The sequence below is a fragment of the Streptomyces sp. MS06 genome (assembly GCF_047200655.1).
Lineage (GTDB): Bacteria > Actinomycetota > Actinomycetes > Streptomycetales > Streptomycetaceae > Streptomyces.
This window is the reverse complement of record NZ_JBJZOJ010000022.1, coordinates 1-110440: the sequence shown is the minus strand read 5'-3', so window position 1 is coordinate 110440 and position 110440 is coordinate 1. Positions and strand designations below refer to the sequence as shown.

Here is a 110440-nt window from a genome sequence, read left to right as displayed (position 1 = left end):
TCAGCGCCGCCGCCAGCCGGGAGGCGGCGGGCCGGGACCCGTCCCGCAGCGCGGCCACCGCACCGAGGACCGTCTCCCGCCCCCCGCCCGCCCGGGGCACCCCGGCCGCGGCCCGTTCGTACAACCGGGCCCCCTCCTCCAGGACCAGCTCGGTGTCCATCCCCGCCGGGATCTTGATCCCGGCGTGGTGGCGCCAGGTGGTCACCGGGTCGCCCCACGCCTCCACCGTGTAGCTCCACCGGCCGGTCGCATCGGCGGCGACGGAGGCACCCCACCGGTCCGTGCCGGGGGCCAGCTCGCGCATCGGCGTCCACGGGCCGGGCCGGCCGTCCGGGTCCGTCAGGACGACGTTCGCGGCCACCGCGTCATGGCCCTCCCGGAACACCGTCGCCGAGACCTCGAAGACCTCGCCCACGACCGCCTTCGCGGGACGGCGTCCGTGCTGGACGATCGGGCGGACGTCCAGGACGGGTATCCGGCCGACCGCCGTCCCCCCGCCGGTATGAGGGGGCGCGGCGCCCGGTGGGCCGGCCGCCGCGGGACGCACGGCGGGGGCGCCGGGGCCGGCGGCCGGGGCTGCTGGCGGGTGGTGCGTGGCGGGCATGACCGCTCCTGTCCGCGTCAACGTGGGCGGATGGCAGTGGGGAGGTGGGTCCTGCGGTTGTCCCCGGTAGTACCCCCGGGTCACGGAGGAGCCTTCCCACTCGCTTCGGGTGGGCAATCCGGAACTTTGTTAACTACTCACGCGTATGTGTCTACACACAAGACCGGCGTCCTTCCACCGGAACGGGACCGGCACTGCGCCCTTCGGGGTCCGAGGCTCCGGAACCCGGAGGGGTGTCTCGGGCGCGCCCGCCGCGGCCTGCGGCCCGGCGCGCGGAGGCCGCACCGGACCCGCCCCGCGCCGCGCCGGACCCGGCCGGTCCGGCCGACACGCTCCCGGGCAGCCTCTCGTGCGGGGCGAAGCATCACAAGAGGGCCGGAGAGGAGGGAATCGGCCATGTCGTCCCTGTGTCGCCCCGGCCCGCTCCACCGGTTGTATCAGGGTTGTGACCACTTTCGGATGACACCGAGCGACTCGGACCCCTCCGCGACCGCATGGGGCCGTTCGGGCCGAAAGGCAGGTCGGGGTGCCCGGCTCCCAGCGAGGCGGGCACCGACGCCGGTACCGTCGTAGGCGACGACGATGCACACAGCCGTGCCGTCCGCGAAGCGACTCGTCGAGGTGAAAAGTGAAGGCGATCCGTCGATTCACCGTCCGACCCGTCCTCCCCGAACCCCTCCGCCCGCTCAGCGACCTGGCCCGCAACCTGCGGTGGTCCTGGCACGCCGAGACCCGCGAGCTGTTCCAGGCCGTGGACCCCGAAGGCTGGGCGGCCTCGGAGCACGACCCGATAAGGCTGCTGGGCAGCGTGCCCCCGGCACGGCTGGCCGAACTGGCCCAGGACCGCCGCTTCCTGCGCCGCCTCCGCGCCGCCGCCGACGACCTGCACGACTACGTCACCGGCGCCCGCTGGTACCAGGCGCAGCCCGGGAACCCGCCGGCCGCCATCGCGTACTTCTCACCCGAGTTCGGCGTCACCGCCGCCCTGCCGCAGTACTCCGGGGGCCTCGGCATCCTCGCCGGGGACCACCTCAAGGCTGCCAGCGACCTGGGCGTCCCGCTCATCGGCGTCGGGCTGCTCTACCGGCACGGCTACTTCCGGCAGAGCCTGTCCCGGGAGGGCTGGCAGCAGGAGCACTATCCCGTCCTCGACCCCAACGAGCTGCCCGTCACACTGCTCGAGGAGGCCGACGGCACCCCCGCCGGGGTCGACCTCGCGCTGCCCGGCGGCCGCCGCCTGCGGGCCCGGATCTGGCTGGCCCAGGTCGGCCGGGTGCCGCTGCTGATGCTGGACTCCGACGTCGAGGACAACGACCTCGGCGAGCGCGGGGTGACCGACCGGCTCTACGGCGGCGGCAGCGACCACCGGCTGCTGCAGGAGATGCTGCTCGGTATAGGAGGGGTCCGGGCGGTCCGCACGTACTGCCGTCTGACCGGCCACCCCGAACCGGAGGTCTTCCACACCAACGAGGGCCACGCCGGCTTCCTCGGCGTGGAGCGCATCGCCGAGCTGTGCGAGCGGGGCCTGGACTTCGACGCGGCGCTGGAGGCGGTGCGCGGCGGCACCGTGTTCACCACCCACACGCCCGTCCCGGCCGGTATCGACCGCTTCGACCGGGATCTCGTCGCCCGCCACTTCGGCCCCGACGCCGAACTGCCGCACATCGACGTCGAACGCGTGCTGCGGCTCGGCCGGGAGAGCTACCCGGACGGCCGGCCCGACCTGTTCAACATGGCCGTGATGGGCCTGCGCCTCGCACAGCGCGCCAACGGCGTGTCGGTGCTGCACGGCCGGGTCAGCCGGGGCATGTTCTCCGGCCTGTGGCCGGGATTCGACGCCGACGACGTGCCGATCACCTCGGTGACCAACGGCGTGCACGCGCCGACCTGGGTCGCCCCCGAGGTGTTCCGCCTCGGCGCGCGGCAGATCGGCGCCCAGCGCGCCGAGGACGCGCTGACCGTCGGCGGCTCGGACCGCTGGGACAGCGTCGCCGACATTCCCGACCAGGACGTCTGGCAGCTCCGCCGCGACCTGCGGGAACAACTGGTGACGGAGGTGCGGCGACGGTTGCGCGCCTCCTGGCGGCAGCGCGGCGCGGGCGCGGCCGAACTGGGCTGGATCGACGACGTCCTCGATCCGGACGTGCTCACCATCGGCTTCGCGCGCCGGGTCCCCTCGTACAAGCGGCTGACCCTGATGCTCCGGGACCGCGACCGCCTGACGGAACTGCTGCTGCACCCCGAGCGGCCGATCCAGATCGTCGTCGCGGGCAAGGCGCACCCGGCGGACGACGGCGGCAAGCGCCTGGTCCAGGAGCTGGTCAGGTTCGCCGACGACCCGCGGGTGCGCCACCGCATCGTCTTCCTGCCCGACTACGGCATGGCGATGGCGCGCAAGCTCTACCCGGGCTGCGACGTCTGGCTGAACAACCCGCTGCGCCCGCTGGAGGCCTGCGGTACGAGCGGCATGAAGGCGGCACTCAACGGCTGCCTGAACCTGTCCGTCCTGGACGGCTGGTGGGACGAGTGGTTCCAGCCCGACTTCGGCTGGGCCGTCCCCACCGCGGACGGCGAGCACACGACCCCCGACCGCCGCGACGACCTGGAGGCCGCCGCCCTCTACGACCTGCTGGAGCAGCGGGTGACGCCCCGCTTCTACGAGCGCGGCCGCAGCGGGCTGCCCGAACGCTGGATCGAGATGGTCCGCCGGACCATCACCCAGCTGGGCCCCAAGGTGCTGGCCGGCCGTATGGTCCGCGAGTACGTCGATCGCCTCTACACCCCGGCGGCGCACGCCCACCGGGAGCTCACCCCGGACGCGGCCCGCTCCCTGGCCGCCTGGAAGGCGCAGGTGGGGGCGGCCTGGCGGGAGGTGGCGGTGGACCACGTGGAGACGTCCGCCACGGCGGCCACCGCGGAACTCGGCAGCACGCTCACCCTCCGGGTACGGGTCAACCTCGGCGGGCTCGCCCCGCGCGACGTGGAGGTGCAGGCGCTCTCCGGGCGGGTGGACGCGGAGGACCGCATCGCGGACGCGGCGACGGCTCCGCTGAAACCGGTCGGCGGCCCGGACGAGGAGGGGCGCTGGATCTACGAGGGTCCGCTCGCCCTGGACCGCACCGGCCCCTACGGCTACACGGTGCGCATCCTCCCGGACCACCGCCTGCTCGCCTCCGGAGCGGAGCTGGGCCTGGTGGCGGTGCCCTCGGAGGACGTGGTGGACGGGGCGGGCGTGCTGCTGCGCTGACCTCCCGGCCGCGGACGGCGGCGGTCCCGCAAGCAGATGCCGTCGCCGTCCGCGGCCCCGGGCGCGCGGCTCCCGCGCCCGACGGCTGTCCGCACCGGACGGCTGCCCGGGCCCGCGTGCGGCGGGAGGGCAGCCGGGCGCGGCGGGCGGGCCGGGCGCGGGAAGCCACGGGGTGCGGGAGCCGCGCGTGGGAAGCCGTGGGGTGCGGGAGCCGCGCGTGGGAAGCCGCGGGGTGCGGGAGCCGCGCGTGGGAAGCCGCGGGGTGCGGGCGCCCGGGAGCAGGGGAGCCGGCGGGCCGGGAGGCTGATCAGACCGCCATGGCCTCCTGGAGCCAGCGCGTGACCCGGTACGGCAGCCACCAGACGAGGTCGTCGGCCGCCAGCACCAGGTGCTCGGCGGCGAGTTCGTCCACGATGTCGTCCGGCACGTCCGCGCGGGGGGCGCCCCGGTCGAGCCGGGCGAGGGCCGCCGGATACCGGGGGTCGTCCGCGGTGAACCGGCGCAGATCACCCCAGCGGCGGTCCCGGATCTGCAGGAACCCGGGCCCCTGCCGCCACACCAGCTTGCAGAGGTAGTGGCGGGTGCGCCAGGCCCGCAGTGCGGTGTCCGGGTCGGCGGGTCCGGTGACCGAGGACGGCGGCTGCAGGTGGGACAGTACCTTCCAGGTCTCCTCGGACCGGTCCGCGGGCAGGCGCAGGTCCCAGTCGACCCGGACGGCGCGCGCCGTCAGGTCGCGGACCAGGCACAGCCGGTCGATCGCGGCGCGGGCGGCCGCCGGCCCGGGCCGGGTCAGGTCGACCGGGGCGTCGAGTTCGGCACGGCGCACGCCCATGTCCCACAGCCGCGCGGCGGCGCCGGGTTCCGGGTCGAGCCGCACCCGGCCCAGGGACATGCCCGGCAGCGCCCGGGCCTCCGTGTCGTGATCGCGCCAGGCCCGGACGGACAGGGCGGAGGTGGCGGGTGGCATGACGGCTCCTCGTCGGTGGCCGGGGTCGGGACTGCGTCGGTGGGGAACGCGTGTGCGGAGGTCGGGACTGCACCGGTCGGGACTGCACCGGTCGGGACTGCACCGGTCGGGACTGCACCGGTCGGGGCTGCACCGGTCGGGGCTGGGCCGGTCGGGGCTGGGCCGGTCGGGGCTGGGCCGGTCGGGAACGCGCCTTCGGAGCGGCGCGCCGGCGTACCCCGCCCCGGCGGAGGAGGGGCGCCGGCCGGGGGCGCAGCGCTTCAGGGCAGCGCGGGGGCCGGCGCCGCGGAGGGCCGCGCGGCGGAGTCCGCGGCACCGGTGGTGTCGGCGGAACCGTCCGCGGGGCGGGCGTACAGGTGGCTCATGTAGTCCAGCCGCAGCAGGTCCTGGTTGACGGAGGCGGGCGCCAGGTGGACGTACTGGCCCCCGTCGGTGAAGACCACTCCCTGTGCCGTCCACTCGGTCAGCAGGACCGCGACGTCCTGGGGGGTGCGGTCGGCGAACGCGGCGTCGGCGGTGGCCTTGCGGTGCAGCGCCGCGGGCGAGTGCGGCTGGTCCAGCAGCCGGAACACCGCGAGGTGGAACGGGTCGGTCAGCCGCAGCGACCGCCAGTCGTACCCCTCCCGCCGGCTGACCAGGACGATCTCGTCACCGAGGTCGGTGTGGGTGAGCCGGGCGTCGGTGTGCCGCTTCTTCCACGTCGCCAGGGCCGCGTTGAGCCGGTCCACCGTGACCTCGCCGATGCCGCGCTCGGGTGCCTCGAAGACGTACGCCAGGTCGTACAGCTCCTCCTCGGGCAGGTCGTAGGTGAAGAAGTAGTGCTCCTCCGGGCGCAGCCCGGTGAACCCCAGTTCGGGCCGGTTGAAGTACGGGCTGAACCGTTCGATGGCGATCCGGGCGGACAGGTCGACCGGCGGGTTGAGGTGCTCCAGCGCGGGCAGCTGGCGGATCACCGGGTCGTAGTCCTCGTCCGTCTCGCCGGGGAAGCCGTGCAGGTAGTTCCAGGACACCGACAGGCCGGTCTCCGCCGCGTCCCGCAGCATCCGCACGTTCTGGCAGCCGCTGACGCCCTTGTCCATCAGGTCCAGCACCCTGCTGTTGAGGCTCTCGATGCCGGGCTGGACGTAGATCAGTCCGGCGTCCGCGAGCACCTGGAGCTGCGGACGGCGCATGTTCGCCTTGATCTCGATGTGCATGCGCAGGTCGTGCCCGCTCTCCACGATCCGGGGCAGCACACTGGTCAGGTAGCGCATGTCGAGGATGTTGTCGACGACGTACATGTCGAGGACCCGGTGGCGCTCCGCCAGGCCCGTGATCTCCTCGTAGAAGGTGTCCGGGCTCTTGCTGCGGAACTCCATGAACGAGCCGTTCAGCCCGCAGAAGGTGCAGTGGTGCTTCTCGCCCCACCAGCAGCCGCGGGCGCCCTCGACCACGAGCTTCGGCTCCACCCAGTTGCGGGCCACTCCGGCGGCGAGGCGTTCGAAGTAGCCGCTGTAGTCCGGTGGCAGGATCGCCGCGGGCGGCAGCGGACCGGTGGGCATCGCGTTCGCCGTCGGGGCACCGCCCGTCCGGTGGCACAGCCCCGGTATCCCGGCCGCCGCCTCGGCCCGCGTGCCGTCCCGCACCGCCTCCAGCAGCCGCGGGAAGGCGTCCTCGCCCTCCCCGCGCACCACGTAGTCGACGAACGGGAAGTTGCGGTGCACCGCCGCGCCCTGCTCGGCGTCGCAGTTGGCGCCCCCCATCACCGTCACGATGTGCGGGGCCAGCCGCTTGATGTGCCGGGCCGCGGCCAGGGCCGCGGTGTTCTGCTGGAAGGTGGACGTCAGGCCCACCACGTCCGGCGCCAGGTCGACCACCCGCTGCGCGATCTCCGCCACGAACTCCGGCACCACCGCGTGCAGTTCCTTGGTCATCCGCATCCGGGAGGCGCGCAGCCTGGCGGTCATCACCTCGGTGAACTCGGCCTCCTTCCAGTGCGGATCGTCGTACAGGGCGCTGGAGAAGACCCAGTCGCCGCACCCGAGGAAGTAGGACGACAGCGCGTAGTACTCGTAGTCCTCCGCGGAGAACTCGGTGCGCGCGGTGATCCAGTCGGTGAACTCCAGGTTGGCGTGCAGCACTTCGCACGTCGCGCCCGCGACGCGCTCGTCGACGCTGCGCTTGAGGATGCCCAGGGCCAGGGAGGGCAGGTCGATGGGGGACCACGGCATGTTGAGGAGGAGAACGCGCACGGACGGCTCCTTGCGGGTGGGCGCGGGCGGACGGTCGTCGGGGCGGCGAGCCCGGCCGGCCCGCCGGGGGGCGGGCCGGCCGGACCCGGGGATCACTCCTCGTCGTCGCCGGCCTCGTCGGCGTTGCGGAACGGGATCGTGATGGTGATGCCGATGCCCGGCTTGCGGTTCTCCTCGTCGCCGGCGAGCGGGTCGTTGTGGATGATGTCCTTCTGCATGGTGCTTCTCCCTTCGTGAGGTGGTGCGGTGCCGTGCACACCCGGTCCCGCTGTCGGGTCAGCGGGGCCGGGGCCCTCCGGCCGCGGCCGGAGGGCGTCCAGGGGCCGCGCGCGCCGCCGCTCGGGGCAGGCGCGCGTGCAGGAAGGTCAGAGCGCGGCGCAGGACCGCGACGTGTGCCGCGCCGTCGTAGCCGTCGTGGCCGGTGTCGAGCCACAGGGACTCGTGGTCCGCGCCCGCCTCGTCGAGCGCGGCGAGGTAGGCGCGGATCTGTCCCGGCGGGCACTTGCTGTCCCGGGTCGCGCCGACGACGAGCAGCGGGTCGGTGACGGAGTCCGCGTAGGTCAGCGGGGAGCTGCGCGCGTAGAGTTCGGGCACCTCCTCGGGGGTGCCGCCGAACAGGCGGACGTCGTAGGCCCGCAGCGCCTCGGTGGTGGCCCGGTGCGCGGCCGCCCAGTCGGCGACCGGCTTCACCGCGACGCCGGCCTGCCACAGACCGGGCCGGCGGCCCAGGGCGAGCAGGACCAGGTAGGCGCCCCAGGACACGCCCCACAGCGCGGTGGCCCCGGGCGCGATCAGCCCGCGGGACACCAGGTCGGCGCGGACCGCTGCCAGGTCCTCCACCTGGGTGTGGCCCACCCCGGCGGGGAAGTCCCGCCGCCAGCGCGGCCCGTAGCCGGTGGAGCCGCGGTAGTTGACCCGTACGACCGCGTAGCCGGAGGCGACCAGCGAGTGGACCGTGCCGTCGTAGGCGTCCCGGTCGTGGTCGGCCGGACCGCCGTGGACCAGGAACACCGCGGGCGGCGGCGCGTCGCCGGTGGTGTCGGGCAGGCTCAGCAGGGTGTGCACGCGGCCCGATCCGGTGGGCGTCCACAGGTCGGTGTGGTGCCCGGGCACGACGACCGGCGGGCCGGCGGGCGGGAGCGCGATGCCGTCGGTGGCCCGCAGTACCGGGGGGTGGGCGGTGTCGGTCCACAGGTAGTCCACCGCTCCGGAGGCGGCCGGCGCCGCGTCCAGCAGGCTCCCCGCCGGCGTCGGCAGCAGCGTCCGGCGCCGGGTGCCGAGCTCCACCCGGTGCAGCAGGGACCGCCCGTGCCGGTCCTGGCGCACCAGCACCTCGCGCCGGCCGGGGTACCAGCGTGCGGTGACCTCCGTGTCGAAGGAGCACCAGTGGTGGGTGCGCAGTCCCTGCTCAGGCGTCCAGGTGGCGAGGGCGTAGCGCTCGCCGACGTCCCGCACCAGCAGCAGCTCGCGCTCGCCCGGTGAGGGGGAGAAGCCCTGGCACCACAGTCCGCCGCCGGGCCGGGCGGGTCCGGGCAGCGCGGCCACGGTCCCGCCGTCGCGGGTGACGACCGAGACGGCTGCCGGGTCCTGGGCCGCCGAGGCCACCGCGATCAGGGAGCCGTCCGGGCTGATGCCGCCGAGCCGGCACGGACCCGTCCTGCGCAGCACCTCCCGCACCGCCCCGCCGCGCCGTCCCACCAGCACCCGCGTCCCGGCCTCCGCGGTGAGGGCGGTGGCGAGGGTCCCCTCCGCGGTCACCGCCAGCCCGCGGGGCAGTCCGGGCGGGACGCCGGGCTGACCCGGCCGGCGCGGCCCGCCGTCGAAGTGCTGGAACCACCAGCGGCCCGCGCCCGCCGGGTCCTCGTCGAACCACCACACGTAGCCGTCGGCGTCGATCCCGCGGTGCACGGTGCCGTGCGGGCCGTCGGTGACCTGCCGCACCCGGCGGGCGGCGGCGTCCCAGGTGAAGACCTGGCAGCGGCCGCCGGCGTCCGCGGTGAACACCATGCGCCGCCGGTCGGCGGGGCACACGTCGGGCAGGGCGGCGACGAACACCCGGTAGGCGGCGGTCATGACCGGCCTCCCGAGGGGTCGGGGGCCCCGGCCCCTCGGCGGACGCGCTCCCCGGCGGACGCGGGTGCGGTCTGCGCCGGTGCGGGGGCGGCCGGGTTCCGCTGCGGTGCCGGTGCCGGTGCTGGTGCCGGTGCCGGTGGGGGTGAGGGTGAGGTTGGGGGTGGGGGTGAGGGTGAGGTTGGGGGTGGGGGTGAGGGTGAGGTTGGGGGTGGGGGCGTGGTTGCGGTCCGCGGCGGCGCGGTCGTGGTCCGCTGCGGTGCCGCGCCGGCCGCGGCGTGCTCCCGCGCCGTGGCCGCCGCGCGGAGCACCGCGGGCGCGGCGCGCTGCGTGTGCACCGCCAGCAGGGCGAGCACGACCAGGCAGCACACGGCCGGTGTCCGGCTTCCGCCCCAGGCCAGCAGCGCGGCCGCGCAGGCCGGCGCGGCCGCCGCGGCCAGTGCGGCACCGGCGGCCAGGACGGCCCCGGCCCGCGACTGCACCTCCTGCGGAGCCGCCAGCACGGCCGCCGACCCCAGGACGACGGTCACCACCGGCAGGACGGCGGACAGGGCGGCGAAACCCGGTCCCCACCACCACGGCCCCCCGGCCGACGCCAGTGCCGCGCACGGCGGCAGCAGCAGCCAGGTCGCCGCCGTCAGCGACCGGCGCGCACCCAGTCTCCGCACCACCCGCGCCGCCAGCAGCGATCCGGCCAGCCCCGCCGCGCCGGAGGCCGCGAGCACCGCGCCGGTGACCGCGCTGCCCGAGTCGCCCCCCAGGACGAACAGGGCCGTGTAGAAGAGCAGCGCGAGCGCCCCGGAGGCCACCGAGGACCACAGCAGGACGAGTCGCAGCACGGGGGAGCGGAGCACCACCACGAGACCGGCCCGCAGCGCGCCCGGTTCCGCCCGCCCGGGTCGCCCGCCGCCCGCGGACGCGGGCTCGGGGGCCCCGCCCGCGGCGGGCGCCGGCCCTGCTCCGGCCGGTGTGTCCAGGGGACGGCGCACCAGTCGGATCCCCAGAGCGGCCAGCGCGTAGGAGACGGCGTCGACGGCGAACGGCAGGAAGCGGCCGACGGCGAACAGGACACCGCCCAGCGCCGGCCCCGCCACCAGCGCCGCCTGGTCGCCGGCCTGGAGCCCGGCGACCGCGCGCGGCATGTCCTCGGGCGAGGCCAGCCGCGCCAGTGCGCCGCGGGCCGCCGCCTCGTACGCCGTCGCGCACAGCCGTTCGGTGAAGGCCAGCGCCAGCAGCGGCCAGAGCGGGGGATGCCCGAACGCGGCCACGGCCAGGCCCGCCATCGCCAGTGACGCCAGCGCCGCCGCGCCGGTCATCAGGGAGCGCCGGTGCCCCCGGTCGGCCGGTACGGCGACCAGCGGCCCGAGCAGCACCCCGGCCACGGCGGCGGCGGTGGCGAACGCGCCCGCGGTCGCCGGGGGGTGCCCCAGGTTCAGCAGCAGCAGGGGGAAGACCAGCCCGGACGCCTGGCTGCCGAGACCGTCGACGGCGTTGACGCTCCAGAGGACGGCCGTGTCGCGCCGGCCGTCCGGCGCCGGCCCGCGCGCCTTCCGCCCCGGCGGGGGCGCGGACGGGGCGGCGGCGCCGTGCCCCGGTCCGGCGGCGCCGTGCTCCGGTACGCCTGGAACGTCGACGTCCCCCACCTCCCCGTGTCCCCGTCGTGTCCCCGTCGGTCTTCCCGTCACCCACCGCCGGAGTCAATCGGCAGGGGCATGCCAAACCACGGGACGCTCCGGCCGAACACCCGTGTGTGAAAAGTGTGTGCGAAATGCGAAAGAGGTTCCGGAGCCTAGCCAGCACCGTGCCGCGCGAACAAGGGTGCCGCAGCCCGCCCGGCCGCCCGGACCGCGCTCAACATGGCCGAGAGGAGGCTGGCCGGACACCGCTCCCCGTGTTCCCGCAGCAGGTCTCCGCCACGACGGGTCCGCGACCGCCGCGGTCGGCCCGGTGCTTTGCGACAGCGCACCGACGGGCCGTGCGCGGCGGCCGCCGACCCGTCGGCGGGGCGGCTCCCACGGCCGAGTGCGCACGACGCGGGCCCTCGGCCGGATCGCTGCGGCGGAACCCCGGGCGGGGGCGGCCGCGTTGCGGGACAAAAGACGGGGAGGGGCCGTGCGGGGGTGCGCACCGCGGACGGCCCGTCCCGCCGGCGGGCCCGCCATGCCGGGCCTCCCGGCCCGCAAGGGCCGCGCGCCCGTTCCACTTTGGCGGAGAAGCGCCCCCGGACCGTACTCGAGGAGACGTCGGTCGGAACCCCGCCGGAACCGATTCGTCCGGTGCCGCGACCGGTGCCGCCACGGCCGCCTCCACCGCCGGCGGCGCGGGATGCGGCGCCGCGGAATCGGCTCCGGTCCTGCCCTCCCGTACGGTCGTGTCCGCAACCCCCGGCCGCAACGCCGCACCCCGGAGACCCTTGCCGGAACCGGAGTCCCCGGCCGCAACCCGACCGCACGTCAGGGGCGCACGGCGGTCCGGGGAGTGCTGTCGGGGCGCCGTGCGCCGCGGTGGCGGAGCCGGTGTCAGTCCTCCGCGACGTCGAGGCACAGGCGCCGCAGTACGGTCCCGCAGCGGCGGGCGTACGCGTGCTGGAGGCCGCGGGTCGCCGGGCCGCCGGCCTTGGCGTACCACTTGGCCGCGCGGCTGAAGGCGCTCACCGTGAGCCAGACCGTGCCGTCGCCGGTGCGGGCGACCATGAAGACCTCCTCGCCGCACTCCGGGTGGCCGTTCAGCGTCCCGTAGGCCCAGCCCGCGCGGCGCTGCTCCTCCACCGCCCAGATCACCCGGCAGGGCGCCTTGATCAGCCCGGCCAGGGTGACCGTGACGTCGACGCCGGGGGCCGCGCGTTCGGCGCCGGCGTCGATGCCGACCCCCAGCGCCCGGTGCATCTCCCAGGTGAGGACCGCCTCGGCGGCGCGGCGGAACACCGGCTCGCCCTCGCCTATCCGGCTGCGCACGTGCATCGGGTGGTAACCGGGAGGGCAGGCGGCCGGGTTTGCACGGGTCGCGCCGACGGGCTCGTACGTGAATTCGGCCGAGGACATGGGTCCCAAGCGTACGGCGGCACCCGGGGAGCCCTCACCCCGGGTGCCGCCGTGGTCATCGGATGAACGGGCCCCGTCCCGGGAAGACGTACCACCGGGACGGCGCCCTGCTCGTGCCGGGCCCGCTTACGGGAAGGTCAGCTTCCAGTCGTCGATGTAGCCCGTGTCGTAGGAGGCCACGTCCTGGACGCGCAGCTTCCAGGTGCCGTTGGCCGTCTCGGAGGACGCGTTGACCGTGTAGGTCGCGTGCACGTCGTCCGCCGAGTCGTAGTAGCTGGAGTTCTTCAGCCGGTACGCCGTGCCGTCCGGGGCCACCAGGTCGATGACCAGGTCACCGCGCCAGGTGTGCACGATGTCGACCGAGACCTGGAGGTTGGAGGGCGCGTTTCCGGACACGCCGGAGACCGTGATCGGGGACGTCACCGCCGGACCGTTGTCCGGGATCGAGACGTTGGCGCCGTTCTCGAAGGAGGTGCCGCCACCGCCTCCGCCGCCACCCGAGCGGGAGCCGACGTTCACGGCCGCCCACGCGTCCTGCACCGCCGCGTACTCGGCGCTGCTCGACCCGTACAGCTCGGCCGCCGCCGCCAGCGTGCCGGTGCGCGCGCCCGCGTAGTTGGTCGAGGAGGTGAACTTGGTGGTCAGCGCCCGGTACCAGATCTGCAGCGCCTTGTCCCGCCCGATGCCGGTGACCGGAAGGCCGTCGGAGGTCGGCGAGTTGTAGCTGACGCCGTTGATGACCTTGGCGCCGCTGCCCTCGCTGAGCAGGTAGAAGAAGTGGTTGGCGACACCGGACGAGTAGTGCACGTTCTTGTTGCCGACGCCGGAGTACCAGTAGTCGGCCGAACTGCCGTCCTTGCTGGGCTTGTCCATGTAGCGCAGCGGGGTGCCGTCGCCGTTGATGTCGATCTTCTCGCCGATGAGGTAGTCACCGGGGTCGGAGGAGTTGTTGGCGTAGAACTCCACACCGGTGCCGAAGATGTCGGAGGTGGCCTCGTTCAGGCCGCCCGACTCGCCCGAGTAGTTCAGGCCCGCGGTGTTGGAGGTGACGCCGTGGCTCATCTCGTGGCCGGCCACGTCCAGGGACGTCAGCGGGTCCTGGTTGTTGGAGCCGTCGCCGTACGTCATGCAGAAGCAGCTGTCGTCCCAGAACGCGTTCACGTACGAGTTGCCGTAGTGGACGCGGGAGTACGCTGCCACGCCGTCGTTGCGGATGCCGGTGCGACCGAAGGTGTTCTTGTAGAAGTCCCAGGTCACCGCCGCGCCGTAGTGGGCGTCGGCGCCGGCGGTCGCGGCGTTGGAGGTGGTGCCGTTGCCCCAGGTGTCGGTGGACTGGGAGAACAGCGAGCCGGTGCCCGACGTGCCGTGGTTGAGGTTGTACGTCTTGTGGCCGCCGCGGGCGCCGTCGTTCAGCGTGTACGTCGAACCCGAGTGGGTCGTCGTCAGGGTGACCTGGCCGCTGTACTGGGTGTTGCCGACGCCGGTCTCGATGCCCTGGTACTCGTACAGCTTCGCCCCGGTGGCCGCGTCGGTGATGACGTGCAGCTCGTTGGGGGTGCCGTCGTCCTGGAGGCCGCCGACGACGGTCTCGTAGGCCAGGACCGGCTTGCCGCTGCCCGCCCAGATCACCTTGCGTGCCGAGTCGGCGGCCGACTTGGTGCTGCCGAGCGCCTTGGCGCGCCCCACGGCCTGCTTCTCGGCTGCCGACTTGGAGACGTCGGGGGTGAGGTCGGAGACCTTCAGCGCGGCGTTGGTCGCCTTGATGACGCGCTTGGCGGCGCCCTGCTTGTCGGTGTCGACGATCAGGTCGCCGCCGAGGACCGGCAGACCGGCGTAGGTGCGCTCGTAGCGGGTGTGCGTGGTGCCGTCGGCGTCCTTCACGACGTCCTTGACGACCAGCTTCTCCTTGGCCCCGAGGCCTATCTCACGGGCCGTCTGCGCGGTCGCCGAGGAGGCGTCGCGGATCAGCTCGGCGCGCTGCGAGGGGGAGAGCTTGAGCGCGGCGTGGGCCGGGTTGACCCGGTCCGGTGAGGCGTTCGCCGGGGCGGCGCTCGCGGCTCCCGCCTGGACGGCCGCGGCGAGCAGTGCGGAGACGCCGACGAGGGCGACGCCGGCCGCACGGCGGTGCGTGGTGTGGGAGGTGCGTCTGCGCGAGGAACTGCTACTCAACACTGACTCCTTCTGCGAGGCCGCGGGTCGCGCGGCCAAGTGGGGAGACCGGGCGGCCGATGGGCCGTCCGGACAGAACGGGTCGTACGCGTGCGGGCAGTGCCGGGCCGCGGCGCAGCGGAGGAACGGTGGGGTTGCTGCTGAACGGCCGTGGGAAGCGTGTCAGGGGACCGGTGCACTTGTCAGGAGCGCGTCAGCAACTTGGCTGGAAATCGTCCGTTGTCCGGGAGTTCACGTCCGATATGCGGAATCGTGGCCCAAGTGGCCTTGTGCGGAACGTACAAGGACCCCTGCGGGGCCGGAAGGAGCCGCGGCGGCAGGCCGCGGCTCACCCGCCCGGCGCGTCCCCCGAGCGCTTGCCGTGCCAGGTCCGCCACAGCCGCGCGTACGCCCCGCCGGCACGCACCAGCTCCTGGTGCGTGCCGAGTTCGGCCAGCCGGCCGTCCTCCATCACGGCCACCCGGTCGGCGTCGTGCGCGGTGTGCAGGCGGTGCGCCACGGCGATGACGGTGCGGCCCTCGAGGACCGCGGCCAGGGCCCGCTCGGTGTGGCGTGCCGTCGTCGGATCGAGCAGCGCGGTGGCCTCGTCCAGGACCAGCGTGTGCGGGTCGGCCAGCACCACCCGGGCCAGCGCCAGTTGCTGGGCCCTAGGCCCGTCGGCGCGCCGCCCGCCCGTTCCGCCGAGTTCGGTGTCCAGCCCCCCGGGCAGCCCGCGCACCCAGGAGTCGGCGCCGACCGCCGCCAGCGCCGCCCACAACTCCCGTTCCGTCGCCCCGTCGCGGGCGATCCGCAGGTTGTCGCGGACGCTGCCGAGGAAGACGTGGTGCTCCTGCGTCACCAGCACCACCTGGCGGCGCAGCCGCTCCGGGGCCAGTGCGGCGACCGGCACCCCGCCCACGGCCACGGTCCCCGCGCTCGGCGCGTCGATACCCGCCAGCAGCCGGCTCAGCGTGGACTTCCCGGCGCCGGAGGGCCCCACCACCGCCAGCCGCTCCCCGGGCCGGACCGTGAGATCGACTCCGCGCAGCACCTCGCCGCCGCGGTCGTAGGCGTACCGGACCCCCGCCACCTCGATGCGGTCGTCCGCCGGGACCTGCGGCGCGCCGCCGCCGTCCGCGCGCGGCGCCCGCCCGAGCCCCTCCACCCGGGCGAACGAGGCCCCGCTGCGCTGGAGTTCCTCCACCCTGGAGAGGATCTCGTCCAGCGGCGTCTCGAAGTGCTTCAGGTACAGCGCCGCCGACACCACCGCCCCCAGGGTCACCGTCCCGTGCGCGTGCAGTACCCCGCCCACCAGCAGCACCCCGGCGACCGGCAGCACGTACGAGGTCTCCACCACCGGGAAGAACACCGACCGCAGATACAGCGTGTACAGCCGCCGGCGCCGGGAGACCTCCAGCGCCTCGCGGCTCGCCGCCACCCGGTGCCGCCGGAGCCGGAACGCCTCGACGGTCCGCGCACCGGACGCCGTCGCCGACAGGACCTCCGCCACCGCGGAGTTGGCGGCACCCTCCGCGAGGTAGCCGTCCCGCGCCCGGCGCAGGTACCAGCGCAGCGCGAACCGCACCGGCAGCAGGCACAGCAGGGCGAGCGCGCCGAGCCGTGGGTCGAGCGCGAACACCGCACCCAGCAGGAACAGCGCCTGCACCGCGTTCACCAGCAGTTCCGGTCCGGCGTCCCGCAACGTCGTGCCGACGGCGGTGACATCGGCGGTACCGCGCGCCGTCAGGTCGCCGGCCCCGGCCCGCTCCACCACCGAAGCGGGCAGCGCCAGCGCCCGGTCGACGAACTCCTCGCGCACCCTCGCCAGCGTCCGCTCCCCGAACCGGTGCCCGGCGTACCGCGCCCGGCGAGCCAGCAGCACCTGCACCAGCGTGCACACCAGGATGGCCAGTGCCATCCGGTCGACGGCGCCGACCCCCGCCCCGCCCCGCACCTCGTCGATGATCCGCCCCAGCAGCCACGGCCCGGCCAGCCCGGCCGCAGCGGCCGACGCGTTCAGCGCCAGAACGCCCGCGAAGGCGCGCCCGTCGGCCCGCACCAGGCGCGCCGCGGCCCGGCGCACCCGGGCGGCGTCCGCGACGGGCAGCTCACCCCCGCTCATCCCGCCACCCCCTGCCGCTCCGCGTCCCCGCCGGTGCGGTCGCCGTCGCGGCCGTCGCCTTCGTACCCGGCGTACCCGGCGCGCTCGGCGGTGCCTTCGGTCCCGTGCTCGGCGGTGCCTTCGGTCCCGCCCTCGGCGTCCCGCGCGACCAGTGCCCGATACCCCGGCTCCCGGGCCAGCAACTCCGCGTGCCCGCCCACTGCCGCCACCCTGCCGCCGCTCAGGAAGCACACCGCGTCCGCCCGGTCCAGCAGCAGCGGTGACGTGGTGACCACCACGGTGGTACGCCCCGCCCGGGCGTCCCGCAGCCCATCCGCGACCGCTGCCTCGGTGTGCGCGTCGAGCGCCGAGGTCGGCTCCACCGCCAGCAGCACCTCGGGGTCCGCGAGCAGTGCGCGCACCAGCCGCACCCGCTGCCGCTGACCGCCCGACAGATTGCGTCCCTGCGCGTCGAGATCCGCGTCGAACCCGCCCGGCAGCCCGCGTACCACGTCGTCGGCGACGGCGGCGCGCACGGCCCGCAGCAACTCCTCCTCGCCCGGCTCGCCCGCCCCGGCGACGACCTCCCGCAGGGTCCCCGCGAACAGGTCCGCCTCCGGATCGGCGACCAGGATCCGCTCCCGCACCCGCGGCAGCGCCATCGCGTCCAGCCGCACCCCGCCCCAGACCGCGTCCGAGGGGGCGTACCGGCCCAGCCGGTCGACGACCTCCACCGCGTCCGCGGGGTCGGCCGCGGCCAGCGCGGTCAGCCGCCCCGGCTCCACCCGCACCCCGGAGTCCGGGTCGTACAGCACCGCCGGCCCGTCCGGCGGATCGGCCGACCCCCCGTCCGGCTCGGGCTCCAGTTGCAGCAGCCGCACCACGCGCCGGGCGGCCACCACGCCCCGGCTGAGGTTGTAGCCGCACTCGACGAGGAACCCCACCGGCGGCACCAGGACCGCGACATAGCCGTACACCGCCACCAGTTCGCCGACCGTCAGCTCCCCCCGCGCCGCCTGCCGGGCGGCCAACCAGGTCACCACCGCCAGGAACAGGGTGGGCAGTCCGGTGCCCAGGGCCTGCAGCCAGCTCGTCACCGCGCCGACCCGGTAGCCCTGCTCCCGCAGCCGGGCCGAATCCCGGCGGAACGCCCCGGCGAGCAGCTCCTTGCCGCCGAGCCCGTTCAGCACGCGCAGGCCGCCCGCCAGGTCGCCGATCCGCGCGGTCAGCACGCCCTGCCGCTCCCGGTACTCCGCCTCCGCTCCCTGGAGCCGCCGCATCAGCGGACCGACCAGCAGCACGATCACCGGCACCCCGAGCAGCACCACCACGGCCAGCCGCACCGACACCGACAGCAGCAGCCCGGCCACCACCGCGTAGGCGACGACCCCTCCGACACCCGGCCCGACGGCCGTCAGGGACGTGCCGATCTGCTGCACGTCCCCGACGCCGATCGTCACCACCTCGCCCGCGCCGGTCCTGCGCGGCAGCGCCGCCCCCAGCCGCACCGCGTGCCCGACGACCACCTTCACGGTGCGGAAGTTGGCGTCCATCCGCACCCGGGTCATCACCCGGTGGCGCATGACGCCCAGCCAGGCGTTGAAGCCGCCCAGGGCGACGAGCACCGCGCACCAGCCGGCCAGCGCCGCGAGATCGCCGCGTACCAGGCCCTCGTCGACCGCGTGCGCCATCAGGTAGGGCGGCGCGGCCAGCAGCACCATCCACCCGGTGCCCAGCACCGCCCCCGCGACCGACCGGCCCGGCTGCCGCCGGACCAGCCACCACAGGTACCGCCAGCCGCCCCGCCGATCGGGCGTGCCGGGATCGCCGTACGCGTCGATCATCGGTTTCCGTCCCCCTTCTCTCGCCTCCGGCGCCGGTGCGCGCCTCGAACGCCGCCGGAACCCGCACCTTCGCGACCGTCGGCTCCGGCGGAAGCACCGGGCTCCGGTCCCCGCTCGCGCCGACCTCGTGCATCCATTGTGATCAACGCGGACCAGCCCCGTACGTCGGGGCGTTGCTGTCTCCGGGGCTCGTGCTCCGTTCCCGGGTCGGCTGCGCCAGTCGGCGGCCCGGAGAGGATTTCCTTTCCTGGTTCAGCGGCGAAGGGCTCCCGCTATGGTCCACGAGTGACCCGAAGAAACGACCATCATGACGAGAGCCCGTCCGTGACGCCGTCCGGGGATCCGCTGGCGTCACGCGGCCGGCGCTGTGCCGGGCGGGCCGAACTGATCGACCTCTTGCAGGACTGGCTCGCGCGCACGGACAGGCCCACTGTCGGGGACGTCGGCACCTTCGGTGGCTCGGCGTGGCTCAGTGTGGACACCTCGGCCGGGATCGTGCACATCAACGCGGACACCACGCGAGGTGCGGTCGAGCGCGTCGTACGCCGGTACCAGCAGTCGCATGGTGCGCCCTGGACTGTGGTGGCCAATCGCCGCGGCCGCACCAACCGGATCATCGCCGAGACCGACGTGAGTGAGGCGACGGGGTGGTACGCCTATCTGAAGGTGGCCGTCGAGGCGGGGACGGAGGTTCGGTGAGCGCCTCGGTCAACGTGGTGCAGTTCCCGCATCCCGGCGCGGAGCACCGTCCTGGCCGCACGGATGCCATGCCCTGGAACAGCGGAGCGCATCGGCGGAAGTTCCTTCGAAGCCCCGGAAGCTGGGTCGACGGGTGCGGTGCCGTGAACCGGGGCGACATGACGTTCTGGGGCGAGTGGGAGGCCCCGAGCCGTATCGCACGGCGCTGGCCGGCCGACGGACACCTACCGCGATTCCTGCACCAGCCGGTGCTCAGCGACCCGCCGGTCGGCCGGTACGTGCAGAACACCGATCCGCTCGTGTTCGGCCACCGGTTCCGGTACTCGAACTGCAAGCAGTTCGACACGACACACGGCCGGCCGAGCGGGCTGCAGGACCTGGCTCGTGGATCGATCATCCTGTTCGGTTCGAGGCTCGGGGGAGAGTTCTTCGTTCTCGACACGGTCTTCGTCGTCGCCGACGGTCGGCCCTTCTCCCTCGGCGATCCGGACTGTCTCGCCGACGAGCCGTTCGTCCAGCGCGTGGTCGTCGAACCGCTCAGGAGCGGCGCCGGTGGGCAGCAGCGCAAGTACACCCTGTTCGACGGTGCGATGTACGACGAGCCTGTCGAAGGCATGTACTCCTTCGTCCCCGGGTTGCCGGTCGACGGGGAACCCCAGCGGTTCGCCCGGCCGGTAATCGAGTTGCCGGGGTTCATCAATCCGCTGTCGCACCAGTCGCCGAGGAGTTACACCGCAAGGGACTCTGTCGCCCTCGATGCTGCACGCAACGCCTGGCGGGCGGTCACAGACCGGGTGCTGGCAGCGGGCTGCGTTCTCGGGTTCGATCTGGAGGAGCCCCGATGGACCAGTGCCGTTCCCCCGGGCCGCGTCGGCGGCGAACCCGCGTCGGCGCCGTCGCCATGCGGGGCCGGGCCCGCTGCGCGAGCCCACTGCTGAACCGCGCCGGACGAGGCAGGCGTCCGCTCCGACCCACCTGTCTCGGCGGGAGAGCCGCCGAAGCGGTCGGTGGGGGAGTACCGAACGGCGGGCGGGCTCTCGTTCCCGCCCGCCAGACCCGGCCACCATTCCAGGCCGGGAGCCGAACCGCCCTCCAGCACAAGCGTCTTCGGCAGGGCGAGCGTCGCGGTAGAGGGCGACGTGAACGCTGCCGCCCTCACCGGGATCACCGGTATCCGGCTGGACTGCGGCATCGACTTCGTCACCGGCGGACCACCACCGACGACAGACGGGACGGTGCTCCGTATCGAACGGCTCGCTGACCTCCCCAACCGGCCATCAGTCACGACCGTCTGACCGGCTTCAGCGGCCATGGCGGGACATCGTTGCTGGTTGGCGGATGCTGGCCGCACAGGGGGATGGGGCACCTTGGACAGGACGAAGTCGTGACGCTTGTCCATCTCCAGCCCGACCGTGCCGCACGGGTTGGTGTTCGATCAGGAGAGCGCGGTCAGCCCGTGCCGCTCATCGCCCGACAGCTTCTCGGCCCAGGCCGCTTCGGCGAGAAGTCTAGGATCCGTCACTCCGTGAGCACTGGGTGCTGCGGAAACGCGGCAATCCGCGCATCGCGAGCACTGCCGCTTTCAGAGCCAGGTGAGCAGTCCGGATACGCCTACCCGTTGACATGGCGCCTCTGTAACAGTGTGCCGACTGCCACTTGGTCTCCGACCTGAGGTTGCTCCGTCGACCCGGATCTTCCGCACGGTCTTCACATGCCCCCTGGGGCGACGGCAGGAGTGGCTCACAGCCGGGGGCCGTCGAGAGGGGCGGCCTGATTGGGGCGAGGCGATGGGGGGCGAGCACGTCTTGTCCAGGTGCTTGCCGACGACGACGTGCAGCAAGTTCCGGTCCAGCCGGATAGCTGCACCGCGGGCAGAGGCCGCTGCTCTCCGAGGGCGACCGTGCCGTCGTGGTCGATGGCACGGTCGGCTTCGACGGCCCTGGCTGCCGAGACCGGCCCGAGGGGCGCCGCAGAGGCTGTCGGCTCGATCACGTCCGCGGACGTGATCGCTAACTGATCAATTTGGCCGCTACTTGACGCACCGGCTCACCCTGCCCTCCCGGAGAGCATGTCCATCAGGGCAGTGTCGCGGCATACTACGCCGGGCGCGGTCCTTCCCTCGATGGCTTCCAGCAACCGTCGGCGGTCGGCCGGGCGTACCAGCGTCAGGATCGCCTCCACGCGCTCTCCAGCAGGTCCCGCCATGACCAACGTCCAGGCCCTCCGCCATGCACCGGGTCCACGCACCGCTGAGACCGTTACGAGGTGCTCGGTTGACATGGAGACTCTCCGGACCCCGGTCCGTACGATCACATACTCATCCGTAACTGTGACGCCTACCGAAGCCCAGATCAGCATCGAAACAAGCACGACACACAGGCCACCCGCCGCGAATATCCACATACTCAGCCGATCTTCGGTAGTGCCCGCGCGTAGACCCAGGAAAATCAGCACTGGCACTACTACCACGGAAATGTATCGATAGCTGAAATGCACATGCACGTCACCGTCTTTTTTCACGAGCACCATCCAGGCGTGGCAGCAGGATCTGGGGTGGATTGATGATAGCGCATACGGACTCCGATGGCCCTGGGGGCTGGGCGACTCGCATTTCACAGTCCATCGGTCCCAGCTTCCGGGGCTCCACTCAGGGGTGGATTCGAGCTTTGAGCAGGCTCTTTGGGCTACCCGCCGCAGATTTTCCTCAAGTTCTCGATAGTCCTTTCGGTGCGCGCGGGTTGGAGTCCGCGGGCTGCGTTTGCGGCTTTCTTTCCTGTATATCCGGAACCTATGACGTCGGCGCCGAGAATCGATGACGACACTGCGCAATTCCACCCTGAGCCGTAGCTGCAATCATCGATGGCAAGAGCGGCTTGCGTGACTGTCATGACAGCCCCACTAATGGCAGCCACAGTGCCTGCCACTGCAACGCAAGGAGCCAGCCCAACAGCCCCGCAGCCTATTGCTATGATCCCAGCCGTGGCATAGGCGACGGTCGCGATGGCGTTTATGCGGGTTATTGCGTCCTTGTGTTACGGCAGCTGTAGAAAGCCGTTGCTGAACTTTTCTGATCATGGTGTGGTGTCGGCGTAGGCGTGCCAGCGGCGGTGGCAGAGGCGGGCGCGGTGTTGGTGGCGGCGGCGCCAGGTGGACCACCACAGCAGGTGGTCGCGGTCTCGTCGGGGCGGCGGGAGGATCAAGGCTCGTAGCAGGCGGAGGAGTTCGTGGCTGCTGAGGGGGACGAGGTCGCAGGGCGAGGTCGGCGTCGGTGCTGGTCGCGAAGGTGGTGCGGCGGACGCACTCGGTCTTCAGGACGCTCCAGAAGTTCTCCGCGAGGGCGTTGTCGAACGAGTCGCCCACGCTTCCCATGCTCGGCTCGATTCCCGCCTTCAGCAGGCGAGTTGTGAGCTTGATGGACGTGTACTGACCGGATTCAAGCGGTCGTTGCAACACCGGCTTGTTGAATCAACTGTAGCTGCTCGTTGAGTGCTTCGGCGGGTGTCTTCCAACCGAGCGTCTTGCGGGGTCTACTGTTGAGAGTGTGAGCGACGGCCTCGACTTCCTCAGCGGACCATCTGGAGAGATCGGTGCCTTTCGGAAAGTACTGGCGCAAGAGCCCATTGGTGTTCTCGTTGGTGCCGCGCTGCCATGGACTATGCGGATCGGCAAAGAACACGGGAATGCCAGTCTCGACCTTGAATTGAGCGTGCGCCGACATCTCCTTGCCTCGATCCCACGTCAGCGACCGTGCCAGTTGCTCGGGCAGCGTCGACATCGTGCTGGCGAGTGCGTTCTTCATCGTGATCGCCCCATAACCAGCCAGTGCAGGGCCATTCTTGACCGTGTGTTTGTGCCGGTAGCCTTCCTCGCGCGGCAGGTGAATGAGCATCGTGAATCGAGTTGACCGCTCGACGACCGTACCGATCGCGGAACGCTCCAGTCCGATGATCAGGTCCCCTTCCCAGTGGCCGGGAGCAGCACGGTCCTCGACCTCGGCAGGGCGTTCGCTGATCAACGCTTCGGGTGTCACGTGCGCCCAGGTCTTGCGGCGCGAACGAGCACGCGGGGCGCGCAGCGCGCGGCCCGTACGAAGGCACAGGATCAGCTCTCGCTTGAGTGCCCCGCGGCCCTGGATGTAGAGCGCCTGGTAGATCGCCTCGTGGCTGATGCGCATGGACTCATCATCGGGGAAATCAAGCTTGATCCGGTTCGCGATCTGCTCCGGGCTCCATGCCTGCACCCACGCGCGGTCCTTGCGGTGCGGCTTGTTCCGACCCGTCCACCCGCCTGTCGCAGGTCCAGCGATCGCCTTGCCGCCGGGCGTGCTGATCTGTCCGGACAGTCGCTCCTGGACGTAGGCGTGCAACCGGGGATTGGCCACCAGCTTCGATGTCTTCGGGCGGCGTGCGGCCAAGTCCGATTTCCATTGCGCGACCGATGCCCGATATTCACGCTTGCCACTCCTGGTAGCCGCGTTGCGCCGCAACTCGCGGGAAATCGTCCCCGGATCACGTGCGACTTCCCGCGCGATTTCACGAACGCCCTTTCCTTGGGCGTTGAGGAGCGCGATCTCCTCCCGCTCAGAAAACGACAGGTACCTGCCCGAATGCGGCTGCGGATCGAACGGTCGCATGCCCCCACATTGCCGGTACCAGCGCGTGGCCACCGCCGGCGCCACGCCGATAACCCCAGCCGCTTCCTCCGCGAGAAGCCCCTTGGCAATTTCGTCCCAGAACTCCGCCTCGATATGACGCTGAAATTTCGGATGCCCCGGTGACCTCAACTTCGGGCGCACCGCCCGATCGGCCGCCTGCTGACGACGAACCATCCCACACCTCGCTGATCACGAGGTGTTGCGACGACCGGTTGAATCCGCCCTGACACCCGTGGTCGCTGTGATGAATCAGCGTCCCCGGCTCGACTGGACGGCCGTGCAGCGCGTACTCCAGGGCGGTGAGGACCAGGTCGGCGTCCGCACGCTCGGAGGTGTGCCAGCCCACGATCCTTCGGGAGAAGGCGTCGCGGATCGAGGCAAGCCACCACGGGCCCTCGCCGGTCGGGATCAGCGAGATGTCGGCGACCCACAGCCGGTAGGGGGCGTCGGCGATGAAGTCGCGCTGGACCATGTCCGGGGCGGACTCGGCGGCCGGGTTACGGCGGGTGAAGCCGCGGGGCCGGCGCGGGCTGACGCCCTGGAGGCCGGCCTGGCGCATCAGGCGCTCGACCCGCTTGCGGCCCACGTGGGCGCCTTCGCGCCGCAGGACGGCGTGGACGCGGGGGAGCCGTAGGTCTCGTCGGAGTCGGCGTGGATGCGGCGGATGTGTTCGGTCAGTTCGGCGTCGCGGCGCTTGCGCCCGCAGGGCTCGTGGACGTCGCGGCGCCAGCGGTAGTGTCGGCTTCGAGCGGCGCCAGGTCCGGGACATCCCCCTGTCCACCGTGAAGATCACCGAGCATCGGGCCCACCGCTGCCGGTGCGCCTGCGGCACCATCACGGCCCAGCCGATGCCCGGGCAGGTCGCCGGGTCCCCGTCCTCCTACGGACCGAACCTGCGCGCGCTCGCCGTCTATCTGCTGGTGTTCCAGCACATCCCCGTGGAACGGACAGCGCTGCTGATCAAGGATGTGACCGGGGCGGAGGGGTCTCCACCGGCTGGGTGGCCTCCCTCCTCCCCGAGGCCGCCGGCCTGGTCGAAGACTCCCTGAACCTGATCCGGGCCCTGCTCATCCTGGGCCACGTCCTGCACGCGGACGAGACCACCACCCGCATCGGCTCCGTGCGGCGCTGGCTGCACGTGGCCTGTACCGACCTGCTCACCTTGCTTCATCTCGCCCCGCGCTCGCGCGCCGGGGCGGACGCGGGCGGCGTACTGCCGCACTACCGCGGCGTCCTGGTCCACGACTCGCTGTCCCTGTATGTGGGCTACCCGCACTGCACCCATCAGCTGTGCGGCGCCCATCTGATCCGTGAACTGACCGCCGCCGAGGAGGACTTCCCCCCACCAAAAGTGGCACCAGCAGATCTGGTGGGCCCTGGCTGGGCTGAACACCCAGGCGACGCGGGTCCGCGCCGGTGAGACCGGCGAGATCACCCCCGAGGCCCTGCTGCTGCACCTGGACGCTTTTCACCGGGGCATCACCGTCGGACTCGCCGAGCACCCCCGAGCGCCGGGCCGCAAGCAGTCCCCGGCCCGCAACCTGCTGGAACGCCTGCGGGATCAGGCCCACTCGATCCTGCGCTTCGCCGATGACCCCCGGCACGTGCCCTTCACCAACAACTACGGCGAGCGGGCGCTTCGGCCGGTCAAGACCCAGCTGAAGATCTCCGGCTGCCACCAGTCCGAGACCGGTGCGACGGCCTGGCTCGCCGTGCGCTCCTACCTCGACTCCGCCCGCAAACACGGACTGAGCGCCTTCGACGCCATCCACCGCGCCTTCACCGGCAACCTATGGATGCCCGCGATCGAACAAGCCGTCTGACCGGCACGTCTCACACACCGTCACCGATCAGCCGCATTCCTTCTGAATGCTTACTTACAAACAGCGCCGAATCCGGACCCCTTGGGTCATAGTCCGCCAGCAGCAGCCGGGCCAGCTCCAACCGGCTCTCGTACACGACCTGCCCGCCGGTCGTCGCCGACGCGTAATCCCCCAAGTGGTGCAGCATGCCATGGGCGGACCGCACCCGACGCCACGGTTGCGACTCGGCGAAGTCCGCCGCCCGAAGGCGCGCGAACGGGATATCGCACGTCGATCCGTCCACGTACCGGACCGACACCATGGGAACCCGATCCCGACTCCGCCCCTTGCCCGAACTCCGTACCGCCATGCCCCGGACCGTACGAAGGGAGCCGCCCAGTCCGAGTCGAAAGATCACAGACGGCCGACAATTGACCGCTACTGAACGTAACCAGTGCTCGTGATCACCCGAATCTGCTCGGATCCTGCTCATGGTCACGCGGGAATGCTCACGCGCTCGCGGATCCTAGAAGAAGACCCCCTAGACCAGGCTGTCCTGCCAGGCGCGGTGCAGATCCGAGAACCGTCCGCTGCCGGCGACCAGGTCGGCCGGTGCGCCGTCCTCGACCACGCGGCCGTGCTCCATCACCAGCACCCGGTCGGCGATCTCCACGGTCGACAGCCGGTGGGCGATCACCACGGCGGTGCGCCCGTGCAGCACCGTCGCCATGGCCCGCTGCACCGCCCGCTCCCCGGGGATGTCCAGCGAGCTGGTCGCCTCGTCCAGGATCAGCACCGCCGGATCGGCCAGCAGGGCCCGCGCGAACGCCACGAGCTGCCGCTGGCCGGCGGAGATGCGGCCGCCGCGCTTGCGGACGTCGGTGTCGTAGCCGTCGGGCAGCGCACTGATGAACTCGTGCGCGCCGATCGCCTTCGCGGCCCGCTCGATCTCCTCGCGGCTCGCGTCCGGACGGCCGATGGCGATGTTGTCGGCGACCGTGCCGGAGAACAGGAACGCCTCCTGCGTCACCATCACCACCCCGCGGCGCAGCTCGGGCACCGCCAGCTCGCGCAGGTCCACCCCGTCCAGCAGCACCCTGCCCTCGGACGGGTCGTAGAACCGGGCGAGCAGTTTGGCCAGGGTGGACTTGCCGGCGCCGGTGGAGCCGACGACCGCGACCGTCTGCCCGGCCGGAAGCCTGAGGTCGAAACGGGGCAGGACCTCGCCGCCGGTGCGGTACGCGAACCGCACGCCGTCGAACACGACCGCGCGGCCGGGGTGCTCGCCCTTCCGCGGCGGCAGCTCCCTCGGCCGCGCGGGCTCCGGCACGGACGGCGTCTGCGCGAGCAGCCCGGCGATCTTCTCCAGGGAGGCGGCGGCCGACTGGTAGGAGTTGAGGAACATGCCGAGCCGGTCGATGGGGTCGTACAGCCGGCGCAGGTACAGCACCGCGGCCGCCAGCACGCCGAGTTCCAGCGAGCCGGTCGCCACCCGGTAGGCGCCCCACAGCACGATGCCCGCGACGGCGGTGTTGGCGACCAGCCGGGAGCCGACCACGTAGCGGGCCATCTCCAGCAGGGTGTCGCCGTTGGTGCGTTCGTGCCGCCGGTTGAGCACCCGGAACTCGTCCTCGTTGGCGGCCTCCCGGCGGAAGGCGCGCACCGGCCGGATGCCGTTCATCGTCTCGACGAACTTCACGATGACCGCCGCGATCGCCGTGGACCGCGTCCGGTACACCTCGCCGGCGCGCCGCCGGTAGTTCCGCACCAGCAGGTACAGCGGTACGAAGGAGGCCACCGCGACCGCGCCGAGCCCCAGGTCCAGCCAGAGCAGCATCGCCGAGATGTAGACGAAGGACAGCACCACCGTCACCAGCTCCTGCAGGCCCTCGCTGAGCAGTTCCCGCAGCGACTCCACGTCGGTGGTGGAGCGGGAGATCAGCCGGCCCGAGGTGTAGCGCTCGTGGAAGTCGACGCTGAGCGCCTGCGCGTGCCGGAAGATGCGGCCGCGCAGGTCCAGCAGCACGTCCTGGTTGACCCGCGCGGAGGCGGTGAGGAACGCGTACTGCAGCGCGCCGGAGGAGGCGGCGCACAGCAGGTAGCCGACCGCCACCCCGACCAGCGGACCGTGGTCGTCGCGCCGGAAGGCCGGCACGGCGTGGTCGATGGCGTACGCCACCAGCAGCGGACCCGCCTGCACGGCCGCCTGCTGGAGCAGCAGCAGGAGCACCGTGACCGCGACCCGGGCCCGCATCGGCGCGAGCAGGGAGCGCAGCAGCGCTCCGGTCGCGCCCGGTGGAGTGGGCAGCACGTCCCGGTCGAAGGGATCGGTGCCGGTCGGGTCCGGCGCGCGCGGGAGGTCCTCGTCGTCGGCGGTGGGGGCGGACGTCGCGGCAGCCGTCATCGGCCGTCCTCCTCGTGGCTCTCGCAGTCCTCGTGGTCCTGGTGCCGGGTCGCTCGGTCCGGGTGGTCCCGCTGCTCCTCGCGGCCGTCGTGACCGGACATCAGCCGGGCGTACTCGGCGTTGCCGCGGAGCAGTTCGTGGTGGGTGCCGACCGCGGCGATACGGCCGCCGGACAGCAGCGCCACCCGGTCGGCGAGCAGCACCGTCGACGGGCGGTGCGCCACGATCAGCGCGGTGGTGTCGGCGAGCACCTCGCGCAGCGCCGCCTCCACGGCGGCCTCGGTGTGCACGTCCAGCGCGGACAGCGGGTCGTCCAGGACCAGGAACCGCGGGCGGCCGACGACCGCGCGGGCCAGCGCCAGCCGCTGCCGCTGCCCGCCGGACAGGCTCAGGCCCTGCTCACCGACCTGGGTCCCGGTGCCCTGCGGGAGGGCGTGCACGAACTCGGCCTGCGCGACGCCCAGCGCACGGTGCAGTGCGGCGTCGCCCGCGCCGTCCCCGGCGCCCATCAGGACGTTGTCGCCGACGCTGGCCGAGAAGAGCGTCGGCTCCTCGAAGGCGACCGCGACCCGGGCCCGCAGCTCCTCGCGGGGCATCGCGGTGATGTCCTCGCCGTCCAGCGTGATCCGGCCCCCGGTGACCTCGTGGAGCCGCGGGACGAGCGTGGTCAGGGTCGTCTTGCCGCTGCCGGTCGCGCCCACCAGGGCCATGGACTCGCCCGGCCGGATGTGCAGGTCGACGTGGTCCAGGAGGGGGGCGGAGTCGGGGGCCGCGTCGGGGTAGCGGAAGCGGACGCCGTGGAACCGCAGTCCGCGGCCGTCCGGAGCGTCCTCGGGCCGCGGTGCCCCCCGCACCACGTCAACGTCGCCCACGTCGCCCGCGCCGTTCGCGCCGGCGGGGACGGACGCGCCGGCCGCCGACTCGGGCTCGGCGTCCATCACCTCGAAGTACCGGTCCGTCGCCGTCGCCGCCTCCTGGCTCATCGCCAGCAGGAAGCCGATGGACTCCACCGGCCACCGCAGCGCGAGCGCCGTCGACAGGAAGGCCACCAGCGTGCCCGCGGACAGCTCGCCGTCGGCCACCTGCACCGCCCCCACCACCAGCGCCGCGCCGACGGCCAACTCCGGCAGCGTCACGATGACCGCCCAGATCGTCGCGAGCAGTCTCGCCTTGCGCAGTTCCGTGCCGCGCAGCGTGCCCGACAGTTCGTGGAAGGCCCGGGCCTGGCTGCGGTGCCGGCCGAAGCCCTTGATGATCCGGACGCCGAGGACGCTCTCCTCGACGACCGTGGTCAGATCGCCGACCTGGTCCTGCGCCAGCCGCGCCACCTGCGAGTACCGCTTCTCGAAGACGACGCACATGACCACGACGGGCAGCGCCGGACCGAGGATCACCAGTCCGAGTGACCAGTCCTGCAGCAGCATGATGATCACACCGACGATGATGGTGACGCCGTTGACCAGCAGGAACGTCAGGGGGAAGGCGAGGAACATCCGCAGCAGCATCAGGTCCGTGGTGCCCCGGGAGAGCAGTTGGCCGGACGCCCAGCGGTCGTGGAAGGCCACCGGCAGCCGCTGCAGGTGCCGGTACAGGTCCGCCCGCATCTCCGCCTCGACGTGCGAGAGCGGCCGCGCGACCAGCCACCGGCGGAACCCGAACAGCAGCGCCTCCGCGATCCCCAGCAGCAGCAGGCACAGGGCGCCCAGCCACACCCCCGCCGGGTCCCGGTCGGCGACCGGGCCGTCCACCATCCACTTCAGCACGAGCGGGATCACCAGTCCCGTGCAGGAGGCGGCGATCGCGACGACCGCCGCGGAGGAGAGCCGCAGTCGCACCGGCCGCACGTAGGGCCACAGGCGCAGCAGCGCTCGGACCGCCGAGCGGTTCTCGGGCGAGGGGGTGCGTGTCGTCTGCATCAGGAGTGAGCCTACGGTTCGCCACTGACATCGCCCACCGAGTTTTGGCCCGATCGGGCTCCGCCGCTGGTCCTACGACCTGCGTCTTCCGGCGATCGCACGCGGATGCGGCGGGCCGTTCGCCGGCCGTGTCGGCGGGAGGCCCGCGCGGGGCCGCCCCGGAACGGCCCGTCCCGCCGCCGCGGTTCGCCTGCGCTCCCGACCCGCGCCGTGCGGCACCGGCCACGGGAGAGGCGCCGTTCCGCGGCCTCGCTCGCCCGAACCGACAGGTCGCGGTGGCTACGGCTGTCCGGGCCGGGGGGTGGTGAGGGTGTCGAGCCGGGCGGTGAGGTCGGGGTGGGCGGTGGCGAGGTGGGGGCGGGTGGCGGTCAGGGGGGCTATGAGGGCGGCGGGGTCGTCGTGGGCCAGGGCGGCGTGGAGCTCGTCGAGACTGCGGCGGGCCTCGGCGGGCAGGTCGGTGAGGGCGGTGATCTGGCCGGCGAGGCGGCGCAGGTCGGCGGCGTTGTGGCGGGCCCTGGTGGAGGTGGTGCGTTCGGCGGCGCGGGCCTGCCGGGTGGCCTGGACCCGTTGCTCGCCGGTGGTTCCGGCCGGTCCGGGGCGGCCCCGGAGGTAGCGGCGTTCGGCGGCCTGGCGGCTGGCGACGCCGAGGGGGTGGGCGAGGTCGGCCCAACTGGCGCCGGCGTCGCGGGCGGTCTCGATCAGGCCGGTCTCCCATCCGGCGAGTTGCTCGCGGACCCGCCGGAGCATCAGGAGGGAGGCCAGGGCCTGTTCCGGGCCCGGCGCGGGAACGTCACGGGGTGCGGGAACTTCACGGCCGTCCTCGTGCCGGGCGGTGCGCAGGGCGTCGTCGATGGCGCCGAGGGCGGCCGCGGCGGCCAGGAACGACGCCGGGCCGTGGGTTTCGGGGCCGGGTGCGGACGGCCGGTCGGGCGGAGTGGTCACGGCGAACTCCCGGAAGTTGTCATCGTTCGGACGACACCTAGTTTGTCATCCATTGGATGACATGGTACAACGGTGTCAGCGAGGCGCATTGGCAGTAACTGCCCGAACCTCTGGAGGTGTTTCACGATGTTGATGCGCACTGACCCCTTCCGTGAGCTGGACCGCCTGGCGCAGCAGCTGATGGGCCCGGGTACGTGGTCGCGGCCGTCGCCGGTGCCGATGGACGCCTACCGCGAGGGCGACCAGTACGTGGTGGCCTTCGACCTTCCCGGTGTCACCGCGGACGCCATCGACATCGACGTCGAACGGAACATGCTCACCGTCAAGGCCGAGCGCCGGCCGCTGGCGAAGGCCGACGACGTGCAGATGGAGCTGTCCGAGCGGCCGCTGGGTGTCTTCTCCCGGCAGATCGTGCTCGCCGACACCCTCGACACCGAGCGCATCCAGGCCGACTACGACGCGGGCGTGCTCACCCTGCGCATCCCGATCGCCGAGCGCGCCAAGCCCCGCAAGGTCACCATCGGCGGTGGCTCCGGCCGCAAGGAGATCTCCGGCTGACCCCCTGAGGAGCCGGGCCGGCGGGCGTGAAGGACGGGGCTGCCCAACTCCCCCTCCCACTCCGTCCTTCGCCTCCCGCCGGCCCGGCACCGGACAGCGGGGGCGCCTGGCGACGCCGCCGCGGGCCGAACTCACGACCCGCATCCTCCGACAGCTCCCCACCGGGTACGCCCTGCTCTTCGGCCGACCCGAGCCCACCCGGCCGCATGAGCAGGACCGCGCCCCGGCCGGCACCGGGAAGGCCGCACACGCGGTGACACGCGAGCCCCGGTGGTGCCGCGCTCAGACGCTGCGCTCGCCGGTCCCCTGCCCGCCGGTCCCCTGCCCGCCGGGCCCGTGCGCGGCGGTTGCGTGTCCGTCGGGCTCGGGCTCCCGCCCACCGGGCTCGTGCTCGGCGCGGGTCTCCACGTCCTCGATCCCGGTGGGCCGCCCCGCGCGCGCCCAGCGCGCGTACAGTCCACCCGCCACCAGCAGCGTGGCGAGCAGGGACAGCACCGGCCAGCCGCGCAGCAGGTTGACCCCCAGGGTGAAGGCGACGGCGGCAGCGGCGAGACCGTTCACCCAGGCCGGCAGGGCACGGCCGGCGGCGGCCGCGAAGCGGGCCATCGCCACCAGGCCGACCAGGAAGCTGACGAACACGGCGACCGCGTAGAACAGCACCAGCCGCTGCTCCTGGGCCGCGGCGGCCACGATGGTCAGCGCGGCGGCGGCCAGGTAGACCACGACCGACCAGTAGGGCGTGTGGTGCCGGTTGGTACGGCCGAGCACCGGCGGCAGCACGCCCGGCGCCCGCATGGTCCCGGCCAGCGCCTTCAGCAGCCCCGGTCCGGCCTGGAAGGACGAGCTGGCCGCGGCGAGCAGCAGCAGCGAACTGGTCAGCTGGAACGCTCCGTACAGCCAGCCCGGGCCGGCCGCCGTGTGCGCGATGTCGGCGATCTGGGTGGAGTCGGCCCCCGGCACCCCGATGTGCAGGCGCACCGCCAGCACGGTCAGCGCAAGGGTCAGCCCGCCGACGATCACCACCAGCAGGGCGAGGGTGCCCCGCCCGAAGCGGCGGCGCTGGGTGTCGTCGAGCTGGCCCAGCTGGGCGATGGCCGTGGACGGCGCCTCGATCCCGGTGGCCAGTGCCATCGCGACCGGGAAGGCGAGCACCACGGCGATCACCGCGCCGTGGCCCGGGGCGACGCTCGCGGGAGCGCTGCCGACCGCGTGCGGGGCGGCGAAGCCCAGCACCAGCACGGCCACCGAGGCGGCGACGAACAGTACGGTCATCACCGCGAACAGCAGCCGCCCGCCGTGCCCGAACCAGGTCAGCCCGGCCACCACCAGCAGCAGCACCAGGGCCAGCGGCACCCGGGCCGGCGCCAGGGCCGGCAGCAGCGCGATGACGGCGCTGGACGCGGCCGAGACGGAGATCCCGATGGTCAGCACGAAGTCGACCACGAGCGCGCCTATCGGCAGGAAGGTCCAGCGCGGTCCGAACGCCCGGCCCGCGGCCGCGGCCGCGCCGCCGCCCTGCGGGAAGCGGCGCACCAGCTGCCAGTAGTTGGCGGTGACCACCACGACCAGCCCGACCACCAGCGACATGGTCGGTATCAACAGCGCGAGGTCGCCGTGCAGGGCGCGCAGCGCAGCCTCGATGGCGTAGGCGACGGAGGAGACCGGATCGGCGATGACCGCGAACGCGAAGGCGAAGAACAGCACGGCCCGGCGGGGCGTGCGGGAGCCGCCGGACGCGGGTGCGGCGGCAGGACGGACCTGCGCGGAGGTCGTCATGGGAGGCCTCTCAGGGGCGAAGGGGCGCGTACGCGACGCGCCGCGACGGTGTTCTCTTCGCCGACCAGGCTTCCCGGCACACCAGTCACGACACTACGTCAGCCACCGACCCGGCAACGTCAAGGAACCGTCAAATCGGGCCGGGCCGCGACCGCCCGGGCAGCCGCCCCGCACTGGAACCCGGAGCAGGAAGGAGCCGCCGAACCGGGAGCCGTGACGGGCAGCCGCACGACGGACCGCGCAGAGCGGGCGGCCCTCCGAACCGGCACCCCTCCGAGCCGGAGCCGCCCGACCCGGAAAGCCGCCCGAGCCGGAGCCGCCCGAGCCGGAAGGCCTCCGGAACGGGGACGGTGGTCCGGGCGGGCGGCCCGCCCGGACCGTCACACGCCGGTCACCCGCAGCAGCAGCACCGTCCGACCCGGGACCGTGATCGCCGCACCGGCCGGGTGCTCCACCTCCGGTACCCGTGCCTGCTCCTCCCGCCCGGTGTCCACGACGACCTCGTACCGCTCCGCCCACGGCGGCCCCGGCAGGACGAACTCCACCGCGCTCTCCCCGGCGTGCAGGACGGCCAGGAAGCTGTCGTCGACGACGGCCTCGCCCCGCTCGTCCCGGCCGGGGATGTCGCGGCCGGAGAGGTACATGCCCAGGGTGGCCGCGGGCGCGTACCAGTCGCCCTCCGTCATCTCCGTGCCGCGCGCGGTGAACCAGGCGAGGTCCCGCAGCCCGTCCGCGGAGTGCGCCCGCCCGGAGAAGAACGCCCGACGGCGCAGCACCGGGTGGGCGTGCCGCAGCGAGATCAGCCGGCAGACCAGGTCGAAGAGGGCCCGCCAGCCCGGATCGGCCAGCAGGCTCCAGTCGACCCAGCCGACCTCGTTGTCCTGGCAGTACGCGTTGTTGTTGCCGTGCTGGGTGCGGCCCAGCTCGTCACCGGCGACCAGCATCGGCACGCCGGTGGACAGCAGCAGCGTGGTCAGCAGGTTCCGCAGTTGCCGCCGCCGCAGCGCGCGCACGCCCTCGTCGCCGGTCTCACCCTCCGCCCCGTGGTTGGCGGACCGGTTGTCGTCGGTGCCGTCCCGGTTGCCCTCGCCGTTGGCCTCGTTGTGCTTGCGCTCGTACGACACCAGGTCGCGCAGGGTGAAACCGTCGTGCGCGGTGACGAAGTTGACCGAGGCGTACGGGCGGCGGCCGCCCCAGGCGTACAGGTCGCTGGAGCCCGACAGCCGGTAGCCCATCTCCCGTACGTCCGGGAGCGCGTGCCGCCAGAAGTCCCGCACCGCGTCCCGGTAGCGGTCGTTCCACTCCGTCCACAGCGGGGGGAAGGCCCCCACCTGGTAGCCGCCCGCGCCGACGTCCCACGGCTCGGCGATCAGCTTCACCCGCCGCAGCACCGGATCCTGCGCGATCACCGCGAGGAACGGCGACAGCATGTCGACGTCGTGCATCGAACGGGCCAGCGCGGCGGCGAGGTCGAAGCGGAATCCGTCCACGCCCATCTCGGTCACCCAGTAGCGTAGCGAGTCGGTGATCAGGCGCAGCACCTGCGGCCGCACCAGGTGCAGGGTGTTGCCGCAGCCGGTGTAGTCCGCGTAGCGCCGGGCGTCGGGCCGGAGCCGGTAGTAGCCGCGGTTGTCGATGCCCTTCAGCGAGAGCGTGGGCCCGAACTCGCCCGCCTCCGCGGTGTGGTTGTAGACGACGTCGAGGATCACCTCGATGCCGGCCGCGTGCAGGGCGCGCACCATCCGCTTGAACTCGCCGACCTGCTGACCGGTGGTGCCGGTGGCGGCGTACCCGGCGTGCGGGGCGAAGTAGCCGACGGAGTTGTAGCCCCAGTAGTTGCGCAGTCCCCGCCGGAGCAGGTGGTCCTCGTGCGCGAACTGGTGCACCGGAAGCAGCTCCACCGCGGTGACGCCCAGCCGCACCAGGTGCGCGATCGCGGCCGGGTGCGCCAGCCCGGCGTACGTGCCGCGCAGCTCCTCGGGGATGTCCGGGTGCCGCCGGGTGAAGCCGCGCACGTGCAGCTCGTAGATCACCGAGTCGGCCCACGGCGTCTTCGGACGCCGGTCGTCCGCCCAGTCGTCGTCATCGTGGACCACGACGCCCTTGGGGACGTACGGGGCGGAGTCGCGGTCGTCGCGGACGGTGTCCGCGAGGTGCTGGTCCGGCCAGTCGCGGACGTGCCCGTACACCTCCGGGGCCAGGCCGCAGGCCGCGTACTCGCCGTCCACGGCCCGCGCGTACGGGTCCAGCAGCAGCTTCGCCGGGTTCCAGCGGCTCCCGGTCCAGGGATCCCAGCGGCCGTGCACCCGGTACCCGTACCGGCGGCCGGGCAGCACGCCCGGAACGAAGCCGTGCCAGATCTCGTGGGTCAGCTCGGCGAGGTGCAGCCGCTGCTCGCCGCCGCCCCGACCGTCGTCGAACAGGCACAACTCGACGGCCTCCGCGCCGCCCGCCCACAGGGCGAAGTTGGTGCCCGCCACCCCGTCCGGTCCGACCCGGAACCGGGCCCCCAGCGGTGTGGACGACCCCGGCCGCACGGGCCCGCCCGACGCCCCCCGCCGTACCGCGTTCACGACGACGGCCGGGTGCGGATCCCCGGCGGCGGGCCCGTCGGCCACCGCCTCCTGCTCGGCTGCGCTGGACACCTGACTCAGCCCCTCCGGTCGGCTCGCGGCACGGTGCACCGGCCGCCGCGGCGTCCCGGCCGCGGCACCCTGGCGCGTCGTCCTCCCACAGTTCTGCCCAGAGGGCGGCTCGCACTCACGTTGCCCCGCGGCTGCCCCACTCGTTGGACACCTACATGAGGTACGGACACGGGCGCGCGCGGCGCGCGGCGGCCGCCCTGGCGGCTGCTCTGACATGGGCGGGAGTGTTCACCGGGGCCGCGGGCTGCACCCCCGGCGGCGACGGCGGAACGGGCGGTGCGTTCGGCAAACCCGCCGCCCGCGAGGACTCCATCCGGGTCACTCCGCGAGACGGCAGCAAGGGCGTGCGCCCGGACCGGCCGCTGCGCGTCGAGGTGCCCGACGGGCGCCTGGAGTCGGTGAAGGTGGTCAGGAGCCAGGACGCGCAGGAGTCCCCGGTGCCCGGCCGCGTCTCCGCCGACGGCCGGAGCTGGCGTCCCGACGCGCACCGGCTCGCCCTGGCCGCCGCCTACACGGTGGACGTCGTGGCGGTGGACGGACGCGGCAGGCGCTCCGCCCGCCACACCACCTTCACCACCTCCGTGCCGGCCCGGCGGTTCGTGGCGTACGCGGTCCCGGAGAACCGCTCCACCGTCGGCACCGGAATGATCGTCTCCCTGGAGTTCAGCCGCGGGATCGCAGACCGTGCCGCCGTCGAACGTGCCGTGCGGGTCACCGCCGAGCCTGCCGTCGAGATCCGCCCCCACTGGTTCGGCCGGACCCGCCTGGACTTCCGCCCCGAGCACTACTGGCGGCCCGGCACCGAGGTCACCGTCGCCCTGCACCTGAGGGACGTCCAGGGGGCGCCCGGTGTCTACGGGCTGCAGGACAGGACGTTCTCCTTCACCGTGGGCCGCAGCCAGGTGTCCCGCGTCGACGCCGCCCGGCACACCATGGAGGTGCGGCGGGACGGGGAGCTGCTGGCCACCGTCCCCGTCACGGCCGGGGCCCCGAAGACCACCACTTACAACGGGAAGATGGTGGTGATGGAGATGCTGGAGGTCACCCGGATGAACGGCGCGACCGTCGGTTTCACCAAGCCCGACGGGAAGGGCGAGTACGACATCCCCGACGTGCCGCACGCCATGCGCCTGACCACCTCCGGCACGTTCCTGCACGGCAACTACTGGGCGGAGGACGTCTTCGGCCGGGTCAACACCAGCCACGGCTGCATCGGGCTGCGGGACGTCAAGGGCGGCGGCTCGGACACCCCCGCGGGCTGGTTCTTCGACCGCAGCCTCGTCGGGGACGTCGTCGAGGTGGTCCACAGCAAGGACCGCGAGGTCGCCCCGGACAACGGCCTCGGGGGCTGGAACATGGGCTGGCGGGAGTGGAGGGCGGGCAGCGCCGCCAAGTGATCCGGCCGGCCGCGGCTTTGGGACCGAACGGTGACAGTTCCGCGGCCGGGAACCTCCTGACCATCTGGTTAATATGCGCCGAGCGCGGGGGAAGCGCTGCTGCACACGGGCCCGCAAGGGCCGGGGGAGGGGAATCACATGGAGCACGTGCGACCGATACCGGGGGCGTCGGTTGGCGCATCCGCGCGGGGGCGCAGGAGGCTGTCCGCGGCGATCGTCGGAGCGATGCTGCTGGCCGTGACGGCGTGCGGCGGGGGCGGCGGCACCGGCGCCGCCGCAAACGGTGGGGAGAAGGTCGACTCGACCGCGGCACCGGCCAGCAAGCAGTCCGAGGCCGTCGTCGGCATCGCGCCCGAGGACGGTGCCACCGCCGTCGACACCAGCGGCGCTCTGAAGATAACCGCCGCCCGGGGGAAGCTGACCGAGGTGGCGGTCAAGGACGACGACGGGCATCCGGTCGACGGGGCGATATCCGCGGACGGCAGTCGCTGGACGCCCGCCGGCCACCTGGCGGCGTCGACCGAGTACCACGTGCACGCGGTCGCCAAGGACTCCGCGGGCCGCACGGCCGCAGAGGACTCCGCCTTCACCACACTGACGCCGAAGCACACCTTCATCGGCACCTTCACGCCCGAGGACGGCTCCACGGTCGGCGTCGGCATGCCGTTCTCGCTGCACTTCAGCCGGGGCATCACGCACCCCGAGGACGTCGAGAGGGCCATCACCGTCACGACCGAGCCGTCCGTGGACGTCGAGGGCCACTGGTTCGGCAACGACCGCCTCGACTTCCGTCCCGAGAAGTACTGGCAGTCCGGCACCAAGGTCACCGTCCGGCTCGACCTGGACGGCGTCGAGGGCCGCCCCGGCGTCTACGGCAAGCAGGCCAAGACGGTCTCCTTCACCATCGGCCGCAACCAGGTCTCCGTCGTGGACGCCTCCACCCACATGATGAAGGTCATGCAGGACGGCAAGGTCGTCAAGACCATCCCGGTGAGCACCGGCAAGCCCGGATACGACACCTGGAACGGCCAGATGGTCATCAGCCAGAAGCTGAAGGTGACCCGCATGAACAGCCAGACCGTCGGCCTCGGCAGCGAGTACGACATCAAGGACGTACCGCACGCCATGCGCCTCACCGGATCCGGCACCTTCATCCACGGCAACTACTGGGGCGCCGGCGCCTTCGGCAACTACAACTCCAGCCACGGCTGCGTCGGACTGCGCGACGTGCGCGGCGGCTACGACCCGAACGTGCCGGCCGCCTGGTTCTTCAACCACTCGATGATCGGCGACGTGGTCGTGGTGAAGAAGTCCCACGAGCGGACCGTGGACCCCGGCAACGGACTCAACGGCTGGAACATGTCCTGGGAGAAGTGGAAGGCCTGACCCCGGCGCGACGGCGACGGCGCGACGGCGACGGCACAACGGCGACGGCGCGAGGGCACGAGGAGCAAAGGACGCTGGGCGGACGGCCCCGGTGCGGCACGCACCGGGGCCGTCCGGCGTCCGCGCCGCACGAGTGTGAGGGACGGCACCGGATCAGCCTCCGTTAGTCGGCGTTAACCTGCTGGCATGACCGTGAGACTCGAAGTCGCGGACGGCGTCGGCACGCTGCGCCTGGACCGCCCGCCCATGAACGCCCTGGACATCGCCACCCAGGACCGGCTGAAGGAACTCGCCGAGGAGGCCACGCGCCGCGAGGACGTGCGCGCGGTGGTGGTCTACGGCGGCGAGAAGGTGTTCGCGGCGGGCGCGGACATCAAGGAGATGCAGGCGATGGACCACACCGCGATGGTCCTGCGGGCCCGCGGTCTGCAGGACGCCTTCACCGCCGTGGCCCGCATCCCCAAGCCGGTGGTGGCGGCCGTCACCGGCTATGCGCTCGGCGGCGGCTGCGAACTGGCCCTGTGCGCCGACTACCGCATCGCCGCCGAGGGCGCGAAGCTGGGCCAGCCGGAGATCCTGCTCGGTCTGATCCCGGGGGCCGGCGGCACCCAGCGCCTGGCCCGCCTGATCGGCCCGTCCAAGGCGAAGGACCTCATCTTCACCGGCCGCATGGTCAAGGCGGACGAGGCGCTCGCCATGGGGCTGGTGGACCGCACGGTGCCGGCCGCCGAGGTGTACGAGCAGGCGCACGCCTGGGCGGCGAGGCTGGCCCAGGGTCCGGCGCTCGCGCTGCGGGCGGCGAAGGAGTCGATCGACACCGGCCTGGAGACGGACATCGACACCGGCCTCGCGGTGGAACGCAACTGGTTCGCGGGCCTGTTCGCCACCGAGGACCGCGAGCGCGGGATGCGGAGCTTCGTGGAGGAGGGGCCCGGCAAGGCGAAGTTCCGCTGAAACGTCTCATACGTTCCGCGAAAGGCCGTCCGAGCTGAGGCGAAGCAGGTCGGGCGGCCTTCGTGCCCCGCACGGAGTCCGCAAGCGCGGCGTCGGGCCGCAGCCGGCGAGCGGCCGCGAACGACCGCCTTCCGCGGACCTCACCCAGCCGCGGTCAGGCGGCTGCGGCTACGGCCGGGTCCAGCCGTTGGCGAACTCGCGGTCGAGGTCCGTCCAGCGGCGCTGCTCGGCGGGGGTGCGGCTGGGGTAGCCGAGGCGCCCCACGCCCTTGACCCACTCGTCCCGGAGGCCGTCGGGCTCCGTGAAGCGGTCGGCGTGGCGGGTGCCGAGGACGTCGTCGCCGGCGGGGCTTCCGGGGCTTGCGGCAGGGACCAGGTGCGGGACTCTTCGACCAGGTGCTGCCGGGCCTCGATCAGGGAGACCTTGTGTGCGCCGCCGGGCATGCTCGGCCAGCGGAACCGGGCCCCGCCGTCCTCCCGGAGGCACACGGGGCAGAGCTCGTGGGACCCGGGCACGGCGCCGAGCACGTGGTGCCCGCGGCAGCACAGGGTGGCGGTTGCTCACCTGCGCAGTCTCGTTGCAGGTCCCGTCGGTGCGCTACGGATTTCTCTGTGTCGCGGTACCCGGCCGGACCGCGGTCGCTCCGCTGAAACTCTGCCGAACCACTTGCAATTGACGCGGTGTCTGACCCGCGTCCCCCGATGGGGCGGTTTATGGCAGCCTTAACGCAGCCTTAAGGCCATCTTGTCGCGGGGGACCGTCGATTGCCTCCGGCCGAGCCGTCGTCGCAGTTCAGCGAGGTCAACAGGGCTTCCGAACTGCCATTGGCATATGCCTGGGGGTTCTCTTCCCGTAGGTGCGCCCAGGGGGCGTATTCCCCGGGAACGCCTCCGCGAGGCGCCTCGGGCGGCCATCATGGGGGCATGGCGGGGCTGGAGGGCATTGAACAGCCGCGGGGACAGGGCCGTGCCGCTGCGGCGCGCTGGTCGCCTGCGGTGGAGGACGAACAGGCTCTGAGAGCCCTGGAGTTGTTCGGAAACCCGACGGAGCGGGAAGTCCCGCTGCCCTCCCGCCCGGAGTCGGCCGCCGCCGCCCGGCGGCTCGTCCAGGTGATCGTCCTGCGCCAGTGGGCACTGACGCCGAAGATGACGGAGGACGCCGTCCTGCTCGTCTCCGAACTCGTCGGCAACGCCGTCCGGCACACCGGCGCCCGGGTGTTCGGTCTGCGCATGCGCCGCCGCCGGGGCTGGATCCGCGTCGAGGTCCGCGACCCCTCCCGGGGCCTGCCCTGCCTGATGCCGGTCCAGGAACTCGACATCAGCGGCCGCGGTCTCTTCCTGGTCGACAAACTGGCCGACCGCTGGGGCGTGGACCTGCTGCCCCGAGGCAAGACCACCTGGTTCGAGATGAGGACGGGGGACCGCTGACCCGTCCCCGGGACACCGGTCCGGCCGGTCCGGCCGGCGGCGCGGACGCCCCGGCCGGGGGCCGGACACCTCCACCCGCCCGTCGGCCCCCGAGCCTCCGCGGCGACCTCGTCCCCGCCACCGTTCGCCCCTCCACCGGGTCCCGGTCCCTTCACCGGCTCCCGGTCCCTCACCCGCTTTCGGTCGCTTCTCCACCGCCTCCCGCGCCGAGGCCCGGAGGACTGCCGCAGGGTGACGCCCGAGGTTCCTTCGGGGAACGATGCCCCGAGCCCTCCCCGGCGTGACGCCCGAGGGGCCGCCGAGGGTGACGCCCGAGGCCGCCGCGGGGCACCGCACGAGGGCCTTCCCGCGCCGACGCCCGCCCACCCGCCGCCCGGGTGAATCGCCGGTTTTTGCCCGTACCGCCTCTTAAATGGTGCGGGTGACCGCAACCGACCGCCGCACGGCCCTGCGCACCGGCGCCGGCCTCCTCACCGGGGCCGCCCTGACCGCCGGATGCGCCCCCACCGGTGCCGTCGCCCGCTCCACACCGACCCCGCCCCCCACCGACCCGGGCGCCCCCACCACCCCGGCGACCCGGACACCCGCGCCCGCACCCCGCCCCTACAGCGGGGCGCCCGCCCAGATCACCCACGGCCCCCGCGGCCGCTCCCGCGTCGCCCTCACCTTCCACGGCCAGGGCGATCCCGCCACCGCCCGCACCCTGCTCACCGAGGCCGAACGCCGCGGCGCCCGGGTCACGGTGCTCGCCGTGGGCGCCTGGCTGGACGACCACCCGGAACTGGCCCGCCGCATCCTCGACGGCGGCCACGACCTCGGCAACCACACCCAGCGCCATCTCGCCGTCAACACGATGGCCGAACCCGCCGCCCGCGCCGAGATCACCGCCTGCGCCGACCGCCTGCGCAGACTCACCGGATCGATCGGCACCTGGTTCCGCCCCTCCCGGGCGGCCCGCGCTACGCCGCTGGTCGAGCGCCTGGCCCGGGAGGCGGGCTATCCGCACGTGCTCTCCTACGACCTCGACTCCCTCGACTACACCGACCCCGGCGCCGACGCCGTCACCCGCACCGTCCTCGGCCAGGTCCGGGGCGGATCCGTGGTCAGCCTGCACTTCGGCCACCCGGACACGGTCGCCGCGCTCCCCGCCGTACTCGACGAACTCGACCGCCGCGGGCTGCGCGCGGTCACCACCACGGAGCTGCTCAGCTGATGCACCCTCTCACCCGCACCCCCCGCCTGCTGCTCACCGCCACCCTCCTCCTCGCCGGCGCCGCCCTCGCCGCCTGCGGCACCGAGACCGGCGGCGGGCGGACCGCCGAGACCTCCACGGCCGCCGCGCCCGCCCCCGCGAAGAAGCAGGCCGTCGACGGCCTGCCCGGAATGCCGCCCGTCCTCGACCCGAACGACGTCTACGCCGCCGACCGCCCCGACAAGCTCTCCCCGGTCGTCAAGGACTTCCCCTCACGGGTCTACGTCCCCAACACCCAGTCCGACACCGTCAGCGTCATCGACCCCGCGACGTACAAGGTGATCGAGACCATCCCGGTCGGCCGGCAGCCGCAGCACGTCGTCCCCTCCTGGGACCTCAAGACCCTCTGGGTCAACAACGACAAGGGCAACACCCTCACCCCGATCGACCCGAGCACCGGCAAGGCGGGCCCCACCGTCGACGTCCACGACCCGTACAACCTCTACTTCACCCCGAACGGCAAGTACGCGGTGGTGATGGCCTCCCTCGACCGCGAACTCGTCTTCCGGGACGCGCACACCATGAAGCGGGTCAAGACCGTCCCGGTCAGCTGCTACGGCGTCAACCACGCCGACTTCTCCCGCGACGGCCGCTACTTCATCGTCTCCTGCGAGTTCAGCGGCGAACTCCTCAAGGTCGACACGGAGCAGATGAAGGTCGTCGGCCAGCAGAAGCTCCCCGTCGAGGGCGCCAAGCCACAGGACGTCAAGGTCTCACCCGACGGCAAACGGTTCTACATCGCCGACATGGTGGCCGACGGGCTGTGGATCCTCGACGGCGACACCTTCGCCACCCCCTCCTTCCTGCCCACCGGCAAGGGCGCCCACGGCCTCTACATCAGTCGCGACTCGCGCGTGATGTACGTGTCCAACCGGGGCGAGGGCAGCATCTCGATCTTCAACTTCGCCCAGCACAAGGTCACGGACAAGTGGCACCTGCCCGACGGCGGCAGCCCCGACATGGGCGGCGTCTCGGCGGACGGCAAGGTGCTCTGGCTGTCCGGGCGCTACGACTCCGAGGTGTACGCCATCGACACCCGAACCGGGAAGCAGCTCGCCCGCATCAAGGTCGGCCGGGGCCCGCACGGCCTGGCCGTCTACCCGCAGCCCGGCCGGTACTCGCTCGGCCACACCGGCATCTTCCGCTGACCGCGACGGGCCCGAGGTGCGGTCGGCTCAGGCACCGCCGCCCCCGCCGCGGCCCGCTCGCCGGGTTCGCGGCACCGGCCGCCCCCATCACCCACCACGAGGCGAGGGGCCGACCAGCAGCGCCTCCGAGCCCACCGGCCGGTAGCCGGCCGCCTGGAACGCCCGCAGGCTGCGGGCGTTCCCCGCCGAGACCTGGGCCCACACCGGCTCCCCGCCGGCGAGCTGCCGGGCCGCCGTCGCCAGCGCCCGCCCGAGCCCCCGGTGCCGCGCCCCCTCGTCCACCTCCACCGCGACCTCCAGCCGCCCGGCGACCCCGCGCCCCAGCACGAGCACCCCGCCGTCCGCCGACCACACCCGCACGTCCTCGCGCCGCAGCCGGGCGCGGACCACCCGGGGATGCTCCGGATGCCGCAGCTCGGTCAGCGCGACGCTCGGTGCACCGGGCAGTGCGGCGCCCACCGCCAGCACGTCGACGGTGTCCGTGACCCGCCCGGTCCGCTCCAGCAGGGCGGAGAGGAACCGCGGGTTCATGGTCGCGGCGAGCGCGTCGCAGTCCAGCGAGGCCAGCGTGGCGTGCACCCACCGCGGGTCCTCGTCCGTGAACACGACGGAGTGGGCCGTGAAGGCGATCACCCCCGCGTCCCGCCGGCCTGGCTGCGGCACCACCGTCGTCCCGCCGTCCGCGGGCGGGAAGACCCCCCGGGCCGCCGCCTCCAGAATGCCCCTCAGGTCCTGCCCGGTCCGCCCCACCCCGACCCCCTCGCGCCTCCTCGGCCCCTACCGCCGGAACGCCCAGCCTTGCAGACGCCGGCGCCGGCCGCACGGCACCCCCGCCCCACGGGTGGCCGGGGGTGGGCGCCGCACGGGAGGCAGGTCCAGGCCGTTAACCTGACCAGCGGCACAACGCCATCACCACACGTACAACGCAACGCAAGAGGGGCGGACCGGTGGCCAACATCGAGGAAGCACGCAAGCAGTTCGAGCGGATCGACGCGGACGGCGACGGTTTCATCACCGCCGCCGAGTTCAAGTCCGCCCTCGCTCAGGGGGGCGACTGGAACGTCACCGAGACCGTCGCCGAGGCCCTCATCGCCCAGCGCGACCTCAACGGCGACAAGGTCCTGTCCTTCGACGAGTTCTGGACCTACCTGAACAGGTGACGCGCACGGCAGGGGGCGCCGCCGGACTCCCGGCGGCGCCCTCCGCGTCTTCCGGGCCCGCCGCACCCCGCCCACCCCGTGGGGCGCGCGACCTCAGACCGGCTTGCGCCACACCGAGACGTGCTTGGCGGAGTCCTGGGTGAACGGCGCCCCGTCCCAGTCCGCGACGCGGCGTTCCGGCTCGAGCCCGGCGATCCGCGCCATCAGGTCGAGCTCGGCCGGCCAGGCGTACCGGTGACGGGAACTGCCGCGCCGGTAGCGGCCGTCGTCGCCGTCGCGGGTGAGGTGGTGCGAGACGAGCACCTGCTCCACCAGGTCGAAGGTGTCGAAGCCGAGATGCCGTTCGGAGACGTCGAACGGCACCGCGACCTGACCGGGCGGCAGGAACCGCAGCGGCGGGACGTTCAGCTCGATGACGAACCGGCCACCGGGCTCCAGATGGCGTGCCGCGTTGCGGAAGCACTCGACCTGCTCTTCCTGCGTGAGCAGGTTCGTGATGGTGTTGTAGACGAGATAGACCAGGCTGAACCGGCCGGGGACGACGGTGGTCGCCATGTCGCCGACGGCCACCGGGAGCGTGGCCTCGTCGACCTTGCGCCGCAGCACCGCCACCATGTGCGGGGACAGTTCGACGCCCGCCACGGGGACGCCGCGTGCCCGCAGCGGGACGGCCACCCGTCCGGTTCCGACGGCGAACTCCAGCGCCCGGCCGTTCCCGGCGAGCGCGGCGAGGAAGTCCAGGGTCGGTCCGAGGACGGCGGCCGAGGACATCCCGGTCTCCTCGGCGTCGTACCGGTCGGCGTTCGCGCGGGTCCACAGCTCACTGCTCGTCACGGTCGTTCACTGTGCCGGTCGCCCTGGCGCACTGTCGACGCGTTTTCCGGCGCCCCGTGGACGCCGCGACGCCCGCGATCCCGCACGCTCGAAGCGCCGGTACCCGAGCGGGGAGCGGCTCGTGGATCTCCTGCGTGCCGGTGCCGCCGAGGTCAGGTGCCGGGTGCGTCGAAGGTCTCGATCGCGCAGCGTGCAGCTCCGCTGCGCTCGATCCTGGCGTCGCTGGTGATCAGCGGAACCGCGAGGCTCTCGGCCAGGGCCACGTAATGCGCCTCGTGGACGGAGGGGTTGTTCGACAGTGCGCGCACGCGCCGCCACAGGACCGCCGTGGGGTGCAGGTCGAGAGCGAGGGCCTGGTAGTCGGTGATCGCCTTCACGGCCTCCTTCTCGGTGATCTTCGGCTTGCTGCCTCGCCGGCCGCGGGCCAGCCCGAAGGCGGGCGAGGTGATCTCGTAGTCCAGAAGGCCCGGCGCTGCGAGAGTGTCGGCGCGGCTCACCCGCTCGCGGATCGCGGTGCCGGTCCTGCCGTGGTCGAGGAGGAACTGTACGAGGCTGGAGCAGTCAATGACGATCAGCGCCGGTCCCGCCCGTCCTCGACGGCGTCGAGGACGTCGGTCGTACTGAGCGCGGTGCGGGTCTCACGCTCCAGGCGGGCTGCCATCTCCGCCAGGGTGGGCTTGGCTTGGCGGCTTCCCGGGAGAGGAGTTCCAGGGCGTACGCCTGGAGCGACTTGCCCGCCTGTGCGGCGCGGATCCTCAGGGCGCTGACCGTGTCGTCCGGGACGTCCCGGATCGTGATCGCCGGCATGCCGGCGTTTTGGCGGCAGTGCAGGTGATATGCAGCGACAGGTGGCGCACGAAAACACCAACGCGCTGCTCAGGGCCCGTTCCCTCAGCACTCGATGATGTTCACCGCGAGCCCGCCCCGCGCCGTCTCCTTGTACTTGACGCTCATGTCGGCGCCGGTGTCCTTCATGGTCTTGATGACCTTGTCCAGCGAGACCTTGTGCGAGCCGTCGCCGCGCATCGCCATGCGGGCCGCGGTGACCGCCTTGACCGCGGCCATGCCGTTGCGCTCGATGCACGGGATCTGCACCAGACCGCCGACCGGGTCGCAGGTGAGGCCGAGATTGTGCTCCATGCCGATCTCGGCGGCGTTCTCCACCTGCTCCGGGGAGCCGCCGAACACCTCGGCCAGCGCGCCGGCCGCCATCGAGCAGGCCGAGCCGACCTCGCCCTGGCAGCCGACCTCGGCGCCGGAGATGGACGCGTTCTCCTTGAACAGCATGCCGATCGCGCCGGCCGCCAGCAGGAAGCGGACCACGCCCTCCTCGTCGGCGCCGGGCACGAAGTCCGTGTAGTAGTGCAGGACCGCGGGGATGATGCCCGCCGCGCCGTTCGTCGGAGCGGTCACCACCCGGCCGCCGGCCGCGTTCTCCTCGTTGACCGCCATCGCGTACAGCGTGATCCACTCCATGGCGCGGGCCAGCGGGTCGCCCTCCGCGCGCAGTTGCCGGGCGGTGACCGCGGCCCGGCGGCGGACCTTCAGGCCGCCCGGCAGGATGCCCTCGCGGGACAGGCCGCGCCGCACGCAGGCCTGCATGACGTGCCAGATCTCCAGCAGGCCCGCGCGGATCTCCTCCTCCGTGCGCCAGGCGCGCTCGTTCTCCAGCATCAGCGCGGAGATCGACAGGCCGGTCTCGCGCGTCAGGCGCAGCAGCTCGTCACCCGTGCGGAAGGGGTACTTGAGCACGGTGTCGTCGAGTTTGATCCGGTCCGCACCGACCGCGTCCTCGTCGACGACGAAACCGCCGCCCACCGAGTAGTACGTCTTGGACAGCAGTTCCGTGCCGTCCGCGCCGTGGGCCCGCAGCGTCATACCGTTCGCGTGGTACGGCAGTGCCTGCCGGCGGTGCAGGACCAGGTCGTCGTCGTAGGCGAACGGGATCTCGTGCTCGCCGAGCAGCCGCAGGCGCCCGGTGTCGCGGATCGCCGCCACCCGCTCGTCGGCCGTCTCCACGTCCACCGTGCGCGGGGAGTCGCCCTCCAGGCCCAGCAGCACCGCCTTGGGGGTGCCGTGCCCGTGGCCGGTTGCGCCCAGGGAGCCGTACAGCTCGGAGCGGACCGAGGCGACGGAGGGCAGCAGGCCCTCGTTGCGAAGCCGCCGGGCGAACATCCGGGCGGCGCGCATCGGGCCGACCGTGTGGGAGCTGGACGGGCCGATGCCGATCGAGAACAGGTCGAAGACCGAGATCGCCACGGTCACACCTCCTTGCGGGGGTGGGGCACCCGGCCGGCGGCCGGGTGCCCCACGGGGCTTACTTGGTCAGACCCGGGTACAGCGGGTGCTTGTCGGCGAGCGCGCCGACGCGGGCCCTGAGCGCCCGGGCCTCGGTCTCCCCGAAGGGCGAGGGGGCCTTGAGCGTCTCCGCGATCACGTCGGCGACCTCGGCGAAGTCCTCCGCGGTGAAGCCGCGGGTGGCCAGCGCCGGGGTGCCGATCCGCAGGCCCGAGGTCACCATCGGCGGACGCGGGTCGTCGGGGACGGCGTTGCGGTTGACCGTGATGCCGACCTCGTGGAGCCGGTCCTCGGCCTGCTGCCCGTCCAGCTCGGACGCGCGCAGGTCCACCAGGACCAGGTGCACGTCCGTGCCGCCGGAGAGCACGTTCACACCGGCCGCGCGGGCGTCGGCGGCGGTCAGCCGCTCGGCGAGGGTCCGCGCCCCCTCCACGGTACGACGCTGGCGCTCCTTGAACTCCTCGGAGGCGGCGATCTTGAAGGAGACCGCCTTGGCCGCGATCACGTGCTCCAGGGGGCCGCCCTGGAAGCCCGGGAAGACCGAGGAGTTCAGCTTCTTCGCGAACTGCTTCCGGGCCAGGATGATGCCGCCGCGCGGACCGCCCAGAGTCTTGTGCGTGGTGGAGGTGACCACGTCCGCGAAGGGCACCGGGTTGGGGTGCAGGCCCGCCGCGACCAGTCCGGCGAAGTGCGCCATGTCCACCCACAGGTGGGCCTCGACCTCGTCCGCGATCCGGCGGAACGCCGCGAAGTCGAGCTGCCGGGGGTACGCCGACCAGCCGGCGATGATCACCTTCGGGCGGTGCTCCTTGGCGAGCCGCTCCAGCTCGGCCATGTCGACCAGGCCGGTCGCGGGGTCCACGTGGTAGGCGACCACGTCGAACTGCCTGCCCGAGAAGTTCAGCCGCATGCCGTGGGTCAGGTGGCCGCCGTGCGCCAGGTCCAGGCCGAGGATCGTGTCGCCGGGCTGGGCCAGCGCGAACAGGGCCGCCTGGTTGGCGGAGGCGCCCGAGTGCGGCTGCACGTTCGCGTACTCGGCGCCGAACAGCTCCTTCACCCGGTCGACGGCGATCTGCTCGGTGACGTCGACGTGCTCGCAGCCGCCGTAGTAGCGGCGGCCGGGGTAGCCCTCGGCGTACTTGTTGGTGAGGACCGAGCCCTGTGCCTCCATCACCGCGAGCGGCGCGAAGTTCTCGGAGGCGATCATCTCCAGGGTGGACTGCTGGCGGCGCAGCTCGGCGTCGACGGAGGCGGCGACCTCCGGGTCGAGCTCGTGCAGGGGCGTGTTCAGAACGGTCATCGAGGGTCCTCAGCCGGCGGTGAAAGCGTCGTACTCGTCAGCGGAGAGCAGTTCCTGCGGCTCCTCCGTGACCCGGATCCGGAACAGCCAGCCGCCCTCGAAGGGGGCGGTGTTCACCAGCGAGGGGTCGCTCACCACGTCCTCGTTGATCTCGGTGACCTCACCGGAGACGGGGGAGTAGAGGTCGGACACCGACTTGGTGGACTCCAGCTCGCCGCAGCTCTCGCCCGCGGCGACGGTGGTCCCGACGTCCGGGAGCTGGACGAAGACGACGTCGCCGAGCGCGTTGGCGGCGTGCTCGGTGATACCGATCGTCGACACGCCGTCCTCGGCGGCCGACAGCCACTCGTGCTCCTTGCTGTAGCGCAGCTGCTGGGGGTTGCTCATGACTGGATTCTCCTGTACGCGGGGGAGTGCTGGTGAACGGTGGGACCGCGCGGACGCGGTGGGCGGCGCCGATGTGCCGGACGTCACCCGACGTCGCGGCGGCCGGGCCGCGGCGGCGTCACTTCCGCCGCTTGTAGAACGGCAGCGTCACGATCTCGTACGGCTCATGGGTACCGCGAATGTCCACGCCGACGCCCTCGGTGCCCGGCGCCGCGTGCGCCGCGTCGACGTAGGCCATGGCGATCGGCTTGCCCAGGGTGGGCGACGGGGCACCGGAGGTGACCTCGCCGATCACCGCGCCGTCGGCCACCACGGGGTACCCGGCGCGCGGCACCCGCCGGCCCTCGGCGACCAGGCCCACCAGGACCCGCGGCGGCTTGGACGCGGCGCGCTCGGCGGCCGCGGCCAGCGCCTCGCGCCCCACGAAGTCGCCCTCCTTCTCGAACTTCACGACCCGGCCGAGGCCGGCGTCGAAGGGCGTGAGCTGCGCCGTCAGTTCGTTCCCGTACAGCGGCATGCCCGCCTCCAGGCGCAGCGTGTCCCGGCAGGACAGCCCGCACGGCACCAGCCCGGCGGCCTCCCCCGCCTCGGTCAGCGCCCGCCACAACTCCACCGCGTGCTCCGGCTTCACGAACAGCTCGAAACCGTCCTCGCCGGTGTAGCCGGTACGGGCGATCAGCGCGGGGACGCCGGCGACGGTGCCGGGCAGGCCCGCGTAGTACTTGAGGCCGGACAGGTCGGCGTCGGTGAGGGCGGCGAGGATGCCGGGGGACTCGGGGCCCTGGACGGCGAGCAGCGCGTAGGCGTCGCGGTCGTCGCGGACCTCCGCGTCGAAGCCGGCGGCGCGCTCGGTCAGCGCGTCCAGCACCACCTGCGCGTTGGAGGCGTTGGCGACGACCAGGTACTCGGTCTCGGCCAGCCGGTAGACGATCAGGTCGTCCAGGATGCCGCCGTCGGCCTGGCAGATCATGGTGTAGCGGGCGCGGCCCGCCCGCACGGCGCCGATGTTGCCGACGAGGGCGTGGTCCAGCAGGGCGGCGGCCTGCGGGCCGGTCACGGTGATCTCGCCCATGTGCGACAGGTCGAACAGGCCGGCCTTGGTGCGCACGGCGAGGTGCTCCTCGCGCTCGGAGCCGTAGCGGAGGGGCATGTCCCAGCCGGCGAAGTCGGTCATCGTCGCGCCGAGCGAGCGGTGCACGGCGTCCAGCGCCGTGTGGCGGAGCGGATGGGATGCGGAACTGCTCATCGGTCGGTCGTCTCCCAGGGGCAGCGGGGACCCCCGCGCGGGCTGATGCCGGGCGTGGGGGCGGGCGAGGTCTTCCTCCCCATCTGTCATCGGAACCTGAGAGGTTCGCCATGACCACCTGGGGCGGTTCTGGCTTGCACCTTGGGTGGAGCCTCCGCCGTCCCGGGGGACGCGGCGGCCCGCTTTTCAGATGTGCCTCGCCCGCGCGGTAACGGGGCCTGAGAGATTCAAGGGAGGGACTTGCTCCTTCGGCGCCCCAGCCCTACGGCTGGGAACTCTCCCGCGCGGATTCAAACGGCCGGTATGCAGTTGGCGCGCACATCATTGCATGCCCGCCCCCGATCACGGCAGACCGGATCCGTAACCGGTCTGTGGCGGTACGCGCACACAACCGCAAGACCTCGGCATTACCTTCTCTTTACGGTCGACGGGGACCACACCCACCTGGCCCAGGGGAGGACGATGACGGTGAACAGGACCACGGTGTACGCGACGGCGTCGGGCGCCGCGCTGCCCCGGCAGCCCGCACGCCCCTCCCGGGAGTCCCCGGCGGCCCCGGAGCGCTGCGGTGCGGGGGCCGGCCGTCCGCGTCCCGTCCTCCGCGACCTCCGACGGCGCCGCGGCCGCGGACCGCACTCCCTGCTGTTCGGCATCCGGGACCTGGTGGTGGTCACGGGCCTGCCCGGAAGCGGCAAGTCGACGCTGATGAGCCGGACCGCCCGCGGGGTCCGCATCGACTCCCAGGACACCCGCGAGCGGTGGGAGGCCCGTATGCCCGGGTTCCTGCCGTACGCCCTCTACCGCCCCCTGGTCCGCCTCGCGCACTACGCCGGGCTGCGACGCGCCCTGCGCACCGGCGAGGGCGTGATCGTGCACGACTGCGGCACCCAGCCCTGGGTGCGGCGCTGGCTGGCCCGTGCTGCCCGGCGCCGCGGCGGCACCCTGCACCTGCTGGTGCTCGACGTCGCCCCGGGCACCGCCCTGGCGGGCCAGCGCGAGCGCGGCCGCGACGTCTCCCGCTACGCCTTCCTCCGCCACCGCCGGGCGGCGGCCCGGCTGCTGCGCGCGGTGGAACGCGGCGAGGTGCCCGCCGGCTGCGACTCGGCGGTGCTGCTCGACCGGGAGTCGGCGGGCGCGGTCCGGCACATCGGGTTCGCCGGTTGAACGCGGTGAACGCGGTGAATGCGGTGATCGCGGCGAGCGGGCCGGGTGCGGACCCGTACCCGCTAGCCTGTGCAGCCACGACAGCGGTTCTCGGCAGGCGGTACAGACAGATGGACTTCCCGGCGGACCTTCCCGCGGACTTCCCGGAGCAGACCCACCCCCATCCCCACGGCGGATGGCCCGGCAACGAGTTGGAGGAGGTGCTGTCCGCCTCCCTCGGGGTCCCCTCGGCGGGGGCCCGCATCCTCGAGGTGCTCGGCCGCAGCCTCGTCTGGGTGCCCCTGCCCGGCGGCGGCGGACCCGACAGCGGCTCCCTGGACCTGCCCACCACCGAGCTCGACGGACAGGCGTACGTGCCCGTGTTCAGCTCCGAGGAGCAGTTCCGGCTGACCGCCGGCGCCCACCTGCCGTACACCGTCGCCCCCGCGGTCGAGTTCGCCCGCGGGCTGCCCGCGCAGGTCGGCATCGCGGTGAACCCGGGCGGCGTGGTCGGCGTTCCGCTGCCCCCGGAAGCGGTGGCCGAGCTGTGCCGGTCCGGCCTGACCCCGCTGGACGGGCCCGCGGGCGGGGGCCGGGTGCGGCTCTCGGAGCCGGACTGGCAGCACGATCCGGTCGACTTCCTCTCCGCGGCCTCGGCCGAGTTCGAGGCGACCGGTGCCGTGCGTACCGCCCGCCGCTGCCTGGCCGTCGTGGAGACGGACGAGCCGGTGCTGTTCATCGGCGTCGAACTCTCCTCCTGGGAGGACGATCTGCGGCAGGCACCCCTGGACGCCCTCGGCCGTGCCCTGGGCCGGGCGCCGGCGCCCTGGCCGGTCCACCTGGTCCTGCTGGAGGCGGCGCAGGACCCGGTGGCGGACTGGATGCGGGAACAGGTCCGGCCGTTCTACCGGCAGGACGCCCAGGGCGGTTTGTGACAGCGGCCCGGGGCCGTCCGCGCCGGAGGCGCCGGGCCGCCGCCGGGTGGCGGCCCGGCGCCGGCGCCCGGCGGCGGCCGGGCAGCCGGGCGGGGCCCCGCCCGCCCGCGGCGCTGCCGGATGGTCGGCCACCCGCGGTCCGTTCCGCCGGACACGCCCCGCCGGAAAGTCCCCGAGCCGTGGACGGCTCTCCCGGGGGTGCCGCTTAACCTGGTTACATGGCGCGGTCGAGACACCATACGAAGGGGCGGTAGAAACGTGAGCGCGAGCGGTACCGCCGCGGCCGGGCAGATCGAGCACATGCTGCACCAGGTCACCCCCGGACGCTATGACGCCTACGAGGCGCTGCTGCGCGCGCTCGCCGCCCCGTCCTCCGGCCAGGTCTGGATGCTCCTGTGGCACGGCCAGGCGGGCTCCCCGGACGCCCAGTACGGGAGCATGGAGGTCGAGGGGCACCGCTACGCACCGTGCGTGACCTCCGCCCAGGAGCTCTCCGCCAGCGGCTGGAACCGCTCGTACGAGGTCGTGGACGGCGTCGACGCCGCCCGGTCGCTCTACCCCGACCACTACGGTCTCTGGCTCAATCCGCACGCCCCCGGCGGCGGTGTCGGTGTGCCCTGGCCCGATCTGCGCAGGATCGCGACGGGCCTGGAGCGTCAGCCCGCCGGTCCGCTCCGGGTGACCGAGCCGGGCGTGGAGGTTCCGCAGTTCTACGCCCTGCTCGCGCAGAACGCCCACCGCACTCCGGCCGTCCGCTCGTTGCGCCGCGCCTGGGTGCAACCGGTGCTGGGTGCACCGTACCTGGCGATCGGCCTGGAGGTGTACGACACCTCGCCGCCCGCGGTGGACGCGGTGCGGGCGATGATGCAGCAGTCGATCGGTGCGGTGCCGGACGGGCTGCCGGTGTCCACGGTGGCGATGTCGGACGCGCACGATCCGGTCGTGATGTGGCTGCGGGCCAACGCCCGGCCGTTCTACGACCGCGAGGCCCACGCGGGGATTCCCGACCGGGCTCCGGCCGGCTCCGAGAGCGGCTATCCGCCGCCGGCGGCGGGGCCCTACTGACGGCTTTCCGGAACCGACGGCCACCGGGCCGGTCGGCGTGAGTCAGGGTGGCCGAGAGTCGATCTTCGCGCGTAGATGAGGGCAGAAAGCGACCCTCTGTCCTGTTTGGCGGAACTTGTCATCGTCCGACCCTCGTTACCCAACGTCCGGATAACGGAACCCCTCAGACAGCATCACGTTTACGCATCCTTTCACCTCCAAGTCTGGCAACAGATCGCCAAACCATTGAAGACTCCCGCAGCAGGGGCGTTTTCGCCCTTGTGTACGACGGACTGATTACGCCGCTACAGCGGCAAGTGCGGGCCGGCTACAGCCGGTTGAGAGGGGTCCCTGCCAGATGACGGCACCATTGCACGAGCCGACCGCGGAAGCGGGCCCGAGCGCGGCCGACGAAGCGACGGTTGACACCGCCGACGCGAAGGCCGTCCAGGGCCGCTCCCTGGGCCGGATCGCCTGGGAGCGCCTGAAGCGGGACAAGCTCGCCCTGACGGGCGGCGTCGTCGTGCTCGTCCTCATCGCGATATCCCTGCTCGCCCCGGTGATCGCGCACCTGGTCGGCCAGCAGCCGAACGCCTACCACGAGGACCTGATCGACCCGCTGTTCTCCACCCCCAAGGGCTCCCTGGGCGGCATGAGCGGCGACCACCTGCTCGGCGTGGAACCGGTCAACGGCCGCGACGTCTTCGCCCGCATCGTCTACGGCGCCCGGGTCTCGCTCCTCGTCGGCTTCATGTCGGCCGTGGTGGCGGTGGTGCTCGGCACCGTGCTCGGCGTCCTCGCCGGCTACTTCGGCGGCTGGCTCGACGCCCTGATCAGCCGGGTCATGGACGGCCTGCTGGCCTTCCCCCAGCTGCTGTTCATCATCGCCCTCGTCTCGGTCATGCCGGACGACCTGCTGGGCCTGAGCGGCACCGGAGTCCGCCTGTTCGTCATGATCCTGGTGATCGGCTTCTTCGGCTGGCCCTACATCGGCCGCGTGGTGCGCGGCCAGACGCTCTCCCTGCGCGAGCGCGAGTACGTCGAGGCGGCCCGCTCCCTGGGGGCGGGGCGGGTGTACATCCTGTTCAAGGAGCTGCTGCCCAACCTCGTCGCGCCCATCATCGTGTACACGACGATGATGATCCCGACCAACATCCTCACCGAGGCGGCACTCAGCTTCCTTGGCGTGGGCGTGAAGCCCCCCACGGCCTCGTGGGGGCACATGCTCTCCACCGCGGTGGACTACTACGACTCGGACCCGATGTTCATGATCGTCCCTGGCGTGGCCATCTTCATCACCGTGCTCTCCTTCAACCTCTTCGGCGACGGCGTCCGCGACGCCCTCGACCCGAAGGGTTCCCGCTGAACTGCCGTACCCCCAGGGCCCGCGCCGGCACGGGCCGCTCTCTACACGGAGGATCCGAGAACGTGACTACCCAACGCACCACAGGGCGCCGCAAGCAGGCCGCGGCCGCAGCTGCCGTGGTCGCGGCGCTGCTGAGCACGGCGGCGTGCGGCGGCGGCGGCAACGACGACAACAGCAGCGGCAAGGGCGGCGCCCCGGGCTTCAACGCCGCGAACAACAAGGTCGCCAACGCCTCGTCGAAGAAGGGCGGCGAGCTGAAGTTCGCCACCACCCAGGACGCCGACTTCTGGGACACCACCCGCGGCTACTACGGCTTCGCGTGGAACTTCATGCGCTACTACAGCCGCCAGCTGGTGACCTACAACACCGCGCCGGGCGCCAAGGGCACCGAGCTGGTCCCGGACCTGGCCACCGGCATGGCGAAGGTCTCCGACGACGGCAAGACCTACACGTACACCCTGCGCGACGGGATCACGTGGCAGGACGGCAAGCCGATCACGTCCAAGGACATCAAGTACGGCATCGAGCGCCAGTGGGCGCAGGACGTCCTGTCCGGCGGCCCGGTCTACGTCAAGGACACCCTGGACCCGGACGGCAAGTACCCGGGCCCGTACAAGGACAAGGACCCCAACCACCTGGGTCTGACGGCGATCGACACGCCTGACGACAAGACGATCGTCTTCCACCTGCCGCAGGCCAACAGCGACTTCGAGCAGATGCTCGCGATGCCGTCGTCCTCCCCGGTGCGCCAGGACAAGGACACCAAGTCCAAGTACACGCTGAACCCCTTCTCCAGCGGCCCGTACAAGTTCGAGTCCTACACGCCGAACAAGAAGCTGACCCTGGTCCGCAACGACCAGTGGAAGAAGTCCTCGGACCCGGTCCGCAAGGCGCTGCCGGACAAGATCTCCATCTCGTACTTCACCAACGCCAACGACATGGACCAGCGCCTGCTCAACGGCGACTACGACCTGGACATCGGCCAGACCGGCCTGTCGCCGCAGGCCCGCCAGCAGGCCCTGAAGAAGTACAAGGGCAACCTGGACAACCCGGTCTCCGGCTACCTCCGCTACGCGGTCTTCCCGCAGAGCGTGAAGCCGTTCGACAACATCCACTGCCGCAAGGCCGTGGAGTACGGCGCCGACCACGTCTCCCTGCAGACCGCGCGCGGCGGCCCCATGGCCGGCGGTGAGATCGGCACCAACATGCTGCCGCCGTCGATCCCGGGCGGCGAGGGCCAGAAGTACGACCCGTACGGCATGGCCGGCGCGAACAAGAACGGCAATGTCGCCAAGGCCAAGGAAGAGCTGAAGGCCTGCGGCAAGCCGAACGGCTTCAAGACCACCATCGCGGTCCGCAACAACAAGCAGGTCGAGGTGGCCACCGCGCAGTCCCTGCAGGCCTCGCTGAAGAAGATCGGCATCGACGCCGAGATCGACCAGTACGACGGCTCGCAGACCTCCGGCATCATCGGCAGCCCCTCCAACGTGGAGAAGAAGGGCTACGGCATCATCATCATGGGCTGGGGTCCGGACTTCCCGACCGTCCAGGGCTTCGGTCTGCCGCTGTGGGACAGCAAGTACATCCTGCAGAGCGGTAACAACAACTACGCCCTGATCAAGGACAAGTCCATCGACGGGCTGTTCGACTCCTACGTCAAGGAGCTGGACAACTCGAAGAAGACCGAGATCGCCACGGAGATCAACCACAAGGTCATGGAGGGCGCGTACTACCTGCCCTTCACCTTCGAGAAGTTCATCAACTGGCGCTCCACCCGTCTGACCAACGCCTACACGTCCGACGCGTACAACGGCATGGTCGACTTCGTCAACCTGGGCGTGAAGTAATCCCGTCCGGCGCACCCGCCATACGGCTCGAAAGGCAGGTGAAGGCCGGGGCAGCGTGACCGCGGGCCACCGGAAGACCTCCGGTGGCCCCGGTCCGCGGCCGGGCCGAGAGCAGTGCTCGCTTACCTCATCAGGCGGCTCATCGCCGCCGCAGTGTTGCTGGTGGCCATCGTCGTGGTGGTCTTCGGCATCTTCTTCCTCATCCCCAAGTGGGCCGGGGTCGACATCGCGTCGAACTTCGTCGGCAAGCAGGCCGACCCCGCGGCCCTCGAGGCGGTCCGGGAGAAGCTGGGACTGGGCGATCCGATCTTCGTCCAGGTCTGGGAGTTCTTCAAAGGCATCTTCGTCGGCCGCACCTACGCGTCCGGCGGCGACGTGACGCACTGCGCCGCGCCGTGCTTCGGATACTCCTTCCGCAGCGAGCAGGCCGTCTGGCCGGTGCTCACCGACCGCTTCCCGGTGACCCTGGGACTCGCGCTCGGTGCCGCCGTGCTGTGGCTGCTGTTCGGTGTCGCGGCGGGCGTGCTCTCCGCCCTGAAGCGCGGCTCGCTGTGGGACCGGGCCTCGATGGTCGTCGCCCTCAGCGGCGTCTCGCTCCCGATCTACTTCACCGGCCTGCTGTCGCTGGCGGTGTTCTACTACGGCCTCGGCTGGATCGACGCCACGTACACACCACTCGCGGACGGGTTCGGCAGTTGGTTCCAGAGCATGCTGCTGCCCTGGATCACCCTCGCCTTCCTCTACGCCGCGATGTACGCCCGGATCACCCGCGCCACCATGCTGGAGATCATGGGTGAGGACTACATCCGCACCGCCCGCGCCAAGGGTCTGCGGGAGCCGGTCGTCATCGGCAAGCACGCCATGCGCTCCACCATGACGCCGATCCTCACCATGCTCGGCATCGACCTCGGCGCCCTCATCGGCGGCGCGATCCTCACCGAGTCCACCTTCAGCCTGCCCGGCCTCGGCCAGGCCGTGCTGCAGGCGATCCGCAACCATGACCTGCCCATCATCCTGGGCGTCACGATGATCACCTCGCTCGCGGTGATCATTGCCAACCTCGTGGTGGACATCCTGTACGCCGTGATCGACCCCCGAGTGAGGCTCGCATGACCGACCTCAGCAAGACCGGAGCGGCCGTGGGAGAGCCCACCGCAGCCTCGCCGACCCCGAACGCCTTCCTGGAAGTGCGGGACCTGAAGGTCCACTTCCCGACCGACGACGGACTGGTCAAGTCCGTCGACGGGCTCAGCTTCCAGCTGGAGAAGGGCAAGACCCTCGGTATCGTCGGCGAGTCGGGATCCGGCAAGTCGGTGACCTCGCTCGGCATCATGGGCCTGCACACCGCCGGCCAGTACGGCAAGCGCAAGGCGCAGATATCCGGCGAGATCTGGCTGAACGGCACCGAACTGCTGTCGGCCGACCCGGACCAGGTCCGCAGGCTGCGCGGCCGCGAGATGGCGATGATCTTCCAGGACCCGCTGTCCGCGCTGCACCCGTACTACACGATCGGCCACCAGATCGTGGAGGCCTACCGGGTCCACCACGACGTCGACAAGAAGACCGCCCGCAGGCGGGCGATCGAGATGCTCGACCGGGTCGGCATCCCCCAGCCCGACAAGCGGGTGGACAGCTACCCGCACGAGTTCTCCGGCGGTATGCGGCAGCGCGCCATGATCGCGATGTCGCTGGTCAACAACCCCGAACTGCTCATCGCGGACGAGCCGACCACCGCCCTGGACGTCACCGTCCAGGCGCAGATCCTCGACCTCATCCGCGACCTGCAGCAGGAGTTCGGCTCCGCGGTCATCATCATCACCCACGACCTCGGCGTCGTCGCCGAACTCGCCGACGACCTGCTGGTGATGTACGGCGGTCGCTGCGTCGAGCGCGGCCCCGCCGAGAAGGTGTTCTACGAGCCCCGGCACCCCTACACCTGGGGACTGCTCGGCTCGATGCCGCGCCTGGACCGGGACCAGCAGGACCGGCTCACCCCGGTCAAGGGCTCCCCGCCCTCGCTGATCAACATCCCGTCCGGCTGCGCCTTCCACCCGCGTTGCCCGTACGCCGACATCCCCAAGGACGACGTCACCCGCACGGTCCGCCCCGAGCTGACCGAGATCGGCAGCAAGCACTGGGCGGCATGCCACCTGAGCAGGGAGCAGCGGGAGCGTATCTGGACCGAAGAGATTGCGCCGAAGCTGTGAGCGAGAACTCCAAGGACACGGCTGTGACCACGCCCGCGAAGAGCGAGGGCGCCGCACCCGGCCAGGACGCCGACCGTGACGTCCTGCTGAAGGTGACGGGGCTGCAGAAGCACTTCCCGATCAAGAAGGGCCTGCTCCAGCGGCAGGTCGGCGCGGTGCACGCGGTCGACGGCATCGACTTCGAGGTCCGCCGGGGCGAGACCCTGGGCGTCGTGGGCGAGTCGGGCTGCGGCAAGTCGACGATGGGCCGGCTGATCACCCGGCTGCTGGAACCGACCGCCGGAAACGTCGAGTTCGAGGGCAAGGACATCACGCACCTCGGCGTGGGCGGCATGCGCCCGCTGCGCCGCGACGTGCAGATGATCTTCCAGGACCCGTACTCCTCGCTGAACCCGCGCCACACGATCGGCACGATCGTCGGCGCCCCCTTCAGGCTGCAGGGCGTCGAGCCCGAGGGCGGCATCAAGAAGGAGGTCCAGCGGCTGCTGTCGGTGGTCGGCCTCAACCCCGAGCACTACAACCGCTACCCGCACGAGTTCTCCGGCGGCCAGCGCCAGCGCATCGGTATCGCCCGCGCGCTCGCGCTCAAGCCGAAGCTGGTGGTCGCGGACGAGCCGGTCTCCGCGCTGGACGTGTCGATCCAGGCCCAGGTGGTGAACCTGCTGGACGACCTCCAGGAGGAGCTCGGGCTGACGTACGTGATCATCGCGCACGACCTGTCGGTCGTCCGGCACGTCTCGGACCGGATCGCGGTGATGTACCTGGGCAAGATCGTGGAGATGGCCGACCGCGAGCAGCTCTACAAGTCGCCGACGCACCCGTACACCAAGGCCCTGCTGTCCGCGGTGCCGATCCCGGACCCGAAGCGCCGGAACACCAAGAGCGAACGCATCCTGCTCCAGGGGGACGTGCCCTCGCCCATCTCCCCGCCGAGCGGCTGCCGCTTCCACACCCGGTGCTGGAAGGCCACGGAGATCTGCCGGACGACCGAGCCGCCGCTCCTCGAGCTGCGTCCCGGCCAGCAGACGGCCTGCCACCACCCGGAGAACTTCGAGGACCAGCAGCCGCAGGACACCGTCCTGCTGACCGCGGCCGAGAAGAAGGAGGCGCCCGCGCCGGACGCGCCCGTCGAGGAGAAAGCCGGCGAGTCGCCGGAGGCGCCCGCCGAGGAGAACGAGGGCGAGTAGCCCCCGCATGTCCCGCGAACCCCCGCCCCGCCCGGATGACGGCGCGGCGGGGTTCGGCGTCGGGCCGGTGGTCTGCCGGAGACCGCTTACGGGACGGACCCTTGTGCCCCCGTCGTCGTCAGGTCCTGTTTCAGCGGAGCCAACAGGGGCGACAGGTCTTCGAGCTCCTCCAGGTTCCACAGGTCGGTGAGGATTTCGCCCCGGTCCGTCGACGACGCCACACGGTCGAGGTTCCCACGCAGTTTCGCCGAGACCTCGTCATCGGACAGCGGGTCGTGCGGGTCGCCCCGTGAGAAGTCGCGCTCCCGGCACGCGACTTCCCCGCCCCGGAGCGTCACGGATATACGGCACGGTGTCGCCGGAGGGAACTTCCGAGTCATCGCCGGACCCTCCCTCACCTCGATCCTTCGACGCCCCAGACGGCGCTGCCCGACCCGGCCCCCGGTCCCATGGTCATGCGGCGGAATTCGTTCAGGAGTTCCCGGTCCGCCGTCGAGGCGCAGATTCCCGCGTAGGAGTCGATGACGCTGCGCTTGATCGTATGGAGGTCCTCTTCGCCGAGGTGTCTGTCGGCGAGTCGCTGCGTGTACCGTGCCAGCTCGCTCTCCAAGTCCGCCATGTCATGTTTTTAGTGACCTTCCGTTGAAGTCGAACCCAGTGGCCGACGGCCGGGTCCGCTGTTGCGGTCGCGTTTTGCCGCAGTTGCCGACAGGCCCTGACCGTCTGTGTGTCAATCGCCGTCGGATATGTGCGAGGCGGCTTCGGCGGGTCAATTTCCGGGGTTTTGCGAAAAGGCCGGCGCGTGGGCTTCGCCGCTCGCCTGCTGAGCTTGAACGAGTGATGTCGGGGTCGTCCGCCTGACACGAGCCGGTCGGCTTCGGTGGCCGTGATGCTGTGAGGTACGCGCAAGGTGGAAGGCCGCGGACCAGCCCGTCGACCGGTGGACGGAGGGTGTCTCAGGCGCGCCCGATCCACTCCCGGTCCAGGCGGTCGGTCAGGCCGGCGGCGGCAAAGGCGGCCTCCAGCTCCTTGCGGCCCTCGGTGAAGTGGGCCCAGCTGTCGTGGTGGGCGGGGACAACGCGGCGGGCACCGAGGATCCGGGCGGCCTCGGCGGCCTGTGCGCTGTCCAGGACGATCGGCAGGCCGTCGAAGAGCATGGGGAAACGGGGTGCTCCGGCGAACAGCACCGCGGTGTCCACCGGGCCGAAGCGCTCGGCGATCTCCTTGACCACGTCGAGCGAGGCGTTGTCGCCGCTGACGTAGACCGTGGGCAGTCCCTCGCCCGTCAGGACGAAGCCGACGACTTGGCCGCAGAACGGCTCGACCTCCTCGCGGGACCCGGGGCCGTGGACGGCGGGCGCGCCGGTGACGGTGACGGTGCCGCCGCCCGGTCGCTCCAGGTCGATCGACTCCCAGTCGGCGAGGCCCCTGGCCTTCGCCCCGAGGCGCTCGCCGCCGCCGGGGGTGGTGAGGGTGAGGGGGACGTCGGCGAGCATCGCGCGGCCGGAGGTGTCGAGGTTGTCGGGGTGCTCGTCGTGCGAGAGCAGGACCACGTCGACGGGGCCGACCTCGGCGGGCGTGATGGCGGAGTCGGCGGTCTTGGTCAGGGTCGGGGCGCCGGGGGTGGCGTAGTCGCGGGGGCCGTCGAACGTCGGGTCGGTCAGAAAGCGCAGGCCGCCGTACTCGAACAGGGCGGTCGGGCCGCCGAAGACGCGGACCGGGAACTGCAGGGCGTCGTGCTGGGACATGACGTCTCCTCGTTTCTCACGCATACCAAGCATTTTTTCCGTGACTTCAACCATAGGGAGGTCTCACGGAAAAATGCAAGCGCTACCATGAGTGGCATGGATGAGGCCCTGCCCGACCCCGTCGCGAAGACCGTCCTGCCGCCGGCCCCGGGTGCCGAGCGCTACCGCTCCCTGGACTTCGCCGACACCGCCGCGACCCTGCCGGCAGGTCAGGGCTACGACCTGCTGGCCGCACCCGAGTGCGCCGTGCGCTGGCTCATCGCGCACCACCTGACCACCCCGGACGTGCAGCTGTACGAGGTGTGCGCCCAGCGGATGCGCACCCTGCGCGGACACGTCCGGGCCCTGTTCGCCGCACGCGTCGACGGCACCACCCCGCCCGAGGAATCCCTGCGCGCGGTGAACGAGGCCCTGGTCTCGGTACCCATCGCACCCCTGCTCGCCTGGGACGGCGCCCAAGGGCTGCGCCGTATGCAGGCCCACCCCACCGACCAGGCCGTCAACCACGCCCTCGCGACCCTGGCAGCCGACGCCGCCGACCTGCTCACCGGCCCGGACGCCGACCTCCTGGCAGCCTGCGGCTCCGCTCCCTGCGACCGATTCCTCCTGCGCACACACGGTCGGCGCCACTGGTGCTCCACCCGCTGCGGAGACCGGGCCCGCGCCGCCCGCGCCTACGCCCGCCGCAGCGGCGCCGCGAGCTGAAGCTGCATCATCACGCGAAGCAGTTGCCGACGAGCCCATCCGACGGCCCTCCTCTGCGGGCGAGGTGGGGACGACACCCTCCCCCCGCACCCGAATCGGCGAAACCCCGGCTCGGCCGTCCCCGGAAGGGATCCGCGCCTGTCGGCGTTCGGTCGGGAGGGGCGCGCCGCCGGGCGAGAATGGTCGGGTGTACGACCAACTGTTCAACCCGTCCGTCCAGCACACGCTCGACCTGATCGGCATCTTCGTCTTCGCCATCTCCGGCGCGCTGCTGGCGGTCCGGAAGAACTTCGACGTGTTCGGCATCGCCGTCCTCGCCGAGGTGACCGCGCTGGGTGGCGGGCTCTTCCGCGACCTCGTCATCGGGGCCGTGCCGCCGGCCGCCTTCACCGACCTGGGGTACTTCGTCACGCCGCTGTTCGCGGCCGTGCTGGTGTTCTTCCTGCATCCCCACGTGGAGCGCATCCAGGTCGGCGTCAACGTCTTCGACGCAGCCGGACTGGGCATGTTCTGCGTCGCCGGGACGACCAAGGCGTACGACTACGGGCTCAGCCTCACCTCGTCGGCGACCCTGGGCCTGGCCACCGCGGTCGGGGGCGGTGTGCTGCGCGACGTGCTGGCCAACGAGGTGCCCTCGCTGCTGCGCTGGGACCGCGACCTGTACGCGGTCCCCGCCATCGTGGGTGCCGCCATGGTCGCCGTCTTCATCCGCTACGACCTGCTGACCCCGCTGGCCACCGCTCTGGCCGCGGTGACCGCCTTCTCGCTGCGCCTGCTGGCGATGCGCTTCCACTGGCGGGCTCCCCGGGCGTGGAACCGGCGCTCCACGGTGCGGGAGGAGTGAGCGCGCGTCCCCGACCCTACGACCGATCAAAGCTACCGCTTAGTATTTTTCCGTTGTACCGTTCGGTCATGCCAGAAGCAGCTTCCGCGGCGGCCCCGCGCGCCGCCATCGGCCACAGCGAGTTCGACCGGGACACCGCCCTCACCCGCCGCGCCCCGGACGTCTACGACATCGACCTCTCGGCCGGCTGGACGATCATCAGTGCCGTCAACGGCGGCTATCTGCTGGCCGTACTCGGCCGCGCCCTCGCGGACGCCCTGCCGCACTCCGACCCCTTCACCGTCTCCGCGCACTACCTGACCGCGTCCCAGCCCGGCCCGGCCGTCGTCCGCACCGACGTCGTCCGCACCGGCCGCACCCTGTCCACCGGTCAGGCCTCGCTGTTCCAGTACGACGAGGACGGCGCCGAGGTGGAGCGGATCCGCGTCCTCGCCTCCTACGGCGATCTGGCCGCGCTGCCGGACGACGTCCGCACCACGGCCGAGCCGCCCGCGCTGCCGCCGATCGAGCAGTGCTTCGGACCCGCGGACGGTCCGGCGCCGCTGCCCGGCAGCTCCGCCATCACCGAGCGCCTGATGCTCAAGCTCGACCCGGCCACCCTCGGCTGGGCGCTCGGTCAGCCCTCGGGCAACGGCGAGATGCGGGCCTGGTTCGGTCTGGCCGACGGCCGCGACGCCGACCCGCTGTCCCTCCTGCTCGCGGTGGACGCCCTGCCCCCCACCGCCTTCGAACTGGGCCTGTCCGGCTGGGTGCCGACCGTGGAGCTGACGGTCCACATCCGCTGCCGCCCCGCCCCGGGCCCGCTGCGCGTGGCCGTCACCACCCGCAACCTGGCCGGCGGCTTCCTGGAGGAGGACGCCGAGGTGTGGGACGAGGCGGGCCGCCTGGTGGCGCAGTCCCGCCAGCTCGCCCGGGTCAGGCTCGGCTGAACGGCCGGCGGCCCGGCCGGGCCGCCGACCTTCCCTGGGGGCCGCGGTCAGGCGTGCCGCGCTCGGTGCGTGGCACGGCCGGTGCGTGGCGCGGCTCTCCCGGTCCGCGCTCGGTGCGGGCCGTTCCCGACCGGTGCTGACCGGTCAGACCCGATCGGCCCGGGCCTGACCGGTCCGGGCGCCGCCCAGGCCGCCCGGCCGTCCTCCGCCCGTTCGGCCCGTCCCGGTCGCCTGTGCCGGCCCGGCCCTCCTCCCCGCCCGGCATGCCCGCCCCGCCCGGCATGCCCGCCGCGCCCGGCATGCCCGCCGCGCCCGGTCGGCCCGGGGTCGGCCCGGTGTCCCGCCCCGCCGCCCGGCCGCCCTGAAACCCCCGCGCCGTCCCGGTCAGTCGTGCCAGTGGAGGCGTCCGATGCTGATCAGGCGCATCTGCCGGCGTGCCATCCGGGCGATCCGCTCCCGCTCCGCCTCGGAGCCGTCGAGCGCCTCCAGGAACAGCGAGGCGGTGATCAGCATCTGGTCGACGTACAGGTGGGCGAGCATCAGCAGATCGTCGTCGTTCCAGCCCGCGGACACCGGGTCCGCGGCCAGTTCGTCCTTCACCTCGTCGGCGAACCGCGTCAACTGGTCGTGGATGGCCTGCCGTACCGGCTGCACCCCGCCGTTGCGCTCCCGGGCGATGAAGCGGACGTGTGCGGGGTAAGTGCGCACATGGCGGGCGATCAGGTCCACGGTGCGCGCGATGCGCTCCTCGCTGTCGCCCGCCGTGGACACCGTCGTCCGGATCATCGGGTGCAGACTGCCCAGCGCCTCCTCGACCAGCGCCACGCCCAGGTCCGCCGTGGAGCGGAAGTGCCGGTAGAAGGCGGTCGGCGCCACGCCGACCTCGCGGGTGACCTCGCGCAGGCCCAGGCTGCTCAGGCTCTGCTCGGCCAGCAGGCCCAGCGCCGCGTCCAGCAGCGCCTGCCGGGTCTTCTGCTTCCGGGCCTGCCGGACGCCGAGAGTGTGACTCATACCATGCAGTTAACAACTGTTCTCTGGAATTGGAAAGCCGGGCCGCGCGCTAGACTGAAGTCAGTGAACAAGTGTTACTACAACCGTTCACCGAAACTTCACGAGAGCACTTCGGAGGGGATCTCGTCTCATGCTGTTCCTCGTCGCCGCACTCCTGCTGCTCGGCGTGGTCATGGGCACCGTGGCCCACGCGCCGCTGAGCTTCACGGTGGCCACCGCCGTCGCCGTCGCCGCCTGGCTGGCCGTCTTCGGCCTCCGCGAGCGGCGCGCCCGCCGCCGCCGCACCTCCACCCACTGACGCCGCACGGACCCACCGCGGTGACCACCCAGCCCGAAACTCCGTCCGACCGTCGGGAGCCGACCACCATGCACCTCACCGCACCGGCCACACCGAGCACCGGTACCCGCGACGCCGACGGCATGGCCGTCGCGTCCTTCATCCTGGGCCTGCTGGGCCTGCTCGTCCTCAACCTCTTCCTCGGGCCCATCGCCATCGCGCTGGCCGGCACCGCGCTGTGGCGCGGGACCCGCCGCCCCGCCCGCGCCTACCTGGGCCTGGGCCTCGGCGTCGCCGACCTGGTCCTGCTGCTGGTCTTCATGCAGGTGGACAACACCGTGTCCTGGAGCTTCTAGGGGGCCGCCGCCCCGCGGACTCCGGCCCGGGGGCCGCCCGGAGCGCCCCGTAGAATCGGCGTCACCATGGCTTACCTCGACCACGCCGCGACCACCACGATGCTCCCGGAGGCGGCGCAGGCCCTGACCGCCCAGCTGGGGGTCACCGGCAACGCCTCCTCACTCCACGCGGCGGGCCGCCGCGCCAGGCGCACCGTCGAGGAGGCCCGCGAGGCCCTCGCGGAAGCGCTCGGCGCCCGCCCCAGCGAAGTGGTCCTCACCTCCGGCGGTACCGAGGCGGACAACCTCGCCGTCAAGGGCCTGTACTGGTCGCGCCGCGACGCCGACCCGGCCCGCACCCGGGTCCTCGCGAGCCCCGTCGAGCACCACGCCGTCCTGGACGCCGTCGACTGGCTCGGCGAGCACGAGGGCGCCACCGTCGAGTACCTCCCCGTCGACGGCCACGGCCGCGTCCACCCCGAGGCCCTGCGCGAGGCCATCGCCCGCAACCCGGACGACGTCGCCCTGGCCACCGTGATGTGGGCGAACAACGAGATCGGCACCGTGATGCCGGTCCGCGAACTCGCCGACACCGCCGCCGAGTACGGCATCCCGCTGCACGCCGACGCGGTGCAGGCCTTCGGACAGCTCCCGGTCGACTTCGCCGCCTCCGGCCTCGCCGCCATGACGGTGTCCGGACACAAGATCGGCGGGCCGTACGGCATCGGCGCCCTCGTCCTCGGCCGCGAGCAGAGCCCCGTACCCGTGCTGCACGGCGGCGGGCAGGAGCGCCATGTCCGCTCCGGCACCCTGGACGTCCCGGCCGTCGCCTCCTTCGCGGTCGCCGGCCGGATCGCCGCCGAGCGGCGCGAGGACTTCGCCCGGGAGATCGGCGCCCTGCGCGACCGGCTGGTCGCCGCCGTCCGCGCGGCCGTGCCGGACGCCCTCCTCGGCGGCGACCCCTCGCCCGAGGGACGCCTCCCGGCCAACGCCCACTTCACCTTCCCCGGGTGCGAGGGCGACTCCCTGCTCCTGCTGCTGGACGCCCAGGGCATCGCCTGCTCCACCGGATCCGCCTGCACCGCCGGCATCGCCCAGCCCAGCCACGTCCTGCTGGCCACCGGCACCGATCCGCAACTGGCCCGCGGCACCCTGCGGTTCTCCCTCGGCCACACCTCCACCGAGGCCGACGTGGCGGCCGTGGCGGAGGCCATCGGCCCCGCGGTGCAGCGGGCGCGGGCGGCCGGACTGAGCTGAGGCCGGCCCTCGGGACCGCCGCCCCGCTCCGGCGCCCGGCCCAGCCCCCGGAGGCCCGGAGGGCCCCGGACGCCGGAGCGACGTCGCCGCTCCCCGCCCCGGCCGCCGGTCCCGGCCCGCGGCCGTTCGCCCGCGAGTGCCGTCGGCGGTGTCCTGCGGCCGCGGCCGCCCGCCCGGTGCCGTCAGCGCGGTGTCGGAGCCGGGCTCCGGCTCGCGCCGGTCTCCGCGTGGGCGCCCCGTACCAGGCGCAGATACCGGTCCCAGTCCCAGTACCGACCCGGATCGGTGTGGTCGGCCCCCGGCACCTCGGAGTGGCCGATGAGGTGCTCCCGGTCCACGGGGATGCGGTAGCGCCGGCAGACCGCCGCCGCCAGCCGCGCGGAGGCCGCGTACAGGGCGTCGGTGAAGTCCTCGGGCCGGTCCACGAAGCCCTCGTGCTCGATACCGACGCTGCGCTCGTTGTACTCCCGGTTGCCCGCGTGGAAGGCCACGTCCAGCTCCCGGACCAACTGGGTGACCCGCCCGTCCCCACGGACGATGTAGTGGGCCGCGGCCCGGTGGCCGGGGTCCCGGAACGCGGCGACCGCGCTGCCGTAGTCGCCCTGGGTGACATGCACGACCACCCGGTCCACCGCGTAGTCGCGGGGCCGGTCGGCCCACCGGAAGTTCGCCGGCGACGCAGCCACCCAGCGGGCCCCCGCGAAGTCCACCGCGCCCGCCACCCGCGGCCGCCGCGGCCCGGAGGGCCGCTCCCACGGCAGACGGCCGCCCCTCGCGACCAGCCCCACCGCCCCCGCGGCCACCGCACCGCCGAGCAGCAGATCACGCCGCCGGACCCGCCGTCCCCCGTCCCCGCCCGATTCCCCCACGTGTACGTGAACGCAAACCCGTGGGTTCCGGTTCCCGTCCCCCCGTACCCTGGAAGGGCTATGACTGACACCCCGCAGCGCTCCCGTCCCCTCCGCGTCCTCGCCGCCATGTCCGGCGGGGTGGACTCCGCCGTCGCCGCCGCCCGCGCCGCCGAGGCGGGCCACGACGTCACCGGCGTGCACCTCGCGCTCTCCGCGAACCCCCAGTCGTTCCGCACCGGCGCGCGGGGCTGCTGCACCATCGAGGACTCCCGTGACGCCCGCCGCGCCGCGGACGTCATCGGCATCCCGTTCTACGTCTGGGACCTGGCCGAGCGCTTCCGCGAGGACGTGGTGGAGGACTTCGTCGCCGAGTACGAGGCCGGCCGCACCCCCAACCCGTGCCTGCGCTGCAACGAGAAGATCAAGTTCGCCGCCCTGCTGGACAAGGCCCTCGCCCTCGGCTTCGACGCCGTCTGCACCGGCCACTACGCCAAGGTGGTGACGCAGCCGGACGGCAGCCGCGAACTGCACCGCGCCTCCGACATGGCCAAGGACCAGTCGTACGTCCTCGGGGTCCTGGACGGCCGGCAGCTCGCCCACGCGATGTTCCCGCTCGGCGACACCGTCACCACCAAGGACGAGATCCGCGCGGAGGCGGAGCGCCGGGGCCTGTCCGTGGCGAAGAAGCCCGACTCGCACGACATCTGCTTCATCGCCGACGGCGACACCCGGGGGTTCCTCGACGCACGGCTCGGCACGGCGGAGGGCGACATCGTCGACGAGACCGGCGCCCGGGTCGGCACCCACCAGGGCGCCCACGGCTTCACCATCGGCCAGCGCAAGGGACTGCGTCTCGGCACACCGGCCCCCGACGGGAAGCCGCGGTACGTCCTCGACATCTCCCCGGTGACCAACACGGTCACCGTCGGTCCGGCCGCCTCCCTCGACGTCAGCGCCCTCACCGCGATCAGGCCCCGCTGGTGCGGCGCCGCCCCCGCGGGGCCCGCCGCCTACACCGCCCAGCTGCGCGCCCACGGCGGCGAGACCGGGGTGACCGCCGAACCCGTCGACGGCGGACTGCGGGTCGCCTTCGCCGAGCCGGTCCGCGGGGTCGCACCCGGCCAGGCGATCGTGCTCTACGACGGCACCCGCGTGGTGGGCTCGGCGACCATCGCCTCGACGGACCGGGCGGCGGCCGGGGCGGCCTGAACCCGGCCGCCCGCCGCGGGCAGCCCCGGGCCCCTCGCGATCGGCCGGTCGGGACTCCGGGGTCGGGACTTCGGGTCCGGGACTTCGGGTCCGGGACTCCGGGGTCGGGACTCCCGGGTCGGGGCTCCCTGGTTCAACCCTCCAGGTACTCCGTCAGGATCGGCGCCAGCACGTCCGGGTCCACCATGTGCGTCTGGCCCGGAAGGACCCGGCAGCTGCCCTGCGGCACCGCGTCCGCGACCGCCTCGCCCGCCTCCCGCAGCCAGGCCGGGCTCGCCCCGCCGACCAGCGACAGCACCGGCACGGCGACCGCGGCCAGCCGCTCGCGGGGCAGCCTGCCGTCCCCCATCACCGCGTCGTCGTACGCCAGACTCGGCGCGACGGCCTCCATACCGGCCCACATCGGGGCCTGGCGGGCGCCCCGGATCATGTCCTCGCCCAGGCCGGTCAGACGCAGGAACAGCTCCACCGCGTCCCCGCGCCGGCCCTCCGCGAGCGCCCGGCGCAGGTTCCGCGAGTAGGCGTCCTGCTGCTCGACACCGCCCTCCCGGCGGTCGGCGAACGGAACCTCGTACACGGCCACCTGACGGGCAGGCAGCCCGCTCGCCGCCGCCTCCAGCGCCAGAGCGCCGCCCGAGGAGACGCCGAACAGCGTCGCCCGGCCGCCCACCGCCTCGATCAGCGCGGCCAGGTCCTCGACCTCGCGCGCCACCGCGTACGGTGCCGTGTCTCCGCTCCCGCCCCGGCCCCGGCGGTCGTACACCACGGCCGTGCAGCGCCCGGCGAGCCGCTGCGCCAGGGGCGCCATGGTGCCCGCGGTGGACATCGCTCCGCTCACCAGGATCACCGCGGGCCCCTGGCCGGTCACTTCGTACGCGAGGGACGTGCCGTCCCGTGAAGTCGTCTTCTTGCCCATGCCCGAGGAGACTGCCCTACCGCGGTGGACTCACCGGGCACGACACGTCGACTCGGTCAAGACGCGTCGACGTGGTAGAAGCAGAGGCGGTCCCTGATCTGCGCGACGTCCGCCTTCGGGTCGGGGTAGGCCCACACCAGGTCCGGGGCGTCCGGCAGCGACCAGTAGGACGCCGTGCCCTTGAACGGGCAGTACGTGTGCGTGTCCGACGGGGTCAGCAGGTCCGTCCGCACGTCCTCGGCGGGGAGGTAGTACCGCGGGGGACAGCCCGTCTCCCGCAGCACCAGGGCCCGGTCGCTGTCCGCCAGCACCAGGCCCTCGTGCACCACGCGCACATGCCGGCCGGACTGCTCGATGGTGATCGTGTGTCCATCTGTCATACCCCGGACAGCGTTCGCGGGGCCCGCGTTCTTCCCGAGTACGGGGACCGGCCGGCGCCGAGCCGAGTCCCCCTCGGCCGCCGGTCCTGCCGCCCGCTCCGGCGGCCCGTCTCGGCCGCCCGCCCCGCCGCACGCACGCCGCAGCCGGGGGTCCGCGCCGCGGGCCGCCCTTCCGCGCGGGCCGCGGAACCGTCCGAGCGGCCCTGGTGCGACCATGGCGGGCATGGCAACACATGTGATCACCGGGGCCGGATCCGGCATCGGCGCGGCCGTCGCCCGCCGCCTGCACGCGCGCGGCGACGAACTGGTGCTGCACGCGCGCGACGCGGGCCGCGCCAGGGAACTGGCCGCGACGTACCCCGGGGCGCGGACACTCGTCGGCGACCTCGCCGAACCGGACCGGCTCTCCTGGGCGTTCTCCCACCAGACGCTGCCCGACCGGGTGGACTCCCTGCTGCACATCGCGGGCGTCGTGGACCTGGGCCGGGTCGGCGAACTGACCCCCAGGACCTGGCACCACCAGCTCGACGTCAACCTGATCGCGCCGGCCGAGCTGACCCGGCTGCTGCTGCCCCAGCTCCGCCTCGCCCGCGGGCACGTGCTGTTCGTCAACTCCGGTGCGGGCCTGAACGCGCACGCCGAGTGGTCCGCCTACGCGGCCTCCAAGCACGGCCTGAAGGCCCTCGCCGACTCGCTGCGCCAGGAGGAGCACGCGGCCGGCGTCCGGGTCACCACCGTCTACCCGGGCCGTACCGCGAGCCCGATGCAGGCCAAGGTCCACCAGCAGGAGGGCAAGGAGTACGACCCCGCGCGGTGGATCGACCCCGAGTCGGTCGCCACCACCCTGCTGATGGCACTCGACCTGCCGCCGGACGCCGAGGTCAACGACCTCACGGTGCGGCCGGGCCGGTGAGACGCCCGGCCCGCGTTCCGTAGGCTTCCCGGGTGAGTGAAAACAGCCAGTCCAGCTTCGGCCCCGCCACCGGAGTCGGCTCCATGCCCGGCACCGACGCCAGGGAGGCCGCCAAGACCGTCACCGGGTCCCTCGAGGACTTCCCGTTCCTGCCCGAACTGCCCGCCCGCGGGCCGGGCGCCGACATGATCGGGCGCACCGCGGGGATGCTCGTCGAGCTGTACGCGCGCGTCGAGCCGAGCGGGTGGCGGATCGGGGACCGGCCGGGCCGCGACACCCGGCGGGCGCGGTCCTGGCTGGGCCAGGACCTGGACGCCCTGGAGGAGTACACCCAGGACTACCGGGGGCCGCTGAAGGTCCAGGCGGTCGGGGTGTGGACGCTGGCCGCCGCGCTGGAGCTGCGCAACGGCGAGGCGGCCCTCTCCGATCCCGGCGCCTGCCGCGACCTCGCCGCCTCCCTCGCCGAGGGGCTGCGCCAGCACCTGGCCGAGGTCCGCCGCCGGATCCCCGGTGCGCGGGTCGTGCTCCAGCTCGACGAGCCGTCCCTCACCGCCGTGCTGCGCGGACGGGTCCGCACGGCCAGCGGGTACCGCACGCACCGCGCCGCGGACCGGCAGACCGTCGAGGAGGCGCTGCGCGACCTCGCCGCCGTGCACGACGGCCCGGTCGTCGTCCACTCGTGTGCCCCGGACGTCCCCTTCGCGCTGCTGCGCCGGGCGGGTGCGGACGCCGTCTCCTTCGACGCCGCACTGCTCACCGAGCGTGACGACGAGGTGATCGGGGAGGCCGTGGAGGCGGGTACCCGGCTGTTCGCCGGTGTCGTGCCGGGTACGGACGGCCCGTTGTCAGACCCTGCCGGTAGCGTCTTGGGTGTCAGGACGCTGTGGCGCAGGCTGGGGCTTCCTCCGGGGCTGCTCGCGGAGGCGGTCACCGTCACCCCGGCATGCGGACTCGCGGGAGCTTCCCCGGCGTACGCGCGTCGGGTGCTCGCGCACTGCGTCCGGGCGGCGAGATCCCTCGCGGACAACCCAGAGTAACGGGAGGAAACACGTGGCCGGCGACAAGCAGGCGGAGACGACGGCGGTGCCCGCCGAGGCGCGGGAGAAGCACGCGCGGCTGGCGGAGCAGGTCGAGGAGCACCGCTTCCGGTACTACGTGAAGGACGCCCCCGTCGTCAGCGACGCGGAGTTCGACCGGTTGCTGCGGTCCCTGGAGGAGCTGGAGGAGGAGTACCCGGAGCTGCGCACCCCGGACTCGCCGACCCAGAAGGTGGCGGTCGAGTTCGAGACCGACCTCGCCGAGGTCGAGCACCGCGAGCGCATGCTCTCCCTGGACAACGCCTTCGACGACGAGGGGCTCGCCGCTTGGGCCGAGCGCGTGCACAGGGACGTGGGCAGCTCCGACCACCACTTCCTGTGCGAGCTCAAGGTCGACGGCCTGGCGGTCAACCTGACGTATGAGCACGGCCGGCTGGTGCGCGCCGCCACCCGGGGCACCGGGCGGATCGGCGAGGACATCACGCCCAACGTCATGACCATCGGTGAGATCCCGCACCGGCTGAAGGGCGACCGGGTGCCGGACCTGGTGGAGATCCGCGGCGAGGTCTACTTCCCGATGGAGGCCTTCCAGGACCTCAACGCGCGCCGGGTCGGGGCCGGCGAGAAGCCCTACGCCAACCCGCGCAACTCCGCGTCCGGTTCGCTGCGCCAGAAGGACCCCAGGGTCACCGCGACGCTTCCGCTGCACATGGTGGTCCACGGCATCGGCGCGCTGGAGGGCTACTCCGGCCCCGCCCGCCTCTCCGAGGCGTACGACCTCCTCGAGACCTGGGGGCTGCCCACCTCGCCGTACAACCGGGTGGTGGACGACCTGGACGGAGTACGGGCGTTCATCGCCCACTACGGCGAGAACCGGCACTCGGTGGCGCACGAGATCGACGGGGTGGTCGTCAAACTGGACGAGATCCCGCTCCAGGGGCGGCTCGGCTCCACCTCCCGGGCCCCGCGCTGGGCGATCGCCTACAAGTACGCGCCCGAGGAGGTCAACACCAAGCTCGTCAACATCCGCGTGGGTGTGGGCCGCACCGGTCGGGTCACCCCCTACGCGCAGGTGGAGCCGGTCACGGTGGCCGGCTCGGAGGTCGAGTTCGCCACCCTGCACAACCAGGACGTGGTCCGCGCCAAGGGCGTCCTCATCGGCGACACGGTCGTGCTGCGCAAGGCCGGCGACGTCATCCCGGAGATCCTCGGCCCGGTCGCCGACCTGCGCGACGGCAGCGAGCGGGAGTTCGTGATGCCGGCGGAGTGCCCCGAGTGCGGGACACCGCTGCGGCCCATGAAGGAGGGCGACGTCGACCTGCGCTGCCCGAACGCCAGAACCTGCCCCGCCCAGCTGCGTGAACGCCTGTTCTACCTCGCGGGCCGCAAGGCGCTGGACATCGAGCACTTCGGGTACGTCGCGGCGGCCGCCCTCACCAAGCCGCTGGAGCCCGAGGAACCGCCGCTGCGGGACGAGGGCGACCTGTTCGACCTGACCGTCGAGCAGTTGCTGCCCATCAAGGCGTACGTCCTGGACCAGGACAGCGGGCTGCCCAAGCGCGATCCGAAGACCGGTGAGGAGAAGATCGCGACGGTCTTCGCCAACCAGCAGGGCGAGCCCAGGAAGAACGCCGTCGCCATGTTGGAGAACATCCGGGCGGCCAAGGAGCGTCCGCTCGCCCGCGTACTGACCGGTCTGTCGATCCGGCACGTCGGCCCGGTCGCCGCCGAGGCGCTGGCCCGCGAGTTCCGCTCCATCGCGCGGATCGAGGAGGCGGACGAGGAGGAGTTGGCCGCCACCGAAGGCGTCGGGCCGATCATCGCCGCCTCCCTCAAGGAGTGGTTCGCCGAGGAATGGCACCAGGAGATCCTCCGCAAGTGGCGGGAGGCCGGCGTCCGTACGGAGGAGGAGGGCGGCGGGGAGGACGAGGGGCCCCGCCCGCTGGAGGGACTCACCGTCGTCGTCACGGGCACTCTCGAGCACTTCACCCGGGACGGGGCGAAGGAGGCCCTGCAGAGCCGCGGCGCAAAGGTGACCGGATCGGTCTCGAAGAAGACGTCGTTCGTCGTTGTGGGTGACAACCCCGGTTCAAAATATGACAAAGCAATGCAGTTGAAGGTGCCCGTCCTGAACGAGGACGGCTTCGGCGTGCTGCTGGAACTAGGCGCGGAGGCGGCCGCCGGCGCCGCACTCCCCGCCGAGGAATAGCGGATGAAAGCCACCCGATCAGCGCATAGCGGATGCATACGGGTGGCCGGTGCGTATTCGGGCAACCGTCGACGACCGCTGCCCGTGGAAGCCTTCTGCGGCCTACTGTTGAGAGGTGCGCCGGCCGCGCCCAGCTGCGGTCGGGGCATCCCCTTGTTCTTGACGGGCCTCTGAGGAACGGGGGCCGTGGTGTCCCACCGCGGAGCCGCTCAGGACTGTCCGGGCAAGGGGCCGTGTGCGTGGGCACCGCCGGCTGTGAGAGGGACGGGAATGGAACCGACCGAGAGCGTCGCCCCGGACGCACGGCTGCCCGTCCGTATCAGGGCGGGCGCCTGGCGGGCCGGACAGTGGGTGGCGCGTGCCTGGCACGGCGGCGGGGAACAGGAGACCGGCACACCGGTCGGGCTCCGCCCGGCCGCGCCCGCCCCCGCCCACCCCTCCGGGCTCCCCGGCACCGAAGCCGAGCGCCACCTGTCCTGGCCCACCCTGCCCGCCTCGACGGTCGCGGCGGCCGCCTTCGTCCTGGGCGCCGGTTTCTACCACGCCTTCTCCGGCAGCCACGCCCTCTTCCCCGGCGGCACGGTCGGCTGGTCGCTGGCCCTGCTGACCGGCATCATCGTCGGCCACCTGGTGATGCTCGGACGCGCCCGCTGGTGGGGCGGCACCGGCTCCGGCGCCGCCCTCACCCTCGCCGTGCTGCTGCTGTACGGCTGGGTGCCCGCCGGCATGGTCAGCCTCACCGTCGTCGTCCTGGTCGGCGTGGCCCGCCGGCACCGCTGGCGGCAGGGCGTGCTGCACGGCGCGGTCGACATCCTCGGGATCGGCGCCGGCGCCCTCGTCCTGGCCGTCTTCGGCGCCGTACCGTCCGTCGAGGACCCCTGGTACCCCGGAAGCTGGACGGTCTACACCGCCCCCGAAGTGGTCCTGGTCGCCGCCGCCTACCTGATCGTCAGCCGCACCCTGCTGTGGTACCTGCACGCGCCCCGCTCCGGCGGCCTGCCCACCGTCGCCCGCACCGCCCTGGTCAGGCAGGGCCTGGTCGCGGTCGCGCTGCTCGGCATCGCGCCGCTGGTCTGCGCGGTCGCCGCGGCCGAGCCGATCCTGCTGCCGCTGTTCTCCATCCCGCTCATCGCCCTCGACTCCACCCTGTGGATAGCCCGCGCCCGGGCGGAGGAGCAACTGCGCGATCCGCTGACCGGGCTGCCCAACCGGCAGTGGCTGCTGGAGCGCATCTGGACGGCCCTGGACGACGCCGAGCGCATCGACGCCCGCGCCGCGCTCATGCTGATCGACCTCGACCGCTTCCGCTCGGTCAACGACACCCTCGGCCACCTCGCCGGCGACCGGCTGCTGCTCCAGATAGCAGACCGGCTCCGCCTCGCCCTGCCGCGCGGAGCGGAGGCCGCACGGCTCGGCGGTGACGAGTTCGCCGTCTTACTGCCGGTCGCGGACTCCATCACCTCCGCGATCCGCGTCGCCCGCGGCCTGGTGGCCGCCCTCAGCTCCCCGCTCGACCTGGACGGGCTCACCCTCGTCCTGGAGGCCAGCGCCGGAGTCGCCGTCTTCCCCGACCACGCCCTGGACGCCGAGGGGCTGCTGCGCCGCGCCGACGTGGCCATGTACCAGGCGAAACGGGACCGGACCGGCGTCGAGGTCTACGAGTCCAAACGGGACTCCAACACCCCCGACCGGCTCGGCCTCCTCGGCGACCTGCGCCGCGCGCTCGACGCGCACGAGGTGCAGCTCCACTACCAGCCCAAGGTCCGCTTCGACGGCCAGGTCGCCGGACTGGAGGCGCTGGTCCGCTGGGTGCACCCGGAGCGCGGCAGGGTGCCGCCGGACGAGTTCATAGCGATCGCCGAGTCCTCCGGACTGATGCCCTACCTGACCGAGTACGTACTCGACACCGCCCTCGGCCAGGTCGCCGCGTGGCGCTCCCAGGGCCTGTTCGTCCCCGTCGCCGTCAACGTCTCCCCGCGCGACGTGCACACCCCCGGTTTCGCCGGCTCCGTCGCCGCCCGCCTGGCCCGCCACGGCGTGCCCGCCGGGGCGCTCCAACTGGAGATCACCGAACACGTCCTGCTGGAGGACCCGCAGCGCGCCGCCGACACCCTCGCCGGGCTCACCGGCCACGGCGTGAAGATGTCCCTGGACGACTTCGGCACCGGCTACTCCTCCCTGGTGCACCTGCGCCGCCTGCCGGTCAGCGAACTGAAGATCGACCGCTCCTTCGTGGCCCGGCTCGCCGTGGACGCCGAGGACGCCGCGATCGTCCGCTGCACCGTGGACCTCGCCCACTCGCTCGGCCTGCTGGTGGTCGCCGAGGGCGTCGAGGACGACGAGACCTGGGAGCGGCTGCGCGACCTGCGCTGCGACGCCGTGCAGGGCTGGCTGGTCGCGGCGGCCATGCCGGCGGACGAGACCACCGCGTGGCTGCGGGCCCGCGGATCGCGGGGGTGGGTGCGCCCGGCCGCGGCCCTGCCGGCCGCCGCCACCGACGAGTGAACCGACCTCCCGGAGGCGGACCCCGGCGACGCGCGAGGGCGCTGCCCGGGAGCGCCGCGGGACGGGACCGGCGGACCACCGCTCGGCCCGACCGGGAAACCGTTTCACGGCCATCGCCCGGCGCCCCATAGGATGAGGACCTGTCGTCACCCTCCCGCCTGCCGTGCGACACCCGGCACGCGCGACCGCCGGCGTCGCCGATCCGGCCGCGTGGCTCCGCCACCGGCCGCTCCGGCGCCCCGCGGCGCGTGCACCGGACACCGCACGGCCCGCCCTCCCGGCGGTCGACGGGGGAGCGACGGCAGGCCCTAGGCCCCAAACCGCACACTCACCCCAGAGGATCGCTGCATGCCTGGCATCACGCGCGAGGAGGTCGCCCACCTCGCCCGGCTGGCGCGTCTGGAGCTGAAGCCCGAAGAGCTCGACCACTTCGCAGGCCAGCTCGACGACATCATCGGCGCGGTGGCCCGCGTCAGCGAGGTCGCCGACCAAGACGTACCGCCGACCTCGCACCCGCTCCCGCTGACGAACGTCATGCGGCCGGACGAGGTCCGTCCCTCGCTCACCCCCGAGCAGGCGCTCTCCGGCGCCCCGGCCCAGGAGCAGCAGCGTTTCAAGGTGCCGCAGATCCTGGGGGAGGACTGAGACCGTCATGACGGACATCATCAAGCTGACCGCGGCCGAGATCGCCGCGAAGATCGCCTCCGGCGAGCTCACCGCCGTCGAGGTCACCGAGGCGCACCTGGCCCGCATCGAGGCGGTGGACGAGAAGGTGCACGCCTTCCTGCACATCGACCGCGAGGGCGCCCTGGCGCAGGCCCGCGCCGTGGACGACAAGCGCGCCCGCGGCGAGAAGCTCGGACCGCTGGCCGGCGTGCCGCTGGCGCTGAAGGACATCTTCACCACCGAGGGCGTGCCCACGACCGTCGGTTCGAAGATCCTCGAGGGCTGGATCCCGCCGTACGACGCGACCGTCACCAGCCGGCTGAAGGCCGCCGGCGTCGTCATCCTCGGCAAGACCAACATGGACGAGTTCGCCATGGGGTCCTCCACCGAGAACAGCGCCTACGGCCCGACCGGGAACCCGTGGGACCTCACCAGGATCCCCGGCGGCTCCGGCGGCGGCTCCTCCGCCGCGCTCGCCGCCTTCGAGGCCCCGCTCGCCATCGGCACCGACACCGGCGGTTCCATCCGCCAGCCGGCCGCCGTCACCGGCACCGTCGGCGTCAAGCCCACCTACGGCGGAGTCTCCCGCTACGGCATGGTCGCCTTCTCGTCCTCCCTCGACCAGGGCGGCCCCTGCGCCCGCACGGTCCTGGACGCGGCCCTGCTGCACGAGGTGATCGCCGGGCACGACCCGATGGACTCCACCTCCGTCGACGCGCCGGTGCCGCCGGTCGTCGAGGCCGCCCGCAACGGCAGCGTGCGCGGCATGCGCGTCGGCGTGGTCAAGCAGTTCCGCGGCGAGGGCTACCAGGCCGGCGTGGTGCAGCGGTTCGACGAGTCGGTGGCGCTGCTGAAGGAACTCGGCGCCGAGATCGTCGAACTGGACTGCCCGTCCTTCGACCTGGCCCTGTCGGCGTACTACCTGATCGCGCCCTCCGAGTGCTCCTCCAACCTCGCGCGCTTCGACGGCCTGCGCTACGGCCGGCGCACCGGCGACGACGGCGGGCACTCCGCCGAGGAGGTCACCTCCCTCACCCGCGAGGCGGGCTTCGGCCCCGAGGTCAAGCGGCGCGTCATGCTCGGCACGTACGCCCTGTCGAGCGGCTACTACGACGCCTACTACGGGTCCGCGCAGAAGGTCCGCACGCTCATCACGCGCGACTTCGAGAAGGCCTTCGAGCAGGTCGACGTGATCGTCTCGCCGACGACCCCGACCACCGCCTTCCCGATCGGCGAGCGCGCCGACGACCCGATGGCGATGTACCTCGCGGACCTGTGCACCATCCCGACCAACCTGGCGGGCAACGCGGCCATGTCCCTGCCCTGCGGCCTCGCCCCGGAGGACAACCTCCCGGTCGGCCTGCAGATCATCGCTCCGGCGCTCAAGGACGACCGCCTGTACAAGGTGGGCGCCGCGGTCGAGGCCGCCTTCGTGGAAAAGTGGGGGCACCCGCTCCTGGAGGAGGCTCCGTCGCTGTGAGCAAGGCACTGTCCAAGGCCAAGGGCTTCAAGAAGTCCAAGTCCGGCACGTACCTGTCGATGGCCACCACCGCGTTCGGCGCGGTGAGCGTCGTCAGGCAGATCAAGAAGGCGCGCCTGGAGAACGACACGCTGCGGCTCATCGACGCCACCGTCTCCGCCGCCGCCATCGCCACCGGCCTCGCCATCCTGTACCGCGAGCTGAAGCGGCTGGGCGACGACGACGTCCTGCTGGGCTGAGAGGGAAGTTACACCGTGACCACCACGACCGACCTGGTGTCGTACGAGGACGCGCTCGCGTCGTACGACCCCGTCATGGGCCTCGAGGTCCATGTCGAACTCGGCACCAGGACCAAGATGTTCTGCGGCTGCTCGACCGCCCTCGGCGCGGACGCCAACAGCCAGACCTGCCCGGTCTGCCTCGGCCTGCCCGGTGCGCTCCCCGTCGTCAACGCGACCGGCGTCGAGTCCGCCGTCAAGATCGGCCTCGCGCTGAACTGCGGGATCGCCGAATGGTGCCGCTTCGCCCGGAAGAACTACTTCTATCCGGACATGCCGAAGAACTTCCAGACCTCCCAGTACGACGAGCCGATCGCCTTCGACGGCCACCTCGACGTGCAGCTGGAGGACGGCGAGGTCTTCCGCGTGGACATCGAACGCGCCCACATGGAGGAGGACACCGGCAAGTCGACGCACGTCGGCGGTGCCACCGGCCGCATCCACGGCGCGTCCCACTCGCTGCTCGACTACAACCGCGCGGGCATCCCGCTGATCGAGATCGTCACCAAGCCGATCGTCGGCGCCGGTCACCGCGCCCCCGAGGTGGCGAAGGCGTACGTCCGCGAGCTGCGTGAGCTGATCCGCGCGCTCGGCGTCTCCGAGGCCCGCATGGAGGTGGGCCAGATGCGCTGCGACGTGAACCTGTCGCTGATGCCGACGGGCACCGAGACCTTCGGCACCCGCTCGGAGACGAAGAACGTCAACTCGCTGAGGTCGGTGGAGCGCGCCGTGCGCTTCGAGATCCAGCGGCACGCCGCCGTGCTCGGCGGCGGCGGCTCGATCGTCCAGGAGACCCGCCACTTCCACGAGGACACCGGCAGCACCACCTCGGGCCGCACCAAGGAGGAGGCGGAGGACTACCGCTACTTCCCCGAGCCCGACCTGGTCCCGGTGGCGCCGTCCCGCGAGTGGGTGGAGGAGCTGCGTGCCGGTCTGCCCGAACTGCCGCTGGTGCGCCGCAGCCGGCTCCGCGAGGAGTGGGGTGTCTCCGCCACCGACATGCAGGCCATCCTGAACGCCGGCGCCCTGGAGCCGATCGTCGCCACGATCGACGCCGGCGCCGACGCCGCCTCCGCCCGCAAGTGGTGGATGGGTGAGCTGGCCCGCAGCGCCAACGAGTCCGGCACCGCGCTGGACGGGCTGGCCATCACCCCGGCGCAGGTCGCCCGGGTGACCGAGCTGGTGAACTCCGGCGACCTGAACGACAAGCTGGCCCGGCAGGTCATCGAGGGTGTGCTCGCGGGCGAGGGCACCCCGGACGAGGTCGTCGACAAGCGGGGCCTGAAGGTCGTCTCCGACGAGGGTGCCCTGGGTGCCGCCGTCGACGAGGCGATCGCCGGCAACCCGGGCGTCGCCGACAAGATCCGCGGCGGCAAGGTGGCCGCGGCCGGTGCCCTGGTCGGCGCGGTCATGAAGGCGACCCGCGGCCAGGCCGACGCCGCCCGCGTCAAGGAGCTGATCCTGGAGAAGCTGGGCGTCGCCGACGGCTGAGCCCACCGGACCCGTGCGAGGGGGACGCGCCGTGCCCGGTGCGTCCCCCTTTCGCGGTCCGTGTCGCGCGGCGCGGCGGGTCCACCCCGGCCGGCCCGGCGCGAGACGGTACGCTCGCCCGCCATGAGCGGACGCGGTGATCCCGAGATACCGGAGACGGCCCGAACGGCGGAGGCGGCGGAGACGGCAGAGGCCGGAGAGACGCGTGAGGCGAAGGAGGCGGGGGAGACGGTCGAGCCCCAGCCCCCCGGGGCCACCGGAGCCCCCGAGGCCACCGGAGCCTTCGTGGCCGATGGGGCCACAGGGGCTGGTCGGGCCATCGGGGCCGCCGGTCCGGACGGTGCCGCTCCCGGCGCCGCCGCCGAACACCGAACCGGCGCGGAGCCCCACGAGGGAGCCGACCCGGAGACCTACGAGGAAGCCGACCCGGAGGTTTCCGAGGCGCGCCGGGCCCGCTGGGCCGCGGTGGGGACCGGTGCCGTACTCGCCGTCGCCGGACTGGGCGCCGCACTGCTCCGGCTCTCCGGCTCCGCTCCGGCACTCGTCCCCGTCGCCTACGCGGCCGGAGCCCTGGTGTGCGCGGGCGCCTCCGCGCTCGGCGCCCGCGGCCGTACCCGGCGCGCGTTGTGGCTGCTGATCGCGGGCACGGCGGTGATGGCGCTCGGGGACCAGTTCGACTGAGGCCGCCGCGGCGGCGCGAGCGGCTCCGGTCGGCCGGTCCGGCGGCACGGAGATCACCTGACTGACGTGACGCAATGCATCTGATCGTCTGCGAGTTCTCTCCCACTCCTGTGAATAAGCCCACGAAACAGACAAACGATCATTTCTGCCTGTAAGAGTGTTCCGCAGATTGCTCATGTGTTCTTTGCGGGCTGTTCATCTCATGAACGACTGTTCCCGATCAAAGATCCACGAAGTGACTGGGAGCAAGTTCTTGGCAGCCCTTGCGCGCTGGTGTGTCGAACGCCGCCTCATCGTGATCCTGCTCTGGCTTCTCGCCCTCGGCGGAGTCAGCGCGGCCGCCGTCGCCACCGGCACCGCGTACAGCAACGACTACGCGGTGCCCGGCACCGAGTCCGGCCGCGCCACCCAGCTGCTCGAACAGGGGTTCCCCGGGGTCGGGGGTGACAGCGACACCGTCGTCTGGCACACCGACTCCGGCACCGTACGGGACGCCGACGTCGAGCAGACCATGGCCCACACCCTGGACCGGATCGACGACCTCCCCGGGGTGGCGTCCGTGTCCGGCCCCTACGACGGCCAGGACGGCGGCCGCATCAGCGCGGACGGGCACACCGCGTACGCCACGGTGACCTTCGAGAACTCCGCCGAGAACATCACCCCGGCCCAAGCCCGGGCCGTCGTCGACACCGCCCAGGCCGCCTCGAGCGACGGACTCCAGGTGGAACTCGGCGGCAGCGCCATCGCGCTCACCCAGTCCTCCGGCGGCCACCTCGCCGAGGTCGTCGGGGTGGTCGTCGCCGCCGTCGTGCTGTTCCTCGCCTTCGGCTCGCTCGCCGCCTCACTGCTTCCCATCGCCACCGCGCTGGTCGGCGTCGGCACCGCCTACGCCGGGATCGCGCTGCTCGGCCACGCCATGACCGTGGCCGACTTCGCGCCCATGCTCGGCATGCTGATCGGGCTCGGCGTCGGCATCGACTACGCGCTGTTCATCGTCACCCGGCACCGGCGCGGCCTGAAACGCGGACTGAGCGTCCCCGAGGCCGCGTCCAACGCCGTCGCGACCACCGGACGGGCCGTCGTCTTCGCGGGTGCGACCGTCTGCATCGCGCTGCTCGGCATGCTGATCCTGCGGCTCAGCTTCCTCAACGGCGTCGCCGTGGCCGCGTCGCTGACCGTGGTGCTCACCGTCGCCGCCTCCGTCACCCTGCTGCCGGCGCTGCTGTCGCTCATCGGCATGCGGGCGCTCAGCAGGCGCGAGCGGCGCCGGCTGGCCGAGCACGGGCCCCAGCCGGAGCTGCCGACGGGGCTGGCCGCCCGCTGGTCGGCCTTCGTGGAGCGGCACCCCAAGCTGCTCGGCGGCCTGGCCCTCGGCGTCATCGCCCTGCTGGCGCTGCCCACGTTCTCCCTGCACCTGGGCACCTCCGACCAGGGCAACGACCCCAAGACCTCCACCACACGGCAGGCCTACGACCTCCTCGCCGACGGCTTCGGCCCCGGTGTCAACGGGCCCCTCACCCTCGTCACCAAGGTCGACGGAGCCCAGGACCGGCTGGCCCTGGACAACCTCGACACCACGCTGCGCGCCACCGACGGAGTCGCCTCGGTCACCCCGGTGACCTACAACTCGGGTGGCACGACCGCGTACCTCAGCCTGGTGCCCGACTCCTCCCCGCAGTCGCAGCAGACCAGCGACCTCGTAGACCGGCTGCGCACCGACGTGCTGCCGCGCGCCGAGGACGGCACCTCCCTCGACGTCCACGTCGGCGGCATGACGGCCGCGTACGACGACTTCGCCCAGGTCATCGTCGGTAAACTTCCGCTGTTCGTCGGCGTCGTGATCGGACTGGGCTGCGTACTGCTGCTGCTCGCCTTCCGGTCCGTGGGCATCCCGCTGAAGGCCGCCGCCATGAACGTCGCCGCCGTCGCCGCGGCCTTCGGCATCGTCGTAGCGATCTTCCAGTGGGGATGGGGCACCGAACTGCTCGGCCTGGGCCGCGCGGGGCCGATCGAGCCCTTCCTTCCCGTGATCATGGTGTCGGTCCTCTTCGGACTCTCCATGGACTACCAGGTCTTCCTGGTCAGCCGGATGTACGAGGAGTGGCTGGAGACCGGCGACAACCGGCGCGCCGTCCGGGTCGGCCTCGCCGAGACCAGCCGGGTCATCAACTCCGCCGCGGTCATCATGATCTCCGTCTTCCTCGCCTTCGTCCTCAGCGGCGACCGCGTGATCGCGATGTTCGGCATCGCGCTGGCCGCGGCCGTCGCCCTGGACGCCTTCGTCCTGCGCACCCTGCTCGTCCCCGCCCTGATGCACCTGCTCGGCGGCGCCAACTGGTGGCTGCCGCGCCGACTGGACCGGCTCCTGCCGCGGATCAGCATCGAGCCGCCCGAATGCCGTGCCGCGCATGAGAAGCTCACGGACGTCGTGGAGGCACTGGAGAAGGAGCCGCAGCCGGATGTACGCGATATCGCTGGGTGACGACGGAGCCGAACTGCGTCCGCTGGAACCCTGGCACGCCGAGGAGTTCCTGGCCCATCTGGAACGGGGCCGGGAGTTCATCAACCGGTACGTCCCCTTCGGCTCCCAGACCACCGACGCCGCCTCCGCGCGCGCGGCACTCCAGCGCTACGCGGACCTGCGCGCCGCCGACACCGCCCACGTGCACGGGCTGTGGCGGGACGGCAGGCTGCTCGGCGGCGTGCTGACGCTGGAGTTCGACGCCGAACGGGGCACCTGCGAGGTCGGCTGCTGGCTGGAGCCCGCCGGTACCGGGCACGGGCTCGTCACCCGCGCGATGCGGGTGCTCATCGACTGGGCGGTCGAGGAGCGCGGCATCCACCGGGTCGAGTGGGTCGCCGCCTCCGGGAACGTGCCGAGCCTCGACGTCGCCCGCCGGCTGGGCATGACCCGGGACGGCGTGCGCCGCGAAGCCCACCTGCACCACGGCGTACGCCACGACCTGGAGGTCTGGGCGGTCCTCGCCCCCGAATGGCGCGCGGCGCGCGCCCGCGCCGCGCGCCCCGCCACCGCCCGCGACCTCCCGGGAGGGAACGCATAGCCCACCGCGGCCCGGCGGACCGGACCGCCGACGGCGGGACCCTCCCCACCCGCCCGCGGCGCTGCCACCGCTGCCGGCGCTCCGCGTGGACGCCCGCTCCCGCCGGGCACGCGAACGCACCGCGCCCCGACCATCCGTACCCGCAGGGGAACCCCGGCTCTCCTGCGCACCGATCCGACGGACGGGGCCGAGGCGCCGATCCTCCGGACGGGGCGAGTGCCACCGGGTGTGAACCGAGCGTTAAGCGGCCTCTCAGACTCCCTCCGTACCGTGCGGAGCATGGGAACGAAGACAGCCGAGGAGACGGCCGGGACACCGGCCGACGGGACAGCAGCCGGCGGGACGACCGGGCCCGCGGCGCCGGCCGACGAGAAGGCCGGGACCGCCGGGCAGGAGGGCGAGACGGACCCGGGCACGCCGGCCGGGGAGGCCGAGGCCGTCGACGAGGCGGGCGACGACTCCGCCGTCGAGGCGGCGCCCGAGGCCCCGGCGGGCCCCTCCGGGGTCGGTCAGGGCGCCGGAGCCGTCGTCTCCGCCGCGCTCGGGATCGTCTCCCTCACCGGCGGCTGGATCGGCACCGTGGCCTCCGCCCGCCAGTCGCTCATCGGCCAGCTCCGGACCTCGACGTCCTCCAGCGTCGCCAGAATGGTCAAGGAGGGCTACGGGGACGCCTGGCACGCCACCGCGGTCTGGGCCGGCCTGTTCGCGCTCACCGCGCTGATCGTCGGCGCGGGCGTCCTCGCCCGGCCCGCGTTCGGCGCGCCCGGCAGGCCGCAGGCCCCGTGGATCAAGTCGGTCGCCTGGGCCGGCGTCTGCCTCGGTCTCATCGGCCTGCTCCTGGCCGTACTGAAGTACACCGACGTACTGCTCGGCCTGCCCGCCACCGGCTGACCCCACCCGTCTGAGGGGGCCTCAGCCCCGGCCCGCCGCCGCCCCGCATCGGTCTGAGTCCCCCCGACGCGCATCTGAGGCCCCGCGGGGCGCACAGATGCGGAAGTCTCCCGATGCGGCGGACCCCCCTGGCGGAGGAAGGTCGACGTGTCGCCGCGAACAGCGCGGACCGGCACCGACCTTCGTCACCGGGAGCACACCATGTACGAGTACGACTTCCACCGGGCGCGTTCCGCGGAACTGATCCGCCGGGCCGAGGACGAGCGGCTGGCCCGCGAGGCCGCCCGGGGCGGCCGCGCCGCCCGCCGTGCCCTGCGCCGAGCGGCCGCGGCGCGCTCCGGCAGCGAGCACCATAGCCGCGGGTCCCGGCGGCGCTGGTCCACCCACACCGCATGACCGCCCGCATGGCGGCCACGGGCGGTCCCGGAAGCACCGGGGCCGCCCGCGTGCGTGTTCCCGGCACGGGGAAAACCCCTGCCGCAGGCCCGCGTCCGCGTGCGATGCTCGGCCCCGTGGAGAACAGATCCGTCAGCCCCGTGTTCGTCGGCCGCACCGCAGAACTGGCCGCGCTGGACGAAGCGCTCGACCGGGCCCGGTCCGGCGAACCGCAGGCACTGCTGCTCGCCGGCGAGGCCGGAGTCGGCAAGACCAGGCTGGTGGAGGAGTTCACCGCCCGGGCCGCCCGGCGGGGCGCCGTCGCCGCGGTCGGCGGCTGCGTCGAGATCGGCGCCGACGGACTGCCCTTCGCCCCGTTCTCCGCCGCGCTGCGCACCCTGCGGCGCGAACTGCCCGCCGAACTCGCCGCCGCGGCCGCCGGCCAGGAGGAGGAACTCGCCCGCCTGCTCCCCGAACTGGGCGACACCGGCGGGGGACGGCACGAGGAGGAGGGCACTGCCCGCCTGTTCGAGCTCACCGTGCGCCTGCTGGAGCGGGTCTGCGCGGACCGCGCGGTCGTCCTCGTGCTGGAGGACCTGCACTGGGCCGACGCCTCCACCCGCCACCTGCTCGCCTACCTCTTCCGCACCCTGCGCACCGGCCGTCTCGTCGTCCTCGCCACCTACCGCGCCGACGACATCCACCGCCGGCACCCGCTGCGGCCGCTGCTCGCCGAACTCGACCGGCTGCGCACCGTCCGCCGCCTCGAACTGGGCCGCCTGACCCGCGACGAGGTGGGCCGCCAGATCGCCGGCATCCTCGCCGCCGAACCCGACCCCGGCCACGTCGACGACATCTACGAACGGTCCGACGGCAACGCCTTCTTCGTCGAGGAGCTCGCCGTCGCCGCCGCCGAGGGCTGCTGCGCCGGGCTCACCGACTCCCTGCGCGACCTGCTGCTGGTCCGCGTCGAGGCGCTGCCCGAAACGGCCCAGCAGGTCGTCCGGGCCGTCGCCGAGGGCGGCTCCGCCGTCGAGCACCGGCTGCTCGCCGCCGTCGCCGGGCAGGCCGAGGACGACCTCATCGAAGCCCTGCGCTCCGCGGTCGGCGCCAGCATCCTCACCGCTCTGGCCTCCGACGACGGCTACCGCTTCCGCCACTCCCTGGTGCGCGAGGCGGTCAGCGACGATCTGCTGCCCGGCGAGCGCTCCCGCCTCAACCGCCGCTACGCCGAGGCCCTCCAGGCGGACGCGGGCCTCGTCCCCGACGACCAGCGCGCCATGCGCCTGGCCAGCTACTGGTACCACGCGCACGACCCGGCCAAGGCACTGCCCGTCGTCCTGGAGGCCTCCGCACAGGCCCGCGCCCGGCACGCGTACAGCGAGCAACTGCGCCTGCTGGAAAGGGCGATGGAACTCTGGGATGCCGCCCCCGAGGAGGTGCGCGCCGCACTGCGCCCCCTCGACTGCGCGGCGGCCTACCCCGGATGCGGAGGCGACCCGGCCCGGTCGCTGCGCTACCTCGACCTGCTGGGGGAGGCCGCCGTCGCGGGCCGCTTCTGCGGCGAACGCGAACGCGCACTGAAGATCACCAAGAGGGCGCTGAGACTCCTGGAGGACCAGGACGACCCCCTGCACACCGCCTGGTTCTGGGTCGAGCGCTCCCGCCTGGTGCAGGCCCTGGCCCGCGGCGACGGCCGCGCGGAACTGACCAGGGCGCAGGAACTGGTGCGCGGGCTGCCGCCCTCGGAGGTGCACGCCGAGGTGCTCACCCACGTCGCGAACTGGTCCATGCTGCGCGAGCCGGGGCCCGAGGCGGTCGCGGACGCCGAGCGGGCGGTGCAGTACGCGCGCATGGTCGGCGCCCGACAGACCGAACTCAACGCCCGGCTCACCCTCGGGTGCCTCACGCTGCACGCCGGCGACACCGACGGCGGTCTCGCACTGCTGCAGGAGGTCAAGGAGCAGGCCCTGCGGGAGGGCGCCTTCTACGTCGCGGGACGCGCCTATGTGAACCTGCCCGGCGATCTGGAGTCCGTCGGCCGGTCCCGGGAGGCCGCGGAGATCCTCGTCGAGGGCGGGGACTTCACCCGGAGGTTCGGCCTGCTCGACTCCGAGGCCTGGGTCTGGGCCAACCTCGCCGAGTCCCGGTACTCCCTGGGCTGCTGGACGGAGGCAGCCCAGGCGGCGGAGGTCGCGCTGCGCAGGGGACAGAGCGCCCGGCCGCAGGGCGCGGGCGCCGCGTGCCTGGCCCACCTCGCACTGGCCCGCGGGGACCGGGACGAAGCGGCCCGCCGGCTGGCCGACGCCCGGGCCTTCTTCGGCGCCCACGACCGCATGCCCCATCAGTTGCTGCTGCTCGCCTGCCTGTCGATCGGCATCGCCGCGGCCGAGGGCCGCCTCCTCGACGCCCGGGAGGAGCTGGCCCGCGTCCTGGACGCCGGATTCCCGCCCGGTACCCAGTCCTACGGCTGGCCGCTGCTGATCACCGCGGCCACCGCCGAGGCCGACACCCGCACCCTTCCGGTCGCTCAGCCGGGCCGGGCCGAAGCCCTGGAGCGGATCCGGGCGGCGGCGAAACGGCTCGCGACCAACGCCCCCGTCTGGCACGCCCACGCCGACTGGGTCCGCGCGGAGCTGCGCCGGGCCGAGGGCACGGGCACCGTCGACGACTGGACGGACGTGGTCACCGCGTTCGAGGCGCTGGAACGCCCCTACGACCTCGCCCGCGTCCGCCACCGCCTCGCCGAGGCCCTGCTGACCTCGGGGGCCCGCCGGCCGGCCGCCTCGCCGTCCTCAGCGGGGGAGGACGAGCGCGCCCGCGCCGCGGATCTGCTCCGCCTCGCCCGCGCCACCGCCGCGCACCTCGGCGCCCGCCCGCTCGCCGCGGACGTCACCGGGCTCGCCCAGCGCGCCCGCCTCGCCCTGGCCGCCGCCTCCGACAGCCCGCCCGCACCCGTCGACCCGGCCGAGTCGCTGGGGCTCACGGGCCGGGAGCGCGACGTGCTGCGCCTGGTCTCGGCGGGCCGCACCAACCGCCAGATAGCCGAGGAGCTCTTCATCTCCCCGAAGACGGCCAGCGTGCACGTCTCCAACATCCTGGCCAAACTCGGCGTGGCCGGCCGAGGCGAGGCGGCCGCGATGGCGCACCGGCTGGAACTCTTCCCGCCGCCGGACCCCAGGCGGACCGTGGAGGCCCGCTGACGGCGCCGGACCAGCAGCGGGGGCGGGCCGGGGCGGGGGCGGGCCGGGGCGGGAGCGGGCTCCGGGCGCGGGCTGGGGCCGGAGCGAGCTCGCCGGGTTGAGGTGGGCCGGGCGGGAGCCGCCCCACGACGGCCCCGGCGGCAGGTCGGCAGGTCGGCGGGTGGCCGGGCATCGGCGGACCGGTCAGCTCACCCGGAGCTCCAGTATCCGGTCGTCGCCGCTCTTCGGGTCGCCCCGCCCGTCGGTGTTGCTGGTGGTCAGCCAGAGCCTGTTGCCGCCCGCGGACACGACGGTGCGCAGCCGGCCGTACTCGCCGGTCAGGAAGGCCTGCGGGGCGGCCGAGGTCTGCGTGCCCTTCAGCGGGATCCGCCACAGCCGCTCGCCCCGCAGCGCGGCCATCCAGACGGAGCCCTCGGCGTAGGCGATCCCGCTGGGGGAGGCCTCGTCGGTGTGCCACTGCGCCACCGGATCGTGGTAGGCGGGATTGCCGGAGCGGCCCTCCGCCTCCGGCCAGCCGTAGTTGTCCCCCGGCTTGATCGCGTTCAGCTCGTCCCAGGTGTCCTGGCCGAACTCCGAGGCGAACAGCCGCTGCTCGGCGTCCCAGGCCAGGCCCTGCACGTTGCGGTGGCCGTAGGAGTACACGGGGGAGTCGGGGAAGGGGTTGCCGGGGGCCGGGTCGCCCTCCGGGGTGATCCGGAGGATCTTGCCGCCCAGGGAGCCCTTGTCCTGGGAGAGCCGCCCGTCACCGCTCTCGCCGGTGCCCACGTACAGCATCCCGTCGGGGCCGAAGGCGATCCGCCCGCCGTTGTGGATCACCCCCTTGGGTATCCCCTTGAACACCGTGTCCGGGGCGCCCAACTGGTCCCCGGCCGCCCGCTTCTCGTCGTACCGCACCCTCACCACGCGGTTGTCGGACGCCGAGGTGAAGTACGCGTAGACCATGTGGTCCGAGGCGTAGTCCGGGGAGAGGGCGATACCGAGCAGCCCGCCCTCACCGGCCGGATCCACCCCGCTGACCTCGCCCAGCTCCGTCTTGCGGCCGGTCTCCGGGTCGACGCGGGTGATCGTGCCCCGGTCCCGTGAGGAGACCAGCAGGTCGCCGCCGGGGAGCGGAGCGAGGCCCCAGGGGGTGTCCAGGCCGGTCGCGACGGTGCGCACCACCTGCACCGAGCCCTTCGCGGGCGGTGTCGGCTCGGCCGTCGTCCGGGAGGGCGAGGGGGCCTGCGCGCTGCTCGCCCCCGGGGTGGCCCCGGCCCCGGTCCCCGACGGCCCCCCGCCGCCGGAGGAGCAACCGGCCGCCAGCACGAGGGCGGCGGCGGCCAGCGCGGCCGCCACGGCTCGACGTTGCACGATCATGGTCCCTTCGACGCGGGCTTCTTCCTGTCTACACCGCTCGCGGCTCCCGGGTTCCCGATCACCGAATCCCGTCCCCGATCACCGAATCCCGTCCCCGATCACCGAATCCCGTCCCCGATCACCGGGTCCCGTCCCCGATCACCGGGTCCCGTTCCCGGGCCATCGAGTCCGGGCACCCCGGCCATCGTGTCCGGGCACCCCGGGCCTCAGTCCCAGGATCCCCGCGCCGGCGGCAGCGACGCCACCTCGGCCAGATCCCGCTCGGTCAGCCTCAGCCGGGCCGCGGCCGCGTTCTCCGCCACCCAGCGCTCGTGCTTGGCCCCCGGTACCGGGACCACGCCGGGTCCCTGGGCCAGCACCCAGGCCAGTGCCACCTGGCCGGGGGTCACCTCGTCGCCGTGGCGGGCGGCGACACGGCGCAGGCCGGCCACGATCGGCTGGTTCGCGGCCATCATCTCGGCGGTGAAGCGGGGGTGCCGGGCGCGCATGTCGTCCGGCTCGAAGCCCTCACCGGGGGTGAGGGTGCCGGTCAGGAACCCGTTGCCCAGCGGCATCGCGGCCAGGAACCCGACCCCGCGCGCCGCGCACCACGGCAGCAGAGCGTGCAGCGCTTCCGGCGACCACACCGACAGCTCGGCCTGCACCGCGCCGACCGGGAACACCTGCTGCACCCTCCGCAGCTGCCGGAGCGTCCCCTCGTACATCGGGCCCCCCGCCCGGCGTCCGCCGCGCGCACCCACCGCGCACAGCCCCAGCGCCCGCACCTTCCCGGCCCGGACCAGGTCCGCCATGGCCCCCCAGGTCTCCTCGACCGGGACCTCCGGATCGGCCCGGTGAAGCTGGTACAGGTCGATCACATCGGTCCGGAGCCGCCGCAGCGAGGCGTCGCAGGCCCGTCTCACGTAGCCGGGGCGGCCGCTGGCCACCAGGTGCTGCTCGCCCGCCAGCAGTCCCACCTTGGTCGACACGAAGGCCTCCGAGCGGCGTTCCTTCAGCACCCGCCCCAGCAGCAGCTCGTTGGTGAACGGGCCGTAGACGTCCGCCGTGTCCAGGAGGTCGCAGCCCAGATCCAGCGCGCGGTGCGCCGCTCTGAGGGACTCGTCGCCCCGCCGCCGAGATCCGCTGTACCCCCAGCTCATCGGCATGCACCCGAGCCCGACGGCGCCCACCGCGAGCGCCGCCGCACCGATCGTCCTGCGCTCCACCTGCTCGTGAACCTCCTCCTGCCGGCGCCTTCAACCTAACCTCTGCGCGCCCGCCGGCCTCACCTAGCCTCCTGACCATGACTGCGACCGCTGATGTGTGGCTCCCCCTGCCCGCCGAGGAGATCGAGGGCCTGCCCGAGGGCCCCCGCTACCGGTTCTGGGACGGCGAACCGGACTTCCCCGCCGATCCGGCCGACTGCGCGTACTACGTGGTGCCCTACCTCAGGGGCAGCGAGGTCGCCGTGCGGCCGCTGCCCGAGATGACGTCGGTGCGGGTCGTGCAGACCCTGTCGGCGGGGATCGACCACGTGGAGCCCGGGATCGGGCTGCTGCCCCCGGGGGTGCGGCTGTGCAACGCCCGCGGGGTGCACGAGGCGAGCACCGCCGAGCTGGCCCTCACGCTGGTCCTCGCCTCGCTGCGCGGCGTCCCCGACTTCGTCCGGGCGCAGGACAAGGGTGAGTGGCGGGGCGGGTTCCGGCCCGCGCTGGCCGACCGCACCGTCCTCATCCTCGGATACGGTTCCATCGGGTCGGCCGTCGAGGACCGGCTCGAACCGTTCGAACTGGCGCGGATCGTGCGCGTCGCGCGCTCCGCGCGCACGACGGCGCGCGGGCCGGTGCACCCGATCACCGACCTGCCCGCCCTGCTCCCCGACGCGGACGTCGTGGTCCTCACCACCCCGCTGACCGACGCCACCCGCGGACTGGTCGACGGCGGTTTCCTCGCCCGCATGAAGGACGGCGCCCTGCTCGTCAACGTGGCCCGCGGACCCGTCGTCGACACCGATGCCCTGCTCGCCGAGGTGGGGAGCGGCCGCCTGACCGCCGCCCTCGACGTGACCGACCCCGAGCCGCTGCCTCCCGAGCACCCGCTGTGGCGGGCGCCCGGTGTGCTCATCAGCCCGCATGTCGGCGGGCCCACCAGCGCGTTCCTGCCGCGCGCCAAGCGGCTGCTGGCGGACCAGCTGACCCGCTTCGTACGCCGGGAGCCGCTGCGGAACGTGATCCTCACGACGGGAACGGCGGACGACCGGGCACTGTAGGGCGGCAGGCGGCCGGGCACTGCAGGGCGGCGGACGACCGGGCACCGCAGGGTGGCGGGCGGCGGGGATTGAGCCTTCCGGGTGATCCCCCGTGCGGGGGATCCTCGTGCGGCGGACCCGTCGGTGTGCGCTACGCCGTCCGTGGGAACGGATCCGCGTGCCGGGGCGTGCCTCCCCCGCGGGCGTGCGCCGCCCGTGCAAAGCTGCGTCGCCCGTCCGGGTGCCGGCCGCACGGAGCCGGCGGCGGACGCGGTCCGCCTCGCACCCCTCCGCAGCGTCCCGGCTGCGACCCCGCCCGCATCCGTGCTGGTCGTCACGGAGCGTAGAGATGCTATGTCCCTGAGTGACGATCCTGGTGTATCGTCCCGACAGGGGCTGCGCCGCGCACCATTCGGCGCCGGGGACGGACATGTCAGATTTGTGAGGGGGGCGACGGGCGATGCACGGCCTATGGACGAACGATCCGACGCGGCGGGTCCGCCGGCGGCGACCCTGGCACGCGGCCGCACGCGGACGAGGTCACCCCGCAGACCCGTCCCGCCGTCGCAGCGACCGCCCGACTCATCCCCTCCGCCGCGGCTGCGTCCGCCGGCGGCAGGCCCGGCCGGAGCGGCGGAACTCCCGGCAGTCGGGGGCCGAGTGCACCGGGAGCGACCGGTGAACTCGCCGCCGTCCACCGCGGCGCTGGACGGAGCGCTGCGGCCGCAGTCGGCCGCACCGTTCCCGTCGCCGCCCGGGCCGATGACGGGGGACCGGCGGGGGATGGTCCAACAGTTGCTGCTGGCGCTGGTGTGCGCGGGATACGCCGTCGGCTCCGAGCTCGGCTGGGGGTCCGCCGAACTCGCCCTGGTGATGGGTGACTTCGGACTGAGCTTCGCAGCCGGCGCCGCGGCGGTGTCCTGCTTCCTCTACGCCCGCACCCGCCAGGTCCGCTTTCGGCCCGCCTGGCTGCTGTTCGCCCTCTCCTCGGCGATGGCGGCCCTCGGCAACGGCATCTGGGGATGGTACGAGGTGGTGCTGGGCCGGCCCGTGCCCAGCCCGTCCTACGCCGACCCGTTCTTCCTCTGCTTCGCGCCGCCCGCCATCGTGGGCCTGCTGGTGCTCGCCAAGAGGCCGATGAACGGGGCCGGCTGGGTCTGCCTCGCGCTGGACGCCTGGCTGATCGCCGGCTCGCTGCTCACCCTCTCCTGGAGTCTCGCGCTCGCCCAGGCCGCGAAGTTCGACGGGCCCAGCGTGGCCCACACCGCACTGTCGCTGGCGTACCCGCTGCTGGACATCGTGCTGGTGAGCATGGTGCTCGTGCTGCACTTCCGGCGCTCGACGGTGAACCGCTCGGCCGTCAACACGGCGATCGGCGCGCTCGCGCTGACGGTGGTGTGCGACGCCCTGTTCACCTCTCCGCTGATGCACAACACCTACCGCTCCGGACAGCTCCTGGACGCGGGCTGGTTCGCCGGCTCGCTGCTCCTCGCCTACGCGCCCTGGGCCGTCCCGCGCCACCCCCGGACGGACGGCGAAGGGAGGACCCGGGTGGTGCACGAGCACGTGCCCGGACGGTCGACCGGAAGCCACGCGCCCGCACCGGCGGGCGCCGAGCGCGGGCGGTATCCGGCCACCCGGCCCATCACCGGTTCCCTCGCCGCGCTCACGCCCTACCTGGCGGCCGCCGTCTGCACCCTGGGAATCCTGTACAACGTGCTCGACGGCCGCAGCGTCTCCCGCGTGGTCCTGCTGACCGGCGGCACCGTCGTGCTCGCCCTGGTGATCCGCCAGGCCATCATGCTTCTCGACAACGTCAGCCTGACCCAGGAGCTCGCGCAGAAGGAGAACCACTTCCGCTCCCTCGTGCAGGGCTCCAGCGACGTCATCATGATCGCCGCCCCGAACGGCGTGCTGCGGTACGTCTCCCCGGCCGCGGCCAGGGTCTGGGGACGGCCGGCCGAGGAACTGGTGGGTACGGAGCTGGCCACCCTCATCCACCCGGAGGACCTGGGGTGCGTGCTGCACGAGGTGCGCCGCTTCCTCGCCGCCAACCCTCTCGAGGAGACCACCACCCGCATCGAGTGCCGCTTCCGGTCCGGCGCCGGGGGCGCCTCCCGCTCGGCCGGAGCCGAGGGCGGGGGAGGCTGGCTGAACGTCGAGTCGACCGTCAACCGCCACCACGGCGGCCTCATCTTCAACAGCCGGGACGTGACCGAACGGGTACGCCTGCAGGCGCAGTTGCAGCACAGCGCCGAACACGACCCGCTCACCGACCTGCCCAACCGCGCACTGTTCACCGCCCGCGTCCAGCAGTCCCTGTCCGGCCGCCGTGCCACCGACCGGGGTACCGCCCTGCGCAACACGGCCGTGCTCTTCATCGACCTCGACGGCTTCAAGGCGGTCAACGACACGATCGGGCACCAGGCCGGGGACGAGCTGCTCGTGCAGGCCGCGCGCAGACTCCAGGACGCGGTCCGGCACGGGGACACCGCGTCCCGGCTGGGCGGCGACGAGTTCGCGGCGCTGATCGCGGGCGACGGCACCCGGGACCGGGCCGCCCGGGAACGCCACATCCTGGAACTCGCCGAACGCCTGCGGGTCGCGCTGTCGCAGCCCTACACCATCGACGGCGGTGACGTGCGGGTCAACGCCTCCATCGGGGTCGCGTTCGCCGAACCCGGCCTGAGCGCCGGTGAACTGCTGCGCAACGCCGACCTGGCGATGTACCGGGCGAAGGCCGGCGGAAAGGGCCGGGTCGAGCTGTACCGGCCGCAGATGCAGCAGGACGTCGTGCGCAAGGCGGAGCTGGCGACCCGGTTGCGCGCCGCCCTGCACGACGGCGAGTTCGCGCTGCTGCACGAGCCCGTGGTCCGGCTCGCGGACGGCCGGGTCACCGCCGTCTCCGCGCAGGCCCGCTGGCGCTCCTCGCAGGGCGTGCTCTTCACGCCCGCCGAGTTCCTGCGGGTGGCCGAGAACGGCGACCGGGCCGCCGAGCTGTCCCGCTGGGTGTTCCGAGAAGCCGTCGAACGGGCTGCCGAGCGCTCCGCGGCCGGGGTCGCCGTACCCGTGGCCGTCCGCCTCCCCGCACGCCGGCTGCTGGACCGGACCCTGCCGCTCACCTCGATCGAGACCCTGTTGACGCGGCACGGGCTGCCGTCCGGTGCGCTGGTGCTGGAGCTGGCCGACATCGACCCGCAGGTGTCCCTGGGCGAGCTGGAGCGCCGGCTGAACGCCCTGCGGCGGCTCGGCGTGCGGATCGCCCTGGACGGCGTCGGCAGCGGGTACGCGGGCGTCGCCGCGCTGCGCCGCCTCCCGCTGGACGTGCTCAAACTCGACCGGGGCCTCGTGGAGGGCGTCCTGGAGTCCGCGCGGGTGCACAAGATCACCGGGGGACTGCTCAGGATCGCCGCGGACCTCGGCCTGCAGTCCGCGGCCGAGGGCATGGACCTGCCGGAGCAGGCGGCCGTACTGCGGGCTCTGGGCTGCACGTACGGGCAGGGCGCGGCGTTCTCGGGTCCGCTCGACGAGTACCGGCTGCGCAGGACGCTCCGGGCCGGCCGGCTTCCGCTGCCACCGGTACCGGCGGCGGAACCGGCCCTCGCGGGCGGCGGAGCGGGGAGGTACGGGGCCGGGGTGCCGGTCGTCCTCGGCGGCGCCGCAGGACTGCGTTCACATGATGAGACGCCCGTCCCACCCACTTGACACCGGGTGCGTGCCAGAGGGAGGGTCAGTTCCATGCGCACCCGAATTCTCGTACTTGGACAGCGCGTCGGCTGAGCTGGGACCTACCGGAAGGCGATCCGGAATCCCCAGCGACCCACCCGGCGCGCTCCCCTCGCTTGCCTCACGGCACGAGGGGTTTTTTGTTGCACAGACACGTGCCGCACCGCAGCCCGAAACCGTACAGACCTCGCATAACCCTCAGCGATCACCGAGAAGAGAATGCCGATGACCGAGCAGGCCACCGGGGCCCGTCACCCGCAGCCGCGGCCCCGATCCGGAGGACAGCAGCCGATGCCCGTCGAGCATGTCACGGGCGCGCAGTCCCTCATCCGCTCTCTCGAGGAGGTCGGCGCCGACACGGTATTCGGCATTCCCGGCGGTGCCATCCTTCCGGCGTACGACCCGCTGATGGACTCGCAGCGGGTGCGCCACGTCCTGGTCCGCCACGAGCAGGGCGCCGGCCACGCGGCCACCGGCTACGCACAGGCCACCGGCAGGGTCGGCGTCTGCATGGCCACCTCCGGACCCGGAGCCACCAACCTGGTCACCCCGATCGCCGACGCCCACATGGACTCGGTCCCGCTGGTCGCCATCACCGGCCAGGTCGCCTCCTCCTCGATCGGCACGGACGCCTTCCAGGAGGCGGACATCGTCGGCATCACCATGCCGATCACCAAGCACAACTTCCTCGTCACCAAGGCCGAGGACATCCCCCGGGTGATCGCCCAGGCCTTCCACATCGCCTCCACCGGCCGCCCCGGCCCGGTCCTGGTCGACGTCGCCAAGGACGCCCTCCAGGCGAGGACCACCTTCTCCTGGCCGCCCACCATGGACCTGCCCGGATACCGGCCGGTGACCAAGCCGCACGCCAAGCAGATCCGCGAGGCGGCCAAGCTGATCACCGCGGCCAGGCGGCCCGTCCTCTACGTCGGCGGCGGGGTGCTCAAGGCGGGGGCCACCACCGAGCTGAAGGTGCTGGCCGAACTGACCGGAGCGCCCGTCACCACCACCCTGATGGCGCTCGGCGCGTTCCCCGACAGCCACCCGCTGCACGTGGGAATGCCGGGCATGCACGGTGCGGTCACCGCCGTCACCGCGCTGCAGAAGGCCGACCTGATCGTCGCCCTCGGCGCCCGCTTCGACGACCGGGTGACCGGCAAGCTGGACAGCTTCGCCCCGTACGCCAAGATCGTCCACGCGGACATCGACCCGGCCGAGATCGGCAAGAACCGCGCCGCCGACGTGCCGATCGTCGGCGACGCCCGCGAGGTCGTCGCCGACCTGATCCAGGCCGTGCAGAAGGAGCACAGCGAGGGCAACCGGGGCGACTACTCGGCCTGGTGGTCCGACCTGAAGCGGTGGCGCGAGACCTACCCCCTCGGCTACGACCAGCCGGACGACGGCTCGCTCTCCCCCCAGCAGGTCATCGAGCGCATCGGCCGGCTCGCCCCCGAGGGCACCGTCTTCGCGGCGGGTGTCGGCCAGCACCAGATGTGGGCCGCCCACTTCATCCAGTACGACAGGCCGGCCACCTGGCTGAACTCCGGCGGCGCCGGAACCATGGGCTACGCGGTCCCGGCCGCCATGGGCGCCAAGGCCGGGGTCCCGGACCGGGCCGTCTGGGCGATCGACGGCGACGGCTGCTTCCAGATGACCAACCAGGAACTCACCACCTGCGCGCTGAACAACATCCCGATCAAGGTCGCCGTCATCAACAACGGGGCCCTCGGCATGGTCCGCCAGTGGCAGACCCTGTTCTACAACCAGCGCTACTCCAACACCGTCCTGCACTCCGGCCCCGAGCACGACGGCAAGGAACCCGCGCAGGGCACCCGCGTCCCCGACTTCGTGAAGCTGTCCGAGGCCATGGGCTGCCACGCCATCCGCTGCGAGGACCCCGCCGACCTCGACAAGGCCATCGAGGAGGCGAACGCGATCAACGACCGCCCCGTGGTCGTCGACTTCATCGTCCACCAGGACGCGATGGTCTGGCCGATGGTCGCCGCCGGCACCTCCAACGACGAGATCATGGCCGCTCGGGACGTCCGCCCCGACTTCGGCGACAACGAAGACGACTGAGCGAGGAAGAGAGCCCCCGAACCATGTCCAAGCACACGCTCTCCGTCCTGGTGGAGAACACCCCCGGCATCCTCGCCCGGATCGCCGCCCTGTTCTCCCGCCGCGGCTTCAACATCGACTCGCTCGCGGTCGGTGTCACCGAGCACCCCGACATCTCCCGTATCACCATCGTGGTGAACGTCGAGGACCTGCCGCTGGAGCAGGTCACCAAGCAGCTCAACAAGCTCGTCAACGTGCTGAAGATCGTCGAGCTGGAGCCCGCGCAGGCGGTCCAGCGTGAACTCGTTCTGGTGAAGGTGCGCGCCGACAACGAGACGCGCTCCCAGGTCGTCGAGATCGTCCAGCTCTTCCGCGCCAAGACGGTCGACGTGTCCCCCGAGGCCGTCACCATCGAGGCCACCGGCTCCGGCGACAAGCTGTCCGCGATGCTCAAGATGCTGGAACCCTTCGGCATCAAGGAGCTGGTCCAGTCCGGCACGATCGCGATCGGCCGCGGCGCCCGCTCCATCACCGACCGCTCGCTGCGCGCCCTCGACCGGTCGGCGTAGCACCCGCCGCGGGCGGCCGGCGCGCCGTCGGCCGCCCGTATTCCGAGACTCCCGAACCCGCCCTCCCGCCAGCGTCATACGGTGGGACGCAACACCTGCACCCCCAAGGAGAACCCAAAGTGGCCGAGCTGTTCTACGACGCCGACGCCGACCTGTCCATCATCCAGGGCCGCAAGGTCGCGGTCATCGGTTACGGCAGCCAGGGCCACGCCCACGCCCTGTCGCTGCGCGACTCCGGTGTCGACGTCCGGGTCGGTCTGCACGAGGGCTCGAAGTCCAAGGCCAAGGCCGAGGAGCAGGGCCTGCGCGTGGTCACCCCCTCCGAGGCGGCCGCCGAGGCCGACGTCATCATGATCCTGGTCCCGGACCCGATCCAGGCCGAGGTCTACGAGGAGTCCATCGCCCCGAACCTGAAGGACGGCGACGCGCTGTTCTTCGGCCACGGCTTCAACATCCGCTTCGGCTTCATCAAGCCCCCGGCCAACGTCGACGTCTGCATGGTCGCCCCGAAGGGCCCGGGCCACCTGGTGCGCCGCCAGTACGAGGAGGGCCGCGGCGTCCCCTGCATCGCGGCCGTCGAGCAGGACGCCTCCGGCAACGCCTTCGCCCTCGCCCTGTCGTACGCCAAGGGCATCGGCGGCACCCGCGCCGGCGTCATCAAGACGACGTTCACCGAGGAGACCGAGACGGACCTGTTCGGTGAGCAGGCGGTGCTCTGCGGCGGCACGGCCGCGCTGGTCAAGGCCGGCTTCGAGACGCTGACCGAGGCCGGCTACCAGCCGGAGATCGCCTACTTCGAGTGCCTGCACGAGCTGAAGCTGATCGTCGACCTCATGTACGAGGGCGGCCTGGAGAAGATGCGCTGGTCCATCTCCGAGACCGCCGAGTGGGGCGACTACGTCACCGGCCCGCGCATCATCACCGACGCCACCAAGGCCGAGATGAAGCAGGTGCTCGCCGAGATCCAGGACGGCTCCTTCGCCCAGAACTGGATGGACGAGTACCACGGCGGCCTGAAGAAGTACGAGGAGTACAAGAAGCAGGACTCCGAGCACCTGCTGGAGACCACCGGCAAGCAGCTGCGCAAGCTGATGAGCTGGGTCGACGAGGAGGCCTGAGCCTCCGGACACGGGGCCGGGCGTGCGGCTCCGGCCCCGTTGTCCATCCCGTCCAGCCACGGACGGGTGATCCTTCCGCAGCGGCGTACTCTCGCGCCCGCCGCGCCACTACACTTCTGCAACAACGCGTCAGGCCCACAGCGTCGTGTGTCTTCCACGCGGCTAGCCCCCCATCCTCCGCCTGCGGCCGTTGGGACGGCCGTCCGCAAGCTCCCCCATAGCTCCAGAAGCATGGGAGGTGCCACCATGACTTGTGAGGACCTCACGTGAGCTCGAAACCCGTCGTACTCATCGCTGAAGAGCTGTCGCCCGCAACCGTGGACGCACTTGGCCCGGACTTCGAGATCCGGCACTGCAACGGAGCGGACCGAGCCGAACTGCTCCCGGCCATCGCCGAGGTCGACGCCGTCCTGATCCGCTCCGCCACCAAGGTCGACGCCGAGGCGATCGCCGCGGCGAACAGGCTCAAGGTCGTCGCGCGCGCCGGCGTCGGCCTGGACAACGTCGACGTCTCCGCCGCCACCAAGGCCGGCGTCATGGTCGTGAACGCCCCGACCTCCAACATCGTGACCGCGGCCGAGCTGGCCTGCGGACTGATCGTGGCCACCGCCCGCAACATCCCGCAGGCCAACGCCGCGCTGAAGAACGGCGAGTGGAAGCGCAGCAAGTACACCGGCGTGGAGCTGGCCGAGAAGACGCTCGGCGTCGTCGGCCTCGGCCGCATCGGCGCACTCGTCGCCCAGCGGATGTCCGCCTTCGGCATGAAGGTCGTCGCCTACGACCCCTACGTCCAGCCCGCGCGCGCCGCGCAGATGGGCGTGAAGGTGCTGTCCCTGGACGAGCTGCTGGAGGTCTCCGACTTCATCACCGTCCACCTGCCGAAGACCCCCGAGACGCTCGGCCTGATCGGCGAGGAGGCGCTGCGCAAGGTCAAGCCGAGCGTCCGCGTCGTCAACGCCGCGCGCGGCGGCATCGTCGACGAGGAGGCGCTGTACTCGGCCCTCAAGGAGGGCAGGGTCGCCGGCGCCGGTCTCGACGTGTACGCGAAGGAGCCCTGCACGGACTCCCCGCTGTTCGAGTTCGACCAGGTGGTCTGCACGCCGCACCTGGGCGCCTCCACCGGCGAGGCCCAGGAGAAGGCCGGCATCGCGGTCGCCAGGTCCGTCCGCCTCGCCCTCGCCGGCGAGCTGGTCCCGGACGCGGTGAACGTCCAGGGCGGCGTGATCGCCGAGGACGTCAAGCCGGGTCTGCCGCTCGCCGAGCGGCTGGGGCGGATCTTCACCGCGCTCGCCGGCGAGGTCGCGGTCCGCCTGGACGTCGAGGTGTACGGCGAGATCACCCAGCACGACGTGAAGGTGCTGGAGCTCTCCGCGCTGAAGGGCGTCTTCGAGGACGTCGTCGACGAGACCGTGTCCTACGTCAACGCCCCGCTGTTCGCCCAGGAGCGGGGTGTGGAGGTCCGGCTGACCACCAGCTCCGAGTCGGCCGACCACCGCAACGTCGTCACCGTGCGCGGCACCCTCGCGGGCGGCGAGGAGGTCTCGGTCTCCGGCACCCTGGCCGGCCCCAAGCACGTGCAGAAGATCGTCGCGGTCGGCGAGTACGACGTCGACCTGGCGCTCGCCGACCACATGGTGGTCCTGCGGTACGAGGACCGGCCGGGCGTCGTCGGCACCGTCGGCCGCATCCTCGGCGAGGCGGGCATCAACATCGCCGGTATGCAGGTCTCCCGCGCGACGGTGGGCGGCGAGGCGCTGGCCGTACTGACCGTCGACGACACGGTGGCGGCCACCGTACTGGCCGAGGTCGCGGCGGAGATCGGCGCGACGTCGGCCCGCTCGGTGAACCTGGTCTGAGTTCCTGCCGTCCGCCCCGGACGGACAGCCCCGTCGGAACGCCGGCCGGGTCGAGACCCCTCGACCCGGCCGGCGTTCCGCGTGTCCGGGGCCCCGTTCAGAGGATCGCGTGCTCCCGCTCACGATCCGGAGGCGAGCACCCCGCAGGGACGACGCCCGCCGCCTCCAACGCGCTCCAGCCGAGCACCGAGCGCGGGTACCGGGCGGTGAAGAGGGCCGAGCCCGTCAGGCCGAACCAGGAGACGGGGTTCGGCGCCACCGCCGGGCCGAACCCGCGGCCGCGGAGGAGCGCGGGCTACAACCGCGCCCCCTTCAGCGTCATGTGCAGCAGCAGCCGGTCCTCGCCGTCGTCCAGGTCCAGGCCGGTCAGCCGTTCGACGCGGGACAGCCGGTAGTAGAGCGTCTGGCGGTGGATGCCCAGCTCGGCGGCCGTACGGGCGGCCTGTCCCGCGCAGTCGAGGTACACCTCGGCGGTGCGGGCCAGCTCCCGGTGGGCGGGCAGCAGCAGCGGACCGACCATCGGATCGTGCGCGGCCTCCGGCGGCAGCGAGGTCAGCAGCCGGTACGGGCCGATCCGCGCCCACTGGGCGACCGGGCCCAGCCGCCGCTCCGCCAGCACCGCCCGCGCCGCCCCCGACGCCTCGCCCCAGGCCGCCCCCAGCCCCGCGAGACCGGTCCGCGCCGCGGCCACCCCGGCGGCGGGCGCCGGCCCGGTCGCGGCGGCCGGACCCGCGGCCACCGACCCCGCCCGCTCCAGCAGCCGGGACGCCGCCGACACCGCCGGGGTCAGGGTGTCCGTGGCGCGCAGTCGCACCAGCACCGCCAGGCACTGGGCGTCCGTGCCCCACGGGACCGTGCACAGCGCCGTCGCCCCCGGCAGCGCGCGGGCCGAGGGTGCGTCGTCGGGATCGGCCGACGGCCAGGGCGCGACGCAGACCACCGTGTGCGGGCCGTCCGCGCGGCCGCCCAGCGCGGTGCGCAGCTCCGCCACCGCCGCGTCCCGGGGCCAGCCGCGCTCCGCGGTCAGCACCGCCCGCAGCTCCCGGGTCAGGTCGGCGCCGTGCTGCGCCTCGTCCGCGAGCAGCGCGCCGATCCGGTCCGTCACCTCCATCGCCGCCGCCAGCTGCGCCTCGGAGGGACCCGCCTCGCCCTCCAGCAGCCACACGTAGCCGAGCACGACGCCCCGGTGCCGCACCGGAAGGCAGATCCGCCCCCGGTACACCCCCGCGTCGGGGGTCGGCGGGATCCGCACCGGCCCGGTCGCCCGGGTGATGCCGAAGCCCTCGAACCAGCGGCGGACCGCGGCCGTGGAGCGCCGGGTGAGGATCGAGCGGGTGCGGACCGGGTCCAGGGCGGACGGGTCGAGATCGCCCTCGCTGTCGTACGCACCGAAGGCGATCAGCTCGAAGTCCCGGTTCTCCAGGGTCGCGGGCGCGCCGAGCAGCGCCGAGATCTCGTCGACCAGTTCCTGGTAGTCACCCCTGAATTCCGCTGTCACCCGGGCATTCTCCCGCATCCCGACCCGGCCTTCATACACGTGTCTGAGATCCCGTGCACGGATGCGTGACAGCTGTCGATGGCCGCCGAACGGAGGGATCCTTAGGTTTCACGGTGGTTCTCCGCGCCGTCCCCGGAACATCACGTTCACGGACCGTCGGCCGTTTCTTGCCTGTGTTGTGGAGGTGCCCCGTGCTGGGTCCCGTGATTCTTGCCGCGTCGCGCAGCGACCGGATGCGACGCCTGGTCTCGGCGGCCCCGGTGACCAAACAGGTCGTCGACCGCTTCATCCCCGGCGAGAACGTCGACGACATCGTCCCGGTCATCGAGGACCTCACCGCCAAGGGCCTGGAGCTGACGATGGACGTGGTGGGGGAGGACATCACCGCCCCCGAGCAGGCGGCCGCCGCCCGCGACTCCTACCTGGCGCTCGTCGACCGGCTCGGTGGGCTCGGGCTCGGCGAACGCGTCGAGATGTCGGTCAAGCTGTCCATGTTCGGCCAGGCCCTGGACGGCGGGCACGAGCTGGCCCTCGGCAACGTCCGCCCGGTCGTCGAGGCGGCGGCGGCCATCGGCACCACCGTCACCCTGGACGCGGAGGACCACACCACCCTCGACTCGATGTTCGCCATCCACGAGGAGCTGCGCAGGGACTTCCCGCAGACCGGCTGCGTCATCCAGGCGTACCTGTTCCGCACCGAGGCCGACGCGCGTCGCCTCGCCGCCGCCGGCAGCCGGGTACGGTTGGTGAAGGGCGCCTACAAGGAGCCCGCCGAAGTGGCCCACCAGTACAAGCACGAGATCGACAAGGCGTACGTCCGCATCCTGAGGATCCTGATGGACGGCGAGGGATATCCGATGATCGGGTCCCACGACCCGCGCCTGATCTCCATCGCCCAGGAACTCGCCCGGCGCGCCGGCCGCAAGCTCGACGAGTACGAGTTCCAGATGCTGTACGGGATCAGGAGCGACGAGCACCTGCGGCTCGCGGCCGAGGGCCACCGGATGCGCGTCTACACCGCCTACGGCACCGACTGGTACGGCTACTTCATGCGCCGTCTCGCGGAGAAACCCGCCAACCTGCGGTTCTTCCTCCGCTCGATGGTCAGCAAGGGCTGAGCCCGGAAACACCCGCTCAAGACAAGGAGCCAAGGAACCCATGGACGCTGTGACCCAGGTCCCCACCCCCGTCAACGAGCCGGTGCACGGCTACGCCCCCGGATCGCCCGAGCGCGCCCGCCTGGAGGCCAAGCTCAAGGAGCTGGCCGAGAACCCGATCGACCTGCCGTGCACCATCGGCGGTGAGCGGCGGATGGGCGGCGGCGAGGCCTTCCAGGTCGTGCAGCCGCACCGCCACAAGTCCGTCCTCGGCACCTACCGCAACGCCACCCGCGCGGACGCCCAGGACGCGGTGGACGCGGCCCTGGCCGCCGCGCCGGCCTGGCGCGCGCTGTCCTTCGACGACCGTGCCGCGATCTTCCTGCGCGCCGCCGAACTCCTCTCCGGGCCGTGGCGCGAGACGCTGGCCGCCTCGACCATGCTCGGCCAGTCCAAGACCGCGCAGCAGGCGGAGATCGACACGCCCTGCGAGCTGATCGACTTCTGGCGGTTCAACGTCGCCTACGCCCGCCAGATCCTGGCCGAGCAGCCGCCGGCCAACTCCCCGGGGGTGTGGAACCGTCTGGACCACCGCCCGCTGGAGGGCTTCGTCTACGCGATCACCCCGTTCAACTTCACCGCGATCGCCGGCAACCTGCCCACCGCGCCCGCGCTGATGGGCAACGTCGTGGTGTGGAAGCCGTCCCCGACGCAGACCCACGCCGCCGTGCTGCTGATGCGGCTGCTGGAGGAGGCCGGGCTGCCCAAGGGCGTCATCAACCTGGTCACCGGCGACGGCCTCGAGGTCTCCGAGGTCGCGCTGAACCACCGCGACCTCGCCGGCATCCACTTCACCGGCTCGACCAGGACCTTCCAGCACCTGTGGAAGACGGTCGGCAACAACATCGAGAAGTACCGCACCTACCCCCGGATGGTCGGCGAGACCGGCGGCAAGGACTTCCTGGTCGCGCACCCGAGTGCCGACCGCGCCGTGCTCAAGACCGCCCTGACCCGGGGCGCCTTCGAGTACCAGGGCCAGAAGTGCAGCGCCACCTCCCGCGCCTACATCCCGGCCTCGCTCTGGAACTCCGGCTTCAAGGAGGAGTTCGCCGCCGAGGTCGACTACCTCACCATGGGCGACGTCACCGACCTGTCCAACTTCATCGGCGCCGTCATCGACGAGCGCGCCTTCGCCAAGAACAAGGCCGCCATCGACCGAGCCCAGCAGGACCCCTCCTGCACGATCGTCGCGGGCGGCAGCTACGACGACTCCGTCGGCTGGTTCGTGCGCCCGACCGTCATCGAGTGCACCGACCCGGAGAACGAGGTGTTCACCACCGAGTACTTCGGCCCGGTGCTCGCCGTGCACGTCTACCAGGACGACGCCTACGAGGAGATGCTGACCCAGATGGAGTCGGTGTCCGGGTACGCGCTGACCGGTGCGGTCGTCTCCGGGGACCGCGCGGCGGCCGCGTACACCGCTGAGAAGCTGCGCTACGCGGCCGGCAACTTCTACATCAACGACAAGTCGACCGGTGCGGTCGTCGGCCAGCAGCCCTTCGGCGGCGGCCGCGCCTCCGGCACCAACGACAAGGCCGGCGCCCCGCAGAACCTGATGCGCTGGACGCTGACCCGGTCCATCAAGGAGGCGCTGGTCCCGCCGACCGACTACACCTACCCGCACATGGGCTGACCTCCGCCGCGCCGGAAACGGGCCGGGTCCCCCTCGGGGGCCCGGCCCGTCGGCGTTCCCGCCGCCCTCCGGGACCCGGTGCCCCGCGCCTACGCAGGTGCAGCTCAGGGCGGTGGTGTGCGGCCGGCCGTCTCAGATAGTAGGAAGTCCGAGTAATTCCCGGGACAGACGCGCCGTCCTCCCTTAGCTTGGTAGAAGCCGAACGTCTCGCTCGATCCAGCGAGGGCGGTCGCGAGCCCGGCCCCTGTGCAGGCAACCCCTGCGGTCAGGCTCCCCGCCCCTTCCGGCGTCTCGTACCCCCGCTTTCCCCGCACCTTCCGCGTTGCCCTCTGTCCGCGCACCCGGTGCCGAAGGAGTCGATTTCCCATGGCCGAGACGACCGTCCGCCGCCGCGTCCGCCACGTCCCCCGCGTGAGCGAGTCCGACCGCAAGCAGGCCGCAGCCGCCCTCCAGCGCGCCCTCGACCGCCGTGACAACGGCGGCGCGACCGGCCACTGAGCCGCACGGCGGTCGTACGACCCGCCGACTGTCCACATGGTGGATGTTCCATGTCATTCCATGGGACGAAGAGTAGGGTGCCCGCATGTCTCGCAGCATCAATCTCGCAGTGATCCCCGGCGACGGTATCGGCCAGGAGGTCGTGGCCGAAGGCCTGAAGGTCCTCTCCGCCGTCCTTCCGCAGGATGTGAAGCTGGAGACCGAGGAGTACGACTTCGGCGCGCGGCGCTACCACGCCACCGGTGAGACCCTCACCGACGCCGACCTGGAGCGGCTGGCACGGCACGACGCCATCCTGCTCGGCGCGATCGGCGACCCCGGCGTCCCCTCCGGGGTCCTGGAGCGCGGCTTCCTGCTCAAGCTGCGGTTCGCCTTCGACCACCACGTCAACCTGCGCCCGTCCAGGCTCCTCCCGGGTGTCGCCACCCCGCTCGCCGGCGAACCGCGGATCGACTTCGTCGTGGTCCGCGAGGGCACCGAGGGCCCGTACACCGGCAACGGCGGCACCATCCGGAAGGGCACCCCGCACGAGGTCGCCACCGAGGTCTCCGTCAACACGGCCTACGGCGTCGAGCGCGTGGTGCGCGACGCCTTCGCCCGCGCCCAGGCCCGGCCGCGCAAGAAGCTGGCGCTGATCCACAAGAACAACGTGCTCACCTTCGCCGGCCACCTGTGGACGGACGTCTTCCAGCGGGTGGCGGCCGAGTACCCGGAGGTCACCACCGAGTACATGCACGTCGACGCGGCGACCATCTACCTGGTCACCCAGCCCGAGCGGTTCGACGTCATCGTCACCGACAACCTCTTCGGCGACATCGTCACCGACCTCGCGGCAGCGGTCTCCGGCGGCATCGGCGTGGCGGCCTCCGGGAACATCAACCCCGCCGGCGCGTTCCCGTCCATGTTCGAGCCGGTGCACGGCTCCGCCCCCGACATCGCCGGCCAGGGCAAGGCCGATCCCACCGCCACGGTCCTGTCCGTCGCCCTGCTGCTGCGCCACCTCGGCCACGACGCCGAGGCCGACCGCATCGAGGACGCCGTCTCCGCCGACCTCGCGGAGCGCGCCGGCGGGCCCGCCCGCTCCACCTCCGAGATCGGCGACGCGCTCGCCGTACGCGTAGCCGGCTGACCCGCCGCGCTGCCGAAAGCCGTCGGGTCGCAAGGGCACCCGGCGGCTTTCCTCTGTCCCCGCCGGGTGCCACCATCGTTCCCTGGGCCGCTGCACCCCGATTCCTTCGGTTGCCACCTCCGCGCGATAATCGGACGCGGAGCCGCGACATGAGGGAAAGCTCGGACGTCCTAGCACCGACCGCCGACCGGCCGGGCCGCACGGGCGTGACCGCGGCCCGTCACGACAACCGGTGAAGGACTACCACTGATGACGACGCCCACGATCGAGCTCAAGCCCTCCGCCCACCCGCTCTCCCGCGCAGAGCGCGAGGCGGTCCTGGCAAACCCGGGATTCGGCCGCCATTTCACCGACCACATGGTGACGATCAAGTGGACGGAAGGCCGTGGCTGGCACGACGGACAGCTCGTCCCCTACGCCCCGATCCCCCTCGACCCGGCCACCAACGTCCTGCACTACGCCCAGGAGATCTTCGAGGGGCTGAAGGCCTACCGCCAGCCGGACGGCTCGGTCGCCACCTTCCGACCCGACCAGAACGCCAAGCGCTTCCAGCGGTCGGCGCACCGGCTCGCCATGCCGGAACTCCCGGTCGAGACGTTCGTCGAGGCCTGCGACGCGCTGGTCCGGCAGGACCGGGACTGGGTCCCCCCGCACGGCGGCGAGGAGTCGCTCTACCTGCGCCCGTTCATGATCGCCACCGAGGTCGGACTCGGCGTCAAGCCGGCCAACGAGTACCTGTTCCTGGTGATCGCCTCGCCGGCCGGCGCCTACTTCCCCGGCGGGGTCAAGCCGGTGTCGATCTGGGTCTCCCAGGACCGCGTCCGCGCCGTCCCGGGCGGCATGGGCGACGCGAAGACCGGCGGCAACTACGCCGCCTCCCTGCTCGCCCAGGCCGAGGCCGCCGCCCAGGGCTGCGACCAGGTCTGCTACCTCGACGCGGTGGACCACAACTGGGTCGAGGAACTCGGCGGCATGAACCTGTACTTCGTCTACGGGGACCGGATCGTCACGCCCACCCTCACCGGGTCGATCCTGGAGGGCGTCACCCGCGACTCGCTGCTCGGCGTCGCCCGCGACCTCGGCTGCACGAGCGAGGAGGGGCGCATCTCCCTCGACCAGTGGCGGGCCGACAGCGAGAGCGGCGCCCTCACCGAGGTGTTCGCCTGCGGCACCGCCGCCGTCATCACCCCGGTCGGCACCGTCAAGACCGACGGTGCCCAGTGGACGCAGGGCGACGGCAGCACCGGCCCGGTCACCGCCCGCCTGCGCGAGGCCCTGCTCGGCATCCAGCGCGGCGACACCGAGGACCGGCACGGCTGGATGCACCACATCGCCTGACGCCCGGCGGCGGCCGGGCGCGGCCGGCCCCGGGTCGGTCGCGGCCGCCCGCCGAGACCCGGCCGCGGCCGGCCGCCCCGGTCAGTCGCGGCCGCCCACCCGCACGGCCGCGCCGGACCCGGCGTCCGCGGCGGCCGGCGCGGGTGCCCGGTGCTCGCCGGCGGGCGTCAGCAGCAGGTACGCCACCCCGCCGACCAGGCCCGACAGCAGGAAGCTGCAGTCCACCCCGCCCGTCAGGGACAGCAGCGGGCCCTCGTACTCGGGCAGCGACACCGCGAGCAGGCCCACGACGGCGCCCAGCGCCCAGGACGCGGCGGCCCGGAGGTGCCAGCCGGCCCGGTACCAGTAGATCCCGCCCCGCGAGCGGCGGTTGAAGACCTGCAGGGCGTCGGCGTCGTACACGCCGCGGCAGCGGACGAAACCGATCAGGGTGATGACCGCCCACGGTGTGCCGATCGCGGTGAGCAGCAGCACGAAGGACGTCATCGCGTCCTGCGCGCTGGACGCGTAGTGCCCGGCGAAGACGCAGGCCGTGGCGACGACGGCGACGGTGCAGGTGGCGCGGGCCCGGGAGGCGCGCGGCAGGATCGCGTCCAGGTCCAGGCCCATCGAGTACAGCATCAGGCCCGCGTTGCCGACCGAGCCCGCGGACGCGGCGAGCAGCAGCGGCACCAGGTACCAGGTGGGGGAGGCGTCGACCAGCGGTCCGGCGTAGTCGAGCGCGGCACGGGCCCCGAACGCGGTGAACGTGCCGAACAGTTGCGGGACCAGCAGCCCGAGGACCAGACCGGCCCAGGTCGCGTGCAGCACCCGGCGGGAGGAGTGGCGCGCGGGGGAGATGTAGCGGGTGTAGTCGC

92 protein-coding genes, 3 pseudogenes and 1 riboswitch are annotated in these 110440 nt (G+C 72.8%); of the genes and pseudogenes, 55 read left to right on the top strand and 40 right to left on the bottom strand.

The annotated features are described in order from the left end of the window. On the bottom strand, positions 1–604 hold a 604-nt coding region (locus ACL02U_RS14680; protein WP_412791240.1), incomplete at its 3' end, for a maltotransferase domain-containing protein. 628 nt (positions 605–1232) lie between these two features. Here ACL02U_RS14680 and glgP point away from each other — a divergent pair. Next, positions 1233–3851, top strand: coding sequence for an alpha-glucan family phosphorylase (gene glgP / locus ACL02U_RS14675; protein WP_412791239.1), 2619 nt, complete (start codon positions 1233–1235; stop codon positions 3849–3851). A 307-nt stretch (positions 3852–4158) separates the two neighbouring features. On the opposite strand, the gene ACL02U_RS14670 is transcribed toward glgP, so the two are convergent. The 9 genes from ACL02U_RS14670 to ACL02U_RS14630 form a co-directional block, all read right to left on the bottom strand. Then, positions 4159–4818 carry a DUF5825 family protein gene (locus ACL02U_RS14670; RefSeq protein WP_412791238.1) on the bottom strand — a complete coding sequence of 220 codons (660 nt, stop codon included), beginning with the start codon at positions 4816–4818 and terminating at the stop codon, positions 4159–4161. 260 nt (positions 4819–5078) lie between these two features. After that, entirely contained in the window at positions 5079–7049 is a 1971-nt protein-coding gene (locus ACL02U_RS14665; protein WP_412791237.1) for a RiPP maturation radical SAM C-methyltransferase, read from the bottom strand. Positions 7050–7141: 92 nt separating this feature from the next. Continuing rightward, positions 7142–7267: a hypothetical protein gene (locus tag ACL02U_RS14660; protein WP_412791236.1), complete on the bottom strand. Its 126-nt coding sequence runs from the start codon at positions 7265–7267 to the stop codon at positions 7142–7144. A 58-nt stretch (positions 7268–7325) separates the two neighbouring features. Then, a complete protein-coding gene (locus ACL02U_RS14655; protein WP_412791235.1) occupies positions 7326–9122 on the bottom strand; it encodes an alpha/beta fold hydrolase in 1797 nt (598 codons plus the stop codon). Further along, positions 9119–10762, bottom strand: coding sequence for an MFS transporter (locus ACL02U_RS14650; protein ID WP_412791234.1), 1644 nt, complete (start codon positions 10760–10762; stop codon positions 9119–9121). Before ACL02U_RS14650 ends, ACL02U_RS14655 begins: the two co-directional genes overlap by 4 nt. 876 nt (positions 10763–11638) lie before the next feature. Then, positions 11639–12160: a DUF1990 domain-containing protein gene (locus ACL02U_RS14645; RefSeq protein ID WP_412791233.1), complete on the bottom strand. Its 522-nt coding sequence runs from the start codon at positions 12158–12160 to the stop codon at positions 11639–11641. Positions 12161–12286: 126 nt separating this feature from the next. Then, a complete protein-coding gene (locus ACL02U_RS14640) occupies positions 12287–14329 on the bottom strand; it encodes a M4 family metallopeptidase (RefSeq protein ID WP_412791232.1) in 2043 nt (680 codons plus the stop codon). Between the two features lie 328 nt (positions 14330–14657). Further along, complete coding sequence (locus tag ACL02U_RS14635) at positions 14658–16430, bottom strand: ABC transporter ATP-binding protein (RefSeq protein WP_412791231.1); 1773 nt, start codon at positions 16428–16430, stop codon at positions 14658–14660. Next, entirely contained in the window at positions 16427–18253 is a 1827-nt protein-coding gene (locus ACL02U_RS14630; RefSeq protein WP_412791230.1) for an ABC transporter ATP-binding protein, read from the bottom strand. The genes ACL02U_RS14635 and ACL02U_RS14630 overlap by 4 nt, the downstream gene beginning before the upstream one ends. Before the next feature lie 285 nt (positions 18254–18538). On the opposite strand from ACL02U_RS14630, the gene ACL02U_RS14625 reads away from it, so the two are divergent. The 3 genes from ACL02U_RS14625 (at position 18539) to ACL02U_RS14615 (ending at position 20247) form a co-directional block, all read left to right on the top strand. Continuing rightward, a complete protein-coding gene (locus tag ACL02U_RS14625; protein WP_412791229.1) occupies positions 18539–18952 on the top strand; it encodes a hypothetical protein in 414 nt (137 codons plus the stop codon). Then, entirely contained in the window at positions 18949–19890 is a 942-nt protein-coding gene (locus ACL02U_RS14620; protein ID WP_412791228.1) for a hypothetical protein, read from the top strand. The genes ACL02U_RS14625 and ACL02U_RS14620 overlap by 4 nt, the downstream gene beginning before the upstream one ends. Before the next feature lie 201 nt (positions 19891–20091). Continuing rightward, complete coding sequence (locus ACL02U_RS14615; protein WP_412791227.1) at positions 20092–20247, top strand: hypothetical protein; 156 nt, start codon at positions 20092–20094, stop codon at positions 20245–20247. Between the two features lie 1993 nt (positions 20248–22240). Here the strand turns inward: ACL02U_RS14615 and ACL02U_RS14610 are convergent. From ACL02U_RS14610 to ACL02U_RS14600, 3 genes and pseudogenes are all read right to left on the bottom strand, one after another. Further along, positions 22241–22381 (bottom strand): annotated as a pseudogene (locus tag ACL02U_RS14610) (IS3 family transposase); the annotation flags it as partial. 4 nt (positions 22382–22385) lie between these two features. Next, the gene (locus ACL02U_RS14605) at positions 22386–23585 is read right to left on the bottom strand and encodes an IS30 family transposase (RefSeq protein WP_412791226.1); all 1200 of its coding nucleotides are present in this window, start codon (positions 23583–23585) and stop codon (positions 22386–22388) included. After that, complete coding sequence (locus tag ACL02U_RS14600) at positions 23533–24375, bottom strand: IS3 family transposase (RefSeq protein WP_412791244.1); 843 nt, start codon at positions 24373–24375, stop codon at positions 23533–23535. Before ACL02U_RS14600 ends, ACL02U_RS14605 begins: the two co-directional genes overlap by 53 nt. A gap of 13 nt (positions 24376–24388) precedes the next feature. On the opposite strand from ACL02U_RS14600, the gene ACL02U_RS14595 reads away from it, so the two are divergent. The 3 genes from ACL02U_RS14595 to ACL02U_RS14585 are packed head-to-tail and all read left to right on the top strand — an operon-like array spanning position 24389 to position 25429. Beyond that, positions 24389–24655, top strand: a complete 267-nt coding sequence (locus tag ACL02U_RS14595; protein WP_412791225.1) for a hypothetical protein — start codon at positions 24389–24391, stop codon at positions 24653–24655. Next, entirely contained in the window at positions 24607–25026 is a 420-nt protein-coding gene (locus ACL02U_RS14590; protein ID WP_412791224.1) for an IS66 family transposase, read from the top strand. Before ACL02U_RS14595 ends, ACL02U_RS14590 begins: the two co-directional genes overlap by 49 nt. Then, positions 24971–25429: an IS66 family transposase gene (locus ACL02U_RS14585; protein ID WP_412791243.1), complete on the top strand. Its 459-nt coding sequence runs from the start codon at positions 24971–24973 to the stop codon at positions 25427–25429. Before ACL02U_RS14590 ends, ACL02U_RS14585 begins: the two co-directional genes overlap by 56 nt. 10 nt (positions 25430–25439) lie before the next feature. Here ACL02U_RS14585 and ACL02U_RS14580 read toward each other — a convergent pair whose 3' ends face one another. The 4 genes from ACL02U_RS14580 to ACL02U_RS14565 all read right to left on the bottom strand — a co-directional run bounded on the left by ACL02U_RS14580 (position 25440) and on the right by ACL02U_RS14565 (position 30670). Continuing rightward, positions 25440–25778, bottom strand: a complete 339-nt coding sequence (locus ACL02U_RS14580; protein ID WP_412791223.1) for a hypothetical protein — start codon at positions 25776–25778, stop codon at positions 25440–25442. 171 nt (positions 25779–25949) lie between these two features. Then, entirely contained in the window at positions 25950–27812 is a 1863-nt protein-coding gene (locus ACL02U_RS14575) for an ABC transporter ATP-binding protein (RefSeq protein ID WP_412791222.1), read from the bottom strand. Further along, positions 27809–29728, bottom strand: a complete 1920-nt coding sequence (locus ACL02U_RS14570) for an ABC transporter ATP-binding protein (protein WP_412791221.1) — start codon at positions 29726–29728, stop codon at positions 27809–27811. Before ACL02U_RS14570 ends, ACL02U_RS14575 begins: the two co-directional genes overlap by 4 nt. Positions 29729–30007: 279 nt before the next feature. Continuing rightward, positions 30008–30670 (bottom strand): type III effector protein, encoded by a 663-nt coding sequence (locus ACL02U_RS14565; protein ID WP_412791220.1) that lies wholly within the window; start codon positions 30668–30670, stop codon positions 30008–30010. 126 nt (positions 30671–30796) lie between these two features. Here ACL02U_RS14565 and ACL02U_RS14560 point away from each other — a divergent pair, with 126 nt between their 5' ends. After that, positions 30797–31228: an Hsp20/alpha crystallin family protein gene (locus ACL02U_RS14560; protein WP_412791219.1), complete on the top strand. Its 432-nt coding sequence runs from the start codon at positions 30797–30799 to the stop codon at positions 31226–31228. A 282-nt stretch (positions 31229–31510) separates the two neighbouring features. Here ACL02U_RS14560 and ACL02U_RS14555 read toward each other — a convergent pair whose 3' ends face one another. Further along, a complete protein-coding gene (locus ACL02U_RS14555) occupies positions 31511–33004 on the bottom strand; it encodes an amino acid permease (RefSeq protein WP_412791218.1) in 1494 nt (497 codons plus the stop codon). Positions 33005–33384: 380 nt separating this feature from the next. Next, positions 33385–35649 (bottom strand): glycogen debranching protein GlgX, encoded by a 2265-nt coding sequence (gene glgX, locus ACL02U_RS14550; protein ID WP_412791217.1) that lies wholly within the window; start codon positions 35647–35649, stop codon positions 33385–33387. 155 nt (positions 35650–35804) lie between these two features. Between glgX and ACL02U_RS14545 the strand changes: the two genes are divergently transcribed. From ACL02U_RS14545 to ACL02U_RS14535, 3 genes are all read left to right on the top strand, one after another. Further along, positions 35805–37046, top strand: a complete 1242-nt coding sequence (locus tag ACL02U_RS14545; RefSeq protein WP_412791216.1) for a L,D-transpeptidase — start codon at positions 35805–35807, stop codon at positions 37044–37046. A 138-nt stretch (positions 37047–37184) separates the two neighbouring features. Beyond that, entirely contained in the window at positions 37185–38432 is a 1248-nt protein-coding gene (locus ACL02U_RS14540) for a L,D-transpeptidase (RefSeq protein ID WP_412791215.1), read from the top strand. 186 nt (positions 38433–38618) lie between these two features. After that, complete coding sequence (locus ACL02U_RS14535) at positions 38619–39386, top strand: enoyl-CoA hydratase/isomerase family protein (RefSeq protein WP_412791214.1); 768 nt, start codon at positions 38619–38621, stop codon at positions 39384–39386. A 407-nt stretch (positions 39387–39793) separates the two neighbouring features. Here the strand turns inward: ACL02U_RS14535 and ACL02U_RS14530 are convergent. Next, positions 39794–39934 (bottom strand): annotated as a pseudogene (locus ACL02U_RS14530) (CPCC family cysteine-rich protein); the annotation flags it as partial. A gap of 375 nt (positions 39935–40309) precedes the next feature. Here ACL02U_RS14530 and ACL02U_RS14525 point away from each other — a divergent pair. The 3 genes from ACL02U_RS14525 (at position 40310) to ACL02U_RS14515 (ending at position 43213) form a co-directional block, all read left to right on the top strand. Then, a complete protein-coding gene (locus tag ACL02U_RS14525; protein ID WP_412791213.1) occupies positions 40310–40813 on the top strand; it encodes an ATP-binding protein in 504 nt (167 codons plus the stop codon). 412 nt (positions 40814–41225) lie between these two features. Beyond that, complete coding sequence (locus ACL02U_RS14520; RefSeq protein ID WP_412791212.1) at positions 41226–42026, top strand: polysaccharide deacetylase family protein; 801 nt, start codon at positions 41226–41228, stop codon at positions 42024–42026. Continuing rightward, complete coding sequence (locus ACL02U_RS14515) at positions 42026–43213, top strand: hypothetical protein (RefSeq protein ID WP_412791211.1); 1188 nt, start codon at positions 42026–42028, stop codon at positions 43211–43213. Before ACL02U_RS14520 ends, ACL02U_RS14515 begins: the two co-directional genes overlap by 1 nt. Before the next feature lie 87 nt (positions 43214–43300). Here ACL02U_RS14515 and ACL02U_RS14510 read toward each other — a convergent pair whose 3' ends face one another. Then, positions 43301–43963, bottom strand: a complete 663-nt coding sequence (locus tag ACL02U_RS14510) for an N-acetyltransferase family protein (RefSeq protein ID WP_412791210.1) — start codon at positions 43961–43963, stop codon at positions 43301–43303. A gap of 197 nt (positions 43964–44160) precedes the next feature. Here ACL02U_RS14510 and ACL02U_RS14505 point away from each other — a divergent pair, with 197 nt between their 5' ends. Beyond that, positions 44161–44373 carry an EF-hand domain-containing protein gene (locus ACL02U_RS14505; protein ID WP_412791209.1) on the top strand — a complete coding sequence of 71 codons (213 nt, stop codon included), beginning with the start codon at positions 44161–44163 and terminating at the stop codon, positions 44371–44373. 93 nt (positions 44374–44466) lie between these two features. Here ACL02U_RS14505 and ACL02U_RS14500 read toward each other — a convergent pair whose 3' ends face one another. The 7 genes and pseudogenes from ACL02U_RS14500 to gcvT all read right to left on the bottom strand — a co-directional run bounded on the left by ACL02U_RS14500 (position 44467) and on the right by gcvT (position 50438). Further along, positions 44467–45207 carry a class I SAM-dependent DNA methyltransferase gene (locus ACL02U_RS14500; protein ID WP_412791208.1) on the bottom strand — a complete coding sequence of 247 codons (741 nt, stop codon included), beginning with the start codon at positions 45205–45207 and terminating at the stop codon, positions 44467–44469. Positions 45208–45359: 152 nt separating this feature from the next. After that, positions 45360–45704 (bottom strand): type II toxin-antitoxin system VapC family toxin, encoded by a 345-nt coding sequence (locus ACL02U_RS14495; RefSeq protein ID WP_412791207.1) that lies wholly within the window; start codon positions 45702–45704, stop codon positions 45360–45362. 247 nt (positions 45705–45951) lie between these two features. After that, positions 45952–46014, bottom strand: a pseudogene (locus ACL02U_RS14490) (FitA-like ribbon-helix-helix domain-containing protein); the annotation flags it as partial. 84 nt (positions 46015–46098) lie between these two features. Further along, positions 46099–47466, bottom strand: coding sequence for an L-serine ammonia-lyase (locus tag ACL02U_RS14485; RefSeq protein WP_412791206.1), 1368 nt, complete (start codon positions 47464–47466; stop codon positions 46099–46101). A 58-nt stretch (positions 47467–47524) separates the two neighbouring features. After that, a complete protein-coding gene (gene glyA / locus ACL02U_RS14480) occupies positions 47525–48805 on the bottom strand; it encodes a serine hydroxymethyltransferase (protein ID WP_412791205.1) in 1281 nt (426 codons plus the stop codon). Positions 48806–48814: 9 nt separating this feature from the next. Then, entirely contained in the window at positions 48815–49192 is a 378-nt protein-coding gene (gcvH, locus tag ACL02U_RS14475; protein WP_412791204.1) for a glycine cleavage system protein GcvH, read from the bottom strand. A 118-nt stretch (positions 49193–49310) separates the two neighbouring features. Beyond that, a complete protein-coding gene (gene gcvT, locus ACL02U_RS14470) occupies positions 49311–50438 on the bottom strand; it encodes a glycine cleavage system aminomethyltransferase GcvT (RefSeq protein ID WP_412791203.1) in 1128 nt (375 codons plus the stop codon). Positions 50439–50634: 196 nt separating this feature from the next. Next, positions 50635–50731, bottom strand: a riboswitch (glycine riboswitch). 169 nt (positions 50732–50900) lie between these two features. Here gcvT and ACL02U_RS14465 point away from each other — a divergent pair. The 8 genes from ACL02U_RS14465 (at position 50901) to ACL02U_RS14430 (ending at position 60167) form a co-directional block, all read left to right on the top strand. After that, the gene (locus tag ACL02U_RS14465) at positions 50901–51602 is read left to right on the top strand and encodes an AAA family ATPase (protein ID WP_412791202.1); all 702 of its coding nucleotides are present in this window, start codon (positions 50901–50903) and stop codon (positions 51600–51602) included. A 110-nt stretch (positions 51603–51712) separates the two neighbouring features. Further along, complete coding sequence (locus ACL02U_RS14460) at positions 51713–52516, top strand: enhanced serine sensitivity protein SseB (protein ID WP_412791201.1); 804 nt, start codon at positions 51713–51715, stop codon at positions 52514–52516. A gap of 258 nt (positions 52517–52774) precedes the next feature. Beyond that, positions 52775–53581, top strand: a complete 807-nt coding sequence (locus ACL02U_RS14455; protein ID WP_412791200.1) for an enhanced serine sensitivity protein SseB C-terminal domain-containing protein — start codon at positions 52775–52777, stop codon at positions 53579–53581. A 337-nt stretch (positions 53582–53918) separates the two neighbouring features. Beyond that, positions 53919–54926, top strand: a complete 1008-nt coding sequence (locus tag ACL02U_RS14450; protein WP_412791199.1) for an ABC transporter permease — start codon at positions 53919–53921, stop codon at positions 54924–54926. Between the two features lie 62 nt (positions 54927–54988). Then, the gene (locus ACL02U_RS14445; protein ID WP_412791198.1) at positions 54989–56773 is read left to right on the top strand and encodes an ABC transporter substrate-binding protein; all 1785 of its coding nucleotides are present in this window, start codon (positions 54989–54991) and stop codon (positions 56771–56773) included. Between the two features lie 114 nt (positions 56774–56887). After that, positions 56888–57886: an ABC transporter permease gene (locus ACL02U_RS14440; RefSeq protein WP_412791197.1), complete on the top strand. Its 999-nt coding sequence runs from the start codon at positions 56888–56890 to the stop codon at positions 57884–57886. Continuing rightward, positions 57883–58980 carry an ABC transporter ATP-binding protein gene (locus tag ACL02U_RS14435; protein WP_412791196.1) on the top strand — a complete coding sequence of 366 codons (1098 nt, stop codon included), beginning with the start codon at positions 57883–57885 and terminating at the stop codon, positions 58978–58980. Before ACL02U_RS14440 ends, ACL02U_RS14435 begins: the two co-directional genes overlap by 4 nt. Then, a complete protein-coding gene (locus ACL02U_RS14430) occupies positions 58977–60167 on the top strand; it encodes an ABC transporter ATP-binding protein (protein ID WP_412791195.1) in 1191 nt (396 codons plus the stop codon). The genes ACL02U_RS14435 and ACL02U_RS14430 overlap by 4 nt, the downstream gene beginning before the upstream one ends. Before the next feature lie 86 nt (positions 60168–60253). Here ACL02U_RS14430 and ACL02U_RS14425 read toward each other — a convergent pair whose 3' ends face one another. From ACL02U_RS14425 to ACL02U_RS14415, 3 genes are all read right to left on the bottom strand, one after another. Then, entirely contained in the window at positions 60254–60547 is a 294-nt protein-coding gene (locus ACL02U_RS14425) for a hypothetical protein (protein WP_412791194.1), read from the bottom strand. 14 nt (positions 60548–60561) lie between these two features. Then, complete coding sequence (locus ACL02U_RS14420; RefSeq protein WP_412791193.1) at positions 60562–60786, bottom strand: hypothetical protein; 225 nt, start codon at positions 60784–60786, stop codon at positions 60562–60564. 337 nt (positions 60787–61123) lie between these two features. Beyond that, complete coding sequence (locus tag ACL02U_RS14415) at positions 61124–61915, bottom strand: MBL fold metallo-hydrolase (RefSeq protein ID WP_412791192.1); 792 nt, start codon at positions 61913–61915, stop codon at positions 61124–61126. Between the two features lie 96 nt (positions 61916–62011). Here ACL02U_RS14415 and ACL02U_RS14410 point away from each other — a divergent pair, with 96 nt between their 5' ends. From ACL02U_RS14410 to ACL02U_RS14400, 3 genes are all read left to right on the top strand, one after another. Further along, positions 62012–62620 (top strand): ABATE domain-containing protein, encoded by a 609-nt coding sequence (locus tag ACL02U_RS14410; protein WP_412791191.1) that lies wholly within the window; start codon positions 62012–62014, stop codon positions 62618–62620. 187 nt (positions 62621–62807) lie between these two features. Continuing rightward, entirely contained in the window at positions 62808–63464 is a 657-nt protein-coding gene (locus tag ACL02U_RS14405) for a trimeric intracellular cation channel family protein (RefSeq protein WP_412791190.1), read from the top strand. Positions 63465–63532: 68 nt separating this feature from the next. After that, positions 63533–64393, top strand: coding sequence for a thioesterase family protein (locus tag ACL02U_RS14400; protein ID WP_412791189.1), 861 nt, complete (start codon positions 63533–63535; stop codon positions 64391–64393). Positions 64394–64777: 384 nt separating this feature from the next. Here the strand turns inward: ACL02U_RS14400 and ACL02U_RS14395 are convergent, their stop codons facing one another. After that, positions 64778–65404, bottom strand: a complete 627-nt coding sequence (locus ACL02U_RS14395) for a TetR family transcriptional regulator (protein WP_412791188.1) — start codon at positions 65402–65404, stop codon at positions 64778–64780. 130 nt (positions 65405–65534) lie between these two features. Between ACL02U_RS14395 and ACL02U_RS14390 the strand changes: the two genes are divergently transcribed. The 3 genes from ACL02U_RS14390 to ACL02U_RS14380 all read left to right on the top strand — a co-directional run bounded on the left by ACL02U_RS14390 (position 65535) and on the right by ACL02U_RS14380 (position 67273). Continuing rightward, positions 65535–65702, top strand: a complete 168-nt coding sequence (locus ACL02U_RS14390) for a hypothetical protein (protein ID WP_412791187.1) — start codon at positions 65535–65537, stop codon at positions 65700–65702. A 68-nt stretch (positions 65703–65770) separates the two neighbouring features. Continuing rightward, positions 65771–66037 (top strand): DUF4190 domain-containing protein, encoded by a 267-nt coding sequence (locus tag ACL02U_RS14385; RefSeq protein ID WP_412791242.1) that lies wholly within the window; start codon positions 65771–65773, stop codon positions 66035–66037. Between the two features lie 66 nt (positions 66038–66103). Further along, entirely contained in the window at positions 66104–67273 is a 1170-nt protein-coding gene (locus ACL02U_RS14380) for a cysteine desulfurase family protein (protein ID WP_412791186.1), read from the top strand. Between the two features lie 182 nt (positions 67274–67455). Here the strand turns inward: ACL02U_RS14380 and ACL02U_RS14375 are convergent, their stop codons facing one another. Further along, positions 67456–68142, bottom strand: a complete 687-nt coding sequence (locus ACL02U_RS14375; protein WP_412791185.1) for an N-acetylmuramoyl-L-alanine amidase — start codon at positions 68140–68142, stop codon at positions 67456–67458. A gap of 60 nt (positions 68143–68202) precedes the next feature. Between ACL02U_RS14375 and mnmA the strand changes: the two genes are divergently transcribed. Continuing rightward, positions 68203–69333, top strand: a complete 1131-nt coding sequence (gene mnmA / locus ACL02U_RS14370; protein ID WP_412791184.1) for a tRNA 2-thiouridine(34) synthase MnmA — start codon at positions 68203–68205, stop codon at positions 69331–69333. A gap of 133 nt (positions 69334–69466) precedes the next feature. Here mnmA and ACL02U_RS14365 read toward each other — a convergent pair whose 3' ends face one another. Then, the gene (locus ACL02U_RS14365; protein ID WP_412791183.1) at positions 69467–70249 is read right to left on the bottom strand and encodes an alpha/beta fold hydrolase; all 783 of its coding nucleotides are present in this window, start codon (positions 70247–70249) and stop codon (positions 69467–69469) included. A gap of 56 nt (positions 70250–70305) precedes the next feature. Beyond that, positions 70306–70629 carry a DUF427 domain-containing protein gene (locus ACL02U_RS14360; RefSeq protein ID WP_412791182.1) on the bottom strand — a complete coding sequence of 108 codons (324 nt, stop codon included), beginning with the start codon at positions 70627–70629 and terminating at the stop codon, positions 70306–70308. A gap of 214 nt (positions 70630–70843) precedes the next feature. On the opposite strand from ACL02U_RS14360, the gene ACL02U_RS14355 reads away from it, so the two are divergent. From ACL02U_RS14355 to ACL02U_RS14290, 14 genes are all read left to right on the top strand, one after another. Next, positions 70844–71542 (top strand): SDR family oxidoreductase, encoded by a 699-nt coding sequence (locus tag ACL02U_RS14355; protein WP_412791181.1) that lies wholly within the window; start codon positions 70844–70846, stop codon positions 71540–71542. A 32-nt stretch (positions 71543–71574) separates the two neighbouring features. Further along, a complete protein-coding gene (locus ACL02U_RS14350) occupies positions 71575–72579 on the top strand; it encodes a methionine synthase (protein WP_412791180.1) in 1005 nt (334 codons plus the stop codon). Positions 72580–72592: 13 nt separating this feature from the next. Then, positions 72593–74788 (top strand): NAD-dependent DNA ligase LigA, encoded by a 2196-nt coding sequence (ligA, locus tag ACL02U_RS14345; RefSeq protein WP_412791179.1) that lies wholly within the window; start codon positions 72593–72595, stop codon positions 74786–74788. 270 nt (positions 74789–75058) lie between these two features. Continuing rightward, entirely contained in the window at positions 75059–77293 is a 2235-nt protein-coding gene (locus tag ACL02U_RS14340; RefSeq protein ID WP_412791178.1) for a putative bifunctional diguanylate cyclase/phosphodiesterase, read from the top strand. 348 nt (positions 77294–77641) lie between these two features. Continuing rightward, a complete protein-coding gene (gatC, locus tag ACL02U_RS14335; protein ID WP_031117542.1) occupies positions 77642–77938 on the top strand; it encodes an Asp-tRNA(Asn)/Glu-tRNA(Gln) amidotransferase subunit GatC in 297 nt (98 codons plus the stop codon). Positions 77939–77945: 7 nt separating this feature from the next. Further along, positions 77946–79439, top strand: coding sequence for an Asp-tRNA(Asn)/Glu-tRNA(Gln) amidotransferase subunit GatA (gatA, locus tag ACL02U_RS14330; protein WP_412791177.1), 1494 nt, complete (start codon positions 77946–77948; stop codon positions 79437–79439). After that, positions 79436–79678, top strand: coding sequence for a hypothetical protein (locus tag ACL02U_RS14325; RefSeq protein WP_412791176.1), 243 nt, complete (start codon positions 79436–79438; stop codon positions 79676–79678). The genes gatA and ACL02U_RS14325 overlap by 4 nt, the downstream gene beginning before the upstream one ends. Positions 79679–79693: 15 nt before the next feature. Then, positions 79694–81208: an Asp-tRNA(Asn)/Glu-tRNA(Gln) amidotransferase subunit GatB gene (gatB, locus tag ACL02U_RS14320; protein WP_412791175.1), complete on the top strand. Its 1515-nt coding sequence runs from the start codon at positions 79694–79696 to the stop codon at positions 81206–81208. A 318-nt stretch (positions 81209–81526) separates the two neighbouring features. Beyond that, positions 81527–81889: a hypothetical protein gene (locus ACL02U_RS14315; protein ID WP_412791241.1), complete on the top strand. Its 363-nt coding sequence runs from the start codon at positions 81527–81529 to the stop codon at positions 81887–81889. Positions 81890–82142: 253 nt separating this feature from the next. Beyond that, positions 82143–84371 (top strand): MMPL family transporter, encoded by a 2229-nt coding sequence (locus ACL02U_RS14310; protein ID WP_412791174.1) that lies wholly within the window; start codon positions 82143–82145, stop codon positions 84369–84371. Then, the gene (locus ACL02U_RS14305) at positions 84349–84951 is read left to right on the top strand and encodes a GNAT family N-acetyltransferase (protein ID WP_412791173.1); all 603 of its coding nucleotides are present in this window, start codon (positions 84349–84351) and stop codon (positions 84949–84951) included. The genes ACL02U_RS14310 and ACL02U_RS14305 overlap by 23 nt, the downstream gene beginning before the upstream one ends. A 279-nt stretch (positions 84952–85230) precedes the next feature. Beyond that, on the top strand, positions 85231–85842 hold the full coding sequence (locus tag ACL02U_RS14300) for a hypothetical protein (protein ID WP_412791172.1): 612 nt from the start codon (positions 85231–85233) through the stop codon (positions 85840–85842). 147 nt (positions 85843–85989) lie between these two features. Beyond that, on the top strand, positions 85990–86238 hold the full coding sequence (locus ACL02U_RS14295) for a hypothetical protein (RefSeq protein ID WP_412791171.1): 249 nt from the start codon (positions 85990–85992) through the stop codon (positions 86236–86238). A 104-nt stretch (positions 86239–86342) separates the two neighbouring features. Then, entirely contained in the window at positions 86343–89420 is a 3078-nt protein-coding gene (locus ACL02U_RS14290; protein ID WP_412791170.1) for a helix-turn-helix transcriptional regulator, read from the top strand. 183 nt (positions 89421–89603) lie between these two features. On the opposite strand, the gene ACL02U_RS14285 is transcribed toward ACL02U_RS14290, so the two are convergent. Together ACL02U_RS14285 and ACL02U_RS14280 are read right to left on the bottom strand one after the other, a co-directional pair. Further along, positions 89604–90776, bottom strand: a complete 1173-nt coding sequence (locus tag ACL02U_RS14285) for a PQQ-dependent sugar dehydrogenase (RefSeq protein WP_412791169.1) — start codon at positions 90774–90776, stop codon at positions 89604–89606. A gap of 206 nt (positions 90777–90982) precedes the next feature. Continuing rightward, the gene (locus tag ACL02U_RS14280; protein WP_412791168.1) at positions 90983–91981 is read right to left on the bottom strand and encodes an aldo/keto reductase; all 999 of its coding nucleotides are present in this window, start codon (positions 91979–91981) and stop codon (positions 90983–90985) included. A gap of 77 nt (positions 91982–92058) precedes the next feature. Between ACL02U_RS14280 and ACL02U_RS14275 the strand changes: the two genes are divergently transcribed. From ACL02U_RS14275 to serA, 6 genes are all read left to right on the top strand, one after another. Beyond that, complete coding sequence (locus tag ACL02U_RS14275) at positions 92059–93024, top strand: 2-hydroxyacid dehydrogenase (RefSeq protein WP_412791167.1); 966 nt, start codon at positions 92059–92061, stop codon at positions 93022–93024. A 657-nt stretch (positions 93025–93681) separates the two neighbouring features. Continuing rightward, positions 93682–96708: a putative bifunctional diguanylate cyclase/phosphodiesterase gene (locus ACL02U_RS14270; RefSeq protein WP_412791166.1), complete on the top strand. Its 3027-nt coding sequence runs from the start codon at positions 93682–93684 to the stop codon at positions 96706–96708. A 246-nt stretch (positions 96709–96954) separates the two neighbouring features. Beyond that, positions 96955–98808: an acetolactate synthase large subunit gene (locus ACL02U_RS14265; RefSeq protein WP_412791165.1), complete on the top strand. Its 1854-nt coding sequence runs from the start codon at positions 96955–96957 to the stop codon at positions 98806–98808. A 23-nt stretch (positions 98809–98831) separates the two neighbouring features. Next, on the top strand, positions 98832–99356 hold the full coding sequence (gene ilvN, locus ACL02U_RS14260; protein WP_412791164.1) for an acetolactate synthase small subunit: 525 nt from the start codon (positions 98832–98834) through the stop codon (positions 99354–99356). Positions 99357–99475: 119 nt separating this feature from the next. Continuing rightward, positions 99476–100474: a ketol-acid reductoisomerase gene (ilvC, locus tag ACL02U_RS14255; RefSeq protein WP_412791163.1), complete on the top strand. Its 999-nt coding sequence runs from the start codon at positions 99476–99478 to the stop codon at positions 100472–100474. 266 nt (positions 100475–100740) lie between these two features. Then, positions 100741–102330: a phosphoglycerate dehydrogenase gene (gene serA / locus ACL02U_RS14250; protein WP_412791162.1), complete on the top strand. Its 1590-nt coding sequence runs from the start codon at positions 100741–100743 to the stop codon at positions 102328–102330. Between the two features lie 97 nt (positions 102331–102427). Here the strand turns inward: serA and ACL02U_RS14245 are convergent, their stop codons facing one another. Both ACL02U_RS14245 and ACL02U_RS14240 read right to left on the bottom strand, forming a co-directional pair. Next, entirely contained in the window at positions 102428–102589 is a 162-nt protein-coding gene (locus tag ACL02U_RS14245) for a hypothetical protein (RefSeq protein WP_412791161.1), read from the bottom strand. Between the two features lie 36 nt (positions 102590–102625). Further along, complete coding sequence (locus tag ACL02U_RS14240) at positions 102626–103846, bottom strand: PucR family transcriptional regulator (RefSeq protein WP_412791160.1); 1221 nt, start codon at positions 103844–103846, stop codon at positions 102626–102628. Between the two features lie 173 nt (positions 103847–104019). On the opposite strand from ACL02U_RS14240, the gene ACL02U_RS14235 reads away from it, so the two are divergent. The 5 genes from ACL02U_RS14235 to ACL02U_RS14215 all read left to right on the top strand — a co-directional run bounded on the left by ACL02U_RS14235 (position 104020) and on the right by ACL02U_RS14215 (position 109583). Beyond that, on the top strand, positions 104020–104946 hold the full coding sequence (locus tag ACL02U_RS14235; RefSeq protein WP_412791159.1) for a proline dehydrogenase family protein: 927 nt from the start codon (positions 104020–104022) through the stop codon (positions 104944–104946). Between the two features lie 40 nt (positions 104947–104986). After that, the gene (gene pruA, locus ACL02U_RS14230; RefSeq protein WP_412791158.1) at positions 104987–106618 is read left to right on the top strand and encodes an L-glutamate gamma-semialdehyde dehydrogenase; all 1632 of its coding nucleotides are present in this window, start codon (positions 104987–104989) and stop codon (positions 106616–106618) included. A gap of 366 nt (positions 106619–106984) precedes the next feature. After that, positions 106985–107116: a hypothetical protein gene (locus tag ACL02U_RS14225; RefSeq protein WP_412791157.1), complete on the top strand. Its 132-nt coding sequence runs from the start codon at positions 106985–106987 to the stop codon at positions 107114–107116. A gap of 85 nt (positions 107117–107201) precedes the next feature. Continuing rightward, positions 107202–108245: a 3-isopropylmalate dehydrogenase gene (locus ACL02U_RS14220; RefSeq protein WP_412791156.1), complete on the top strand. Its 1044-nt coding sequence runs from the start codon at positions 107202–107204 to the stop codon at positions 108243–108245. A gap of 249 nt (positions 108246–108494) precedes the next feature. Next, positions 108495–109583 (top strand): branched-chain amino acid aminotransferase, encoded by a 1089-nt coding sequence (locus ACL02U_RS14215; RefSeq protein ID WP_412791155.1) that lies wholly within the window; start codon positions 108495–108497, stop codon positions 109581–109583. Between the two features lie 81 nt (positions 109584–109664). On the opposite strand, the gene ACL02U_RS14210 is transcribed toward ACL02U_RS14215, so the two are convergent. Further along, the coding region (locus ACL02U_RS14210; RefSeq protein WP_412791154.1) for a cytosine permease at positions 109665–110440 on the bottom strand (776 nt) is incomplete at its 5' end.

Excerpts from the sequence above, each read along its gene's own strand:
- ACL02U_RS14305 (WP_412791173.1), top strand. The coding sequence starts at position 84,349 with ATGTACGCGATATCGCTGGGTGACGACGGAGCCGAACTGCGTCCGCTG.
- ACL02U_RS14225 (WP_412791157.1), top strand. The coding sequence starts at position 106,985 with ATGGCCGAGACGACCGTCCGCCGCCGCGTCCGCCACGTCCCCCGCGTG.
- ACL02U_RS14215 (WP_412791155.1), top strand. The coding sequence starts at position 108,495 with ATGACGACGCCCACGATCGAGCTCAAGCCCTCCGCCCACCCGCTCTCC.
- ACL02U_RS14365 (WP_412791183.1), bottom strand. The coding sequence starts at position 70,249 with ATGGGCAAGAAGACGACTTCACGGGACGGCACGTCCCTCGCGTACGAA.
- ilvN (WP_412791164.1), top strand. The coding sequence starts at position 98,832 with ATGTCCAAGCACACGCTCTCCGTCCTGGTGGAGAACACCCCCGGCATC.
- ACL02U_RS14355 (WP_412791181.1), top strand. The coding sequence starts at position 70,844 with ATGGCGGGCATGGCAACACATGTGATCACCGGGGCCGGATCCGGCATC.
- gatA (WP_412791177.1), top strand. The coding sequence starts at position 77,946 with ATGACGGACATCATCAAGCTGACCGCGGCCGAGATCGCCGCGAAGATC.
- ACL02U_RS14385 (WP_412791242.1), top strand. The coding sequence starts at position 65,771 with ATGCACCTCACCGCACCGGCCACACCGAGCACCGGTACCCGCGACGCC.
- ACL02U_RS14360 (WP_412791182.1), bottom strand. The coding sequence starts at position 70,629 with ATGACAGATGGACACACGATCACCATCGAGCAGTCCGGCCGGCATGTG.
- ACL02U_RS14275 (WP_412791167.1), top strand. The coding sequence starts at position 92,059 with ATGACTGCGACCGCTGATGTGTGGCTCCCCCTGCCCGCCGAGGAGATC.
- ACL02U_RS14435 (WP_412791196.1), top strand. The coding sequence starts at position 57,883 with ATGACCGACCTCAGCAAGACCGGAGCGGCCGTGGGAGAGCCCACCGCA.
- ACL02U_RS14535 (WP_412791214.1), top strand. The coding sequence starts at position 38,619 with ATGACCGTGAGACTCGAAGTCGCGGACGGCGTCGGCACGCTGCGCCTG.
- ACL02U_RS14450 (WP_412791199.1), top strand. The coding sequence starts at position 53,919 with ATGACGGCACCATTGCACGAGCCGACCGCGGAAGCGGGCCCGAGCGCG.
- ACL02U_RS14645 (WP_412791233.1), bottom strand. The coding sequence starts at position 12,160 with ATGTCCTCGGCCGAATTCACGTACGAGCCCGTCGGCGCGACCCGTGCA.
- ACL02U_RS14660 (WP_412791236.1), bottom strand. The coding sequence starts at position 7,267 with ATGCAGAAGGACATCATCCACAACGACCCGCTCGCCGGCGACGAGGAG.
- ACL02U_RS14265 (WP_412791165.1), top strand. The coding sequence starts at position 96,955 with ATGACCGAGCAGGCCACCGGGGCCCGTCACCCGCAGCCGCGGCCCCGA.
- ACL02U_RS14460 (WP_412791201.1), top strand. The coding sequence starts at position 51,713 with ATGGACTTCCCGGCGGACCTTCCCGCGGACTTCCCGGAGCAGACCCAC.
- ACL02U_RS14415 (WP_412791192.1), bottom strand. The coding sequence starts at position 61,915 with ATGTCCCAGCACGACGCCCTGCAGTTCCCGGTCCGCGTCTTCGGCGGC.
- ACL02U_RS14395 (WP_412791188.1), bottom strand. The coding sequence starts at position 65,404 with ATGAGTCACACTCTCGGCGTCCGGCAGGCCCGGAAGCAGAAGACCCGG.
- gatC (WP_031117542.1), top strand. The coding sequence starts at position 77,642 with ATGCCTGGCATCACGCGCGAGGAGGTCGCCCACCTCGCCCGGCTGGCG.
- glyA (WP_412791205.1), bottom strand. The coding sequence starts at position 48,805 with ATGACCGTTCTGAACACGCCCCTGCACGAGCTCGACCCGGAGGTCGCC.
- ACL02U_RS14635 (WP_412791231.1), bottom strand. The coding sequence starts at position 16,430 with ATGAGCGGGGGTGAGCTGCCCGTCGCGGACGCCGCCCGGGTGCGCCGG.
- ACL02U_RS14380 (WP_412791186.1), top strand. The coding sequence starts at position 66,104 with ATGGCTTACCTCGACCACGCCGCGACCACCACGATGCTCCCGGAGGCG.
- ACL02U_RS14425 (WP_412791194.1), bottom strand. The coding sequence starts at position 60,547 with ATGACTCGGAAGTTCCCTCCGGCGACACCGTGCCGTATATCCGTGACG.
- ACL02U_RS14240 (WP_412791160.1), bottom strand. The coding sequence starts at position 103,846 with ATGCGGGAGAATGCCCGGGTGACAGCGGAATTCAGGGGTGACTACCAG.
- ACL02U_RS14600 (WP_412791244.1), bottom strand. The coding sequence starts at position 24,375 with ATGTCCCGGACCTGGCGCCGCTCGAAGCCGACACTACCGCTGGCGCCG.
- ACL02U_RS14605 (WP_412791226.1), bottom strand. The coding sequence starts at position 23,585 with ATGCGACCGTTCGATCCGCAGCCGCATTCGGGCAGGTACCTGTCGTTT.
- ACL02U_RS14630 (WP_412791230.1), bottom strand. The coding sequence starts at position 18,253 with ATGATCGACGCGTACGGCGATCCCGGCACGCCCGATCGGCGGGGCGGC.
- mnmA (WP_412791184.1), top strand. The coding sequence starts at position 68,203 with ATGACTGACACCCCGCAGCGCTCCCGTCCCCTCCGCGTCCTCGCCGCC.
- ACL02U_RS14560 (WP_412791219.1), top strand. The coding sequence starts at position 30,797 with ATGTTGATGCGCACTGACCCCTTCCGTGAGCTGGACCGCCTGGCGCAG.
- ACL02U_RS14285 (WP_412791169.1), bottom strand. The coding sequence starts at position 90,776 with ATGATCGTGCAACGTCGAGCCGTGGCGGCCGCGCTGGCCGCCGCCGCC.
- gcvT (WP_412791203.1), bottom strand. The coding sequence starts at position 50,438 with ATGAGCAGTTCCGCATCCCATCCGCTCCGCCACACGGCGCTGGACGCC.
- ACL02U_RS14525 (WP_412791213.1), top strand. The coding sequence starts at position 40,310 with ATGGCGGGGCTGGAGGGCATTGAACAGCCGCGGGGACAGGGCCGTGCC.
- ACL02U_RS14545 (WP_412791216.1), top strand. The coding sequence starts at position 35,805 with ATGAGGTACGGACACGGGCGCGCGCGGCGCGCGGCGGCCGCCCTGGCG.
- gcvH (WP_412791204.1), bottom strand. The coding sequence starts at position 49,192 with ATGAGCAACCCCCAGCAGCTGCGCTACAGCAAGGAGCACGAGTGGCTG.
- pruA (WP_412791158.1), top strand. The coding sequence starts at position 104,987 with ATGGACGCTGTGACCCAGGTCCCCACCCCCGTCAACGAGCCGGTGCAC.
- ACL02U_RS14655 (WP_412791235.1), bottom strand. The coding sequence starts at position 9,122 with ATGACCGCCGCCTACCGGGTGTTCGTCGCCGCCCTGCCCGACGTGTGC.
- ACL02U_RS14540 (WP_412791215.1), top strand. The coding sequence starts at position 37,185 with ATGGAGCACGTGCGACCGATACCGGGGGCGTCGGTTGGCGCATCCGCG.
- ACL02U_RS14340 (WP_412791178.1), top strand. The coding sequence starts at position 75,059 with ATGGAACCGACCGAGAGCGTCGCCCCGGACGCACGGCTGCCCGTCCGT.
- ACL02U_RS14570 (WP_412791221.1), bottom strand. The coding sequence starts at position 29,728 with ATGCAGACGACACGCACCCCCTCGCCCGAGAACCGCTCGGCGGTCCGA.
- ACL02U_RS14220 (WP_412791156.1), top strand. The coding sequence starts at position 107,202 with ATGTCTCGCAGCATCAATCTCGCAGTGATCCCCGGCGACGGTATCGGC.
- ACL02U_RS14300 (WP_412791172.1), top strand. The coding sequence starts at position 85,231 with ATGGGAACGAAGACAGCCGAGGAGACGGCCGGGACACCGGCCGACGGG.
- ACL02U_RS14580 (WP_412791223.1), bottom strand. The coding sequence starts at position 25,778 with ATGGCGGTACGGAGTTCGGGCAAGGGGCGGAGTCGGGATCGGGTTCCC.
- ACL02U_RS14555 (WP_412791218.1), bottom strand. The coding sequence starts at position 33,004 with ATGACGACCTCCGCGCAGGTCCGTCCTGCCGCCGCACCCGCGTCCGGC.
- ACL02U_RS14390 (WP_412791187.1), top strand. The coding sequence starts at position 65,535 with ATGCTGTTCCTCGTCGCCGCACTCCTGCTGCTCGGCGTGGTCATGGGC.
- ACL02U_RS14400 (WP_412791189.1), top strand. The coding sequence starts at position 63,533 with ATGCCAGAAGCAGCTTCCGCGGCGGCCCCGCGCGCCGCCATCGGCCAC.
- ACL02U_RS14290 (WP_412791170.1), top strand. The coding sequence starts at position 86,343 with ATGCTCGGCCCCGTGGAGAACAGATCCGTCAGCCCCGTGTTCGTCGGC.
- ACL02U_RS14410 (WP_412791191.1), top strand. The coding sequence starts at position 62,012 with ATGGATGAGGCCCTGCCCGACCCCGTCGCGAAGACCGTCCTGCCGCCG.
- ACL02U_RS14575 (WP_412791222.1), bottom strand. The coding sequence starts at position 27,812 with ATGACGGCTGCCGCGACGTCCGCCCCCACCGCCGACGACGAGGACCTC.
- ACL02U_RS14465 (WP_412791202.1), top strand. The coding sequence starts at position 50,901 with ATGACGGTGAACAGGACCACGGTGTACGCGACGGCGTCGGGCGCCGCG.
- ACL02U_RS14520 (WP_412791212.1), top strand. The coding sequence starts at position 41,226 with ATGGTGCGGGTGACCGCAACCGACCGCCGCACGGCCCTGCGCACCGGC.
- ACL02U_RS14420 (WP_412791193.1), bottom strand. The coding sequence starts at position 60,786 with ATGGCGGACTTGGAGAGCGAGCTGGCACGGTACACGCAGCGACTCGCC.
- ACL02U_RS14670 (WP_412791238.1), bottom strand. The coding sequence starts at position 4,818 with ATGCCACCCGCCACCTCCGCCCTGTCCGTCCGGGCCTGGCGCGATCAC.
- ACL02U_RS14515 (WP_412791211.1), top strand. The coding sequence starts at position 42,026 with ATGCACCCTCTCACCCGCACCCCCCGCCTGCTGCTCACCGCCACCCTC.